At 42.3% G+C, this 115,343-nt stretch carries 106 protein-coding genes, 2 tRNA genes and 1 pseudogene (2 of these 109 running past the window's edge); 41 read left to right on the top strand and 68 right to left on the bottom strand.

What is annotated here, in order from left to right; genetic code table 11:
- The 3 genes from HCR01_RS13840 to HCR01_RS13830 form a co-directional block, all read right to left on the bottom strand.
- A protein-coding gene (locus tag HCR01_RS13840; RefSeq protein ID WP_193196727.1) for a class I SAM-dependent methyltransferase crosses the window boundary here: on the bottom strand, nucleotides 1–362 show its start. 436 nt of this gene lie to the left of the window's left edge; only the first 362 of its 798 coding nucleotides appear in the window; it begins with the start codon at nucleotides 360–362; its stop codon lies off the left edge, out of view.
- Nucleotides 363–443: 81 nt separating this feature from the next.
- Nucleotides 444–1,469: a mechanosensitive ion channel family protein gene (locus HCR01_RS13835; protein WP_193196726.1), complete on the bottom strand. Its 1,026-nt coding sequence runs from the start codon at nucleotides 1,467–1,469 to the stop codon at nucleotides 444–446.
- Nucleotides 1,470–1,535: 66 nt separating this feature from the next.
- Nucleotides 1,536–2,057 (bottom strand): hypothetical protein, encoded by a 522-nt coding sequence (locus HCR01_RS13830; RefSeq protein ID WP_193196725.1) that lies wholly within the window; start codon nucleotides 2,055–2,057, stop codon nucleotides 1,536–1,538.
- A 168-nt stretch (nucleotides 2,058–2,225) separates the two neighbouring features.
- Between HCR01_RS13830 and HCR01_RS13825 the strand changes: the two genes are divergently transcribed.
- The 8 genes from HCR01_RS13825 (at nucleotide 2,226) to HCR01_RS13790 (ending at nucleotide 15,936) form a co-directional block, all read left to right on the top strand.
- Nucleotides 2,226–3,143 (top strand): histone deacetylase, encoded by a 918-nt coding sequence (locus HCR01_RS13825; protein WP_193196764.1) that lies wholly within the window; start codon nucleotides 2,226–2,228, stop codon nucleotides 3,141–3,143.
- 38 nt (nucleotides 3,144–3,181) lie between these two features.
- A complete protein-coding gene (locus HCR01_RS13820) occupies nucleotides 3,182–7,516 on the top strand; it encodes an AAA domain-containing protein (RefSeq protein WP_320073112.1) in 4,335 nt (1,444 codons plus the stop codon).
- A 92-nt stretch (nucleotides 7,517–7,608) separates the two neighbouring features.
- Nucleotides 7,609–8,487 carry a bile acid:sodium symporter family protein gene (locus HCR01_RS13815; RefSeq protein ID WP_193196723.1) on the top strand — a complete coding sequence of 293 codons (879 nt, stop codon included), beginning with the start codon at nucleotides 7,609–7,611 and terminating at the stop codon, nucleotides 8,485–8,487.
- A gap of 64 nt (nucleotides 8,488–8,551) precedes the next feature.
- Nucleotides 8,552–10,459: a hypothetical protein gene (locus HCR01_RS13810; RefSeq protein ID WP_193196722.1), complete on the top strand. Its 1,908-nt coding sequence runs from the start codon at nucleotides 8,552–8,554 to the stop codon at nucleotides 10,457–10,459.
- Between the two features lie 229 nt (nucleotides 10,460–10,688).
- Nucleotides 10,689–11,828 carry a glutamate--cysteine ligase gene (gene gshA, locus HCR01_RS13805; protein WP_193196721.1) on the top strand — a complete coding sequence of 380 codons (1,140 nt, stop codon included), beginning with the start codon at nucleotides 10,689–10,691 and terminating at the stop codon, nucleotides 11,826–11,828.
- A gap of 255 nt (nucleotides 11,829–12,083) precedes the next feature.
- Nucleotides 12,084–12,545, top strand: coding sequence for a tRNA (cytidine(34)-2'-O)-methyltransferase (locus HCR01_RS13800; RefSeq protein ID WP_193196720.1), 462 nt, complete (start codon nucleotides 12,084–12,086; stop codon nucleotides 12,543–12,545).
- Between the two features lie 810 nt (nucleotides 12,546–13,355).
- Nucleotides 13,356–15,689, top strand: a complete 2,334-nt coding sequence (locus HCR01_RS13795) for a peptidoglycan DD-metalloendopeptidase family protein (protein WP_193196719.1) — start codon at nucleotides 13,356–13,358, stop codon at nucleotides 15,687–15,689.
- 173 nt (nucleotides 15,690–15,862) lie between these two features.
- A tRNA-Met gene (locus HCR01_RS13790) sits at nucleotides 15,863–15,936 on the top strand.
- Nucleotides 15,937–16,065: 129 nt separating this feature from the next.
- On the opposite strand, the gene HCR01_RS13785 is transcribed toward HCR01_RS13790, so the two are convergent.
- Entirely contained in the window at nucleotides 16,066–18,174 is a 2,109-nt protein-coding gene (locus HCR01_RS13785; protein WP_193196718.1) for an amylo-alpha-1,6-glucosidase, read from the bottom strand.
- Between the two features lie 137 nt (nucleotides 18,175–18,311).
- Between HCR01_RS13785 and HCR01_RS13780 the strand changes: the two genes are divergently transcribed.
- Nucleotides 18,312–18,923, top strand: a complete 612-nt coding sequence (locus HCR01_RS13780; RefSeq protein ID WP_193196717.1) for a peroxiredoxin — start codon at nucleotides 18,312–18,314, stop codon at nucleotides 18,921–18,923.
- A gap of 157 nt (nucleotides 18,924–19,080) precedes the next feature.
- The gene (locus HCR01_RS13775; RefSeq protein ID WP_193196716.1) at nucleotides 19,081–19,623 is read left to right on the top strand and encodes a peroxiredoxin family protein; all 543 of its coding nucleotides are present in this window, start codon (nucleotides 19,081–19,083) and stop codon (nucleotides 19,621–19,623) included.
- A gap of 242 nt (nucleotides 19,624–19,865) precedes the next feature.
- On the opposite strand, the gene HCR01_RS13770 is transcribed toward HCR01_RS13775, so the two are convergent.
- The 5 genes from HCR01_RS13770 to HCR01_RS13750 form a co-directional block, all read right to left on the bottom strand.
- Entirely contained in the window at nucleotides 19,866–20,861 is a 996-nt protein-coding gene (locus tag HCR01_RS13770) for a DnaJ C-terminal domain-containing protein (RefSeq protein ID WP_193196715.1), read from the bottom strand.
- 166 nt (nucleotides 20,862–21,027) lie between these two features.
- The gene (locus tag HCR01_RS13765; RefSeq protein WP_193196714.1) at nucleotides 21,028–21,489 is read right to left on the bottom strand and encodes an AAA family ATPase; all 462 of its coding nucleotides are present in this window, start codon (nucleotides 21,487–21,489) and stop codon (nucleotides 21,028–21,030) included.
- Between the two features lie 79 nt (nucleotides 21,490–21,568).
- A complete protein-coding gene (locus HCR01_RS13760; protein ID WP_193196713.1) occupies nucleotides 21,569–22,858 on the bottom strand; it encodes a glucose-1-phosphate adenylyltransferase in 1,290 nt (429 codons plus the stop codon).
- A gap of 269 nt (nucleotides 22,859–23,127) precedes the next feature.
- Complete coding sequence (locus tag HCR01_RS13755; RefSeq protein WP_193196712.1) at nucleotides 23,128–23,424, bottom strand: hypothetical protein; 297 nt, start codon at nucleotides 23,422–23,424, stop codon at nucleotides 23,128–23,130.
- A 121-nt stretch (nucleotides 23,425–23,545) separates the two neighbouring features.
- A complete protein-coding gene (locus tag HCR01_RS13750; protein ID WP_193196711.1) occupies nucleotides 23,546–25,273 on the bottom strand; it encodes a S8 family peptidase in 1,728 nt (575 codons plus the stop codon).
- A 539-nt stretch (nucleotides 25,274–25,812) separates the two neighbouring features.
- Here HCR01_RS13750 and HCR01_RS13745 point away from each other — a divergent pair.
- Nucleotides 25,813–27,270 carry a glycoside hydrolase family 13 protein gene (locus tag HCR01_RS13745; RefSeq protein ID WP_193196710.1) on the top strand — a complete coding sequence of 486 codons (1,458 nt, stop codon included), beginning with the start codon at nucleotides 25,813–25,815 and terminating at the stop codon, nucleotides 27,268–27,270.
- Nucleotides 27,271–27,370: 100 nt separating this feature from the next.
- Here HCR01_RS13745 and HCR01_RS13740 read toward each other — a convergent pair whose 3' ends face one another.
- Nucleotides 27,371–27,790 carry a fasciclin domain-containing protein gene (locus tag HCR01_RS13740; protein WP_193196709.1) on the bottom strand — a complete coding sequence of 140 codons (420 nt, stop codon included), beginning with the start codon at nucleotides 27,788–27,790 and terminating at the stop codon, nucleotides 27,371–27,373.
- A 160-nt stretch (nucleotides 27,791–27,950) separates the two neighbouring features.
- Here HCR01_RS13740 and HCR01_RS13735 point away from each other — a divergent pair, with 160 nt between their 5' ends.
- The 4 genes from HCR01_RS13735 (at nucleotide 27,951) to HCR01_RS13720 (ending at nucleotide 29,521) form a co-directional block, all read left to right on the top strand.
- Nucleotides 27,951–28,187 (top strand): DNA-directed RNA polymerase subunit omega, encoded by a 237-nt coding sequence (locus tag HCR01_RS13735; RefSeq protein ID WP_193196708.1) that lies wholly within the window; start codon nucleotides 27,951–27,953, stop codon nucleotides 28,185–28,187.
- 21 nt (nucleotides 28,188–28,208) lie between these two features.
- Nucleotides 28,209–28,817, top strand: a complete 609-nt coding sequence (locus tag HCR01_RS13730) for a hypothetical protein (protein ID WP_193196707.1) — start codon at nucleotides 28,209–28,211, stop codon at nucleotides 28,815–28,817.
- A gap of 214 nt (nucleotides 28,818–29,031) precedes the next feature.
- Complete coding sequence (locus tag HCR01_RS13725) at nucleotides 29,032–29,397, top strand: DUF1818 family protein (protein WP_193196706.1); 366 nt, start codon at nucleotides 29,032–29,034, stop codon at nucleotides 29,395–29,397.
- A gap of 50 nt (nucleotides 29,398–29,447) precedes the next feature.
- Nucleotides 29,448–29,521, top strand: a tRNA-Pro gene (locus HCR01_RS13720).
- A 111-nt stretch (nucleotides 29,522–29,632) separates the two neighbouring features.
- On the opposite strand, the gene HCR01_RS13715 is transcribed toward HCR01_RS13720, so the two are convergent.
- The 5 genes from HCR01_RS13715 to HCR01_RS13695 all read right to left on the bottom strand — a co-directional run bounded on the left by HCR01_RS13715 (nucleotide 29,633) and on the right by HCR01_RS13695 (nucleotide 37,181).
- Nucleotides 29,633–33,004 carry a helicase-related protein gene (locus tag HCR01_RS13715; protein WP_193196705.1) on the bottom strand — a complete coding sequence of 1,124 codons (3,372 nt, stop codon included), beginning with the start codon at nucleotides 33,002–33,004 and terminating at the stop codon, nucleotides 29,633–29,635.
- 50 nt (nucleotides 33,005–33,054) lie between these two features.
- Nucleotides 33,055–33,240 carry a type II toxin-antitoxin system VapC family toxin gene (locus HCR01_RS13710; protein ID WP_193196704.1) on the bottom strand — a complete coding sequence of 62 codons (186 nt, stop codon included), beginning with the start codon at nucleotides 33,238–33,240 and terminating at the stop codon, nucleotides 33,055–33,057.
- On the bottom strand, nucleotides 33,228–33,467 hold the full coding sequence (locus tag HCR01_RS13705) for a hypothetical protein (protein ID WP_193196703.1): 240 nt from the start codon (nucleotides 33,465–33,467) through the stop codon (nucleotides 33,228–33,230). The genes HCR01_RS13710 and HCR01_RS13705 overlap by 13 nt, the downstream gene beginning before the upstream one ends.
- 13 nt (nucleotides 33,468–33,480) lie before the next feature.
- Nucleotides 33,481–34,044: a Uma2 family endonuclease gene (locus HCR01_RS13700; protein WP_193196702.1), complete on the bottom strand. Its 564-nt coding sequence runs from the start codon at nucleotides 34,042–34,044 to the stop codon at nucleotides 33,481–33,483.
- 128 nt (nucleotides 34,045–34,172) lie between these two features.
- Complete coding sequence (locus HCR01_RS13695; protein WP_193196701.1) at nucleotides 34,173–37,181, bottom strand: Eco57I restriction-modification methylase domain-containing protein; 3,009 nt, start codon at nucleotides 37,179–37,181, stop codon at nucleotides 34,173–34,175.
- Nucleotides 37,182–37,820: 639 nt separating this feature from the next.
- Here HCR01_RS13695 and HCR01_RS13690 point away from each other — a divergent pair.
- Both HCR01_RS13690 and HCR01_RS13685 read left to right on the top strand, forming a co-directional pair.
- The gene (locus HCR01_RS13690) at nucleotides 37,821–39,461 is read left to right on the top strand and encodes a fibronectin type III domain-containing protein (protein ID WP_226889332.1); all 1,641 of its coding nucleotides are present in this window, start codon (nucleotides 37,821–37,823) and stop codon (nucleotides 39,459–39,461) included.
- A 293-nt stretch (nucleotides 39,462–39,754) separates the two neighbouring features.
- Complete coding sequence (locus HCR01_RS13685; protein WP_193196700.1) at nucleotides 39,755–40,459, top strand: cytochrome b/b6 domain-containing protein; 705 nt, start codon at nucleotides 39,755–39,757, stop codon at nucleotides 40,457–40,459.
- 198 nt (nucleotides 40,460–40,657) lie between these two features.
- Here HCR01_RS13685 and HCR01_RS13680 read toward each other — a convergent pair whose 3' ends face one another.
- Nucleotides 40,658–41,398 (bottom strand): Uma2 family endonuclease, encoded by a 741-nt coding sequence (locus tag HCR01_RS13680; RefSeq protein ID WP_193196699.1) that lies wholly within the window; start codon nucleotides 41,396–41,398, stop codon nucleotides 40,658–40,660.
- A gap of 266 nt (nucleotides 41,399–41,664) precedes the next feature.
- Between HCR01_RS13680 and HCR01_RS13675 the strand changes: the two genes are divergently transcribed.
- Both HCR01_RS13675 and HCR01_RS13670 read left to right on the top strand, forming a co-directional pair.
- The gene (locus HCR01_RS13675) at nucleotides 41,665–41,982 is read left to right on the top strand and encodes a hypothetical protein (RefSeq protein WP_193196698.1); all 318 of its coding nucleotides are present in this window, start codon (nucleotides 41,665–41,667) and stop codon (nucleotides 41,980–41,982) included.
- A 353-nt stretch (nucleotides 41,983–42,335) separates the two neighbouring features.
- Nucleotides 42,336–44,063 carry a succinate dehydrogenase/fumarate reductase flavoprotein subunit gene (locus tag HCR01_RS13670; protein WP_193196697.1) on the top strand — a complete coding sequence of 576 codons (1,728 nt, stop codon included), beginning with the start codon at nucleotides 42,336–42,338 and terminating at the stop codon, nucleotides 44,061–44,063.
- Nucleotides 44,064–44,065: 2 nt separating this feature from the next.
- Here HCR01_RS13670 and HCR01_RS13665 read toward each other — a convergent pair whose 3' ends face one another.
- Both HCR01_RS13665 and HCR01_RS40770 read right to left on the bottom strand, forming a co-directional pair.
- Nucleotides 44,066–44,692, bottom strand: coding sequence for a Uma2 family endonuclease (locus tag HCR01_RS13665; protein WP_193196696.1), 627 nt, complete (start codon nucleotides 44,690–44,692; stop codon nucleotides 44,066–44,068).
- Nucleotides 44,689–44,841 (bottom strand): plasmid partition protein ParG, encoded by a 153-nt coding sequence (locus HCR01_RS40770; RefSeq protein WP_413773947.1) that lies wholly within the window; start codon nucleotides 44,839–44,841, stop codon nucleotides 44,689–44,691. The genes HCR01_RS13665 and HCR01_RS40770 overlap by 4 nt, the downstream gene beginning before the upstream one ends.
- A 528-nt stretch (nucleotides 44,842–45,369) precedes the next feature.
- Between HCR01_RS40770 and HCR01_RS13655 the strand changes: the two genes are divergently transcribed.
- Entirely contained in the window at nucleotides 45,370–45,987 is a 618-nt protein-coding gene (locus HCR01_RS13655) for a TMEM165/GDT1 family protein (RefSeq protein WP_193196695.1), read from the top strand.
- 47 nt (nucleotides 45,988–46,034) lie between these two features.
- On the opposite strand, the gene HCR01_RS13650 is transcribed toward HCR01_RS13655, so the two are convergent.
- On the bottom strand, nucleotides 46,035–46,919 hold the full coding sequence (locus tag HCR01_RS13650; RefSeq protein ID WP_193196694.1) for a tetratricopeptide repeat protein: 885 nt from the start codon (nucleotides 46,917–46,919) through the stop codon (nucleotides 46,035–46,037).
- A 378-nt stretch (nucleotides 46,920–47,297) separates the two neighbouring features.
- Between HCR01_RS13650 and HCR01_RS13645 the strand changes: the two genes are divergently transcribed.
- The gene (locus HCR01_RS13645) at nucleotides 47,298–48,299 is read left to right on the top strand and encodes a hypothetical protein (protein WP_193196693.1); all 1,002 of its coding nucleotides are present in this window, start codon (nucleotides 47,298–47,300) and stop codon (nucleotides 48,297–48,299) included.
- 149 nt (nucleotides 48,300–48,448) lie between these two features.
- Here HCR01_RS13645 and HCR01_RS13640 read toward each other — a convergent pair whose 3' ends face one another.
- From HCR01_RS13640 to HCR01_RS39960, 10 genes are all read right to left on the bottom strand, one after another.
- Nucleotides 48,449–49,618 carry a homocysteine biosynthesis protein gene (locus tag HCR01_RS13640; RefSeq protein WP_193196692.1) on the bottom strand — a complete coding sequence of 390 codons (1,170 nt, stop codon included), beginning with the start codon at nucleotides 49,616–49,618 and terminating at the stop codon, nucleotides 48,449–48,451.
- Between the two features lie 190 nt (nucleotides 49,619–49,808).
- Nucleotides 49,809–50,822 carry a cytochrome d ubiquinol oxidase subunit II gene (cydB, locus tag HCR01_RS13635; RefSeq protein ID WP_193196691.1) on the bottom strand — a complete coding sequence of 338 codons (1,014 nt, stop codon included), beginning with the start codon at nucleotides 50,820–50,822 and terminating at the stop codon, nucleotides 49,809–49,811.
- 8 nt (nucleotides 50,823–50,830) lie between these two features.
- On the bottom strand, nucleotides 50,831–52,276 hold the full coding sequence (locus HCR01_RS13630) for a cytochrome ubiquinol oxidase subunit I (protein WP_193196690.1): 1,446 nt from the start codon (nucleotides 52,274–52,276) through the stop codon (nucleotides 50,831–50,833).
- Between the two features lie 307 nt (nucleotides 52,277–52,583).
- Entirely contained in the window at nucleotides 52,584–54,206 is a 1,623-nt protein-coding gene (gene guaA / locus HCR01_RS13625; protein ID WP_193196689.1) for a glutamine-hydrolyzing GMP synthase, read from the bottom strand.
- A gap of 228 nt (nucleotides 54,207–54,434) precedes the next feature.
- A complete protein-coding gene (gene cbiD, locus HCR01_RS13620; protein ID WP_193196688.1) occupies nucleotides 54,435–55,550 on the bottom strand; it encodes a cobalt-precorrin-5B (C(1))-methyltransferase CbiD in 1,116 nt (371 codons plus the stop codon).
- A gap of 168 nt (nucleotides 55,551–55,718) precedes the next feature.
- The gene (locus HCR01_RS13615; RefSeq protein ID WP_193196687.1) at nucleotides 55,719–55,973 is read right to left on the bottom strand and encodes a hypothetical protein; all 255 of its coding nucleotides are present in this window, start codon (nucleotides 55,971–55,973) and stop codon (nucleotides 55,719–55,721) included.
- On the bottom strand, nucleotides 55,954–56,229 hold the full coding sequence (locus HCR01_RS13610; protein WP_193196686.1) for a hypothetical protein: 276 nt from the start codon (nucleotides 56,227–56,229) through the stop codon (nucleotides 55,954–55,956). Before HCR01_RS13610 ends, HCR01_RS13615 begins: the two co-directional genes overlap by 20 nt.
- 129 nt (nucleotides 56,230–56,358) lie before the next feature.
- On the bottom strand, nucleotides 56,359–56,829 hold the full coding sequence (locus HCR01_RS13605) for a GNAT family N-acetyltransferase (protein ID WP_193196685.1): 471 nt from the start codon (nucleotides 56,827–56,829) through the stop codon (nucleotides 56,359–56,361).
- Nucleotides 56,830–57,032: 203 nt separating this feature from the next.
- Nucleotides 57,033–57,284, bottom strand: coding sequence for a DUF6887 family protein (locus HCR01_RS13600; RefSeq protein WP_193196684.1), 252 nt, complete (start codon nucleotides 57,282–57,284; stop codon nucleotides 57,033–57,035).
- Nucleotides 57,271–57,399 (bottom strand): DUF6888 family protein, encoded by a 129-nt coding sequence (locus HCR01_RS39960; RefSeq protein ID WP_264299904.1) that lies wholly within the window; start codon nucleotides 57,397–57,399, stop codon nucleotides 57,271–57,273. The genes HCR01_RS13600 and HCR01_RS39960 overlap by 14 nt, the downstream gene beginning before the upstream one ends.
- 130 nt (nucleotides 57,400–57,529) lie before the next feature.
- Here HCR01_RS39960 and HCR01_RS38625 point away from each other — a divergent pair, with 130 nt between their 5' ends.
- Nucleotides 57,530–57,673 carry a hypothetical protein gene (locus HCR01_RS38625; RefSeq protein WP_226889310.1) on the top strand — a complete coding sequence of 48 codons (144 nt, stop codon included), beginning with the start codon at nucleotides 57,530–57,532 and terminating at the stop codon, nucleotides 57,671–57,673.
- Between the two features lie 119 nt (nucleotides 57,674–57,792).
- Here the strand turns inward: HCR01_RS38625 and HCR01_RS13590 are convergent, their stop codons facing one another.
- The 3 genes from HCR01_RS13590 to HCR01_RS13580 all read right to left on the bottom strand — a co-directional run bounded on the left by HCR01_RS13590 (nucleotide 57,793) and on the right by HCR01_RS13580 (nucleotide 59,529).
- A complete protein-coding gene (locus HCR01_RS13590; RefSeq protein ID WP_193196683.1) occupies nucleotides 57,793–58,089 on the bottom strand; it encodes a hypothetical protein in 297 nt (98 codons plus the stop codon).
- Between the two features lie 36 nt (nucleotides 58,090–58,125).
- On the bottom strand, nucleotides 58,126–58,719 hold the full coding sequence (locus tag HCR01_RS13585) for a DUF3177 family protein (RefSeq protein WP_226889309.1): 594 nt from the start codon (nucleotides 58,717–58,719) through the stop codon (nucleotides 58,126–58,128).
- Nucleotides 58,720–59,283: 564 nt separating this feature from the next.
- Nucleotides 59,284–59,529: a Calvin cycle protein CP12 gene (locus HCR01_RS13580; RefSeq protein ID WP_162398606.1), complete on the bottom strand. Its 246-nt coding sequence runs from the start codon at nucleotides 59,527–59,529 to the stop codon at nucleotides 59,284–59,286.
- A 372-nt stretch (nucleotides 59,530–59,901) separates the two neighbouring features.
- Between HCR01_RS13580 and HCR01_RS13575 the strand changes: the two genes are divergently transcribed.
- Nucleotides 59,902–61,125, top strand: a complete 1,224-nt coding sequence (locus HCR01_RS13575) for an FIST N-terminal domain-containing protein (protein ID WP_193196682.1) — start codon at nucleotides 59,902–59,904, stop codon at nucleotides 61,123–61,125.
- On the opposite strand, the gene HCR01_RS13570 is transcribed toward HCR01_RS13575, so the two are convergent.
- Nucleotides 61,081–62,238 carry a metallophosphoesterase family protein gene (locus tag HCR01_RS13570; RefSeq protein ID WP_193196681.1) on the bottom strand — a complete coding sequence of 386 codons (1,158 nt, stop codon included), beginning with the start codon at nucleotides 62,236–62,238 and terminating at the stop codon, nucleotides 61,081–61,083. The genes HCR01_RS13575 and HCR01_RS13570 overlap by 45 nt on opposite strands.
- A gap of 520 nt (nucleotides 62,239–62,758) precedes the next feature.
- On the opposite strand from HCR01_RS13570, the gene trmB reads away from it, so the two are divergent.
- Entirely contained in the window at nucleotides 62,759–63,412 is a 654-nt protein-coding gene (gene trmB / locus HCR01_RS13565) for a tRNA (guanosine(46)-N7)-methyltransferase TrmB (RefSeq protein ID WP_193196680.1), read from the top strand.
- A gap of 3 nt (nucleotides 63,413–63,415) precedes the next feature.
- Nucleotides 63,416–64,126 (top strand): diacylglycerol/polyprenol kinase family protein, encoded by a 711-nt coding sequence (locus HCR01_RS13560; RefSeq protein WP_193196679.1) that lies wholly within the window; start codon nucleotides 63,416–63,418, stop codon nucleotides 64,124–64,126.
- A gap of 822 nt (nucleotides 64,127–64,948) precedes the next feature.
- Here the strand turns inward: HCR01_RS13560 and HCR01_RS13555 are convergent.
- The 4 genes from HCR01_RS13555 to HCR01_RS13540 form a co-directional block, all read right to left on the bottom strand.
- A complete protein-coding gene (locus HCR01_RS13555; RefSeq protein ID WP_193196678.1) occupies nucleotides 64,949–66,403 on the bottom strand; it encodes a dihydrolipoyl dehydrogenase family protein in 1,455 nt (484 codons plus the stop codon).
- Nucleotides 66,404–66,500: 97 nt separating this feature from the next.
- A complete protein-coding gene (gene cobD / locus HCR01_RS13550; protein WP_193196677.1) occupies nucleotides 66,501–67,637 on the bottom strand; it encodes a threonine-phosphate decarboxylase CobD in 1,137 nt (378 codons plus the stop codon).
- Nucleotides 67,638–67,663: 26 nt separating this feature from the next.
- On the bottom strand, nucleotides 67,664–67,948 hold the full coding sequence (locus tag HCR01_RS13545; RefSeq protein WP_015111786.1) for an HU family DNA-binding protein: 285 nt from the start codon (nucleotides 67,946–67,948) through the stop codon (nucleotides 67,664–67,666).
- 818 nt (nucleotides 67,949–68,766) lie between these two features.
- The gene (locus HCR01_RS13540; RefSeq protein WP_193196676.1) at nucleotides 68,767–69,291 is read right to left on the bottom strand and encodes a Uma2 family endonuclease; all 525 of its coding nucleotides are present in this window, start codon (nucleotides 69,289–69,291) and stop codon (nucleotides 68,767–68,769) included.
- A gap of 129 nt (nucleotides 69,292–69,420) precedes the next feature.
- Here HCR01_RS13540 and HCR01_RS13535 point away from each other — a divergent pair, with 129 nt between their 5' ends.
- Nucleotides 69,421–70,653: an RNA-guided endonuclease InsQ/TnpB family protein gene (locus HCR01_RS13535; RefSeq protein WP_193196675.1), complete on the top strand. Its 1,233-nt coding sequence runs from the start codon at nucleotides 69,421–69,423 to the stop codon at nucleotides 70,651–70,653.
- 6 nt (nucleotides 70,654–70,659) lie between these two features.
- Here the strand turns inward: HCR01_RS13535 and HCR01_RS13530 are convergent.
- The 6 genes and pseudogenes from HCR01_RS13530 to pilM all read right to left on the bottom strand — a co-directional run.
- A pseudogene (locus HCR01_RS13530) lies at nucleotides 70,660–70,881 on the bottom strand (Uma2 family endonuclease); the annotation flags it as partial.
- A 394-nt stretch (nucleotides 70,882–71,275) separates the two neighbouring features.
- Nucleotides 71,276–71,518 carry a hypothetical protein gene (locus HCR01_RS13525; RefSeq protein ID WP_193196674.1) on the bottom strand — a complete coding sequence of 81 codons (243 nt, stop codon included), beginning with the start codon at nucleotides 71,516–71,518 and terminating at the stop codon, nucleotides 71,276–71,278.
- A 169-nt stretch (nucleotides 71,519–71,687) separates the two neighbouring features.
- The gene (locus HCR01_RS13520) at nucleotides 71,688–73,823 is read right to left on the bottom strand and encodes an AMIN domain-containing protein (RefSeq protein WP_193196673.1); all 2,136 of its coding nucleotides are present in this window, start codon (nucleotides 73,821–73,823) and stop codon (nucleotides 71,688–71,690) included.
- A gap of 153 nt (nucleotides 73,824–73,976) precedes the next feature.
- A complete protein-coding gene (locus HCR01_RS13515; RefSeq protein ID WP_193196672.1) occupies nucleotides 73,977–74,744 on the bottom strand; it encodes a pilus assembly protein PilO in 768 nt (255 codons plus the stop codon).
- Complete coding sequence (locus HCR01_RS13510; protein ID WP_193196671.1) at nucleotides 74,741–75,511, bottom strand: PilN domain-containing protein; 771 nt, start codon at nucleotides 75,509–75,511, stop codon at nucleotides 74,741–74,743. The genes HCR01_RS13515 and HCR01_RS13510 overlap by 4 nt, the downstream gene beginning before the upstream one ends.
- 84 nt (nucleotides 75,512–75,595) lie before the next feature.
- Nucleotides 75,596–76,702, bottom strand: a complete 1,107-nt coding sequence (gene pilM, locus HCR01_RS13505) for a type IV pilus assembly protein PilM (RefSeq protein WP_193196670.1) — start codon at nucleotides 76,700–76,702, stop codon at nucleotides 75,596–75,598.
- A gap of 143 nt (nucleotides 76,703–76,845) precedes the next feature.
- Between pilM and HCR01_RS13500 the strand changes: the two genes are divergently transcribed.
- On the top strand, nucleotides 76,846–78,144 hold the full coding sequence (locus HCR01_RS13500; RefSeq protein WP_193196669.1) for an ABC transporter substrate-binding protein: 1,299 nt from the start codon (nucleotides 76,846–76,848) through the stop codon (nucleotides 78,142–78,144).
- Between the two features lie 22 nt (nucleotides 78,145–78,166).
- Here the strand turns inward: HCR01_RS13500 and HCR01_RS13495 are convergent, their stop codons facing one another.
- The 3 genes from HCR01_RS13495 to HCR01_RS13485 all read right to left on the bottom strand — a co-directional run bounded on the left by HCR01_RS13495 (nucleotide 78,167) and on the right by HCR01_RS13485 (nucleotide 80,551).
- On the bottom strand, nucleotides 78,167–79,531 hold the full coding sequence (locus HCR01_RS13495; RefSeq protein ID WP_193196668.1) for a bifunctional folylpolyglutamate synthase/dihydrofolate synthase: 1,365 nt from the start codon (nucleotides 79,529–79,531) through the stop codon (nucleotides 78,167–78,169).
- A gap of 156 nt (nucleotides 79,532–79,687) precedes the next feature.
- Nucleotides 79,688–79,813 carry a photosystem II protein Y gene (locus HCR01_RS13490; RefSeq protein ID WP_162398589.1) on the bottom strand — a complete coding sequence of 42 codons (126 nt, stop codon included), beginning with the start codon at nucleotides 79,811–79,813 and terminating at the stop codon, nucleotides 79,688–79,690.
- A 210-nt stretch (nucleotides 79,814–80,023) separates the two neighbouring features.
- Entirely contained in the window at nucleotides 80,024–80,551 is a 528-nt protein-coding gene (locus HCR01_RS13485; protein ID WP_193196667.1) for a gamma carbonic anhydrase family protein, read from the bottom strand.
- 239 nt (nucleotides 80,552–80,790) lie between these two features.
- Here HCR01_RS13485 and HCR01_RS13480 point away from each other — a divergent pair, with 239 nt between their 5' ends.
- The 6 genes from HCR01_RS13480 (at nucleotide 80,791) to HCR01_RS13455 (ending at nucleotide 88,700) form a co-directional block, all read left to right on the top strand.
- Complete coding sequence (locus HCR01_RS13480; protein WP_162398587.1) at nucleotides 80,791–81,303, top strand: TIGR02652 family protein; 513 nt, start codon at nucleotides 80,791–80,793, stop codon at nucleotides 81,301–81,303.
- A 127-nt stretch (nucleotides 81,304–81,430) separates the two neighbouring features.
- Nucleotides 81,431–81,871: a VOC family protein gene (locus tag HCR01_RS13475; protein WP_193196666.1), complete on the top strand. Its 441-nt coding sequence runs from the start codon at nucleotides 81,431–81,433 to the stop codon at nucleotides 81,869–81,871.
- Between the two features lie 147 nt (nucleotides 81,872–82,018).
- Nucleotides 82,019–85,000, top strand: coding sequence for a M16 family metallopeptidase (locus tag HCR01_RS13470; RefSeq protein ID WP_193196665.1), 2,982 nt, complete (start codon nucleotides 82,019–82,021; stop codon nucleotides 84,998–85,000).
- Between the two features lie 366 nt (nucleotides 85,001–85,366).
- A complete protein-coding gene (locus tag HCR01_RS13465) occupies nucleotides 85,367–85,798 on the top strand; it encodes a cupredoxin domain-containing protein (RefSeq protein WP_226889324.1) in 432 nt (143 codons plus the stop codon).
- Between the two features lie 175 nt (nucleotides 85,799–85,973).
- Nucleotides 85,974–86,801, top strand: coding sequence for a type I methionyl aminopeptidase (gene map, locus HCR01_RS13460; RefSeq protein ID WP_193196663.1), 828 nt, complete (start codon nucleotides 85,974–85,976; stop codon nucleotides 86,799–86,801).
- A 657-nt stretch (nucleotides 86,802–87,458) separates the two neighbouring features.
- Nucleotides 87,459–88,700, top strand: a complete 1,242-nt coding sequence (locus HCR01_RS13455; protein ID WP_193196662.1) for an FG-GAP repeat domain-containing protein — start codon at nucleotides 87,459–87,461, stop codon at nucleotides 88,698–88,700.
- A 167-nt stretch (nucleotides 88,701–88,867) separates the two neighbouring features.
- Here the strand turns inward: HCR01_RS13455 and HCR01_RS13450 are convergent, their stop codons facing one another.
- From HCR01_RS13450 to HCR01_RS13400, 11 genes are all read right to left on the bottom strand, one after another.
- Entirely contained in the window at nucleotides 88,868–89,635 is a 768-nt protein-coding gene (locus HCR01_RS13450) for an MBL fold metallo-hydrolase (RefSeq protein ID WP_193196661.1), read from the bottom strand.
- Nucleotides 89,636–89,638: 3 nt separating this feature from the next.
- Entirely contained in the window at nucleotides 89,639–90,238 is a 600-nt protein-coding gene (locus HCR01_RS13445; protein WP_193196660.1) for an anthranilate synthase component II, read from the bottom strand.
- A gap of 27 nt (nucleotides 90,239–90,265) precedes the next feature.
- A complete protein-coding gene (locus tag HCR01_RS13440) occupies nucleotides 90,266–90,610 on the bottom strand; it encodes a hypothetical protein (RefSeq protein ID WP_193196659.1) in 345 nt (114 codons plus the stop codon).
- Between the two features lie 596 nt (nucleotides 90,611–91,206).
- The gene (rpsU, locus tag HCR01_RS13435; protein WP_162398579.1) at nucleotides 91,207–91,395 is read right to left on the bottom strand and encodes a 30S ribosomal protein S21; all 189 of its coding nucleotides are present in this window, start codon (nucleotides 91,393–91,395) and stop codon (nucleotides 91,207–91,209) included.
- Nucleotides 91,396–91,596: 201 nt separating this feature from the next.
- Complete coding sequence (locus HCR01_RS13430; RefSeq protein WP_162398578.1) at nucleotides 91,597–92,052, bottom strand: diacylglycerol kinase family protein; 456 nt, start codon at nucleotides 92,050–92,052, stop codon at nucleotides 91,597–91,599.
- 152 nt (nucleotides 92,053–92,204) lie between these two features.
- Entirely contained in the window at nucleotides 92,205–92,729 is a 525-nt protein-coding gene (ybeY, locus tag HCR01_RS13425; RefSeq protein WP_193196760.1) for an rRNA maturation RNase YbeY, read from the bottom strand.
- 38 nt (nucleotides 92,730–92,767) lie between these two features.
- Nucleotides 92,768–92,923 carry a DUF3285 domain-containing protein gene (locus HCR01_RS13420; RefSeq protein WP_193196759.1) on the bottom strand — a complete coding sequence of 52 codons (156 nt, stop codon included), beginning with the start codon at nucleotides 92,921–92,923 and terminating at the stop codon, nucleotides 92,768–92,770.
- Nucleotides 92,924–93,069: 146 nt separating this feature from the next.
- A protein-coding gene (gene prfB / locus HCR01_RS13415; protein ID WP_193196658.1) for a peptide chain release factor 2 occupies nucleotides 93,070–94,192 on the bottom strand; the annotation gives its coding sequence in 2 pieces (ribosomal slippage) (nucleotides 93,070–94,119 and nucleotides 94,121–94,192; 1,122 coding nt in all).
- A 299-nt stretch (nucleotides 94,193–94,491) separates the two neighbouring features.
- A protein-coding gene (locus HCR01_RS13410) for a PCRF domain-containing protein (protein WP_193196758.1) occupies nucleotides 94,492–95,569 on the bottom strand; the annotation gives its coding sequence in 2 pieces (ribosomal slippage) (nucleotides 94,492–95,496 and nucleotides 95,498–95,569; 1,077 coding nt in all).
- A 41-nt stretch (nucleotides 95,570–95,610) separates the two neighbouring features.
- Complete coding sequence (locus tag HCR01_RS13405; protein ID WP_193196657.1) at nucleotides 95,611–97,662, bottom strand: pentapeptide repeat-containing protein; 2,052 nt, start codon at nucleotides 97,660–97,662, stop codon at nucleotides 95,611–95,613.
- Nucleotides 97,663–98,209: 547 nt separating this feature from the next.
- Nucleotides 98,210–98,797, bottom strand: coding sequence for a Uma2 family endonuclease (locus tag HCR01_RS13400; protein ID WP_193196656.1), 588 nt, complete (start codon nucleotides 98,795–98,797; stop codon nucleotides 98,210–98,212).
- Between the two features lie 41 nt (nucleotides 98,798–98,838).
- Between HCR01_RS13400 and HCR01_RS13395 the strand changes: the two genes are divergently transcribed.
- The 6 genes from HCR01_RS13395 (at nucleotide 98,839) to HCR01_RS13370 (ending at nucleotide 105,480) form a co-directional block, all read left to right on the top strand.
- A complete protein-coding gene (locus HCR01_RS13395; protein ID WP_193196655.1) occupies nucleotides 98,839–99,042 on the top strand; it encodes a hypothetical protein in 204 nt (67 codons plus the stop codon).
- 152 nt (nucleotides 99,043–99,194) lie between these two features.
- Nucleotides 99,195–99,374 carry a hypothetical protein gene (locus tag HCR01_RS13390; RefSeq protein ID WP_162398573.1) on the top strand — a complete coding sequence of 60 codons (180 nt, stop codon included), beginning with the start codon at nucleotides 99,195–99,197 and terminating at the stop codon, nucleotides 99,372–99,374.
- Nucleotides 99,375–99,729: 355 nt separating this feature from the next.
- Nucleotides 99,730–101,589 (top strand): NAD(P)H-quinone oxidoreductase subunit F, encoded by a 1,860-nt coding sequence (locus tag HCR01_RS13385; RefSeq protein ID WP_193196654.1) that lies wholly within the window; start codon nucleotides 99,730–99,732, stop codon nucleotides 101,587–101,589.
- Between the two features lie 69 nt (nucleotides 101,590–101,658).
- Nucleotides 101,659–102,372, top strand: coding sequence for a carbonic anhydrase (locus tag HCR01_RS13380; protein WP_193196653.1), 714 nt, complete (start codon nucleotides 101,659–101,661; stop codon nucleotides 102,370–102,372).
- Nucleotides 102,373–102,569: 197 nt separating this feature from the next.
- Nucleotides 102,570–104,066 carry an NADH-quinone oxidoreductase subunit M gene (locus HCR01_RS13375; protein WP_193196652.1) on the top strand — a complete coding sequence of 499 codons (1,497 nt, stop codon included), beginning with the start codon at nucleotides 102,570–102,572 and terminating at the stop codon, nucleotides 104,064–104,066.
- A gap of 106 nt (nucleotides 104,067–104,172) precedes the next feature.
- Nucleotides 104,173–105,480, top strand: a complete 1,308-nt coding sequence (locus HCR01_RS13370; RefSeq protein ID WP_193196651.1) for a CO2 hydration protein — start codon at nucleotides 104,173–104,175, stop codon at nucleotides 105,478–105,480.
- 296 nt (nucleotides 105,481–105,776) lie between these two features.
- Here the strand turns inward: HCR01_RS13370 and HCR01_RS13365 are convergent, their stop codons facing one another.
- On the bottom strand, nucleotides 105,777–105,971 hold the full coding sequence (locus HCR01_RS13365) for a hypothetical protein (protein ID WP_193196650.1): 195 nt from the start codon (nucleotides 105,969–105,971) through the stop codon (nucleotides 105,777–105,779).
- Nucleotides 105,972–106,235: 264 nt separating this feature from the next.
- A complete protein-coding gene (locus HCR01_RS13360; RefSeq protein WP_193196649.1) occupies nucleotides 106,236–106,445 on the bottom strand; it encodes a hypothetical protein in 210 nt (69 codons plus the stop codon).
- Between the two features lie 339 nt (nucleotides 106,446–106,784).
- Between HCR01_RS13360 and HCR01_RS13355 the strand changes: the two genes are divergently transcribed.
- Nucleotides 106,785–107,807 carry a spore photoproduct lyase family protein gene (locus HCR01_RS13355; protein ID WP_193196757.1) on the top strand — a complete coding sequence of 341 codons (1,023 nt, stop codon included), beginning with the start codon at nucleotides 106,785–106,787 and terminating at the stop codon, nucleotides 107,805–107,807.
- Here HCR01_RS13355 and HCR01_RS13350 read toward each other — a convergent pair.
- The 8 genes from HCR01_RS13350 to HCR01_RS13315 all read right to left on the bottom strand — a co-directional run bounded on the left by HCR01_RS13350 (nucleotide 107,737) and on the right by HCR01_RS13315 (nucleotide 114,183).
- The gene (locus tag HCR01_RS13350) at nucleotides 107,737–108,825 is read right to left on the bottom strand and encodes an NAD-dependent epimerase/dehydratase family protein (RefSeq protein ID WP_193196648.1); all 1,089 of its coding nucleotides are present in this window, start codon (nucleotides 108,823–108,825) and stop codon (nucleotides 107,737–107,739) included. The genes HCR01_RS13355 and HCR01_RS13350 overlap by 71 nt on opposite strands.
- A gap of 59 nt (nucleotides 108,826–108,884) precedes the next feature.
- The gene (locus tag HCR01_RS13345; protein WP_193196647.1) at nucleotides 108,885–109,520 is read right to left on the bottom strand and encodes an ATP-dependent Clp protease proteolytic subunit; all 636 of its coding nucleotides are present in this window, start codon (nucleotides 109,518–109,520) and stop codon (nucleotides 108,885–108,887) included.
- Between the two features lie 241 nt (nucleotides 109,521–109,761).
- A complete protein-coding gene (locus tag HCR01_RS13340; RefSeq protein WP_193196646.1) occupies nucleotides 109,762–110,082 on the bottom strand; it encodes a cupin domain-containing protein in 321 nt (106 codons plus the stop codon).
- Between the two features lie 34 nt (nucleotides 110,083–110,116).
- Nucleotides 110,117–110,974 carry a nucleotidyltransferase domain-containing protein gene (locus HCR01_RS13335; RefSeq protein WP_193196645.1) on the bottom strand — a complete coding sequence of 286 codons (858 nt, stop codon included), beginning with the start codon at nucleotides 110,972–110,974 and terminating at the stop codon, nucleotides 110,117–110,119.
- Nucleotides 110,958–111,533 (bottom strand): SRPBCC family protein, encoded by a 576-nt coding sequence (locus HCR01_RS13330; protein ID WP_193196644.1) that lies wholly within the window; start codon nucleotides 111,531–111,533, stop codon nucleotides 110,958–110,960. The genes HCR01_RS13335 and HCR01_RS13330 overlap by 17 nt, the downstream gene beginning before the upstream one ends.
- Entirely contained in the window at nucleotides 111,521–111,853 is a 333-nt protein-coding gene (locus tag HCR01_RS13325; protein WP_162398562.1) for an ArsR/SmtB family transcription factor, read from the bottom strand. Before HCR01_RS13325 ends, HCR01_RS13330 begins: the two co-directional genes overlap by 13 nt.
- Nucleotides 111,854–111,997: 144 nt before the next feature.
- On the bottom strand, nucleotides 111,998–112,729 hold the full coding sequence (locus HCR01_RS13320) for a hypothetical protein (protein ID WP_193196643.1): 732 nt from the start codon (nucleotides 112,727–112,729) through the stop codon (nucleotides 111,998–112,000).
- A gap of 116 nt (nucleotides 112,730–112,845) precedes the next feature.
- Nucleotides 112,846–114,183: a cytochrome P450 gene (locus HCR01_RS13315; RefSeq protein ID WP_193196642.1), complete on the bottom strand. Its 1,338-nt coding sequence runs from the start codon at nucleotides 114,181–114,183 to the stop codon at nucleotides 112,846–112,848.
- Nucleotides 114,184–114,289: 106 nt separating this feature from the next.
- On the opposite strand from HCR01_RS13315, the gene HCR01_RS13310 reads away from it, so the two are divergent.
- Nucleotides 114,290–114,871, top strand: a complete 582-nt coding sequence (locus HCR01_RS13310; protein ID WP_193196641.1) for a TetR/AcrR family transcriptional regulator — start codon at nucleotides 114,290–114,292, stop codon at nucleotides 114,869–114,871.
- Between the two features lie 24 nt (nucleotides 114,872–114,895).
- Here the strand turns inward: HCR01_RS13310 and HCR01_RS40425 are convergent, their stop codons facing one another.
- A protein-coding gene (locus HCR01_RS40425; RefSeq protein WP_193196640.1) for a diguanylate cyclase domain-containing protein crosses the window boundary here: on the bottom strand, nucleotides 114,896–115,343 show its 3' portion. Its footprint extends 566 nt past the window's final position; 448 of the gene's 1,014 nt are visible here — the last part of the coding sequence; its start codon lies off the right edge, out of view; it ends in the stop codon at nucleotides 114,896–114,898.

The following is a 115,343-nucleotide window of genomic DNA, read 5'->3' as shown; positions in this document are numbered from 1 at the left end:
ATACCTTCTAAAACGGGGAGATGATCTGTAATCCAGTGAAGACAGGCAAAGGAAACAATAATATCAAATTCGTTTTCAAAATCTAGCTGTCTTGCATCTTTGTGTTGGAAATTCAGATTAGGGAAATCACTAATAGGAAAATTTTGCTGAGCAAAGTTAATCATATCTTCAGAACTGTCAATACCAAGAACCGAACCATTTGGTACTAAGTTGGCAATAAGAGCAGTAATTTTTCCATCTCCACAGCCAATATCCAAAATTCTTTCATTTTTGGTTAATTTCAGGTTGGCTATTAACTCCTGTGCCCATCTCTGTTGATTGGTAGAGTTTTTGTGATAATCCTTTGCATTGCAAGTAGACATAATATTCTCCTAATTTAGGAGCGTGGATACTAAATCAATTAGTCAAAGTTTACAGCAAGATACTAAAGTTGAATTCCCATTTCAAACTTGATTTTTATTCAGATTGTCTTGCATATAAATGTCTCTAATTGGGAAGGGAATTTGAATTCCTTCTTGCTGATAGCGTTTGTGCAACTTTTTAATAAATATATGTTTACCAATACGCTGATCGAAGTATTCATTTACCCGCATGTAAATCCGAAAATCTATACTAAAATCACCAAAAGTGTGGAATCTAATATGCGGTTCATTTAGCATTAATTGGGGTGCAATTTCTTGCATGACCTCTTTGGCAACTTCTACAGTCACTCTTTCAACTTGTTCCAAGTCGCTATCATAACTGACGCCTACATCCATTGTTAAAGTAATTTCTTTAACTGGTAAATGATAGTTTGTAAAAATTGCTGAAGCTAGTTTAGAGTTTGGGACAATGATGACGTTATTTGAAATTTCTTTGATTGTTGTATTTCGCCATGTAATATCTGTAACGTAACCTTCATGCCCACCATCTAGTTTTACATAATCTCCAGTTCTAACTTGTTTGGAAATAATTAAGTAAAAACCAGAAAATAAATTTGCTAGTGTATCTTGAAGTGCTAAACCAACTGCTAGACCACCAATACCTAAAGTTGTGACTATTGGCGTAATTTGAACGCCCACAGTTTGCAATAAAATTAATGTTCCTAAAATTAAAACAACAATCTTAGCAAGATTAGAAATTAACGATGTGGGAACCCCTTCTGCTCTCCGAATAAATAAATTAACAAAACCAGCAGTCAATCTCGCTAAGAATAATGTCACTGAATATAGTAATGCGATCGTTAAAATCTTCTGCATTACGATCGCAATATCTGGCTTGAGAGGAGAACTCAGAATTGCCCAGAAAAAACCGCCAAGGACAAACCAAATAAAGGTCATGCGGTGCAAGGAATGAAATATAATTTCACCCCCGGCAATTCTTTTATTAGCAACAAACTTTTGTAGTTTCTTGAAGATAACTTTTTCGCCAATTATTCCAGCTAATAAACCAGCTAGAATAAATGCAATCGGCGCAATCCATTGCATCATATCAATTTAAAAATTAAGGTTTTCGATTCAGTAAATCAGCTTTTTTGGTGTGATTATGGCTAAATTTTACCTTGTTAGTTGCCGGATTAACTGCTTGAGATTTTCTGGACTCAGGATAACTTCTACTTCTATCTGTTGCGTCGCATCCCGTAAAGTAAGAATGTAGTTGTCACCGGATGGATTGTATGAGTACTCAGGATTTGTTATGGAAATTGTCTTATATGAGATGGACGGCAAGCCGACGCGAATCACAAGTTCTTTTTGGGACTGGGGAAAAATGTATAAATATTGGCGGAGGCTATCAAGTATAAGTTGATGTGGTGTGGTATTACGTTCTTGAGACGAATCAGGTTTATGCCAATAAAGAGTAATACCACGAATTTCTGGCTGGGCGATAACAAAGACTTCATCAAACCGCTTTGGTTCCCAATCAAGTTGATCTACTTGAATATTTTGGGGAATTATTCGTTGTTGCCAGGTGATTTCTTTGCCGTTGAGGTTTGTCCACCATTGGCGGATGGTAGCTAAGTAATTGGGATTTTCTGGATTGCCGCTACCTTGTTGCCAGACTGTTTTCAGTTGCGTCATTGGTTACAAAAAAGCACAGAGGCTTGCTTGTTATGTTCTTCTTTTAGCTTCCAGTTTAAACAACACTTGGGTGTGTCTGATGTGGGAGACATAAACATTGTTGTTGATTATCTAAAAATCTCTTGGCTGACTTGGCGCAAGCCTCTAATGCGGTTAAAAATTAATAACATGGACTTGCCAATTATTTACCACCCAGATTATATTGCCCCACTACCTGAAGGGCATCGCTTCCCGATGTCCAAGTTCCGACAACTCTACGAATTGCTGTTAGCTGATGGTGTAGCGAATCAAGAACAATTTCACACCCCCGAACGTCCACCGCAAGAGTTGATAGAGTTAGTCCACACTCCAAGCTACGTTCAAGCTTACTGTGAGGGAACCCTAGATCCTAAAGCACAACGGCGCATCGGCTTGCCTTGGAGTCCAGCACTGGTGCATCGTACCTGTATAGCGGTTGGTGGTACAATACTCACTGCTAAGCTGGCACTAAGTCAGGGTTTAGCTTGCAATACTGCTGGTGGTACTCATCATGCCTTTCCCAGTTATGGGTCTGGTTTTTGTATTTTCAATGATTTAGCGATCGCCTGCCGCGTTTTACAAAAACTCGGACTTGTCCAAAAAATCTTGATTGTAGACTTAGATGTTCATCAAGGTGACGGCACTGCTTTCATCTTCCAAGATGATGAGAGTGTTTTTACTTTCTCCATGCACTGCGAAGTCAATTTCCCCGGTACTAAACAAAAAAGCGATTTGGATGTTCCTTTGCCAGTGGGAATGGAAGATGATGCTTATCTGCAAACTTTAGCAAAGTATCTATCAGATTTATTATCAGAAGTTAAGCCAGATATAGTATTTTATGATGCTGGAGTTGATCCACATATAGGCGATCGCCTGGGAAAATTAGCTTTAACTGATGCTGGCATTTTCCGGCGAGAAATGCAGGTTTTAAGTACATGTATGAGTGGTGGTTATCCTGTAGCTTGCGTAATTGGTGGTGGTTACGCCGATGATATGAAGTCTCTCGTCTGGCGGCACTCTCTCGTGCATCGCGCCGCCAGTGAAGTTTATCGGCAGTACCAACCATAATGAAAAAAATGCTTTAACGAACCACAGAGGCGTTGAGAGTGCAGAGAAGAAATAAGAAAACGCGTACAGACTCAGAAGATTGGGGTTATGTCTTAGTAGGTTCGACAATTGATCGGTTGATCCGCAATCTAGAAGGTGAAACTGCTTTAGAATCATATCCTGAGTTTTGGCAGCGACGCGATCGCGCCAACGAGTTAATGTTGGAATGTTTTGGTAAGCCTTGTCTCTTCTATGTGCGTCGCAAGGGTGCTGGGAAAGAGCCAAAACAAGAAATTTGGGATTTGACAATAGCGACAGATCAAGATGATTTTCAATTACCCGCAAGACTTAAGAAGCTGGGAAAAACATTAGGATTTAGAGCAGCTGTACAAAAAGACGGATACGGCGGTTTAAAGATATTCTCTGCTCATCTGCTACAAACCTTACGAGGAAGCGCTGATAGTTATGCTACGCCTTATTGCTTGCGTCTGTTGCCTAGCTATCAGCATCATATCAACATTCCGCCAGCAACATTGAAACGCATAGCAACCACGCCAGTTTGTGGCGATCATGTGCCTACAGAGGATCAGCTTAAAGCTTGGAAAGCATTTTTGCAAATTGAAGAAAAAATCGCTAAAGCTCGTCAGTTTTGTGTGCGTTACGTGAGTCACAACTATAGCTTTAAAAGGCGAATCAGTTTTGAAATTGATGTAGCCTCAGCCACCCTTGACGGCTCTAATGAAAATCCCCTCGATGTAGAAAACTTCTGGGAACGAGTAAAACGGGCAAAAAACGAAGAAATTAAGCTTTTCGAGACTGCTCCTACCGGAAAAAACTGGCAAAATAGCCGTCAACTAGGGTCTATTGAAGAAGTTGACCCCAAGCGTTGCATTATCAGCGTGAGGCTAGAACGCGATTTAGCTGAATACATGGCAACAGAACGCTATCAATTACCAACCACCGGATTCTTATGTTTCGAGGCAATTGGTGACATTAAACAGATTCAGCGCAAGAAAAAAGCCTTAGACGACTTGAATAATGGTTATACGCAGAATCCTTATTTGGGCAACTTCTTATTCGACGCCTCCCAAGCAAGACCTATTCAAAAAACTATCGAACTTCAACCACAAGATTTGTTGTTATCCTCTGCTAATCCTGGTCAAAAAGCAGCAGTAGAAACGGTGCTTTCTGCTAAAGATCTTGTTCTTATTCAAGGGCCACCAGGTACAGGCAAAACTACCGTAATTGCCGAGATTTGCTATCAAGTTGCGCTTCGGGGTGGTCGCACTCTAATTGCTTCTCAAGCTAACCTAGCAGTAGATAACGCCCTGAGCCGATTAGTTCACAACCCAGTAATTCGGGCTGTGCGAAAGGGACGAGCGGAGAAAGTTGGCGAGGAAGGACAGCCATTTTTAGAAGACCAAGTGATTGGCGGATGGCTGGAAAATACTGCTACTGACTGCGAAAATAATCTTACCCAACGACTCCATAATGTAGAAAACTTCCGTCAATTACTAACATCATCACAACGTTTCACAGCATACCTAAAAGCAGAAAAAGAATTCAATCAAAAACAAAATGAATTTAATAAGGGCAAGCAAGACTTAGAGGCAAACTATAAAAACCAAGAAATAGCTTATAAAGAAACTGAAGTTAAAAAAAGTGAGGTTGAATCTCTAATTGCGGGGTTAGAAAACCTGCTAGATACTACACAAAATATAGATTGGGAAGCTCCAGAAGTTACGAATTTTTTGCCGCGCCTTCAGCCATACACAGAAGATAACACTGTAGTAAAAGACTTTTTGGCAAATGTTCGTAAAGCCATCAAGTATACTGAGGAACTGGGCTTTGTCCGCCCCGCGCGTGGTGCATTTGGATTGGCGGTTTGGTTGCGTGAGACTGTAGCGACTGAAGTTTGTGAATTTAAAACGGCGTTTAGTCATGCTCAGAATGCGACTGTGGCTATGTCAGAGATTGCAGCCTTGGTGGAGGTTATTAAACAGAATTCTACTTGTTTGAATCAGCTACAAACAGATGGACAGCAATTACTTAGTAAACAGAAAAATTTAGAGCAAACACTCCAAATTTGGCAAAATCGCAAACGAGAAATAGACTATATTATCACAGCAGTTAAAGAATGGAAATCTACAGCATATTCTCATCTATATCAAGTCTTAAAAGATTGCCAGAAATCTAATCTCCCATTAACAGATAATTTGGTAGATTTACCACTAGGCTTGTTAATGTTTGCTAATACATTAAAATTATCAATTGTGCCAAAAGGGTATCAAATCAACCTACCGGATTGGGAGTTGTTGATAAAGGCAATGTCTTATGAAATAGAGGGAGGTTTTACTGACAGACAAGGTAAGCAGTATAGTTTTAGTTATTTTATACAGCAAAATTTCAGGCAAATTCCAATAGTGCTGTCAAAGAGCGATGCCTACGGCGGGCTTTGCCTACGCACCCAATGGCAAGAGACTTACCAGCAGTTTAATAATTATCAACTACTCACCCAAAAACAGCGAAAATTACTGGTTGAGAATACCCAGCTTTTCTTAATTAGAATGCAACAAACTTATGGCACATCATGGGAATGGGATAACATAGACTCTACTCTTACCCGGATTACCCAAGAATTAATAGATATCATCCTAGCAAATACCCGAAAATGTGTTTTACAAGTCAAAGCTGAAACCGAACAACAACTTCAAAATATACAAAACCAATTACAAGAACTTCAAAAAAATATAATTAATCAACAGCAAATATCTACTACTCAATCTCAGGTAGAAACAGCAAGACAAGATGCTAATTTAAAACTTGAACAAGTTATCAATATTCTGCAAGAAATCACTCAACAGCAAAACGTACCTCCTCAATTACCTACTTTAGCGGAACAATATCTCGCAAACCAATCAAATATTTGGGAGAAGCACCAAGAATTTTCAACGCAAGTGCATTCTTGGGAAAATAGCAGAAGTCAGCTTGAAAGTTTGATTTATTTATTAGAGCCTTTTGCTATATTGGAAACAATCAAAAACTCTTTGTCTGAGCATTTCTTAAGGTTAAAAGAAGAAGCTGCAATTTATATACAGCAACTCGAAAAACTCCAAATAGAATTACGTGAATTAGAAAAAGAAACAGAGCCACAGCTATCAGAAAAATTACTAGCAGAAAGAAACTGGTGGCAGATAACATGGCAAGCAATACCTGATAAATTTAAACCAGATACTTCTGTTACAGATTTGTTTAATCTAGATTTTTTACGCACTATCAAAGCTCAGTTTAAATATTGGCAAAAGCAACTTACTAAAGACGAAACTCATCTCAATCGATATCAACACTTTGTCCAAGATTGGATTGGAAAATTAAGAAATCCAACTGAGCGCGATCGCAACGATTTAAGGCGAATATATTTAGATAATGCCAACGTCGTCGGTATTACCTGCGTTCAAGCAGCAGGTCGAGATTTTTCTGAAGAATTCAAATACTTTGATGTTGCGATAATTGATGAAGTAAGTAAGTGTACTCCACCAGAGTTATTAATCCCAGCCCTGAAAGCTAAAAAGTTAGTAATGGTAGGTGATCATCGACAATTACCACCAATGCTAAATACTAGCACTTTAGAAGAAGTTGCTCAAGCAATTGGCAGTCCAATAGAAGAACTAACATTCTTAGAAGAATCACTTTTCAAAAGCCAGTTTGAAACTGCTGATCAAACCATCAAGCAAATGTTAAATACCCAGTATCGAATGCACCCATTTATTATGGGAGCAATCAATCAGTTTTATGACGGTAAACTGGAATGTGGCATTTTAGATCCTGACACAAAACGCGCACATAATTTGGCAGGTAAAATAATTCAACCAGACCAGCATATTATTTGGGTAAAAATGCCTAGTGAAAATGAGTTTCAAGAGCAACGTGAAGGAACTTCTTTTTCTAATATTCGAGAAATTGATGTGATTGAAAATCTGTGTCAGCAGTTCGAGAGTGCTTGGGCTTCTAGAGTTGCTAATGGTGCAAAAAAAGAAATCGCCGTAATTACATTTTATGGCGCTCAACTAAGAAAAATTGATGAACGCCTGCAATCTGAACTTTTCCCTTCGCTGGAAATTCGCACAGGAACAGTTGACAGATTTCAAGGGATGGAAAGACCTGTTGTAATTGTCAGTATGGTTCGTAACAATAGTAAAGGAGATGTAGGATTTGCCAAGAAGCCAGAACGGGTAAATGTTGCTTTTTCCCGCGCTCAAGAACTCCTGATAATTGTGGGTTGTCACGATTTATTTACCCATCAATTAGGAAAAATCGGAAGTATGTATTCTGAAGTTTCAAATATTGTAAAGCGTCATGGAGGTTTCGTTGATGTTTCTCGCATCTTCAGCTAAATCTATTACATTGTCACAAGCAATAACTAGAATTTTCACGGGAACACGGTACAATCCAGAGGAACTTTTATTGATACCAACGCGGGTTAAGGATGGAAGCAAATTTTCTGACGGCTGTTTTTCTGCCCCTAGCTCTATTTATTATCATGTTAGGCATGGGGTTAACCTTGACCCTAGAGGACTTCAAGCGAGTTGTAATCTATCCCAAAGCGGTTGTGATTGGCTTGGCGGCGCAGTTGATCATGTTGCCGATTGTGGACTTTGGCATTGCGTCGGTGTTTCCCCTTGACCCACAATTAGCAGTAGGTGTGATGATTTTAGCAGCCTGCCCCGGTGGCGCTACTTCTAATATGATTACGTTTTTGGCTGGGGGTGATGTTGCTCTTTCTGTAACCCTAACAGCTATTAGTAGTATAGTTACGGTTTTTACGATTCCTTTGGTAATAAATTTGTCAATGCAGACATTTTTGGGGCAAGGAACAACGCTACAGTTACCTTTTTTAAACACCATTTTGCAGATTGCGGTGATTACACTTCTACCTGTAGCAATTGGGATGATAGCCAAGCGGTATGCACCCGGATTGGCAGACAAAGCAGATAAACCTGTGAAGTGGCTATCCTTATTTTTCCTGGCGGTGGTAATTACTGGAGTGCTGCTGCGAGAACGGAATAATTTTATTTCTTATGTAATAGATGTGGGCTGGGCAACTCTGGTTTTGAATGTGATGGCAATGGCTTTAGGTTTTGCGATCGCTACTTTCACACGATTAGGAGAAAGATGTGTTACGGCAATTACAATAGAAGTAGGAATTCAAAATGGGACTCTGGCGATCGCGATCGCTTCTAGCCCTACGCTGCTGAATACTCCCACAATGGCCATTCCTGGGGCAATTTATAGTCTGCTAATGTTTGTGACTGGTGCTGGATTTGCTTGGTGGGCTAGTCGTCGCCAAGGCTTGTTGAAAACATAAAAGTAGTTTGCCTCATGGGTTACAAGTATTTGTACAAATTAAATTATCCAATCTTGTTCCGTTGATGTTTCTCGCCTCTTCTGCTAAACCTATTGATAGCAAACTCAAGAATTTCGTGGACGAAATTGAAGCGCAAAGTCCTAGTCTATCGGTTTTAGCAGCGCGTCAATTACGCTATAGTTTGTATCAGACTCTTCTAGAAGCAACTATCAAAGAACCTCGCGAGTTTAACGTATTAGAAGAATTTATTATTCGTGCAGGTATTGAATTGGATCCTCCTCCAACAGAAGATGAATTAGCATCTATACTTGGTCTTGATCCTGTATTTGTCCGCAGTACTACTGCAACTCTTCAGACGTTACAAACTCTATCACTAACATCGCCAATTACAGTAACTCCTGAAGGACGTTTATTTTATGAGAAAGGGTCTGTCCCACAGCCTCCATACTCCGTACAGATTTATGCCATTTCAGATCCTTTAACTGGAAAACTTACTTTTCAATCTGAAGCTTTAAACGAGGAACTAGTAAAACTGCCTGATTTAACAAATTTTGTAAATATTGATAATATAATTATTGATATTTCTTCTTTGCCTATTGAAGAAATTCAGCAAAATATTCAGACTTCAGATTTAGCACTTCATGTGCCACAAGATAGAAAAATAGTTGTTTCTTGTAAAGCAATATCTGTAACTAAAAAAGTTGCGGCAACTATATCTATTTTCGTTACATTCGATGCACTTGAAGATAAGTTAAGTGTCCAAATAAGAAATGGTAAGCAAATTTTAGAGCCTGAAACAAAACGGCTGGAAGTCCTACTATCCGAAGGTAAAATATCCTTGCAGGCGTTGTGTGAATTATCAAACGAAACCATCAATTCTGAGCGTAAGTTAATTCTTGATCATAAAAACGCAGAAATTGAAGCTAGAGTTGAAAAAATTCGCCAAAAGGCATTAGAAACCGCTACACATACTAGTAGAAAACAAAATTATTCCACTGTAGCAGGAACAGCTATACAGTTACGTGATGGACAAATTTCTCAAGCTTTTTCAAAAGTTTTAAATTCGGCAAAACATCAAGTTATCATCTATTCACCTTGGGTTAGTAAGGTAACTATAAATGACGAATTCCTAAATTTATTACAAAATTTGGCTAATCGCGGAGTTTGGATTTTGATTGGACATGGAATTGCGCGACAACAAGAAGATGAAGATAAACCAATACTATTAGAAGTAGAGGAAAAACTTCGAGCGATAAAAACACCTGATGGATTGCCGTCTGTACAAGTTTTTTGGTTGGGAGATTCTCATATCAAAGAAGTAATAGTTGATCGGGAAATCCATCTTTGCGGCTCTCATAACTGGCTTTCTTATCGTGGTGACTATCTACCACGAGGCGAGTCAGTCTATAAAGTTACAATTCCCCAGCAAGTCCAGGAAGCTTATGAATTTCTTGCTCATCGTTTCCAAAACCATGCTCAAGAATTATGGAAAAATGCTCTAGAAAACCGCAATTTTCAACTAGCTGTAGAACCTTTGTGTGTGTGGGGTGCGCTTGGTATGGAAGACATCGCACTCAAAGAGATAGAAGAAAACAACTGGCTGGAACTTTTACCAATGTGGTTGAATGTGGTTCTTCAAAGTCTAAGAGCGAAAAACGTATTAGATTTAGTAATTTATAGAAAAGCACTTACGTTGCTGAATCAGGTTTCAGGTGAAGAAGCTTTTATTGAATTATTGCGACAAGGATGGCGTCAAGTTATAGGCGCGATCGCAACTAACAATCCTGAAACTGCTTTAAACTTACTCAACAATGAAGTATGGTTGCAATTTTTACGTCTCAATATTACCCAAACAAGTGATTCACCTACTAATTTCATATCGCAATATGTGGAGCAGCAGCAAGAAAAGGAGACTAAGTTAGTCAAGGGAGGACAAATAAATAAGAAAACCAAGAAAAAAGTAAATAGCTAAATCAATTCTGCATTTTAGTGCATAATCAAGAATCATAGACCATAGATCATAAAGTGGATTTTTTTCTCCTATCAATACTCATCATTATTCCCCGGAGATAAAATAAAAACTATATTTCTAACTTTTTGCTTAACTGATTTTTAACTTTCTTATTCACTTAGATGTATATGCAGAGATTCGTTTAATTTGATACAATTTATAAGCTGGGAGAGCCAAGGAGTAATTTAAAGTGGTCTTATCAAAAGGCTTTGAGATTGAGATGTACACTGGCACACCTCAAGGTGAAATCGTTGGTCTCTCCGACAAAATTGTCGCAGATTTGGATGGATTTGTGCGTGAGCCAGATAGCCGCAACGTGGAATACATAACTCAACCATCCCATAATTATGAGAACTTGTTGTGTGCCTTGCTGCGTCCTCGGCGGGAATTGCGAAATTACCTCAACCGCTTGGGCGATTACACCCTGATACCAGGGAGTACCCTTTCTTTGGGTGGTAGCGATCGCTTTCTTCGTTCCGATCCAACTAATCCCTATCACGACTACATCGAGAAAACCTACAATACGAAAGTAGTCACCGCTAGCGTACATATCAATATAGGCATCAGTGACCCGGAAGTATTAATGCGGGCGTGTCGCGTGATCCGCACAGAAGCACCCCTATTTCTTGCCCTCAGCGCCTCATCTCCCTTCCTCGATGGCAAAGCTACTGGCTATCATTCCACCCGTTGGGGCGTCTTCCCGCAAACACCCACCCATGTACCGTTATTTGCTAGCCACACCGATCATATTCAGTGGGTAGAACATCAACTGGCTGCCGGTACAATGCAAAACGTGCGGCATCTTTGGACATCAGTGCGACCAAATGGCGATCGCCGTCCCTATGACTTAAATCGCTTAGAACTACGGATTTGCGATTTAGTCACAGATCCAATTGCCCTGCTGGCGATTTGTGCCTTATTAGAAGCGCGTTTATTACAAATAATCGAAAATCCCAACATCGACCCGTTAACCCAAAGTACCTTCTCTCCCGAAGAACTGATTACTCTGGCTGCTAATAACGAAGCTGCTGCTGCTATAGCTAGTCTTGATGCCCATCTCACACATTGGCAAGATGGTAGAAGCATTCTAGCTAGAGATTGGATTGCTGAAATCTACCAAGACGTTTGGGCGATGGCTAAACAAAATGGCTTTAGCTGTTTCCTTTCCCCGATAAACAAAATCCTCCGCGAAGGTAATGAAGCCCAACAGTGGTTGCAGTTACATGCAGTTGGTTTTGACACCCAGCGGGTCATCACTCAGGCTATTGTTGCCACCCAAGAACGCGAAATCGAACTCGAAAACAAATTGTGTTCGTCTTTGATGGCTTAACATCTGCTGCCGTCTGACAAATGGTATATTTTCTTGGAGTTGCTGGTATTTGATAAAGATACTGGCAACTACATTATGTAGTTGTCCAAGCATACTCTCAGATAATGTTCTGAGATTATTTATTGTTTATTTTAAAAATCTAATCGATGGCGATCGCTTGGTGATTATTAATAAAACCTATATATCACCTCTACCCTTTGGTAGATTTCACATTCATAATATATTATTTTATACAATACGTAAGTTTCCCGAACAATGCCTCAGGTAGTCTTAGTTAACCCGCAAATCCCTCCCAACACAGGTAATATTGCCCGTACTTGTGCCGCTACAGGTACGGAATTGCATTTGGTGGGCCCTTTGGGATTTGAAATTAGCGATCGCTACCTTAAAAGAGCTGGTTTGGATTACTGGCCGTACGTCAAGCTGCACTATCATGAATCGCTAGAAGCCTTTAAAATCATACATCAAGAGCGTGGAGGAAGATGGTTAGGTTTCACGGTCAGTGGAAGTTTTAATTACGTCAGCTTTCAGTTTCAAGCAGATGATTGGCTGCTGTTTGGTAGTGAAACCACAGGTTTAACACCAACCATCCTCTCCGCAACTGACGCTAACCTATACATTCCTATGGCCCAACCAGGAGTTCGCAGCTTGAATCTGTCAGTAAGTGTAGCAATTGGTTTGTTTGAAGCCCGCCGCCAGTTAGGTTATTTACAATAATTTTTAGCGTTATTCACAACTTTTTAAGTATAAATATTTAAGCTTTGCCAAAATTTTACTGAGCAAGTGAATTTTAGCAGCAAACATCTCTTTTGTTACAGCAATAATCTTAGTTAATATACTTAAATTGAAATTTATGGTCAAATTGTAGTAGAAGATACTTACGAATAGGGGAAGGATATTATAAGAAATTTGTATATAAAATTCGGGGCAATACCAAATTTGAATGATAGATTTTGATGAATTTGAATCATCCTAAATTCAGGAACAAAACCGGGAAAACCCAGTCTTATGATGTATTTCAGCTATTTTGACTCGATGAGCTTGGGAAAGTAGCCCAAAAGTAGCTGGGAGTTCATACGGTTGTTTTTTAGGGAATAATCAACGTAAAGTCTCGTGTTGGGAAGACGGATTTAGTAGAAATATCTTGAAGATATCTACAGTAGAGGACAACGCTTTTCCAGAAGTCGCGGCAGTTTAATTCCTGGCAGCGACAGTGGACTTGGCAAATGTGTGTTTGTCTAGTCACCGCAATTGAAGCAAGACAAGCGCGGACAACTGCAAAGAGCAAAACCAAATGTCTCAAATGTGTGAAGTGTGTGAGGAGTGGTTCGGACAAGTAAGTATGGCAACTTTAAGTTTTGCTAATAAGTATGAACTTGTCTAAATCAGAGAAGCAGGTTAATCTTGCTTAAGCATCTCTGGTGAATTGTGATCTTGATCTATCGTTCGTTGTGATCTAAATCATTGACTAGTATCCAGCTGAAAAATCGAGATCAGTTAAGCGCTAGTGATCATAGGAGGTCGTCTTTGAAACGAGCATTGAAAAAGAGAGTGAAGGCTGTGTTGAAAAATACCCCTAGTAGCGATGATGCCCCGGTAGAAGAGCTAAATGTGATTAATCCAAAAGTTAACCGCCGGGTGCGGACAAAAGCTGCCATGATTGGCTTGGCAATCTCGATGGGAGCAACCAGCCTTTTGGTGACTCGACAAAGCGATCAAGCCCAAGCAGCTGCACCTGTAGGTAGCCAAAAAGCAACCTCAACAATTCCGGCTGCTCCTGACACTGAGGTGAAATTTGCCTCCACAAAGCTGGAGTCCCGAGCCGTCTCATCAGCGAGCGTGCCTGAAAATCCTGTCATAGTGGAACCAACAGCAGTTTCACAAGTGCCTGGGCTTGAAGCTAAATGGCAAGTTGCGGCAAGTGGAATGTCTGTACAAGTTCCTGTATCAGAAACACTTTCCCAAACAACTTATAAAAATTCCATCTACCTAAAGTCACAAGTAGCACAGGGACTAAGCAATACTTCAGGTAATACTGGTTTCCAAACAGTCAACAAGCTATCTGAGACGACACAAAAATCCTCTAGCACTGACAGTATTACTGATGGTAGAAACACATCCCTGACTGCTCGACCACAAGCATTGGCATCTGACACAGCAAACGGGGAAATTAATGCACAACTTAAAGCACAACAAGAGTTTGCACTAAATCGCTTACAAGAAAAATCGAACCGTTTAAGAAAGAGCCTGGCGGAGTTGCGGTCTGGGGAGAGCAAAAATTTATCACAAGCTGGTATTGAGTTGGCGCAGTCATCGACTGTAGTTGAGAAAACTGTATTAACCCAATCGGAAACAACGGCTGATGCAAGCAAAGCCAGTCTGATATCGAGGTTAAAACAAAAGCAAGAGACGAATGCTTCTGTTCAGCAAGTAACAACACCTGCACCAGCTACACCAACAGTTGTGGCATCAGCTTCAACAGCATACGAAGTTAAGCCTGGAGATACACTAGCAGCGATCGCTAACCATCACGGCACTTCAGTATCAGAACTAGTCAAGGTAAATAGTCTTAACAACCCCAACCAATTGCAAATCAGTCAAAAACTGATTATTCCCACTGCTCAAGTTGACACAACTGTACCGTTTAAGCCCAGTTTTAGGCAGTCCAGTAGCACTGCCAAATTAGCCACTAATCCTGTGAACACAGCTGGCGTCAACTTAAACCTACCTGTTGCTTCACAACTACCAGTTATTGCCGACAACAGCAGTATTCCCGTCCCTACACCGACAACTGCGAACAATCAGATTCAGGCAAATACTAACCTCGCTCCAAAAACATCTTCTAACACCTCAACTTCTCGTGGCGTCGGTGGAGATATTCCACCAACAGCTTTTGCCGAAATACAACTGCCTAAAAAACCGGCTCAAAAGGTAGCAAGGGCAAAAAATGAACGTCTGCAAAGCTTACAAGCGGAAATCCAGAGATTACAAGAGAAATATCGCGCTCAACAGTCTGGAAACTTAGTTGTACCAGAAGCTACCGAAACCAATAATATTGCTGCGGTACAGATTCCAGTTTCTAGTCCTAATAATCTCAGTTCAGTATCTAACTTTGCTTCTCGACCAACTAATCTTGCTATACCGATTCCAGTTCCGACACCCATTGGAACTACAAGCTATAGCGCCCAACCCGTTAAGCCTCAATTCCGTGCTGCTAGACCCACTAGTGAACCAGTAAATCCAGAATTCTTGCCCAATCTGCCCAATCTAGGGCCTGCTAGTCAGTGGACTCCCTCTCGCATTCCATCTAGCACGAAGATAGCAACGCCACCCGCTGGTGTAAACTCTTCTGATTCCCTAGGAAGGATGCGAGGAACTACAGTTTCTCCACAGCTACCGATACCGCCTTTGGCAGCAGTAGATCAATACCTACCCCGGTCAATTGACGAAACTGTACCCCCCCCATCTACTTCGTCTGTAGCTTTTACTTGGCCAGCGAAGGGTGTTCTTACTTCTGGCTATGGCTGGCGCTGGGGAAGAATGCACAAAGGAATTGATATTGCTAACTCCACTGGTACGCCAATTATTGCCTCAGCAGAGGGTACAGTAGAAAAAGCTGGCTGGAATAGCGGTGGCTACGGCAAACTCGTCGAAATTCGCCATCCTGACGGTAGCATGACTCGCTATGCTCATAACAGCAAGATTCTGGTGCAACCTGGTCAGCAGGTAAGCCAAGGATCAACAATTGCTTTAATGGGTACCACTGGCCACAGTACTGGTCCACACAGCCATTTTGAAATTCATGCATCAGGCAAGGGCGCAGTTAACCCAATAGCCATGCTTCCCCAAGAACGTCTCTAATTCTTAGTTGTCTCTATCGAAAAAATTGCTTTGTTTGTTGAGGGAGGTAAACTCCCTCATTTGCTGTCTATCATCTCAATAGAAAGAAACTTAGCAATAGAAAAATTAATCGCAAAACAAACTAGCCTTAAGCAAATTTGTGTGCTAGGCTAGATAACGATGTAAATAAATTTGGCTCAGTAGCTCAGTTGGTTAGAGCACGGGACTCATAAGCCTGGGGTCGTTGGTTCAAATCCGACCTGAGCCATTTAAAAGTTATGAGTAGTAAATGCTGAGCGACAAGTGAGTCTAGACTAGCCTTGATTACCCTTTAGCAGGGAGTTTTGACTCTAAATTTAAAAACTAGCTCTAATACTCAGCAACTCAAAACTCAGCACTATTTTATGTGGCGGATCACTTCAGCAACAGACCAAGCTTGAGCGATCGCACCTCTGGGTGTATGAGGTGGATCGCCATCGAAAATCTCAGAGATAGAGCCAAGGCAAGCATCAGATAGGAAATGATTCAGCAGGAGTTGCCAATCAAAAGGTAGTGGTTGATTTGGGTAAAACCGTTGCCAAGCAAGAATATAAGGGCCAATCAGCCAACTCCAAACAGTACCTTGGTGGTAGGCGTGATCGCGAGCATGGGGGCCGCCCGCGCACTTCCCTATGTATTCTGGATCGCCTGGATCAAGGCTACGAAGACCATAAGGAGTAAGTAAGCTGGTGGTTGCTAGATCCAATATTTGGCATCCTTGCTGTGGAGAAAACCCACAATGGTGCAGCGACAGTGCCAAAACAGCATTGGGACGAATTTGAAAATTTCGGCGATCGTCCGGTTCGATAGTATCGTACAAGTAGCCTAGTTGCGGATTCCAGAACTTTTGTAGAGAGAGTTTCACTTGTTGTGCTTGCTGGGCATAACGCTGCGCTTGCTTAGCTAGACGAACTGGTTCGCCAAATTGAAGCTGGCTCAGGCGTTCTGCCCACTGACTAACCCAACATAAAGCAGAATACCAGAGCGCGTTGATTTCCACAGGCTTTCCGCAACGAGGAGTGACGGGTTCTGCTCCAATCACTACATCCATCCAGGTAAGGGCTACACTGCGAGCATCCCAACCAATCAGCCCATCAGTGGCATCAGCCTGAATATTGTAGCGCGTACCACCAACAAAAGCTTTGTGGATTTGCTGCACTATGGGAAATTGCTCTGCCAGAAATTGCCAGTCTTGGGTAGCTTCTAAATAAAGTCCTAAAGTTTCAATCCACCACAGGGCTGCATCAATACTGTTATAAGACGGTTCGCCATCGACATCAGGAAATGTATTAGGAATTAAACCGTTGCGACAGTAATGCCCAAAAGTTCGCAATAGTCCTTTTGCCAGATCAAAGCGCTGTGGAACTAGCGCTAACCCCGGTAAGGCAATCAAGGTATCACGCCCCCAGTCATCAAACCAGTGATAACCAGCAATGATCGTGGGGCCAGCAATTGAAGCTCGATAGACGATAAATTGATCGCCTGCTTTAAGTAGTTGCTGCCAGGTTAGGGACTGAAGGAGTGGGGGAGTAATTTTTAATTGTTCTTTCCCCTCCTCTCCCTTTCTCTCTATGTGCCCCTCTTCTTGTTTCCCCCATCCAAAAATCTGAGAGAGTCGTTCTTGATCTGCTTCTACTGCTTCTGCAAAGGTTTCAGGGGTGAGGATACCTGCCAATGGATCGGGAAAACCTACCCGTGCTTCTAGAGTCACTGTATCTCCGGGCTGGAGAGTGACACTCAAGTAACCAGGGCTGTAGAGGTCTTCGCGATCGCTTAATCCCCGTTGCGTCTCTTCTGGTAATCCATAATTCCAATACCAAACTGCATCTGGTTGATAGTTGCCTTGTGTCCAGCGCAAGTGCCAAGTTGTGCCGAAGTGCCCAGCATTTATCGCTTGTAGACATACTTGTTTTTGCCCTAGCAATTGCGAGAACTGCAATTCTGGACTGGCAGTTTGCTGGCTGTGAAAGCCGCGATCGGCGATTAACAGTCGCAGGCGTAATATTGCCGCGTCAATTCCCTCATAGCGATATTGAATCAAAATCCTGTGGGAAAATTGGGATTGGGCATTGGTCTGTTCTACTTCCCCCCTCTCGCCCCATTTTCCCAACTTCTCCTCTGTTCCCACTAACCCGTAAGGCATTACCAATTGTCTAGCTAGCTGCCAATTATCCTTGCCCCAAATCCATTTTGGAACTGGGTTAATATCAAAACAGCGCAGCAATTCATAGCCTGTCGGCTCAATCTGACGATTGCTCCAAAAATTTGTCCCCAGAGCCACAACTTCCCCTAGTACTTCTAAGCTAGCTTCTAAGTGGGAAATCAGCAGAGTGCGCCCAGAAGGCGGGTTTGTAGCGGCAAATAGCCAACCGTGATAAGTGCGTGTACGAACATCAGAAACCGTACCACTGGCAAAACTTCCTAAGCCATTAGTAAGCAACCATTCTCTTGTATCTAAATCAGCCATTTGCTACTCAAAATCGTTATGACTATGATATAGTCGTAACAGATCGTAATTAAACTGTGAGAGCGCAGACGGGTGAGTAAAACTTACCCGAATTCCGACGCTACTAAATGGATATAAGTTGAAGGAGAAATAAGTTCATGTCCCTCACTTACGGAACAGAAGGAAGCCTTCGCGTTGGTCAACAGGCTCCCGATTTCACAGCAACGGCTGTGGTAGATCAAGAATTTAAGACAATCAAACTTTCCGATTATCGCGGTAAGTATGTCATCCTGTTTTTCTATCCCCTAGACTTTACCTTTGTTTGCCCCACTGAAATCACAGCATTTAGCGATCGCTACGAAGAATTCAAGAAAATCAATACAGAAGTCCTTGGGGCTTCTGTAGATAGCGAATTCTCTCACCTCGCTTGGATTCAAACTGATCGCAAGTCTGGTGGAGTCGGCGACCTGAATTATCCTCTAGTCTCTGACATCAAGAAAGAAATTAGCGCCGCTTATAACGTACTTGACCCAGCAGCAGGCATTGCCTTGCGTGGTCTGTTCATCATCGACAAAGATGGTATCATACAGCACGCCACTATCAACAACTTAGCTTTTGGTCGTAGTGTCGATGAAACCCTGCGGACATTGCAAGCAATTCAGTATGTACAGTCTCATCCTGACGAAGTTTGCCCAGCTGGTTGGCAACCAGGTGATCAAACAATGGTTCCTGACCCAGTGAAGTCGAAAGTCTACTTCGCTGCTGTCTAAATTACGCTTGCTATTAACTTCAACCGAGCCTACTGCAAGTTGAAAGCACAATTATTATAACCACAGATAAACACAGATACATATTAAACAGTATCAACCCCCGTGTCTATCTGTGGTTTTTTCGTAAAATAGTATTTAAATAATCAATGATAAAAGTATGCTGACTTCAACTGATTTTAGTGGTTTATTAAATAAACGTTTTTTCCACAATTTTTTACCAGTTCCAGCTACAAATAAACTCAGATTGGGAGTAAACACGCCAGATTTTCAACTACCAGATATTACCAACGGAACGTTAGTAAAATTATCTGATTATCAAGGTAAGCAACCAGTGTTACTTGCCTTTACTCGCATTTTTACTGAAAAGCAATATTGCCCCTTTTGCTTTCCTCACATCAAAGCTTTGAATGAAAACTATGAGCAATTTAAAAATCGTGGCGTAGAAGTTTTGATGATTACTAGTACCGACGAGCGGCAGAGTCAAATAGTTGTTAGGGATTTAGGTTTAAAAATGCCATTGCTGAGTGATCCTAGTTGTCGAGTATTTCGCACCTATCAAGTGGGGCAAGCACTGGGAGCGCCTTTACCAGCACAGTTTATATTAGATAAAGAGGGAAAACTTCGCTACTGGCATTTATTTTCTTTCCTGGATCACAACGCTAGTATTGAGACATTGTTAGAACAATTCGATTTAGTTTAAATTGTAGTCAAGGTAATGCCGTGTCAGTTTAGGAAACTCTTATCATAACCAAAGTACCTGTAAAACTTTATTGATTCGCTTTTTCGGCTCTTTATTACCCTGTAGGTGGAAGCTTTTAAGTCTTTGATAGCGCCATAGAATGCAAATTAAAAGATTAAAGTAAATTCATAAACAGTAGGTGTAGAGACGCGAAATTTTAATTCATGCCGCTTTGCTAACGCGTCTCTACATTGCAAAAATCGTCATAGCCTAACCTGTTGCAAATGGCTGCGGGGATTATAAGTACGTATAGCCCGAATTTTTTCATAATACTCCCGCTCTTGTTGGCTAAGTTCTTTTGGTGGAACGATCGCCACCTTCACCAACTGATCACCGCGTCCACCTTTGGCTAGAGGCCAACCTTTACCACGTAAACGCAAGGATTGACCAGAGCGCACCCCCGCAGGCAACTTAACATCAACTGTACCATCAGGTGTGGGTACATCAATAGATGCTCCAAGAGCGGCTTCATCTGGGGTGATTGCTACTTCACAGACAAGATTATCGCCTTCAATTTGGAAGAACGGGTGCGGTTGTAATTCGATTTTTAAGTATAAATCTCCTCGTTGTTGGGTCATTGGGTTAACTTGACCTTTGCCCCGCACACGTAGACGAGTACCCGGTTTAGCTCCTGCGGGAATGCGAACATCTAGTGTTTCATTGCCTAAACTAAAGCGCTTTTGCACACCATGAAACGCTTCCGAAAAAGTAAGAGCGATCGCAGCTTCACTATCTTGGATTGCGCCCCCACCTGCATCCTGAAAACCAAAATCGTTAAAGCCACCAAAACCACTTGGCGCACTTGTAGAAGTGCGGTAAGAGTAGCTTTGTCGCCCACTACGAGGAGTACTACCACCGAAACGTCCTAGCAATTCATTGATAAACTCATCAAAATTGCCGTATTGACTGAAGTCAAAGCCACCCATATCGACGCCGACACCGCCGGACGGGAAACCTTCACCAGCCTGTTTCCAATATTGACCAAATTGGTCATATTTTTTGCGCTTGTCTGGATCTGATAAAACTTCGTAGGCTTCGTTAACTTCTTTAAAGCGTGCTTCAGCCTGTTTGTTGTTTGGGTTAACATCAGGGTGAAACTTGCGAGCTAGTTTACGAAAGGCTTGTTTAATTTCCTCTGGACTGGCAGTCTTACTAACTCCCAAAATAGCGTAATAGTCTTTAAAGTCAGTTGTAGCCATCTACCAGCCTCCTAATATAAATTCCCTTATATTTTTTTAAGATATGAGATTTGTTGTTTGCCAGGTATAATGCCAAACAAAAATACTCTGATTTTAAATTAACAAACAATACAGAAAAGCAAGTGTGGTTCTCGCTCACCATGTCAGCGCAATTCCCGTACTCTCATCATCCTTTTAAGTGAATTAGGCAGTCTATTCCTTCTTCTAGGCTTGGGGGAGCATCCCGGAGTTGACGGTGCATCCGCAAGATAATTTCTTCAGGAACCTGGCGTGATCGCCTTTTATTACGTGCCAAACACAGCCAAACTGGCGTATCCACCCAAATCCCAGTTATGTGAGTAAAGCCCACATCCTGGGCTAGGGCGATCAGTTCACGGCGATGGCGTCGCTGGGCGTTGGTGGCGTCATAAATTGCCGTCTTATCTACGGCGATCGCTTGCTGAAATTGCCGCTGAATTTCACGCCAAATCAGCAGCCACGGCCCTTGAATTGCTTGTGAACCGAACAGTTGCCCCCGAATAGCATCCGTACAAATTAGCTGCATTTGGGGGCATTCTGTCAGTAATTGTTTTGCCAAAGTTGACTTACCGCTACCAGGAAGGCCAATCAGCAAAATGAGTTTAGTCATGAGTTAACAGTCCAAAGTCCAAATTATTCAGTCTTGACTCTTGACCCTTAACCCTTGACCTCTGACCCTTGACCCTTGACTAAATGATAGTCCCATCAGGAATCACAGCATTTTTTAGCACAACAACAATGCCACTACGGATGTAGAAACCTTGACTTTCGCGGTCGGCTTCTTGCACATTATCCTTATTGATAATTTTGACATCATGACCGATGCGGGCGTTTTTATCGACGATCGCACGCCGGATGATCGAGTCTGTACCAATGCCTACGGGAATATCACCTTTTTCTAAGCTACATTGGCGTTCTACATAAGGTTGATAAAAGTCTGCACCCATGAGTAAGGACTCTTCAATGATGCAGCCAGATTCAATCCGCGATCGTACTCCTAAAACTGAATGTTGAATGCGACAGTTTTTCAAAATACAACCTTCGCCAATAATTGCTTCTGTGATGTGGCAATCTAAGAGTTTACTCGGTGGTAAGTATCGAGCACGGGTATAAATTGGTGCTTTTTCGTCATAGAAGCTAAAAGGTGGTTGTGGTTGGCGAGTCAGCTCTAAATTTGCATGATAGAACGCATCGATTGTTCCAATATCTTCCCAGTAGTCATCAAATAAGTATGCTTGAACGTTGTAATCTTTACTGGCATCAGGAATAATTTCTTTGCCAAAATCAGTTCGTTCTATAGATTCTCTCAACAACTTGAACAAAACATCTTTCTTAAAGACATAAATCCCCATTGAGGCGATGTATGGCTGTAATTGAGCTTGTTCTTTTGTTAATCCCAGTACACTGGTATCAACACGCATTTTAATTAAAGCGTCGCCTTTGGGTTTTTCGCTAAAGTCAATTACCCTACCGGAATCGTCAATTTTCATCAAGCCAAAATCTGAGGCGCGGCGCTCGTCAATGGGGATGACTGAGAGAGTAATATCAGCACCCGTTTCCCTATGGCGCTGGATAAATAGACGATAGTCCATGCGGTAGAGATGATCACCTGAGAGGATCAGATATTCTTCTGCATCCCATTCTTCCATCAGCCATAGGTACTGGCGTACAGCATCGGCTGTACCTTGAAACCAGTTAGGATTTTCTGGCGTCTGCTGTGCAGCGAGTACTTCTACAAATCCATCGCTGAAGCCAGTAAAGTTATAGGTACGCGCAATGTGACGATTTAGAGAAGCTGAGTTAAATTGTGTCAGGACATAGATTTTGAATATTTCGGAATTTATGCAGTTACTAACCGGGATATCGATTAAGCGGTACTTCCCTGCTACTGGTACTGCTGGCTTAGCGCGGAGTTTGGTTAACGGATAAAGCCTAGTACCCGCACCACCGCCAAGAATGATTGATAATACCTTTTTCACAAAAATTCTCCCGACTGCCTTTCAACTCTCATCTTCAGTTTAGGACTGTATGCGGCAGCTGGTAAGGGGGGATCGAAGATTCTAAAGAGTGAATTTTACAAAATGCTATTAGTGATGAATAGCACTGCTACAACTAAAAATATTAGAACATTTGTATTGATTGGTAGGAAAAATTGGGGAGCGATCGCTAAGTTTAATAAATAATCAGACAATTCATTAGCCTCACGCAGAAAATAAAAGTTTGAGATATTAAATTTTGAAATATCATATCAAACGCCCAAACTGCCCATATCTCTCCTTTTAATCAAACGCAATTTTTGCGACAGTGTTAGATACTGCACCCAAGGTTGCTCTGATAATTGCGAGATGGCATCTGGTGAAAGTGTTGCGGTGAAAACATCTTGACCATTGGTGACACCGCTGACGCCCAAGCTTTCTAAAACAGCAGTTGCAGCGGGGTCTGCAATTGATTCAGTATGGATGAAAACCGTCAAACTCTTTTCTTCTGAGTCATGAACGTTATTTAGCGCTGTAGCAAGAGCCGTGTCTAGCTTCTCATAATTCATAAGCAGTTCCTTGGTAAAAGGGCAGGCACTTGTGAGCTTGCTATACAATCAACCTATCAAATTTATGGGTTATCATTGCCTACCCTTATACAGACGTAGATATACGCGCTTCTCAATCTAATTACAGATTTAATGCATTAATCACTCCATAGCCCCATTTGTTATCAAATGTTCCTGCGGCTTTTCCTGGAATAGAACTATTCTTGCGTAGCAAGTCTTTAACAGCAGCTGGATCAAGCTTGGGGTCACGCTGTAACAGCAGTGTTATTATGCCGGTAACGAACGGTGTCGCCATGCTTGTACCAGCCATCGCTACAAACTTGGAATTAACCGTCATCGAACGGTCAAAATTGGCATTAGAGGAAAGCGTAGAAATAATCATCGCTCCCGGTGCTGCCACATCAGGCTTTTGGGCCTGATTCCGCAGAGGGCCTTCACTGCTGAACTCAGAAATGCCATGTAATTCCATACCCATTTCTCGCGCCTGAGCATCAATATCGGTGTAATTACATTTAGTAGTATAGGCGGCTACTGTAATCGCGCTGGTAGCGGCTCCTGGTGATCCAATTTTCACTGAGTCCTTGACACTTTGACCCGTAAAAAACACTGACGACGAATCATCTAGTGTCCACACATCCAAACGGGTGTCGGTTGAGGAAGTATTACGTACTCGCAACTGCCAAATACCTCCTTGTACTGGCGTTTTGCCTTTACCACGAACTTGTACAAAGAAATTATGGTCGCCATTAACTGGGTCGGCTCCTGGTGTAGCCACTTGTACCTGTGCATCTGGCAAATCATAATCTTGTGTGGGATTGCCATTAGCAATAATTTTTTGGAAGGGTGTGACGAAACCGTTGGGGCCGCGCACCGACACTTCCAACTCACTGTTCCTGGAATACCAAGCATTTAACCAAACTATACCTACTTGATTCAGAGGAACATTAAAACGCATACCACGCATACTTTTGGCGGGTATGGTTGCTTGACCATGAATATTGTCGTTACCCTCGTTCCCGGCTGCACAGCAAACAATCCGTCCAGGGCCAGTTTCGGCATCAATGATTTTTGACAATGAGTCGCTACCGTCGTGACCATCTGCGTGTCCACCTAAGCTGAGATTCACTATAGCAGGGCGTCCTAACTCACTTGCTACTCGGAAAATGTAGCGAATGCCATCGGCAATGTGGGCATCTTGCAAGTCAGTCTTGATGATAATCAACTCTGCGTCTGGTGCTACACCACCATAAGTGGTATCAGCACCGGCGGCAATTCCGGCAACGTGCGTACCATGACCATCAGTATCCTGGGAAATTGTCAGTTGTGTTCCTGTAAGTTCAGCTCCATAGCTGCCCTCTATGACTCCTGGACCTGGCAGCGTTTGATCCCAAATGCTTAAAATCCGCCCATCAAAGGCAGGATGCTTTGAGTCAATACCACTGTCTATGATGCCGATGATGACTCCTTTACCAGTTAATCCAGTTTTGCTCTTAAAATCTGGTATGTGGACTGCTCCAGGTGCAACGTCCATTGCTAGCTTAAGTTTGCGCGATGGTTTGAGGCGCTGGACAGCAGCTTCTTCAGATAAGGCATCTAGACTATCTATCGGTAAGTAAGCTGTCCGCACACTCCCTGTGTTTTGATTGACTTGAATACCATATTGTGATAATTCACTCAAGTCTGCTTCAGCATTGCAGTAGATAAAAATGACGCTCTTAGTAGGCTTGACGGTATTTTTAGAGGTAACTATACCAAGCGATCGCTTATGCGTAATTAAAGCTGGCTCTCCTTCACTTTGATAGTCATGATATGCCAAAAGTAATCCGGGAGAAAGTTTTTCGTGTCTCATTTTTACCTCAAATTTAATTTTTTGGGAGTCAAGAGTTAAAAGAAACGATATTTTGAATTCTGAGTCTTTTTGTGTAACTACGACTGGATGCAACTTGGTATAACTCACATTGCTGGATTATGTCTTCCTCAAGGGGATTTTAACTGGCTAGTGCAACATCTTTGAGCAGCCACATTCGACTATTACCAGTAATTTTCATGAGCTATGAGACTAATCCAGTATCTACCTCAGTTGTTACGGATAACTTTAAGTGCAAAATAATCAAGAATTATGAAGTAATAACTAAAAATGATGATATTGGTAAATATTAAAAACAATAAATAAGAGTAGTCAAAACAGTTAACACTAATAAAAATTGCGTAAAAATCCAAAGTAAAAGGTATAGCAGAGAAAGCAAGGAACAAGAAGGACAAGGAGACAACTGACTCTTGACCCTTGACCTTTGACTTTTGACTATTCCCCAATTTTCTATCATAAGTAAGAGCCACAAAGAAGCTAGTATTTGCAACGATCGCTTCTGAAGGTACAAAGAGTAATTCATGCAAATTCAAACACCAGACTGGGTGAAGCACGCTGTTTTCTACCAAATTTTTCCAGACCGCTTTGCTAGAAGCAAACAGCCACGCAAACGGCTGTTGCATGAAGCCCGTTGGGAAGATTGGGATGCTATGCCAACACTCCAAGGTTATAAAGGCGGCGATTTATGGGGCATCTTGGAGCAATTAGACTATATACAAGACCTGGGAATTAACGCGATTTACTTCACACCCATTTTTCAATCTGCTAGTAATCACCGCTATCATACCCACGATTATTATCTAGTTGACCCGATGCTGGGGGGCAATGAAGCTTTTAAAGAATTACTAGATGCAGCCCATCAACGAAATATCAAAGTCGTTCTCGATGGAGTATTTAACCATTCCAGCCGTGGCTTTTTCTTTTTCCACGATGTTTTAGAGAATGGCCCCCATTCCCCTTGGGTAAATTGGTTCAAAATTGAAGACTGGCCCTTGTCACCCTACAATGGAGAGTTTCCTGCTAACTACGCGGGTTGGGCCGGAAATCGGGCGTTGCCAGAATTTAACCACGACAACCCCGAAGTACGGGAATACATTATGGAAATTGCCGAATATTGGATTAAATTCGGCATTGATGGTTGGCGCTTAGATGTACCATTTGAAATAAAAACTCCTGGTTTTTGGCAAGAATTTCGCGATCGCGTTAAAGCCATAAATCCTGACGCCTACATTGTTGGGGAAGTCTGGGGAGATTCCTGTGAGTGGTTGGATGGAACGCAATTTGATGGCGTGATGAATTATCTTTTTGCCGGGCCAACAATTGCCTTTGCTGCTGGCGATCGCGTAGTCTTAGAACAAGTCCAAAGCCGCGACTATCAACCCTACCCACCCTTATTTGCGGCTGAATACGCTACCAAAATCCAAGAAGTACTGCAACTTTATCCTTGGGAAATTCAGCTGACTCAACTCAATTTGCTAGCAAGTCACGATACAGCGCGACTGATGACTATTGCTGGTGGTGATAAAGCCAGTGTGGAATTGTCAACTCTACTAGTACTCACCTTTCCAGGCGCTCCTAGTATCTATTATGGTGATGAAGTTGGTTTACCTGGTGCTATAGATCCAGACTCACGTCGCGGCTTTCCTTTAGAAGCTAACTGGGATCGAGAAATTTTCGATACTCACCGCCAATTAATTGCCCTGCGTCATGCTTATCCGGCCTTGCGTACAGGTGATTACCAGGTTCTATATGCTCAGGGAGAACTTTACATCTTTGCCCGCACTTTAGACAAAGAAGAATTAATTATTGCTGTTAACGCTGGTACAGCTTCAGCAAAAGCGAATGTAGATATCGCAATGCACACTCAACCCAACAAGCTTTTATATGGCACTGCTGAGGTTGAGTGGAATGGTAAAGAAACTCAGCAGTTGACGTTGACTGTTCCCGCACGCAGTGGTTGCATTCTGGGTGTAGGGTAACGAGGACTAGGGACTCTTAACAGGGGGAAAAGGTTAAAGGGTAAGAGTATACTTTTCCCTTTTGCCCCTTATCCCTTTCCCTTTCCCCAATACCCAATCCTTACTTCCCAGCCACCATTGCAGGCATTAATACTGCATCAATAACGTGGATTACGCCATTGTCTGTCAGAATATCGGTTTTGAGAACATTGGCGTCATTCACCTTAATTTTGCCGTTAGCAGACTCAATTGCTACAATTGAACCCTCAACTGTCTGTGCCTCGTCAATCTGTACTAAATCATCAGACCTAACATCGCCAAAAGCAACATGATACGTCACAATTTTCTTCAGCTTAGGGATGTCTTGCAGCAGCGATTCTAAAGTACCCTCTGGCAGTTTGGCAAATGCTTCGTCAGTCGGTGCAAAGACTGTGAAAGGACCAGGACTCTGAAGAGTTTCTATGAGGTTAATAGCTTCAACAGCCTTGATCAGCGTATTAAAATTTCCTGCGTTGACAGCAGTTTCCACAAGGTCAGCCATGAGGTTACGTCACTTTATTTATGTAGTATTACAAGTTACTTATAAATTGACTGGGAAGCTCATAGCCTCTATCAACAGAGAGGTTGCTGGCAATTAAGCAGACGGCAACAGATTTATTCAGTGCTGCTACACTGGGGAGTGACCCCAAGAACCACTAACTATGCTAAAGCGTTCTAAGTTCGAGACAACTCAATCTCAAATTATGCACCGTTCTGAAGATCTGATTAGTGCAGCCTCAAATCGCTACCGCATTACGGTTCAGGTGGCAAATCGTGCTAAGCGTCGGCGTTATGAAGACTTTGAAAATGCCGAAGATGCCATGATGAAACCAGTGCTAAGGGCAATCATTGAGATGTCTGATGAACTAACTCAGCCAGAAATTATCGGCGAAATATAAAAAGGCTTTTGTGAAAGTAGAATGAGCAAAAATTTGTCGTTCATTCAACTCCTGTTCAAGTCTGGGCAGACACTCACTGCCTTTGTGGTAGTGGGTGTAGTTGTTTTAGGCTCAGGGGTGAGTCAATCAACATATACAAGTTTACTTGGTATTCAACCTGCGATCGCTCAAAGAATCACTCCTAGCGATGTTTGGCAACAAGTGTATCAGCAGTTACCCGAATTCCCACGAGAAAATAAATATATCAGTAAAGAAACTGGAAAAGTTGCCCAAAACAATACCTTAGTAAGTCGCTTAATCAGGTATCACATTTACACAAAAGAGCGTTCTGCAATTTATCGCTTGGATTGGAAGCTAACTTTAGCTGATTACCTGGGTGCGAATGAAATTATGTATGACAGTTCGTATCCGGGTAACGATATATTACGACAAAATCCTATAGAAGGCGATCGGACTGCGATCGCCCGCCTCAACCGTAGCCAGAGAGATGCACTAGTGCAGGTATTAGTCAATATCTTCAATACAAATTCCCAAAACACACTAGCCCCCACCTCCAACACCACACCCAGTCCTAGTACATCACCTACCCCACAGCGATCGCAACAAGGAGGTGCCGAATTACTGAAATGACCAAACCCAGAGTCAAAAATTTTCCTTTGCGTCCCCACCGAAGTTCAGATCGCTAACCGTTCTGAAAGAACAGTTGCCTTGTGTCCTTTGGACACAAGGGAGAGGCACAAAGCCTTGCGCCTCTCGGCAGTGATACAGACCATCGGCTGAAGCCGCCGCTCCGACTTCTCTCTGCGTAAAATCTCTGCGTCCTCTGCGTTTAAAAAATTAAACTATGGAACGCGTTATAAAAATCGGCTCTGGTTGGCGTATTGGCTGGAAACCCGATGCACCTGAATTTAAAGGATTAGTAGGTACAGATGATTGGGCAGTTGAATTAACCGAAGCAGAGTTGAGTGATTTTTGCCGTCTACTGGGACAGTTAGCAGACACCATGAAGCAACTTGCAACTGAGCTGATGGATGAAGAGAAAATTGCCTGTGAAGCCGAGAGCGATTTATTGTGGATGGAAGTAGAAGGCTATCCTCATGCCTACAGCCTGCGCTTTATCCTGAACACAGGACGGTGTGCAGAAGGGCAATGGAATGCTTCCGCTGTTCCTGCTTTGCTGCAAGCCGCCGGGATGCTCAAGGTTTTTTAAATTTGTCTCTTGATTAACTTAGCGTTTTCCTATATAATTGAAATTCTGACCGGGGCGTAGCGCAGCTTGGTAGCGCGCCACTTTGGGGTAGTGGAGGTCGTGGGTTCGAATCCCGCCGCTCCGATCAATGATAAGCCTTGCCTGCTAGTCTTTTCAAAAGATTGGCAGGTTTTTCCATTAGGGGTTTCCTGAATAGTAGAGACGTAGCACTGCTACGTCTCTCTACATTCATTTTCTACCTGTTCAAAGCTTCACTACAAATAATAATAGGAATTGGCTCAGACAGTGTAGAAAAACTATTATTCAGCCATTCGTGCATATTATGTTGGCGATAAACTTGCACTAGTTGATTGAACAATTGCTGACCTATTAAACCATTACGTCGCAGTATATTTAACTCTCGGTTGATTGCTTGAATTATGGAACCGCGGAACGCCTTTTCTAGAATATTGACTTGACCTTTTACTTCTTCGTCTGTAATTGATTTAAAAAATATTCTTAGTTCACGTAGAATATATCGTTGTCCTTGAGTCAAACGCTGATTAAATTCCCGTTCTGCTTGGCGATGCTTCACTTCTTCTGCAAATTGACGTTTGACACGCATCACAGCAGAGTTATGCTCTTTGGGAAGGGTTAAAGTAGGAGTAGTGGAATCAGCTTTAATTGCACCCAAGATGCGAGGAATATCTCTAGAAATTATATTTCCCTCATCGTCTAACAAAAATAATTGCTGGTAGCCTTTGATATCAGGTCGATTGGAATCTGAAGCTTCACAGAAAACGTATGTTGCCTTCTGCTGCATAAAGAATTTAGCTGTACGAATACCATGCGGTAAATTGGCAATGCGCTCAAATTCTCCGGGGTCGTCTTTCTGTAGTTTTCTGAGAATTTCCTCAGCTTCATTTAAATCCAAAAAAGCCTCTTCATCTTCCATATCAAAAAGACTCAATTGTTTACCTTGCTGTTCATAAATAGCATACATAGCCTCTTCATTTAGTTGCTCAGTTCGGTCAAGAATGGCAGCATCTTCACCGATAGTGTCATGAATTTCTTGAATTCTGTTTTTTAGCTTTTGCTTCAAGCCTAAATTACGTTCTATGCCTAATTCTGGTAAAAAGTTATATCCAGAAATTATATCTTTATCACTGCCAATTCTATCAATCCGACCAAAACGCTGAATCAGTTTTACTGGGTTCCAGTGTAAGTCGTAATTTATTATCAGGTCGCCATCTTGGAGGTTTAAACCTTCTGCCAAAACATCAGTAGCAATGAGTGTATTTATTTCTGTTTCACCTGGTTTAAATTTATATTCCTTATTAGCTTTAGGCGCAAATCTTCCAACTAGACGGGTTTTATTCTTATTACTACCGCTATAAATTACATCAATATCATCTTGCTTACCTTGTGAGTTTAAATTTTCGTACAGATATTTAGCTGTATCAGCGTATTGGGTGAAAATTAGCCGCTTCTTACCTTTAAGTACAGATTTATCTAACCAGGTTCTCAGAGTTTGTAATTTTGTATCTTTATCAGGAGTAATTGGCTCGACTAATGCTTGAACTTTTTTCAACAAGTTAATATCATGCTCAATATGTTGTTGTAATTTCTGTCCATCAAAATCCGCCAAGTCATATTTACCAGACACTTGATATAATGCATCCATCAAGTCTTGTTCTTCTGCTTGATTATAATCTTCTGATAATAGAGTTCGTGCTTCCTCTCCTGCGGGAATAAAGCCCTGAGACAGTGCATTAAGAAACCTTTCATGTACTAGCAATAATTTTTTAATAGTTTCTTTAAAAGCGTAAACACTCGATTCAAAACGCTTAAATAATAGCACCCGCATGAGTCCCCTTAGGTTAGCGCCAGCACGTTGTAAAGTGTTATAAGGTTCTTGCTTTTGTTTATCTTTTAAAACATAATTCCATAACCCATAACGAGCATAGCTAAGTTCGTTGACTGGTGGTTTTACGAGTTGGCGCTTACGAGATTTACCTAAATATTGACGTAATTCTTGGTAAAGTCCTTGATATGTATCTTCAATGCTGTACTCAATAGTTTCTAGTTCTCGCTTCGGGAAAAATCGATGCTTACCACCGACAATTACGTAAGCGCGTCGGGTTCCATCAAGGTATTCTCTAAAATTGGCATGGTCAACTTCTTGATGAGTTTGTGAGTCACGACCGTAAAAACGTAAGATATGGTTGCGGGTGCGACGAATCAGGATATGAGATAGTAACTCAGGTAATTTCTTTTCACCCTTTTCTACTAACTGGAAGTATTGTTTTAAATCAGGGGGGTCTATCGGTAAGTCTGTTTTGTCGTCTTGATGGAATAGTTTTAGCTGATGGTAGATATCCCAAGCGCTTTTATTACGTGGAGTTGCAGTTAATAAGCAACAACGTTTACCAGTAGCTAAAAACGCTTCTACCACTTTATATCTTTGGGTGGTGTGATTTCGGAGATTGTGGCTTTCGTCAATTAATACAAAATCTCTATCTTTAGATTTAAAATCATCTAATAAAACTTTAAACCCGCTTTCCTGATCTTCTTTCAACATTCCCATTGAAAAAATGCGAGCATTTAGTTGGTAGACTTCGTTGTAACGTTCCCACATTTCTAGCAGTGGTGCAGGACAGATAATTAAAGGACGTGCGCGTTCTATTTGTTCAAAGTGTTTGACAATTGCAGCACCAATAAAGCTTTTCCCTAGTCCAACTACATCAGAGACAAAAGCACCGCCATAATCTCGGATGTTTTGTACAGCATTATTCACAGCAACTTTTTGAAAATCTGCTAATTGTTTAGTAATTTCGTCTTCTAAAATCAAGTCTTTTGGGGTTGTATCTTCTAATCTATCTTTGATTAAACTATAGAGAGTTTTCATGTAAACATCATAAGGACGAACCGCAGAACCCGCCCAAGATTGTTTCATTTCTTGCATCAAGGTTTCATTAAAATCTTCCGCCTCGTTCCATAGTTCTTCAAACCAATTGGTTAATTCTTTATGGTTATCATTTCCGTGAATTACCACATTGAGTTCGGTATTGTGGGTAATGCCGGAAAGGGTAAGATTGGATGAGCCGACAATAGCAATACCTTTTTCTGTACGTTCTAAAACTCTACCTTTGCCATCATAGACAGTACCATAGTCAAAAATATAGGCTTTGGCGTGTAAAGTTCCTTTGGTGTAAACTCGGACATGAAGCCGTTTTTCTTCAATCATCTGCACTAGGTTTTTAACTAGTGTTTCGGCTTCATCTGTTTGATCCATTAGTTCTATACTAGAACGAATATTGGCTGCTGTATCGTTTGCCATCCGTTTTTCTTCACTGCGTTTAGGATATTTTTGGGCTTCGACTTTATCTGCAATTAATTCTAGTTGTCGATATCCTTGGGCGATTTGTTCGATGGTTTGGCGGTTGCTGGTATTACCAATTAGTAAGCGTAGTTCTTTAATGTTGGTGAGGCGTTCTGCTATGGGGGTGAAGCCAGATAGGAAGAAGTAACCTACTGCGAAATGGGCTGCTGATGATGAGTCTAGAATGCAGTTTATTTGGTCTACTAATTTTTGATTGCGGTTATCTATAATATCATGGGTAGGCATGGTTTTTTATCTCACGCAGAGACGCAGAGGCGCAGAGAAGAGGGCAAATTTCAAGATTCTAAAACTTCGCTGAGGATAATAATTGGCAAACTGGGGACATTGCGAAAGCCTTTGTCGTTGGTTAGAAATTGGTTACAATTAACAGATAAAGCTGTAGCAGCATGAATAGCATTATAAATCAGTAATGGTGTGTCTATATAGATAACGCCAAAAGATGGGAGTGTTAGCTGTCCCATGAATCCCGTTCCTCTTGCAGCTGTCTATCTATTTCTTCAGCACTTTTTGGTGTGCGTTTAGCGTGAACTTCTTCTATAATTTCTATTGCAGAACGCCGTTTTACTTTAGGCTTTTCTGGCAAAATAACAAATACATCAACGCTGTCACCAATCTCGGCTTCTGGAAGTTCTATTTCTATTTTGTTTCCTGGTAAAACTTTAGTTGTGATGTGTAAAGCTGGTTGCATAATTTTTTCAACTTTATATAGTTAGGACATCTTCGTAAATATCTGCCATTGTTAGGGTTAACCCTATTGAGTTTAATTCTAGGTCATTACCTTTGCCTAAAGTTTGTATTGACCAATTGCCTTGAGCGTCTTGGCGATAAACTTCTACTTTGATTTCATGTTGGGAAACTAATACATATTCCTGGAAGTTTTCTAAAGTTTGGTAATAAAGAAATTTTTCTCGTCTGTCTGTTATTTCTGTCCTTGGTGATAACACTTCTATAATTAAGCTAGGACGGGTTTTAAAATACCTTTCATTGTCTTGAGGGTCGCAGGTAACTATTATGTCGGGATAGTAGAATATATCAGCTTTTTCAGTCTCGATTTTGACTTTCATATCTGAGACAAAAGTACGACAGGAACTTCCGCGTAGGTGAGGACGCAATAAGGCGATGATGTTAGTAGTAATCAAATTATGTTCTTCGCTAGCACCGACCATTGCGAAAATTTGACCGCCGAGATATTCATGGCGAATTTCGCTAGTTTGCTCTAATTGAAGGTATTCTTCAATGGGGAGTAATTTTATAGGGGATTGCATGGTTTTTTTGGCGTTGCTGAATGAAAGTATGATTTACTCACGCAGAGGCGCAGAGGCGCAGAGAAGGAGTTTAAGATTAGGAGTTTTGTAAAAAGTGAAGTTATTAATTATATTTTAATTATGAATTATTACAGTCCATACAAGGCGGCGACTCGCTCATCTATTTCTTTTTCCCATGTTTCACAGTTAACGCCTTTTGCATCTAGGCATTTTTGGACTAGTTTGGATATGGCTTCTCGTTCGGTAGTTGAAGCGCTGGGAATGGGGATTTTATTTATGTAAATACTGCGTAACTCTAAACTTTTACCTAGAAGTTCAGAACACACACTTTTAAGATATTCCCAAATATGTGAAGAGTTAAGTATTCCAAGAAGATAGAGTTCAGGAACGGGAATAATAAAAGCCTTATCGTTAGTGAATGCCCCTCCTACATCAAAAGCAAAACGCGATTCTTTTGCAATAACAGGATAGATAATTTTAGGCTGATCAAAAGCATCTACATATTCTGCTCCATAGCGTGCCATGCACCACCAATTATATCTGCCATTTTGACATTCTGGACGAGCTTTCAGTTCTTTATACCATTGAGTAAGGTGATTCTTTACAGCAGGATATTTATCTATTTTTAAATCCCAAGGAGAGTAAATAAACCACTTATCTTTATAGTTTATCTGCCACTTGCGAATATCATCACCTACAACTAAAGGCTTGATAATTGCTGTATTTTTAAGGTCTTGAGCAATTAGTTCTGCCCTTTTTGCTCCATCAATGATAAATGCCTTGTTAAAGCCAGTCTTAATACCATAATAAATCTGACCATTGACATATTCAGCTAATGGAACGCCTGCTGACTCCATCTTTCGTATACGACTAGCAGAATTTGCATCAGTCAGTGTCCAATCTGAGCTTTTAAAAGCATCAGTGGGTAGAATATGTCCATTTTCCTGAATAATTTCTAGCACATTAGGATAAGGTGGTTTCAAAGATGTTACCTGGGTAAAATTACTTGAGGAGGTTGTATTTTTTCCATTTTGCGAGATAAAAATCATTACTAAAACAGCCGCGCTTTTAAATACTGGTAAGTCACCAAAATCTGTAATACTGTGGACTTGGCAAGTATCAGCAATATGCTTTCGTAACTTCTCTCCATACTTTGCGCGAAACCATTTGTTAGAAGAGATAAAAGTTAACATCCCACCTGGCTTTAAAAGCTGCAAAGCACGCGCGTAAAAGAAACAATATAAATCAGACGTTCCTGTATAAAAAGCCGGATAAACTTTTTGTAGTGTCGGCTTCAAGTGTTTAATCAATTCCTGTCTTACATAAGGCGGATTTGCTACCTGAATATCAAAACCACCATCTGCAAATACTTCTGCAAACTCTACTGCCCAGTCAAATCCTGCCACTTGAGTGCTACCATGAGTTACCAACGCAATTTGAGTTTTTAACTCATTAATTTCATGTTCTAAGTCCTGCTTCTTACCACCTTCATGAGTTCGCATATATTCAGCTTTCTTTTGGCGGTATTGGCTGATAAATTCATGCCTAATCACACCTGTTGTTGCAGGACTTGGAGCAATTAAACTATCCCCAATTTCGATTTTATATTTTAGGTTTGGTAGTGGTGGCGGGTTGTCTCCCTCATACTCTACAGCAAGCGACAGCCATAACCGTAATCTGGCAATATTGACTGCAAAAATATCAATATCTACGCCATAAAGATTATTTTCAATAATGTCTAGCTTGCGTTGATATACAGTATTTGAATCTAGCCCTTTGTTAGCAAATAGACATTGACGCAAATCTAATAATTCATGAAGCATTCCTAGGATATAAGCGCCGCTTCCACAGGCTAAATCACAGGTTCTAACTTTACGTAATGCTTCTAAAATAGCCTCTGAGTTCTTGATGCCATCAGGATGATGTTCATCTACAAATTGTGCTATAGAATCATTAGATTCTCCTGGAATTTGGGTTTTTAAATATCCTTTTAGTGCCTCACGACACATAAAAGAAACAATCGGTTTTGGTGTATAATAACTACCAGATTCATGCCTCCCTGTTACCAGTTCCTCGAACACTTTGCCTAACATTTCTGGGTCAACTGCTACCTCTACATCTAGGGGCGTACTCTCGGTAACGGTAAAAGCAAAACGTTGAAATAGGTCATGAAAAATACTGTCTATACATTCATCTGGGATGATAATTTGAGGGTTTTTATCATCTTCATCTTGTTCAAAAAGACCACCATTTAGGTAAGGTACAGTGCCAATTAAATCTTTAAGGAAACCACCATTATTAATCCCTGTAATATCATATTGTTGAGAATTATTGAGTCCTGAAAAGAAAAGATGCGAAAGTCTGTCTCTATAAAAGTTTCTGTTTGATGTACCCTCATCATCCTGGTAAGCTTCCCATAAGGCTGATAAATAATTTGTTTTAGTTTGGAATTTCAGCCAACCTTTTTTCTGGATGAAGCCAATAAACATTAAACGGTTAAACAGCTTTTGAGTGAATAAACGTTTACGTTCGTTACCTCCAATTCCTTGAATCAGCCCTTCAACTTTTTCAAAAGTTTTACGATACTCTCTAAAGAATTCTTGGGTGACAGCTTCAACATCAAACGCTTCATCATGACGTGTCTGAATATCTAAAGGTGATGCATTTGGATGAAGATTTTCCAAATCCAACAGACTTATTCTTTCTGTAGCTGTGCGTAATTGCTCCCCTTCTCCAACGGTAATGCGCCGGAACAGCTTGCGTTTTTGTAGCGTGTTGTCGTACTTTACATTAAGAAAATGCCACTGCGATCGCGATTTATTAGAAAATACAAATAATGCATAAGGGTGCTCTTTCAGAAGATAATCGACAACTCTTCTTTCCCCTTGTCTGGATAAATCTTCTGATTTTAGATGTGTATAAATTATGTGAAAAGCATTATTAGCGCCACCAGATGCTAATAACAAGGGATCATCTGCAAGTTCATTAGCAACTGCATCAGTTAATCTTCGACGAGAAAGCTCTTTATTAACTCGTTCGTAGTTCAACTGACTCCAAAACAATTTTTTGAGTGCATCAAGACTTTTGAGATTTTGGAGTGAATTTAAGACAGACTGTTGCAGTTCTAATACAGACATAAATATCAAACTTTTACCAGTTGTGTGTTTTTACCAAAAAAATATGCATTAAACTTGAACCACAAGGCTTATACCTCGCGGCACTTCTGAAATTTTTAAAGCATTAAAAAACACCACTAGTTACATTAAAAATTGCTGCGGTTATGTTCAAAGTTTATGTAATAGGTAAACAAAAACTAATATGCTAGCTTCTGTAAGTTAAGTTAACAATCTATGGCTAATTTATTAATAGTAATTATTGCCCGTGAAAGCCTAATTAAATTAGATTAAATACTCCGTAATTAGATGTTTATAGAAGCAGTTTTGCCAAATAAAGCTACAAATCAAACTTAATTTACCTCCTGCCCTACTACCTCAGTAAAATTCCCGAAATAAATAAAATAGGTATAAAAGTTTATAATCTTTTGGAAAAGCCCGTAAGTGAAGCGTAATACTGAAAATTTAGATGCTTTATGCGATGTGAAGCAAAACAGATAAACTTTTTAAGGGATTCGCCAAAAAAAGCTAATAATTATGAATTATGAATTGGTATTACTCATGCTCAGACGCTTAAGCAGCCGCACAATACCATTATTAGCCGTGTTTTTGCTGTTTATATGCTTTACGCTGGTAAGTATGCATTCATTTGGTCAAACAAGTATGACATCAGCACCCCAACTGCTGACCGACCCATTTTTGCAACTACCAACTGAAACCTCAGTACGCGTAGTTTGGTTTACCGAGTTTGCTGGCGCTAAACACATAGTTAACTACGGCGAAAATCTCAAGCAAACTGTCAAAGCAAGTACTACTCAACTCAGTCGCACACGCGAAGACCAGCAATCACGAGTAGCAAGCCAAACTAAAAACGGACAAGTTTACCAACAACCTGTTAAACGCGATATTTGGCGACATGAAGCTGAGGTGACTGGGTTAACTCCTAGTGTGCGGGTTACTTATCGCGTCACGAGTGTGCAGAAAGATGGTGAGAGTTTTAGCAGCGATGTTTTTACTCTCGCAGCTACGCCAAAGCCAGGTACACCGCTGAAGATTTTGCTGACCTCAGACCATCAGTTGAAGCCGATGACAGCAGCAAATCTGCAAAAGGTGGTAGAGACAGTTGGACAAGTAGATGGGGTATGGTTTGCTGGTGATTTAGTCAATACACCCGATCGCGCCTCAGAATGGTTTGATGATAATAGTGGTGGTGCATTGTTTCCCGGTTTACAAGGTCGTGCCAAATATGAAATAACTCATAATGGCGATAAGACAACTTACACTGGCGGGAAAATCATTCAATATGCACCTATGTTTCCTTGCATTGGCAATCATGAGGTCATGGGACGGTTTGCTAGTACGGGAAGTTTAAACAATGAATTTGATAATACGATTCCCCGTGCAGTCGCCCAAAAATTGTATAGCGATAAATCCCTAATAGATAATTCTTTTAATACTTTTACTTACGAAGAAATTTTTACTCTCCCAAAAAGTAAAGAGGGTGGAAAAAGGTATTATGCAGTCAGCTTTGGTGATGTGCGTTTAGTGGTACTGTATGTTACTAATATGTGGCGGACTGCCAGCTTAGATGGAAAGAATAAAGGTAGATATCGGGAAGCAGAAAAAGATTTAAATAATCCTGAAAAGTGGGGTTATGGACAGATTATTTATGAGCCAATTGCTAAAGGCAGCAAGCAATACAATTGGTTAGAAGCAGAAATAAATAGCCCTGAGTTTAAACAAGCAAAATACAAAGTTGTGATGTTTCATCATCCACCTCACACTCTGGGTGATAATATCGTCCCTGCATATACAGACCCAGTACAGATAATTGAACGGGATGATGGCAAAATCAAGGCAGTACGTTACGAATACCCCAAAGACGCAGATTATATTATCCGCGATGTTGTCCCCTTGCTAGAAACGGCTGATGTGCAATTGGTATTCTATGGACATTCCCATTTGTGGAACCGCTTTGTTAGTCCTAATGGAATGCATTTTCTAGAAACATCTAATGTTGGTAATACTTATGGCGCTGCTTGGGGTGAAAGAAAACGCGAAGTGCCAACTGGGTATCACGAGGATTATGTTAAGCAAGGCAATCCTAATGGTTTAGAACCTATAGTACCAGCGATCGCACCCTTGCTAGGCGAAGATGGTAAACCGATGCCCTATATTGCCAGTAAGGATATTACGGTTTTTAGTATCTTTGATACAGGGACAGGTACGGTAAGCAGTTATCGTTTTGATACCCGCAAGCCAGATTCAGAGGTTGTAAAATTTGATGAATTTAAGTTGAAATAATCGCTAATTCATTCTAAATCAACATCAAGCGATCGCAGTATTTCTGCCAACCGTTCAGCCGGTTGGCGTTCTTGTTGTAACTCTAATTGTGCTAGTTGAGGTGCAGGATGTGGGTATAAAAGCGAGCTAATTTGGCACGGTTAGCACTTATAAGTCTAATCTGCCGTATTTTTCCAGTTAACGCAGCGAAGCTGCTAGAAAGCTTTATTATGGGGCGATCGCACTCAGAATTGCAAGATGAAGAGTGAAACTGCTCTGCAAAAGCTAGCGCGTATTAGTAAGAATTTTATTTGATGAAATCAACTCAGCCTTATCAACCGCTGCTCCTGCGGATTCTGCATGGACTCACTAGTCTTTTTCTCATTGCTGCAATTTTAACCGCTTTCTGGACTTATGATCTTTATGATGGTCGATGGGGAAGAATTCCGCTTCCTTCCTATAAAGACATTGAAGGTTTGCACGGAACCTTTGGGCTGTGTACATTGCTAATTTTCCCTATCTTTGTTCTCTATGCGTTTCATCTGGGGCAAAGGCGGCTTATTCAACCCAATTCTTTCTCTAAATTAGCTCAAGTTGGTAAACCAATTTGGTGGTATACGTTAAACCGTTTTACCAACACGTTTGTGCTTTTTGCATTAAACTTTGCGCTTTTCAGCGGCAAGATGATGGATGAAACATGGCTACCAAGAGGAGAACTCAATCATACCTGGTACCACGCACACTTAATTGCCTGGGTGATTATGGTTGTTTCTATCGCTCTTCACATCCTCATGAATGCAAAGGTGGGTGGACTACCGCTACTACTATCAATGCTAAATTGGCAATTCCGTGACAAAGATAGTCCTGCTCTGTGGTCTACTCATCTCTCCAGATGGTGGTCAAACCTGCGTCGGGATTCATGGCCAAACTACTTCCAGTCAACGCTTGCACTGACTGTCATAGAGTTTATAGTATTGCTCAGCATTACGGCTGCCTGGATTATTCCACTTTTTAAGTAGTCGAAGGCCCAGTTAAGGGTAGCAGACAAAAATAAGAAAGTTCAAACAAACAGCGTCGTAGAATATGACAGATGACGCAAAAGCAATCGAGTGACAAGTTAGGAGAAAATTAACTGCAAATTTATCGATGTTTTGATACCCGCAAGCCGGTTCGGAAGTTGTGAAATTTGATGAATTTAAGTTGAAATAGTTGCCCTCTTAGTCTACATCCATACCCAAAGATCGCAGTCTTTCTGCCAACCGTTCAGCGCGTTGGCGTTCTTGTTCTAACTCTAGAGTTTGTTGCTGTAATTCTAGACTTTGCTGTTCTAACTCTAGAGTTTGTTGTTGTAATTCTAATTGTGTTTGTAATGCGGCTTCTTCTGGTGTTGGCACTAAAACACCTTCAGTAGTAAAGTAACGCAGTTTTCCTGAATCGATACCCAGGTACAAATCTAACTCCTGACTCCAGCGCCAGCCATTGGCATTGGATGTAATATCTTGATATTCACTTCCTACTAGGCGAAAACCAGCAAATTCCAGAGTATCTGGGGAAAAATAGAAATATTCTGGTGTATGAAAACGGTCTTGATACAGGTTTTTTTTCAAATTTCGGTCTGTATCGGCGGTGCTAGTTGAGAGTAGTTCGATGATTAAATTAGGATATTTGCCGTCTTCTTCCCAAACTACCCAAGAGTTGCGGGGATGCTTTTGTGTCTGCTTGATTAAGAAAAAATCAGGGCCGCGAAAATCACGATTTCGCAGTTGTTGGCGACTAAAATAAATGGTGAGATTAGCACCAATGAAGTAATCATTTCTTTCACGCCACAGCCATTCTAAGCAGGTAACAAGCAGCAATAGCTGCATATAATGCAGAGAACTTTCCATTTCCGGCTCATCGCTATATAGCTGACTAGCGTCAGGCATGATGGCGTCTAGTTGTTGAGGAGTCAAAACCATTTGGCTGTGCCTCGCCACTATTGGGGCTAATTTATATTATCTTCATTAGGGGGTCGTCTGATGCTATCTTTCATAATTTATGGTTTGTAGGTAACATCGCTCATTCGCAAAAAAAATATTAACAGTTAACTGAACAATTCCATTTATTAACAAAAAAAGTTAATTGTAAAGCGATATTACAAACCTTGCAAAAATATTTAGAAATTGTCTAGAAACCAAACATGGCTCTAACGTAGAATCTATAGGAGAGACTTGAGGCAAATGTGATGACCACGAGTAATATTCAAAAGTATCGGTTTGTCTGTACCCTGACCTTTGGTGATATATATGGTCAAATAATTGTTTGGTTGATCACAATTACCCTAAGTTTGGCCTCAGCCTTAGCGCTGATGGGTGCTAGGCGACCAGTGTATGCTTTAGCAACGGTGGGTCTTGTCGTCCTGCTATCGCTGCCTTTCTTGTTGTTTGCATTTGTCACTACATTGTTAAATCATATTGAAGTAACTCCTGTAGATGCAGGAACCAAGACTGAACCTATACCCGGTAATGTTTCGCAGCAACAACCTGTACAAGCGACTAGTTGAGTGATTTTCCGACTCGAATCTGAAAACCAACATACTGCCTACTGCTTGGAGCTTTTCACAAAATTAAAATCCAAAGTTGAAATGATATCCCTGTCTATGGACAGGGAATTTTTTTGTTGAGATGTGGAAGTTCTGAGGGGAAACTTTTAACCATCAAACTTTTCTCTACAACCTACTGTCTTATGAATCACGTCTCTACAATAGAACAGCAGCCAATACTTTTTGGATAAGCGTAAACTACTCCTTTTTGATCTGGGAAAAGGGAAAAGGGTAAAGGTGAATTCAAACCCTTTCCCTTTCCCCCTTAACCGAAAAGTATTGGAACAGCAGCTTTTTGCAGTTGGGGGCTAATTATGCTAGAACATGATGTGATTATTATTGGGGGCGGATTGGCGGGATGTCGCGCTGCTGTGGAAATTGCCCGTACTGACCCCAGCTTGAATATTGCTGTGGTTGCCAAAACCCACCCAATTCGTTCCCACTCGGTAGCTGCTCAAGGTGGTATGGCAGCATCGCTAAAAAATGTCGATTCAGAAGATAGCTGGACAGCACACGCTTTCGATACTGTCAAGGGTTCCGACTACTTAGCAGACCAAGATGCAGTAGAAATTCTTGTTAAAGAAGCGCCAGATGTAGTAATTGACTTGGAACACATGGGCGTTTTGTTCTCTCGCTTGCCTGATGGTCGCATTGCTCAAAGGGCTTTTGGTGGACATTCCCACAACCGCACTTGCTACGCCGCTGATAAGACTGGTCACGCGATTTTGCACGAATTGGTAAATAACTTGCGGCGTTATGGTGTGCAAGTTTACCAAGAATGGTACGTCATGCGCCTGATTTTGGAAGAGGGTCAGGCCAAGGGCGTGGTGATGTATAGCCTCTTAGATGGGCATATAGAGGTTGTGCGGGCTAAGGCGGTGATGTTTGCGACGGGGGGATATGGTCGCGTTTATAACACCACCTCCAATGATTACGCTTCCACTGGTGATGGTTTGGCAATGACTGCGATCGCCGGTTTACCCCTCGAAGACATGGAATTTGTCCAATTTCATCCCACGGGTTTATATCCAGTAGGCGTGCTGATTTCGGAAGCAGTCCGCGGGGAAGGGGCGTATCTGATTAATAGTGAAGGCGATCGCTTTATGGCGAACTACGCACCCAGCCGTATGGAATTGGCTCCTCGTGATATTACCTCACGGGCGATCGCTTATGAGATTCGCGCTGGTCGTGGTGTTCATCCTGATGGTAGTGCTGGTGGCCCCTTTGTCTATCTTGACTTGCGCCATCTGGGCAAAGAAAAAATTATGAGCCGCGTTCCCTTCTGTTGGGAAGAAGCCCACCGACTAGTAGGTGTTGACGCCGTGACTCAGCCGATGCCAGTCCGCCCCACAATTCACTATTGTATGGGTGGTATCCCAGTTAACACCGATGGTCAAGTTCGCAGTAGTGGCGATGGTTTAGTTGATGGCTTCTTTGCCGCTGGGGAAACATCTTGTGTTTCTGTTCATGGTGCAAATCGCCTCGGTAGTAATTCTCTACTGGAATGTGTAGTTTATGGTAAGAGGACTGGAGCTGCGATCGCTCAATATGTACAAAACCGTAAGTTACCCTCTATAGACGAGCAACGTTATGTAACAGAAGCCCAGCAACAAATCCAAGCTTTGCTAGAACAGCCAGGACAGTACCGCATTAACCAAATTCGTCAAGCCTTCCAAGATTGTATGACTCAATTCTGTGGTGTTTTCCGCACCGAAGAACTAATGCGTGAGGGTTCGCAGAAATTAGCACAGATACAACAGCAATACCCTCAAATTTATTTAGATGACAAAGGTAGTTGCTGGAATACAGAAATTGTTGAAGCTTTAGAACTGCGGAGTTTAATGATAGTGGGGCAGACGATTCTAGCATCAGCCTTAAATCGCCAAGAAAGTCGCGGCGCTCACTTCCGCGAAGATTATCCCCAACGAGATGATACTAACTTCCTCAAACACACAATGGCTTACTATTCACCAGCAGGAATTGATATTCAATATCGACCAGTGACAATTTCTATGTTTGAGCCAAAAGAGCGTAGGTATTAACTTTATATGGTTGTATTTCCAGCTTGAAAAATCTGCTCTGCGGTCAAATTCAATTCTGGGAAAGTGGGTGAGATAATGCGTTCCCCGCCCCGAAACTGACTGACTTGGTATTCACCCTCTGATAATGAATAAACTGATATTGTGGGCTGTTTGGGATTGCCAATTAACGACTTACCACCCACAGCTAAGTAATCCACAATCCAATACTCCTGAATCCCAATTTCTTCATACACACCCCGCTTAGTGTAGTAATCAGTACGCCAATTGGTGCTAACTACCTCAATTACTAGAGGAATTGATGCGCCTTGAGTAACAGTAGATTCCTTTTTCCACAGAGGTTCATTTATCAGATTGGAGCGATTGATTATTAATATATCTGGTGAATAACCGGATTCATTTTCAGGTGGTTTTACTAATGCTGTTTTTGGTATGAAGCAGGGAATATTTTGTCGCTTGATATCGACAGATATTTCAAGCGCCAAAAAACCCATAATATCTTCATGATCGCCTGTCGGCTGGGCCATTTCGATTACTACTCCGTCATGCAGTTCATACCGTTTGCCGTCGGGTTTCCACTGAACAAATTCTTCAAAGGTTACTAGCTTGGTTTTTGGTAAAGCTTGAGTCATGGTTTAAACTTTCCAATTTTTGGATTAACATTTTCTATTACCCATTTTTCTATAAACTCTTTTACAACTTGGCTCATAGTTGTATCTTGCTTGGCACAAATTGTTTTAAATTTTATTTTTAACTCTTTGGGTATATATAGGATTACTATTTGATTTTTGAACGAAATTAGGTATTGTAGGGTGTGTTAGAACGGAGTTCGTAACGCACTATTATAGAGGTTTTGGTGCGTTACGCTGTCGCTAACACACCCTACGTATCTTTTCAGAAATCAAACCGGATTCCTATAGCTTAGTTATGAGTGGCCTATGGGAATTTTTTTAGTCACTGCAAGGCGATAAGGCGATCGCAGTTCACCTTAATTTTGCTATCAGTCTTGTCTAATCTATTTTTACCATGTAAGTGAAATAGTGCCTTCTCCATTTCCTATTCCCTTGACTCATACCTAAAACAGAGGTATGATTACTATCGCATAGAAGGGGAGTAGCTACTGGCAAAAAACTTAAAAGCCAGTGCATCTGAATCAACATACTGGCGTTAAGCCTGGTTCAGATGGCAAATAATTAATATTTGAAAGCGAGACCTTCACTAAGTTCACACCAAAAAGTGTGTGCTTGGTGAGGTCTTTTGGCTCTCGTCAAGCTCACATCGGTAAATGATTCTTTAGGAGCTTGAGAGAGTGTTAACAGCTTTTACCGCAGGTTTATTATTAATTACAGTTTCAGAGCTAGGTGATAAAACATTTTTTATCGCTGTAATATTGGCAATGCATCACTCGCGGCGTCTGGTATTCATAGGAGTGACAGCCGCCTTAGCTGCGATGACAATCCTCTCGGTGCTGTTAGGACAAACGGCGGCTTTATTGCCAAAAGTTTATATTTATTACGCTGAAATAGCTTTGTTTATTGCCTTCGGTATCAAGCTGTTGTACCAAGCCAGAAAGATGCCTGCGGCTTGTGATACAGAAGTTGTAGAAGAAGCAAAAGCAGCGGTGGAACAGGCAGATTTGCAGTTACCAAAGCGAAAAACTGCTGCTTCAATTTTAACAGAAGCCTTCGTATTAACATTTATGGCAGAGTGGGGCGATCGCACGCAAATTGCCACCATTGCTCTAGCAGCCGGAAACAACCCAATTGGGGTAACGATGGGTGCAATTTTGGGACACGCCATTTGTGCTGCAATCGCTGTTATCGGTGGCAAAATGATTGCTGGTCGGATTTCGGAACGTCAACTCACTTTTGTCGGGGGATGCCTATTTCTCATCTTTGGTGTAGTTGCTGCCATTGAAGGAGCATGAGCAAGAGGAGAGGGAAAGAACAATTCAAAATTGTTCCCCAACTCTCCCTACTTAGGTGTATCAGGTAGAGCAGGAGGTACAGCAGGAGCCGGAGAAGGAGATGCTGCTGTCTTGTTGATTTCGTCTTTGTATTGAGCAGGTGCTAGAGCTAAGGCAGTGTCAAACAAGGGTTTTGCTTCTGCGACTTTGCCTTGTTCTTTGAGGAGCATTGCTTTTGCCAAGACAGGGCGAAAATCCTTGGGATCTTTTTGAATTGCTTGATCATATACAGAGGTAGCTTGTGGATAATTCTTCTGGGAGGCATGAACAGTTCCCAATAGTACCCGCACTGCGATCGCATCTATACTTCCAGGTTGAATTTTATTAGCCTGAGCTGAGTTAGAGAGAGTATCTTGCAGCAAACCAATAGCTGCTTCCGGGCGTTGTTGGCTTAGTAACAGAGCTACCATTCCTCGCAAAGCATTCAGATCACCCGGTTTGGTTGCTAAAATTGAGCGATAAGCTTGAGCCGCTCCTTCCTTATCGCCAATTTGCTGCTTTGCTTGAGCCAGCAGCACTGCATATTCTGACTGTTCTGGATTCAGCTTTGCTAACTTTTCTAAAGGTTCAATTACTGCTTGAATATCAGACGGTTTTACCTCACCTTTTGCTTTTTGACTTAACAATGTTAACCGTGCCTGTAACAAACCTTTAAGCGCAGTTTGATTTTCTGGTTCCCGTTGTAAAACCAGTTCATAACCTCGTACTTGGTCTTCTAATTGTGATTTTTGGTCAGAGGAAGGTGAGCTGCCTCTGGTGTTAGAAGTATTTTGGTTTGAGGGTGGCGTATTATTAAATGCTCCAATTATGGGAACTACGGAAACACCCACAAAAGCAAGAACTGCTATGACCAAAACGACCTTTACTATCCAGCGATTGCGTGGTTGAGACACAATTTTGTCCTTCTCCTGAACTCTAATGAGATTATCATTTACACAAATTGGAAAGTTAAAAATTTCCAAAACCTTGCGGAATTCCGCCAATTGCCTGTGAATTTTATAACAAATAACTATCCACACTGCTAAAGTAAGTGATGACTTTAGGAGGAGCCGCCAGAATTGTAGCTATGATATGCTTCCGAAACTAGTGTAAAGGCGCTAAACGACACATTTAGTATATAAATGATGGATTTAGCGTCTTTAGAATTGTATAGGGCGCTCTGATGTAACTTTGTTGAAAGAAAATATACTTTCACCAGCCGCACAAACGCTCTTTTCAGCTGCCTTAGTAAAATCCCACAATGGGATGTGTCTCCGCCGCAAGGAGTTTTTATGAATTCCGACCTGATGCCGTTGCCTGAACCTTCTAATTCTTCTGCCTCTAACCAGGGCCCAACTAATATAGAACCAGCTGCTAATGTTAATACTGTACCAGTCAAAGTCACTAAGCTAGAGAATTCGCCCGTTAACTCTAGTGATGCATCAAGTGAGAACTTAGCCAATCGGCAGCAACCGATTCCACCTCCTAGTGAACCGATGCAGTACCGAGCGATCGGTTTAGTTCGTGGTCGCTACCATGCTAGCAGCGAACAATTTACTCAAGGTACACTACTGACCACAGATGATGTAGAACTCAACGCCGTCCTTTTAGGTCGGATTATGAGCTTAGTCAAGAATCACCTAGACTTGGAAAAAGAACATCTGTGGGTGGTTTATCCGCGCACAAGGCAAGAAAATGACACCTTGCACCTCCAAATTGTTGGAGTTTGGGAGCCAGAAAATCTCGCTAAACAGCCAACAGAAGAAGATAAGGAAGATTCTGAGTCACAAGAGTTAGAGACGCCCGATGATGGTTTATCTGAGAATGACGAAACTATAAATGCCCAGATTCCCTCATCAGAAATTACAGATGGTGGTTTTTCTGTTCGTGGCGAAGTAGTTTACCAGTCTTTTGACGCTAAAAGCTTGGTGGTCAAAATTAAGCAGGCTCCACGTAAACCAACTGATAAACCTAAATATTTTAAGTTGAAACTTAGAGGTGTACTTGGTACCAAAGCAGTAGGAAAGTTCTGGGACTTCCAAGTTAAAAGGGAATCTGACGTATTAGTGGTAGACAAAGCTGAGGCGATCGCTGATTTACCCAAAAAACGCCGCCCACCTTTCAAAGGCGCTCCTCGTGCTGGCGGTGGGAGGAAACCATTTCCCCCCAGACGCAATGGAGAAACCCCACGTCCAATCAAGAAAACAGGCGGCGACCCCTCTGCGGTGTCAAAACCCATACCTAAAACGCCCGCTCCTAAGCCGATCAAACGGCCCAAGCCAACTCAAGAGTAGAATTGAGGATTAGGTATTAGGGAGCCAGTCGCGTGGGCGGGTTTCCCGACTTGAGGAGCCACTGCGTTGGACGGGTTCTCCGGCTTAAAGCAAGTGGCGTCGAACTGGCGTGATTAGGAAGAGATTTCCCCAGTCCCCAGTCCTCAGTATCAAAAATCCGTCCAGCGATCTTGAGGTAAAAAAGATCGCTCCATCGGAATTGGGGAAACAGCTTCGGTGAGGGTAAAAGTACCTGCTTCGATCCACTGTTTCAACTCTAGAGCGACTTGCCTAGAAAAAAATAAACTTGCTAGAGGCGCAACGCGTACAGCTTTGCCCTCAATAGTGATACGCCCAGACTTAAGTTGGGCGTAACTCACTAAACCAAATGTGGGACGGACACGTCGAGGAATGGAAAAGTCCACTATTGGAGCTACTAAGTCTTTGTCTTGCACGGCACAGTGTTCTACTACTTCTTCGCTTAACACAGGGAGTGGAACACCAACGCCCAACATCAATGAAGGCCCGTAACTTTTGAAGTAACAACCCCGCACCCAGCGAGCATCCATTTGCTTAGCATCACCAATTAAAGCCAAAGTCGCAGCCGGCCCGATTGGCGTACGATTAGCTAGACGCTTTTGTAAAGGAAAGTGCTGAGTACCTTCCCAAGCAACGTAACCGATACCGCCACCTAAGAAAATCCGCGTGCCAATGCCAACGAGTTGCAAATCGGGGTCATTGAGTAGAGGGGAAATAGCACCAGGGTTCGAGTAAACAGCATTTCCCAGATGCGGTTGTAAAGGGCCGAGATAAGTGAAAAGTGAGCGATCGCCCCCATTTACACCCACAATAAAATTTTGATAAAGATTGCGCGGATTGAATAAATAAAACTGATTTATCGTTTCATTGGTAACTGTAGTTTCAAACGTTGCCCTGGGGTAACAATCTGTTACTTGACCTTGCGCTTTTACGTGTACAGGTTTACCAGCTATCAAATCTTCGATTACATGACCGCCGCCGCGTTCCCTGATTTCTTCTCCATCCATCACTTCTACAGCACAACTCGCACCCAAATATAAATCTACTGCTCCAAATCCAGAGTATGCTGGAACACCATCTAACCAGCAGCGACGAATTTTGATTGGCGGGTCAGTATGTCCAAGATTAATAATTGCACCACTTGATTCCATTGGCTCAAAAGTGCCAGTGGTAATTACATCAACTTCCTTCGCAGCTTTACTAATACCTATTTCTGCAACTCGTGCTTTTAATTCTTCAATCGTCAAAACTACTGCAAGTTGGCGACTGATTTTTTCATTAATTTCCGCAATTGTTCGCATTTTAAATGTAGCGGATGAACATATTAATTATGGGGCGATATGGTTGCTAATTACATCAACTACCAGCCCTGACTTCGCCGATGGGCTGGTTTCTACATCCAACTTCTTTACGAGGAGAGAATTTAGCGATCGCTATAGTTTGTCTACGAAAACGAGGTAAGCGCGATCGCCAAAAATGCAAATTTTATATCTATTCCCCGTAGTTACCGCCAGTAACTTTACCTCGAAAAACAATGTACTGGTAGAGATTGTAAAAGAGCATCACAGGGATAAGAAAGCCAATAAAAATGATCATAATCACCAGCGAACTGGGATCGGCTGCTGCTTCATAGATAGTGATTTCAGTGGGAATGATGTAGGGAAAGACAATCAATCCTAAACCAATAAACGACAGCACGAACAGGAGAATAGTCCAAACCAAAGGTGCTCTTTCTTCTTTACGGTTGAGACTGCTAAGGAGTTGCGAAATCAACACCACTCCCAGTAGGGGAATGACGGCAAAGATAAAAACTAGGGGTGGTTGAAACACACGCAACCTAGCACTTTCATAAAATATCGGCGTCGTAATCGTGATAAAAATCGCGCCAATCATTGTTGTCCAAGCAGCGATTTTGGCAGTTTTATAGTGAGTTTCCTGCAATTCACCGGTGGTTTTCCATACAAGATAGGTGGAACCAATTAGTACATATCCCTGAATTAACGTCAAAGCCACCAATAACGATGGTAGGCTCAGCCAGTCCCAAGTTGTGCCGATAAAGTGTCCCGCCTCATCAACTGTAATACCTTTTAGCACAGCACCAAGAGCGAATCCTTGACCAAGTGCTGCTGCAAAACTACCAGCCCCAAAGGCAAAATTCCAAAATAATTTGCGGTTTGCTAACTCCCGAAACTCAAATGCTACACCCCGAAAGATGAACCCAAACACCATCACGAGAATGGGGATGTATAGAGCATTCAAAATTGTGCTGTAGGCTAAAGGAAATGCCCCAAAAAGTCCCCCCGCCATCAAAACTAGCCAAGTTTCGTTGGCATCCCAAATATTGCTCAAGCTGGTCATCAAGATGCTCCGGCGTTCATCATCGGAGGAGGTAAGAGATAATATACCTACCCCTAAATCAAATCCATCGAGCATCACGTAGAGGAATAAAAAGAGAGCTAAAATTACAAACCAGACTTGAGGAAGAAAATACTTTAGCGTCTCCATATAATTACTTACTGTTGTGCTTCTACAGGGCGTTCATCTGGAACAAACTCTCCAGGGGTAGTATCTACCGCCGGTTTGGTAATTTCCACGCCTGGTACTGGCAGATCGAGATTTGGCCCTCTACGGATAATGCGGCTACCAAAATATAAGACTGCAATAAATAAAAAGCTGTAAACTATTGCAAAGCTAGTTAGTGAGACTAAGACATTGCTAGCGGGCAGACGAGAAGCAGCATCAACTGTGCGAATTTGCCCGTAAAGAGTCCACGGCTGTCGTCCCACACAGCGCACAATCCAGCCTGAATCTACAGCGATATATCCCAAAGGAGCCGCAAATACCCAGGCCCACATCAACCATTGCTGCTGGGTAATATTTTCTGCTGAGAGCTTGCCACGTAACCATTGCAGCGTACTCAACAGCATCAATCCAGCGAAGAAAAAGCCAATGGCAATCATGGTGCGAAAAGCGTAGTAAATTAAACCCACCATGTGAGGACGATCCTCTGGTTTCCACTCTTTTAATCCGCGTACTGGTTCAGAGAGATTCTTTTTGAATTCCAGAATGTATCCCAGCGCATTGGGAACAGTGATTTCCCAATCATTTTTCTGTGCCTTTTCGTTGGGTATAGCTACCAGGCTCCAATCAGCAGGTTGTCCAGCAGGTGAAGATTCCCATTGGGCTTCCATTGCTGCCAGTTTTGTGGGTTGATAGTGATAGACTTGTTCACCACTCAAGTGACCGATGTAGATTTGTAAAGGGGCAACTGCGATCGCAGCTGCTAAGGCAATCTTCAAAGATTGTGAAAAGAAAGCTTGATGGCGTCTTTGGGTAATGTACCAGGCGCTAATTCCACCAATAACAAACAAAGAAGTCTCCAGTGTGGCAAAAAACATGTGCAGCACACTATTAACCATGAACGGATTTAAAATTGCCTGAAAATAATCGCTGACAATAAATTTGCCATTAACCATTTCTCCACCCGCTGGAGTTTGCATCCAGGAATTTGCTGTCAAAATCCACAGGGTTGAGAGGTTAGCGCCAACAGCAACCAAAATGGTAGCAAGATAATGAATAGTAGGATTGACGCGCTCCCAGCCAAATAACATAATCCCTAAAAAAGCAGCTTCGAGCATGAATGCCCAAGAAGCCTCAAAACCGATGACGCTACCGAAAAAGTTACCTACCGCTTCGGAGAAAGGTGCCCAATTGGTGCCAAACTGAAATTCCATAGGGATGCCTGTTGCTACACCAATCCCAAAGTTCAGAATGTAGAACTTAGCCCAAAAGCGGGCATGGAGATAATAGTCTGGATTACGAGTTTTTAGCCATAGTCCTTCAACAATGACTAAATAAATCCCCATTCCTGTAGTCAGGACAGGCCAAAGCATGTGGAATAATGCAGTTAGTGCAAACTGCATGCGTGATAGCACAACTGAATCGGATAAAAATTCCACGAATCTTCTCCATTAGCTAGCCACACTTAACAGGATAAACGTTTCAATGCTCAGACTGCGGCATTAAAAGTTTACGCTTGCATTACTTAAATCTTTTTTTTGACAGTGCCACAACTGTATACAAAGATTTGGTTTTAAGAATTAAACCAAGGGAATAGACTTGACAAAATGACACTATTTGTACAGCAAAAAAATAGACAATGCCGATACTGAAAATGGGTTAAGCCGGCATTGCCCTTCTTAAATATGCAAATCTAATCTATAGAAAAGAGTGATGAGCTTTTAGTTAAATCAACTCAAAATTTGATTACTCCCACTCAATGGTTCCAGGCGGCTTGGAAGTGATGTCATAAACCACTCGATTAACACCTTTCACCTCATTTACAATCCGGGTGGAAATTACTTCCAACACATCGTAAGGCACACGCGCCCAATCAGCAGTCATGCCATCTTCACTGGTAACAATCCGCAGGACAATTGGATAAGCGTATGTACGTTGATCACCCATGACTCCAACACTGCGAATTGGTAGCAATACAGCAAACGCTTGCCAGAAATCATGATACATGCCACGTTGGTTAATTTCTTGCCGCACAATCAAATCGGCATCGCGTAAGATGTTTAACCGCTCAGCGGTGACTTCGCCCAGAATGCGAATTGCCAAACCAGGGCCGGGAAAAGGTTGCCGTTGAACAATTTCTTCTGGTAGACCAATAGAACGCCCAACTTTGCGGACTTCATCTTTAAACAGTTTCCGCAGTGGTTCGACTAGTTTAAATCGCAGGTCTTTGGGCAACCCACCAACATTATGATGGCTCTTGATTTTCACCGCTACCCGTTCACCAGTTTGGGGATCAACGTTGGTGTCAGCGGATTCGATTACATCTGGGTAAAGAGTGCCTTGAGCCAAATAGTCAAACTGACCGAGGCGTTTGGATGTTTCTTCAAATACACGGATGAATTCATGTCCGATGCGACGGCGCTTTTCTTCGGGGTCTGTGACACCATCAACTATCGCCAGGAAGCGATCGCGAGCATTCACATATTCTACTGGAATATGAAATTGTTCTTGAAATAGTTTCAATAACCGTTCTGGCTCTAATTTACGCATAAAGCCTTGGTCGATAAACACACAAGTCAGTTGGTCGCCAATTGCTTTATGCAGTAAGAAGGCTAGGGTAGAAGAATCCACTCCGCCTGACAGTGCTAACAACACCCGCTTCTCGCCAACTCTGGCACGAATTTCTCGAATCGCTTCTTCGACAAAAGCTGCTGTTGTCCACGTGGGTTCACAATCGCAGATGTGGTAGACAAAGTTACGGATTAATGCTAAACCACCAATGGAATGTACTACTTCTGGATGGAACTGAACGCCATAAAGTTTCTTTTCATGGTCTGCAATGGCAGCACAGGGAGTATTTTCTGTATGTGCCAATAATTCAAACCCTGGTGGCATTTGCGTCACTGAGTCTCCGTGACTCATCCACATGGTAGTGCCATCTTCGACATTAGTGAGTAAGTCTGTGGGATCATCTATGTATAATGATGCTTTGCCATACTCACCTCGCTCAGCCTTTGCCACTTCCCCACCGAGTTGGCTTACCATCAACTGCATACCGTAACACACACCTAAGATGGGTATTCCCAAATTCCAGATTTCTGGGTCACAATGGGGAGCGTTATCACCGTAAACTGAATTCGGGCCACCAGAGAAGATGATCCCTTTAGGATTGAGTTGGCGTAAATGTGCAGCTGTAGTACGATAGGACAGGACTTCGGAATATACTTGAGTTTCGCGGATGCGACGGGCAATCAGTTCAGAATATTGAGAACCGAAATCCAGAATCACAACCAATTGGCGATCAAGTCGTCTAAAATTTTCTAATGTCTGAGGCGCTTGTTCTGTTAGTAGAGTCACCGCTGTATTCATGACCGGTAGATGTATGTCTGTTAAGGAAAATTGTCGCTTTGGTGTCTAACGTGTTACCATTTCGCTGCCTGGTCAGGCTGATAATGGTATGAAGAATTTGTGCAAACGTAAACTTAAGTGCGTCTGCTGAGGTTATAAGTCTGAAATGGTATTAAAACGATAAACTTACCCTAGAGTGGCTACTGAAAAAATTATTTATTTGGATTGTTTACGATTATTCATAATAAATTAACATAGTTTTTCCATCACCAGAGCAGCAGTTTGGCTCTTTACAATAATTTTGCGATCGCGGTCAAACAGAACAGAGCCACAGACAGTTATCTGTACACCACGGTCACTATGGCTTTTGATGTATTCTTGAGAACGAGTATCAATGGTTTCGGCGATCGCACTGTAAACTTGGTTTACCCAATCACTGCCAGTTGAGACATCGAGCGATCGTAAGTATGTCAGTGCTGCTTCAGCTGTAGCACTAGCAAATACTACTTGTATATCTGACGACTTTAACCCGGCTAGAGCGCAGTGTGCTGCCAGAATTTCCCGGCGTCCATCAGCAACGTGGTGATGAGTATGAAAAATCCCCCCTGCCAGTTTCATCAGTTTGCCGTGATAGCCAAATAATAAAATTCCTTTAACGCCTAGTACATCGGCTTCTACTAACATTGGCCCAAGCCAGTTAGCAGTTTTTACTAATTTTTCGGGATTAATACCTAGTTTACGCGCCAAATCTAGGCCGTTCTCGCCGATACAGAATACCAAACTTTCAAAACGACTGGCTTTATCTTGTAACTCAGCCCGAAAAGCTGCAAGCTGATCAGGTGTACTCAAAGGCTGAGAAATGCCGCTTGTACCCAACAGCGAAAGTCCTTCAACAACACCAAAGGCCGCATTTGAAGTACGAACAGCAAGCGATCGCCCCTCCGGTAAAATAATTGTCACCGTAATTTTTTCTCCCGGTTCCAACATCGGTTGCAAATTCGCTTGTAACAACTGATGAGCGTAACTGTAAATTGCAGGCTTGTTATCATAATTTAGCTGTTTGCCAATTCCTTCCCCCCCTTGAATAATTACAGCTTCTTCCCCCTCCTCTCGCAATTCCACCATTGCCCAAATCGGTGTATCTCTAGTTAAGTCAAGATTATCACCAGGGTCACTGCGAGCGATCGCTAAAGCCATATTCTCAGATAGTCCTGCTACCTGTTCAATTGGTATTTCTGCAATTTGAGCGGGTTCAATCAAATCTATAGACGCAACTTTTAGGGGTTGGCGATCGCGTAGCCAGTGTAAAGCTGCAACAGCAGCAGCACAAGCAAATACGGGGAGTGTGTATCCAGAACAGGACATTTTTTAAATTCAAAAGTTAAAAGAATTCTTCAAAATTGAAGATAGTTAGACCCAACTACTACTGTAGAGCGTTTAACATCCGAACGACTAAGTACCTGCGACACCCTCAACATCCCCACAGGCGGCGTTCGTCTGTCCGCTGCATTGGGTTGTTAGACCACGCCAGAATCAACCATCTGATATTCTACTAGCATGAATCTCACGAATTTTTTCGCCACAGACCATTTTGATCCAATCTTGACGACTGATCTTTTGCAGTTGGCACTCTGCATCAATACTTTTCAGTAATTCCAGTGGAAAGGCAATATTGATTTGTTGCTTTACTTGAAAATGACCTGTGAAATGCTCAGAGACATCCACCCCTGAATAAGCTTGCTGAGCAATTTCCTCGATATCTTTAATTTCAGTAGACTCGCTGCTCATAGCTTCTACGCTCCTGTTTCGTTGATTTCCAGGCTGTGACAACCCAAATGTACTCTCCTACTTTATCGGCTCGATATTCAACAATGAATGTTGTCAATTGTCCATCCGCAAAACCGATAATTCGATATTGTTCTGGTAGCTCAGAACGTTGGTCTTCGAGATAAGGAGTGTAGAGCAAATCATTCAACTGACCAAAGTCAATGTCACGTTCTGCGAAAACTTGCTGTCGTTTTGCTTCATCCCACCGAACACGCATCAAATAGGTGAAATAGCTATAGGAAACTACTTTTATCCTTTTTATGCTATCCCATTTTTCCGTAAACCTGAACTGCTGTTTGATGCCCTTATCAGGTAAGGCGACAGCGACGCAGATTGCCTTTGCGACTTAAGCAACCATATTGGTATGTTCCGGTGCAACGACTTGTGATGAGGCTGGCAATCGGCACATTAGAACGACGTTCATTCCCCTGGAAATATAGTTCTCAAATCGCTCACGTAATAGGTCTGGAACCTCAATTGGCGCAACTACTTGAAATCCTGCTTCTTGATAGAATGATCGCAGATGCTGCCAAGGAATACAGTAACAAACTTGATCGACAAGTTGATCGGTACATGCTTTAAGTAGCTGCGTGCCAACACCCTGACGCTGAAACGGAGCTAAAACCTGCATACCTCGAAGCACAAAGAACCCAGTATCTGGACACAAACGTACTGCACCAACAATTTTTTCCTCTAGTTGAGCAATGAGTATCAAATCTTCTTCCAGTGTGCTCAGATCACCTCCATAACCACACTTGCTGTAAAAAACTTTAATAGCTTCAGTATTATGCAGCTTTGCTTGGCTAATTTTCACCATATTGCTCACGAAATGGGTTAACCTCCCACTTGCTCCTATTACTTTGGCAGTGAGGATAAGCTCAAAATGTTGCTCTACCAAAAATCCTAAACTACTTTAACTTTGAACACGAAAAGACAGATTCTTAACTACGCCATCACCAAAAGACGAAGCGGCTCAACTGTAAGGTTGAGCCGCCGCAGATAACCTTTGGCTCTCACAAATCACTCTTGGTCGGTCGGCTCCAACGCAGTGTTAGCCTGCTGACTACCGCCTCTTGCTGCTTCTAGCTTTTGGCGAATCACTGCTTGAACCTTCTCATCAAAATCGGCATCGTCGGGGCTTGCAACAATCCTACGCGGACGCTGATTAATCCTGTCCAAGTATGCCTGAAAAGCAGATTCATCCCCGCGATGCTTGAGAAAATACTGTTTCAATTCAACATTAGACATTGAATCGTAATTAATTCGGCTCACCAGACAACTCTCCGTTGGGTAAAATTTGGAATTCAATCTCTTGGTCATACCCAGCAAGGATGTATATATTACGAGTCCGATTATCAACGCAAATGAGGTATATGGGCTGAAGCATGATATTACCTCAGTTGATAGCTAATACGATACAAACTTGCTAGTTGAGCAGCAGTAGGCATTTCACTTGATTACACCACCTGTTGCCCATTTTAGCAGTTGGCTTTGCTCAACTTTGAAATTTATACCCTATGTTTTTTCTCAAAGTGCGTCACCGAACAGCCCGTCGTAGACATCGCTCCATCAACAATCTCAAAGTCAGCCTTTCCGCAAAATTACGTAGCTTGCTTCTCACTGGAGGCGAGTATTACGTTAGCGTAGCCTTAGCGATGTAGGAGCGCCATTACGAATTGGTAATTATAGCGTTTCCTAAGCAACTGAGGTACACCCCAATCTTCTTTACCAAGGTTAATAGCTTTAAAAACGTACCTCACTAGGTCGGGAACCGCTATAGTTAAACACCTGCTTCTAACAAGAGAGCCTGCATAGCTTCCCAAGAGAGTCCTTGTTGAATATAACGAGGTGCTTCGGGATTGTAAGGACTTGCTATGCGATCAATGCTGAGAATTTTTGCTCCATCTGGCAGCACAGGCACATCTGCATCAAATGCCGTGGGGTGCATCAAAGAACTGGAAAAGCCTTTAAAAATAACAATTTTGTCTTGCTCATCAGCAATTGCCACCGCCACAATTAAGACTTCTTGCTGACGTTTGGCAGTGTATTGTTCCAGTCGCTTGCAAATCGAATTCATTTTTGAATTTTGAATACTTCGGTGACGCAGCGACGGTTACTGTTGTGTCGCTGAGCGTCCCTGCTTACCCAGCTTTATGAGAACAAAGTAGCTCAAGTAGATTACATAAACTACTAAACTAATTATGGCAAGAAAGCCTAAAAACCCAGGCTTAGTATTAGGATGAAAGTATTCCTTGAATAGTAAAGGGGCCTCGAACCAGAGGCGACAATAGGGAGCATTTGCCACGTTTTGGGAAAAAGCACAACCTAAAAAAGGGATAAAAGCTAGTGCGCCCAAAATACAATACACACTCATAGCCCAGCGCCAAGAGGTAAAAACCAGTTTCAACACTCCACTAGTTTGATACTCAATCTCATCGTTTATATCTACCCAGAACCACAGTGAAATGGGGATCAGTATCAAACCCATCAACCCAGAGATAAAGCTAACTGGATACTGGGCAATCATTAAATAAATCGTGATTGCCAGTAAGCTTGATACTCGCCAGTAAATACCTAATAAGCGTTGTATCCCTTCGACTTTTTGCACAAACGCCCAAATCAAGAGAATTAGGGGAATAATTACGGCAAATAACACTGCCAATCGGTAGTCAATCCAGATGAAAGGGCGAAGCCAAATATCATTCATGATTTTTCTTAGACGATAAATAAAATATTTTTAGCCAAAAGAGAGTATCAATAATCGCGATCGCTATCAGCTATTAGCTGGCTAGTAGTTTATATATCTTACATAACAGTTTGATCAAACCAAACAGCCCAGAGGTTAGGCACATTACTGCGGCTATATCCCAGTGATCACCAGAGAAAAGCAGTATAGCGGTTCACGCCGATGAAGGAGGATAATTTTACTGCTTCAAATTTCGTCCCTTCTCTGTTAAACAAAAAACAAGCAACTAAAAGTTCCTAAACTTAAATCTTGCTCTTACCTTCAGTAGTATTAAGGAGAGTTTCAAAACTCATCCTAATCTACTATGCATTCGGCACTCCTACACAAATCTCCATTTTTTAAAAGCTAAAAGAAAGTCTTTAAACCTCCCAAACTCTTGAGTAATCACCAAGTTTCTACTACTTGGGGATGATGATTCTGGGTAAGTGAGATATTGTATGGGAGTGGCGTGAAAGCTCAAGATATAAGTAAATAGCTCCTAGTTGCTTGCCGACCAAACGAACAGAAAGTTCACCAACTAAATATCTAGTCTTCGTAAACCCGGCACTCAGCTGCCTCTGGGTTGTCATCACAGTACTGTTCTAGAGAGTTTTTTGGCTTACTTTGGCGCTTGTGGGAAGCTTCGGCTTGTAATTCTTCTACTGCATCCCAAGCCGCAGCACACTCTGGTGAGTTGCTACCTGCCGCATCACAGACAGCACGAGCTTCTTCCACTTCTTCATGAATTTTTTCTTGGATGTCGCTGTTTGCTTTTTCTTGGATGTTGGTCATTTTTTTAGTCTCGTTGTGAGTTGTTAATACTAGTATAGAAAAACTTCAAAAATGGCTACTTTTGGCTCTATGGCTCACCATTCTAATCACTTAAGCTGATAAGTTAGTGTTTGAGCCTGATGATCCATATACTAATACAGCACACTGCCGCATCTATACTGCATTCACCTTTATCTTTTAAGATTTTGTGGAGCCAGTACTACAGATGAACAATCATACAATATATTTAGATGCATATATTAGGGAATGACAACTCCAGTCTCCAAGGATTAAGAGATAAAAAGGCTGGAGTCAACTCTTATAAGATGCAATTGTTCTCAAAAGAAAAAATCAAAAACTACTAACGTCAACAGAGAAAAAAGCCCAAAACTCATGGCAGACCAAATGCAGTGGGCAAACGCCCTATCAACCCGTCATTCTTTGGAAGCAGCTGTTACAGATGTGGTGGAACGAGCTGTCTCATCGTTAACAGCACCTCCAGATTTAGGGCTGGTATTTATTTCGTCTGCTTTTACGAGTGAGTATTCCCGACTCTTACCCTTGTTGGCTGAGAAACTTTCTGTACCAGTGCTAATTGGCTGTAGTGGTGGAGGTGTGATTGGGACAACAGTTAGTGGAGAAACTCAAGAACTGGAAGCTGAACCAGCCATTAGCTTAACTTTGGCGCACCTGCCAGGGGTAAAAGTTCAAGTTTTTCATATTATCGCTGAAGAATTGCCCGACTTAGATAGTCCGCCAGATGCGTGGCTAGATTTGATTGGTGTGCCACCATCACCAACACCCCAGTTTATCTTGCTGTCAAGTTCTTTCTCTTCTGGAATTAACGACTTATTGCAAGGGTTAGATTTTGCCTATCCTGGATCGGTGATCGTGGGGGGACAGGCTAGTGGCGGGGGTATGGGTGGTAGGATTGCCCTATTTTGTAACGATCGCCTGTATCGTGACGGTACGGTTGGTATAGCTTTGAGTGGCAATATTGTTATGGAAACAATTGTGGCCCAAGGATGCCGACCAATTGGCAAACCGTTGCAGGTAACAAAAGCTGATCGCAATATTATCCTAGAGTTGGATGAGCAAGTACCGCTGATTGTATTGCGAGATTTAATTGCCAATCTCAGTGAAAAAGAAAAGACTTTGGCACAACACTCTCTGTTTGTCGGTGTGGCAATGGATGAGTTTAAGCTTTCTTTGCAACAGGGAGACTTTTTAATTCGCGGCATCCTAGGAGTAGATCCAACAGCAGGGGCGATCGCAATTGGCGATCGCGTTCGTCCTGGTCAACGCCTGCAATTCCACCTGCGCGATGCCGAAGCCTCTGCCGAAGACTTGGAATTACTCCTACAAAGCTATCAACACCAACGAGACTCTGAACCCTCTGCCGTAGCTGCCTTGATGTTTGCCTGTCTGGGAAGAGGTGAAGGACTTTATGGCAAACCCAATTTTGATTCAGAGCTATTTAGGCGTTACCTTCAAGATATTCCTGTAGGTGGTTTTTTCTGTGGCGGTGAAATTGGCCCAGTTGGTGGCAGAACTTTTTTACACGCCTACACTTCAGCATTTGGAATTTGCCGCCAAATCAGCACTCCTTTCCAGTAAGAGTGTAGTGTTGTTATCAATCAAAGTCAGAGTTCCACTAGTAGCAATACCTGCGGTGGGCTGCGTTAATGCACTATATGTCTGAATGTAGCGCCGCACTTCTAGGGGAAAGTGGGGACAGTCAAAAACAGCATCTCCATTGGCAATAGTTGCCCAGAAGTCTCGCAAACCAGGAGCTAGTTCTTTTGCTTGGGATAATGTGAGGTTTAGGGGGGGATGAGTTAACAGCTTAACTATAAATGGGAAAGAGCGATCGCCCATCCACTGCCGCGATGACTCTTGCAAGTCAGGAAAATCAGGTATTGACTCTACCCTATGTGATAAAATTTGCAACCATTCTCTACCTAAGTTATTTCGATGAAACTCTAACACCCGATAAGGATGAGGATAGCTGACTAAAGAACCAGTGGTGATATCATATACTCCTTGCGAGCAAGCAATATCCTGAACATGTAAATGTCCGGTAAATACTAGCCTGACTCCATAATGTCGTAGCAGCTGCAACAGTTCTGGTGCATTTTCCAACATATAGCGGTTTCCGATGGGATGACGCGATTGATTGGGCAAATGCTCGACAACATTGTGATGCACCATCACCAAGACTAATTCATCCCCAGCCGCCGCTAATACCTCTTCTAACCACCTTAGCTGTTTAGTATCCAAACGCCCCACCTGCTCACCTTGGTCATTAAAAGAGTTTGAATTCAGTCCAATTATCCTCACTCCAGGTAACAACTGACGAGTGTAGTAAATTTGCTGGGGATTATCATAGCCAGATTTAGAGTAATAGTAGGGGAAATCGGCAAAAGAAATTGATTGCTGATCTGCCATTAACACCGGAACGTCATGATTACCAGGAACAACATAGACGGGAAAAGGTAGCTGAGCTAATCTTTGTTGCAACCAAGTGTGGTTTTCCGGTTCGCCATGCTGAGTTAAATCTCCTGGAAGCAAGAGGAAATCTAAATCGAGTTGTGTTAAATGTTCTAATACACTTTCAAATGCGGGGATACTAACTTCCACCAAATGAAAACGGCTAGGATGATTCCAGATTGTGTGGGGAAGCGCAAGATGTAAGTCACTTACTATCGCAAAGCGAAAATTGAGGGTCATTGATTTAATAAAATGTTAAAAGTAGAGGGTTAAAACAACTCTTTTCCAAAGAGTATAACCTTTGCTTTGTTTCCCTGCTGAGTAACGTGTCTACTTAACATTTATATACATTGAAAAATGATTACACAATATAGTATACCTCAAAATCACCGCAGTTATAAACGTCGGAAGTGAGGATTTAAGCGTCTTTCAAAATTAAAAATTAAGTAAACCTATTTTCTACATTTTGACCGCTAATTCCTTGATGGTACAAGCCTCCAGATTTATCTATGGAATCAATCAAAAATCTAAAATTCCATAATTTCTTATTAATGGTACAAGCCCCTAGATCTATCTGTGGAATCAATCAAAAATGTAAAAATAAATAGATGGTAACTTGTCAGTTATGGCAATATGTAATTGTTTTTCAAGTTGAATATAGCTTTTGGTTTGTCAAATTGAAAAGAGAGAATATCAAGGGGCGAGACTCGATTCAAGCTCAGAGGATCACAGGAAATTTTTACGTAGAGGAGAGTAAATTTTGGCAACTGTCCGAGTCCGCCAACATGTTAACCCACTTGCCAACAAGTATCAAACGCCAGCAAGTCCCCTTGAATGGGAAAAAGTTTATGCAAAGCTAAACCAACCGCTACATCTAGATATTGGCTGCGCTAAAGGACGCTTTTTATTAGATACGGCAAAGATAGAACCCAACTGGAATTTTCTCGGTTTGGAAATTCGGGAACCGCTGGTAGTAGAAGCGAATAAGTTGCGCTCTGAGTTGGGTTTAACAAATCTGCACTACTTGTTTTGCAATGTGAATAACTCATTGCGATCGCTTTTATCTTCCCTCCCCACAGGAACTTTGCAGCGCGTTACTATTCAATTCCCCGATCCTTGGTTTAAAACTCGCCACGCCAAACGTCGTGTAGTGCAACCAGAATTAGTGGCGGAATTAGCTAATTATCTCGTAGTTGGGGGAGTTGTATTTCTGCAATCAGATATAGAATTTGTGGCTGTGGAAATGCGCGATCGCTTTGCTGCTCACCCAGCTTATCAGAGCAGCACAGAAGAATGGCTAGCAGAAAATCCGCTACCAGTCCCAACAGAACGAGAAACAAGTGTTATGTCGCGGGGTGAGCCTGTTTATCGAGCTTTGTTTGTCCGGCGAGAAGTTGTGAATTCTGACTTATGACAAATGACAAACAATGATTTTATCGGGCTAGTAGCCTCGTATATCTACGCCTTTGGCCTGCTTATCGTTGGCGAGGGACTGCGTAGACTGTTTGATGTCCAGCCAGATTTGACCCGCAAAGTGATTCATATTGGTGCAGGAATGTGGGTTTTCGGCGTCCTGCTGCTATTTAACCACTGGGAAATCGGAATTATACCCTTTGCTACGTTTATCGGACTTAATTACCTGTTCTATCGCTACAGACTTGTTGGTGCAATGGATACCGAGGACAGTTCACCCGGCACAGTTTATTTCGCTGTCTCGGTGACGTTGCTGTTCGGGTTACTGTGGCGACCAGATGGGCCTACAGATAATGCCCCAATTGCTGTAGCTGGGATAATGGCAATGACCTGGGGTGATGCTCTAGCAGCATTAATCGGTAGGCGCTTCGGGCAGCATAAATATCAGGTAGGAAATTCTGTGCGTTCTTGGGAAGGATCAGCAGCAATGTTTGTGGCGAGTACAACTGCCATATTTTTGGTACTGTTGCTACTACCTGGTTCATCTCTTAGCCCTCTAGCAACGCCCTTAGGTTTGGGACAGGCTTTTCTAGTGGCCCTAGTAAGTGCTACTTTCGCAACCCTAGCAGAGGCAGTCTCACCCCACGGTACAGATAACCTCAGCGTGCCACTAGTAGCAGCAGGGGTCGCGTGGATTGTAATGCAGCGTTTTTGACTTGGACAAGGGCGGAGGGGCGGAGGGGCAGAGGAGCTGAGGAGCAGGAGAATGGAGTTTTTATGCTTGTTCACGAAGCTCAAAGGCTCGTGAATGAAGTTCTGAGATGGATGAACGAGTCAGAACTTACGCACTCAGATCCCCCAACCCCCTTAGAAAGGGGGCTTTAGACGTTCCCCCCTTTTTAAGGCTACGGTGTACACACAAGTCTTTTAGAGTTGCCCCACAGGCTTTTGATCCCCCCAACCCCCCTTCAAAAGGGGGGCAAAAACCTCTCAAAGTCCCCCTTTTAAGGGGGATTTAGGTGGATTTACAACGATTTTAGTTTTGTACACACAAGTCTTTTAGAGTTGCCCCACAGGCTTTTGATCCCCCCAACCCCCCTTCAAAAGGGGGGCAAAAACCTCTCAAAGTCCCCCTTTTAAGGGGGATTTAGGAGGATTTACAACGATTTTAGTTTTGTACAGAGATGTGTGTACACCGTAGCTTTTTAAGGGGAGCCAGCGCGGTCTTGGGGTCTCCCCAAGTGGAGCGACTGGCGTGGGTTAGGGGGGATCAGGGTTTCAGGCTTCAGTGCGTAAGTCCTACGAGTATCAAAGACTCATTAACGGAGTTCCGAGGTGGATGAACGAGTATCAAAGACTCGTTAACGGAGTTCCGAGGTGGATGAACGAGTATCAAAGACTCGTTAACGGAGTTCAAAGGTAGATGAACGAGTATCAAAGACTCATTAATGGAGTTCAAAGGTGGATTAATCCAGTTCCAACTTTCCTCTGCTCCCATGCCCCTCAGCCCCTCAGCCCCCTACTTCCCGTCTCTTACTCACAAATTCCAATTACGGCGGAAATAAAAGAAACCTTCTAGAAACTCTTGCAAAGCAGTGTTGCTATTTAACCTTTGCTTACTCCACTCTCTTGCAGTTTGTTCCAAAATTTCTGAGAAACTGGGATAGACGGGAGATAAATTTGCTAGATGCCTGACCCTAATTTTTTGGGACATTGCCAAGGCAATCAAATTAATTAACTCCCCAGCTTCTATCCCCAATATTGAAGCTCCCAAAATTTCACCGTTACGTAGCACAATTAATTTACAGATACCAGTGGTTTCGTCTTGTAGTTGGGCTGCTGCCACTGTTTTAAAATATTGCCGCAAAACTAAAACTTCATCTTGACTAAATTGGCGTTTTGCTTGCGCTTCTGTAAATCCCACTTGCGCCAGCATTGGCTGAGAAAATACCGCCCAAGGAATGCATCGATAGTTGACTTTGAGCCTGGGAAAAAAGAGGGCATTTTTCAGAGCGATTTTCGCTTCACAATTGGCGACATTGGCAAAGTCATAACCACCAATTACATCACCACAACCATAAATACGCTGGTTAGTGGTTTGCAGTTTATCATTCACCACTAAGCGACGCTGATGCCATTTCACGCCTACTGTTGCCAAATTCAGAGATTCAAGATTTGGTTGCTGTCCAGTCGCTACCAAAATCTCATCAGTTTCAATCGCTTTATCTCCTGCCTGTACCCACTTTTTATCCTCGATTCGCCTTACCTGAGTTACTAGTTTTTCCGTGAGTACGCGCACGCCATCGACTTCCAACTGTGCTTGAAGTAGTACGGCTATTTCGGGATCAATATTAGGCAGAATATAAGGATATTTGACTACCAACGTGACGCTACAGTCTAACTTTGCTAAAGTCTGAGCTATTTCAATACTCTGGGGAATACCGCCGATAATTACCCAATTTTTAGGTAATGTCCTTTCATTTAAAGATTGCCAAATATCAGACAGGGTAAGGTAGCCAGTAGCTTGCAATCCGTCAATTTCTGGAATCGCTGGACGGGAACCGCTGGCTAGCAAGTAGGTACGTGCGCGTAATGGGCGATTGTTGACAACAAAAGCTAGTTGAGGTGAGGATTGAAATTGACCACTGCCAACTATGACATCAACGCCTTGCGCGGCTAGGATGGCGGGAGAATTATGTTCTTGGATATTTGAAACAACGCCGTGAGTGTAAAGCATTGCTTCTTGCCATGCCACATATCTGTCGCATGTTTGTGAACTATTAGCGCATGTGCTATTGATGCCAAAACCAGCTACATCACCCCTATTCTGCGCGAGGTTGCTAATTTCGTTAATAGCCTTATGATAAATGAATCCGTAATTTACTTTGGATTCTACCAAGGCAACTGTGGCGCGTAGTTGGGTCGCAGCAAGGGCAGCGTAGTGTCCAGCAAGACTGCCACCGATAATTACGACATCGTAGTCAATAGTCATTGGTCATTGGTCAGTGGGCATTGGGCATTGGGCATTGGGAAATAACTGACAACTAACAGTGGGGGCACTGCTGTGCCCCTATGAACTGACAAAAAACTCAGCACTCAGCACTCAGCACTGACTGTAGTGCTTTTAGTAAGCGCTGATTATCGGACTCAGAACGTATAGCAACCCGGAAAAAGCGATCGCCTAGTTCTTTAAAACTAAGGCAATCGCGGATTAAAATCTGGTGATGCTTAAGTAATTGCTGCTGCAACTGCGAAGTAGCCTGTTTTGACTCAACCAGTAAAAAGTTAACAGCACTTTCTTGAGGATGCAATCCTGAAATTGAGGTTAAACCCTGAAAGAGTTGGCTTCGTGCAGGTGGTAGCCATGTCCAGGTTTGCTGTTGAAACTCTGTATCCTGGATTGCTGCAATTGCAGCTGCAGCCGCCAGTGTGTTTACAGGCCAGGGGTCACGCCATAACTGCCATTTAGCCAGGCGGTCGGGGTGAGCGATCGCATATCCTAACCTGAGTCCTGGGAGACTGTAGAATTTTGTTAGCGATCGCAATATTACTAAATTCGCATATTCCTGCACTACAGAAATCAGACTTTGTTCCTCATCGGGAGGCACAAAATCCATAAACGCCTCATCCACCACTACTAAAGCAAACTGCTCTAGGTAGGGCAAAATCGATTCGCGCGAAAATAGCTTCCCCGTTGGGTTGTGTGGATTATTCAGCAACAGTCCACAGTGAGTGTTGAGTGCTGAGTCACCGAAGTTTGGAGCGGAGGAAACCTCCGCTCCAACTTCTCGCTGAGTGCTGAGTAAAACTGGTAACTCAAAACTCAGCACTCGTTGCTCAGAACTCATTAAGGGACACTCCAGAACTTTAGCGTTATACGCTGCCAGGGTTCGGTAGTAGTCGCCAAAGGCTGGAGTGATTAACATTACTGCGGCTAATTGCGCCAATTCCCTACCTGCCAAAGTAAGTAATTCTGCTGAGCCATTACCCGGCAGAATCCACTCAGGCGGCAGTTGATGGAAGTGACTGAGAGCTAGTCTCAGTTCACTGTAATTTGGATCTGGATAGTGCTTAAGATTACCAATTTGGGACTGAATAGCAGCGATCGCGCTGTTTGGCGGCCCCAAAGGGCTGATGCTAGCAGAAAAATCCAGAATAGCATCAGGGGGACAGCCAGCCAGTGCTGCTGCCCAGGCTAAATTTCCCCCGTGTGCTGGTTGCCGCATCAAAAAAAGATTCCCAAAGACAGAACCTATGATTTTGGGGGTGCTACCCTTTCTCTAAACAGCTTTCCTGCCGAGAAGGCAGGCACTTTTGTTGCCGGAATTTCCATTTTTTCGTTTGTTTTTGGATTTCGACCTTCACGGGCTTTACGTTCCCGTGATTCAAAAGAGCCGAATCCCACCAGCGTTACCTTATCGCCAGAGGAAACAGCTTCAATGATCGTTTCTAAAGCGGCTGTTAAAACTGCATCGGCTTGTTTCTTGGTAACACTAGCCTTTTCAGCTACGGCATCAACTAATTCACCTTTGTTCATAATGAGACTCCTTGAGGTTTATTTGAGATTCTCTACGGATGTACCCTGATACATCTTTACTAAAATCTCTGTTTGGAGAAATACAAAAGTCATCCTTTGGGAGTATTTTTACTCAAGATCGCTGTAAATCCCATCGGCTCGACTTTTCAATGAATCATTCTAAGGTGTTGTAGCCTGTAGTGGATAGATGAAACCATTAATTTATATAGATTTCAGGATTTTTTGTAGTTTTAGGGTGGTTGTTTCACCAAAAACACCACAAAATTAGGAAAAAATACCTAGTAAAAACCCCTGTTGCCAGAAAAACAGAGAAGTGAAGGAGTGGGGGATAGGAGATAACTGGTCAGTGTTTGTTAGGTTTAATTACTCATATAGAAGTTTTATTAACTAGATTACAAATTACGTAAAGCCTGCGGCATAGCTGTGTTTAGAGCGTAGCGGGGCGAAGCCCATTACGAATTAGTAATTATTTGAAACGGACTCAGTTTTAACTGATATTTTGCACTAGTTTCAACAACCGCCATAGGTTAAAAACCTATGGCTTATCGCGAAAGTCCTCTTCAGAGGACTAAATTACTTCCAGACTTTGGTTTTCAGTCCACTTGAGTGGACTTTGGCTTATTAGCCTGGAACTTTGAGTTCCAGGCGGATACTGGCGCTAATTGAAAATGGTGCAAGTTATGAATTTCAACTAATAAGTAGCTAGGTGTAAATAAATTAAAGCTTGTAGTCGGGACTTTAGTCCTGATAATCCTTGTTTTGATTGATAAATCACTCACTACGAACTGGGATTTTATTTTATGTTTAATTATGCCTACCTACTTACCAGAAATTTTTTGTCGCACCCAAGCACGAAAAGCACGGGTAGCAGCAATTTCCCCATCTTTTTTAGCCTGTTGCATAAACCGGGGAATCTCCTTGACTGATAAAGGTGTAAAAGTAGGGCTGGTTTGGGTTTCTGAGTATTGTCCACCTTCAAGCGCGTAAAGCCGCAATACGCTGCCGTTATAACGCCAGAATTCCGGGACTCCCATCGCAGCATAAAGCTTAAACTTGTCTATTGCAGACCTGGAATATTCTATCTCCAGTACAAGGTCTGGAGGCGGGTCAGTGGCTATATCAATATTTTCTTTGTCTCGAACTAGCGATTCGTTTTGGATGTAGTAGCTACTATCTGGCTCGGCTCCTCGCTCTAAGTCATCCCGCGTCAAAGTCAGTGAACCAGCACGTTTAACTATTACGCCGTAAGTCCCCCACTGAATTCTGTACGACGCTCGATGACTCGCTAACGCTTCGCTATCGGAATCAGTGGCGGGATATAAGGCGGTTGATAAGGATTGCATCTAATATTAATTTTTTGCACAGCAAAGACAAATATTAGATGTATGACGAATCAACAATTATTTTCTTTTACCAGCTTACCAGAAAGTATATATCGTGGTAAGATAGATATATCAAGGAGGTGATGTTAAGTGTTGCACAAAGTTGTACAAGTTCGTTTATATGCAACGAAAGAGCAAGAAATTCAATTGGCTCAAGCTTTTGGTTGCGCTCGTTGGTGGTGGAATTATGCCTTAAATAAGTCAATTGAGACTTACAAAGAAACAGGTAAAGGACTTACACGTGCAGCGCTTAACGCACTTCTTCCAGCGCTCAAAAAATCTGTTGATACGATTTGGTTAGCTGATTGTTACAGCCAAGTTTTGCAGGCTACGACACTGAATCTAACTACAGCATATAAGAACTTTTTTGATAAACGTGCTGGATTTCCTAAGTTCAAGTCTAAACACGGTAAGCAGTCTATTCAGTATCCTCAAAACGTCAAGATTGTAAATGGTAATGTAAAACTTCCCGGTAACATAGGAGAAGTCAAAGCCAAAATACATAGACCAATTAAGGGGAAAATAAAGACTGTTACTGTTAGTAAAACTCCTTCGGGTAAATACTTTGCATCTCTTCTGACTGAAGTTGAAGGTGAAAACCCAATGATTTCAGAGGGTAAGATTTATGGGATTGATTTAGGTTTGAAACACTTTGCAGTTGTCACAGACGGTGAAAAAGTTTCTAAATATGATAATCCTAGACACATTGCCAAACACGAAAAAAACCTCAAACATAAGCAGAAAAAATTAGCACGTAAGCTTCATGGGAGTAATTCCAGAAATAGATATAGAAAAATTGTTGCCAAAGTGTACGAACAAGTTAGCAATTCGCGGCAAGATTTTCTACATAAACTTAGTTACAAGTTGGTCAGCGATAGCCAAGCTGTCATAGTAGAGAATCTTCATGTCAAGGGCATGGTTCGTAACCATAAATTGGCAAAAGCAATATCTGATGTTGGATGGGGAACATTCACTAATTTTTTAGCCTACAAACTAGAGCGAAAAGGTGGGAAATTAGTTGAGATTGATAGATGGTTCCCTAGTTCCAAGCTTTGCTCTAATTGTTTCTATCAAGTCAGCGAGATCCCACTGGATGTCCGTGAGTGGACTTGCCCCCACTGTGGTACTCATCATCATAGGGATGGAAACGCTGCGACAAATATTAGAGCAGAGGGTATCAGAATGCTAAAGGCGGAAGGTTCAGCCGTCTCTGCTGTAGGAGGGGAAGTAAGACCAAAACTAGGACGAAAGTCCAAGTTGCGGCATTCCCCCGTGATTACAGAAGCCCAAACTGTACTTGGTACTCCAAGTCAGTGTGGGTAGTTCACTCTCCAAACCCAATTCTTCGCACAGCACCCCAACAAAAACCTCTATCAGGCGGTTTGAGTTTTCGTGCGGCATTAGTGGGTTCATAATTTCTATTGTTCCATTGTCATAAGCAAATCGGGAGTTACGCTCCGAACCCATTTCAGCCAGCATAATTTTAAATGTTTGCCAACTGATATTTTGGAGTAAAACCCTAGTTTCTGCGGGTATTGTTGTCGCCACCATAGTTAAGTTCTCCGCAACAAACCTTCTTTTAGTACTGTACCCCTTAATATTACAGTTAAAAGGAAGTTTAGAAAGTATTGATAATATTTACACTTATAATTTTTACCAGCAAACTGCTAATACTTATGACCAATTCAAAGCTGTTTTATTCAATCAGCTTGCACCCAAAAAAGTAAGCGCAAAAAAATTAAAATAACTGATTTAGGTTTTGGTGAAAATGACTTGTGGATTGCAGCGTTGGCGTAGCCCGCCGTAGGCATCGCTCTACAACAAAATATTACCATTGTCTCAACCGATCGCGACTTTCAACGTATTAAACAAGTAAGAAAATTATCTATTGAATCTTGGCTTACCATCTGAAAATTCAACACCCCAGAATCAATATAAGTTATTTTCATTCTTCTCTATCTTGTAGCCCACCTCTGCGACTAGCGAGTTCTTTTTCAATTTCATCTTCATCTAATAAATGTTTACCGGAAGCAACAATCCTATTACGAATTTGCTGCAAACGTTCTCCCAATGGGGTTTTATTTGCAGAGTTTTTCAAACCAAGAAATTCAACAAAATCTAAAACTACCTCTTGTTTGTCTTGTGGAAGAGAACGCCACTTTGTTAATAACTCTTGTTCTGTACTCATTATTATTCACCCACTACTATTACTACTTCTATTGTGATTGGGTATTTTTATTCTAGAATGACATTTAAACTTAATTCTACTCGTGAACAAGAAGATCCCCGACTTCTTTAAGAAGTCGGGGATCTGAGTCTTTGCCAGAGGTGACTTATCTACCTGCCCATCATCTTTATTACCTTGCCGGAGTCTTTAATCCACGACGTTCAAGGATTTGCCGCACCTCTGGGCTGGGAGTGTAATTATAGCCGTAGGAAGAGTTTTCTGTGTCATCCATAATCTGAGGTGTGAGCAATACAATGACTTCTTGACGCTGGTTGGATCTGTTTGTTGATCTAAAGAGCGAACCAATGAGTGGAAGATCACCCAAGATAGGAATCTTAGAAACACTTACCCGGTCTTGGTCTTGAATGATCCCTGAGAGAATGAGCGTTTGACCATCTCGCAGGCGAATCAAGCCGGAATTAAGGGAGCGTTCAGATATTAGAGTGACTCGTCCGTTTCCTGTATCTTCTGAACCTGATGGTGCTTTGACAGAGGGAGCCACTGATAGAGATACAAAACCATTATCATCAATGCGATCAATCTTGACCCCTATAGTTAAACCTACTTTCTCTTTTGTTGGGTCTCTCAATTCTCTAGTTCCAGCAACAGTATCAATGAATGTGCTTGTGACCTTGCCAACTACTTCTTGAGTTAAATCCACTCTAGCCTCCTGACCTTCTTGAACAATTAAAGTTGGGTCAGTCAAAATCTTGGCATTACCATTTTGCACCTGAGCTGTCAAATTAGCGAGCAAACGTCTAGGAAAAGAGCTAAAACCATTAAAATTCAAATTTGCTGAACCACCATTGTTGGAAAAATAAGTATTGCCAACGCCAAAGGTAAAGCTGGTATTAAAGTCATCGATTTTAGTGAGGTTAACATCAATAATCTTGACGTTAACCGCCACTTGACGACGACGCACATCAAGCTGAGTTAGTTGAGCAATTGCCATCTCAATAAGCTTGGGAGTACCTATCAAGGTAAGAGAATTAGTACGCTGATCACCCAGTGCTTGTAAACCTCGAAGTATAGGAGTAGTGTACTGAGATTCAGATTCATCCAAACTTAAACGTGTAATTTCCGTAGTTTTTGTAGTTTCTGCTGTACTCTGATTCGAGGTACTGTCTTCACCTACCTTCACAGCAGTGATATTAGTTACTGTCCGTTCAGCAGTGATAGCACTTTCTGCCCCTAAACCAACTAAAAAGTTGAGGGCAACATCCACTGATACCTGATTAAGTCGTAGGTTACGCATAACCAAATCACGCGTCGCATTAGGTAGTTTAGGCCCTACAAAGATTGTGCGACCACTGCGGTTAGCCTCTAAACCACTCAGGCGCAAGACGTAGTTAAACACATCTTGTACTGGCTCGTTTTCTATATCTAGTGAGATTGTTTGAGAAACTTTTGGTGCATTAGCAGCACCGCCTTGCTGACCTCCACTACCTTGTTGACCTCCAGTAGCTTGTTCACCTCCAACATAAGCCAAGTTCAAACCAGCAGCACGGGCAAGTAGTGACAAAACCTCGCGTACTGGGGCATCTCGCAGCACCAAGCGGGGTACACGTTCTTGAGTTGCCAAATCAACTGTGCTAGGAGAAGCATCTGTAGCTGAGATGGCGATGTCTCCCACTGGTGGGGCGACAGCTCTAGGCAAGAAAGGTGGAGCTTGACTCACAGGTTGACCTGGCCCAGCGGCTTGTGCAGGTTTACCGTCAATCGTGACTTGTGGGTTAGGAACAAGAACGTCTGGTTTTTGACCTAGTTGGGCTGGGGTGGGAGGAGGTGATGCTGTTGGTGTTGGAGGTGTTGGCGTTGTTTGTGTTGGTCTTGGTGTTGGCGCTGATGCTGTTGTGCCTGCGGATGGGGTAAAGCTGAGGCTAATTCCGTCTTGCTTTCGCACCACAGGTTGAGTGTTGGGGGCGTTGTTGCTACCAGTTACCATAACCCGGATGCTATTGGCATCCAGTTGACTAATTTCGACTGAGGTAATTCCTGGAGATGGGTTGTCTTGGCGGAAACTATTACCTTGTGGTAAACGTAGTTGAGTATTAATAATATCTGCGACTAAGGCTTTGCCTCTTTTTGTAGTGAAAACTTGCGGGCGCGAGCCTGATGAAGTTTTCAAAACAACACTAATGCCACCATCAACTGGATTTAACTGTACATCAGTAATTTGAGTAGTTTGTGCCAAAACTGGTTGAGCTGCCAAGAATACAAAAGCGGCAGCACCCAAAATTAAACTATTACCGTGAAGCTGTTTCACAGTTCATTCCTCACCTTATAAAACCTTGTTAACCAATAATCTTTGAGTAGTTGTGCCGCTATGAGTGCTGAGTATTTTTTCTACTGACTACTCAAGACTCAAAATCTCAGCACGGGCTAAACGCCCCGCTACCGCTAACAGCACTGTTTATTGTTACTTCTTGGGGGTAGTTTTAGCTGCTGCTATGTCCTCTGGAGTAAGTGGCATTAATGCCTGTAGCTGGAAGGATGTGTTGATTGATGCAGGCCCAGACCTCACCACCACCGTTCTATCTGGTAAAACCCTAGTTTCAGGTGGAGCTAAGGTTGATTGATAGTCTCTAACTATTAATAAAGGCTGTAAGCGCTCAATGTTACGAATTATCGATTGTGTTTGTTCATAAGTTCCAGAAATTTCAATATTGACACTGCTACGTTTTAGCTTGCCATCGACTTGTGTTCCCAGAGTTCCATCGGTAATCGGTTCTGGTTTCTGTGAAGCTGGCACATACTTTTTCAGTTTGGCTCTCTCTATATTGAAAGAAGCTTTTTGAGCATTGCCAGACTCAACCAAGCGATTCATATCTAGCAGTAATGTATCTAAGGTTTTCTCGTTAGCAAATAAACTTAAAACCTGGATTTTTTGCTGCTTTGCTTGTGCTAGCTCGTCTTTTACTTTGTCAATTTGTTTGAGGCTGGCTATCTTTTGCTGAATTTGCCCTTGCAGTTCGGCGCTTTTTGCTTGCTGCTGCTGATAGTTTTCCCAAGCTGGCATCACCAGGTTGAATAATATATAAGCTGCTGCCGCTAAACCAAAAACTCCTGCCAAAATGCCTATGATTTTGGGTGTGAAGCTAATGCCAAAGACGACAGGGTAGGCTGGCGTTGCTGAGTCAAATTCACCGCCTTGTTCTGCAAAATTTAAATCATCACTTACTGTCATTTTGAAATGACTCCTGTTTGTTGCATACTGCGAATTCGAGCCACTAGTCCTACTGTGCCTTTTTGCTCCAACTCCCGGATTAACTCCGAAGCTGGGATATCATTCATACTTGATTGAATGGTGTATTTAACTATTTGGGGTGGCTTAATTGGTATGGCAGTAGGAGATCTCACAGCATTTGGTGATAATGGCGCATCTACTAAAGTTGCTGTGATAATTTTGCTTTCTGAGGACTTTAAGAACTGAGACTGTTGCAGAGTTAATAAGAAATCGTTGACATCGTTATAGGAGCGAGCCAAGCCAGTGATTTCTAAGCCTCCAGCGGGATTGTTTGGTGGCTGCCCTTGTGCTGCCGGAGTGGGTGAGATTTGCTTGACGTTCTCAATTTGCACTGATGCTGGTATGCGATCGCGCAAATCTTGTAACATGGCTGACCAAGGACGAATTTGGTCAAACACAGTAACCAAAGCTTGCGTTTCCCCTTTAACTGCGGTTGTCTCTGCTTTGATTTTGTTAATATTCCCTATTTCTGTATCTAATCTCTTGTTTTCCTGATCTAGTTGTGCTATTGTCCCCTCTAATTCGGTAATTTTCGCTTGCAAAAACCACCAACCACCTGCCACCAGAAGTGGAAGACACACACCTAGACCGACTCCCACATAAGCGGGTGTTAAATTCCCTGTGGGAAGTGCTAATCCTTGCTTCTTGTCGGGCTTTTTCTGATAAGCTGGGCGGTCTTTAAGAAAGTTAACATCAAGACTGTACATGTTCTCACACCAACTAAGATAAATACTATGGTTTGAGAATTCTCAAACAGTGTGATTGTCAAAATAGACAATCCAAAATTTTTATCACACCTCCCGCATTCCTAAACCGAGTACGATCGCTAAACCAGAGCGTTGCACTTGGGGATATTTATCGTTGTCAACTTCTAAGGACAAAGAACCAATGGGATCTATTTGGGTAGTTGGCAAGCTCAATCTTTGCGTAAAGAACTCATCTAGCTGTAAAAGTCCGCCTCCTGGCCCAGCTAGGAGAATCTGCGCTACTTCCAAATTTTCACTCTGATTGAGGTAAAAATCGATGGAACGGCGTAGTTCATCTGTTAGTTCTGCCAATACTCTGACAATGGCCGCCATCCCAGGATCGATTCCAGTGACCCCAGTTTTGCCGCCATCTACGGGAGTTGAGGGAATGGTCATTCCCTGCAACATTTCCATATCTCGTGATGTAGGTAAGCTCATAGCCCTCGCTAGAGCAGTTTGCAGTTGATAAGTGCCAATAGGCACAGTGCGCGAAAATTGCGGCACTCCGTTAACAATGATGGCAATTTCTGTACTATCGAACTCTATATCAACTAGTACCGCTGCTTCTTGCGGCCCAAATTGCCGCAATTGATCGCGAATAGTCCGAAGCAGAGCAAAACTGTTAATTTCTAAAACATCAATTTGCAATCCTGCCTGCTCGAATGTACTTATATAGGTATCAGTCACATCCTTGCGGGTGGCAACTAGAAGTACCTCTACCTTCTCTATGCCATCCTCATCCATTTTGTACCCAAGTTTCTGGTAATCTACATCAGCCTCTTCACGAGGATAGGGTAAATACAAACCTGCTTCATGGTTTAGCACCATTTCTCGCAGTTCTTTATCATCTAACTCTGCCGGTACGGGTATCAGACGGACAATAGAATCACGCCCTGGTACAGCAGTAGCTACGCGAGAGGCTTTGATTTTACTCTCAGCTAGCGCCTGTTGAATTAACTGCGCCATCGCTGGAGGGTCAGTAATTTGACCATCGGTAACTACGCCTTCTGGAACTGCTACTGATGTAAAGGCTTCTATTTTTAAGCCTTGACGTTGTTTGCGTAGCTGAACTATATTTACCCGTTCTGGGGCAAGTTCAATGCCAACCCCTTTATTAGATTTGCCAAACAGACTATTGAAGCTTTTAACCACAGTTGTGCCTGCTAGACTGGTAAATTGAAAATTTAATGTAGAGATGCGATGTATCACGTCTCTACTGGTAATCGATTTAGCTTATAATCTCGACAATTTTGCATAAGATTTTCACCCCGAACAAGCGTAAAAATACTGGTAAGATGATTCAATTGCGAAAATTCAAACAACTTGCTGCTTGGGCACTACTTGGTTTATTTACCAGTTGGATTGTAAGTTGCAGCACAGGTAATGTTGGCACAAGCACAAAACAGGCTGCTTCAGGAGCAACAACTGTTGAGTTTTGGACGATGCAACTCCAACCGCAATTCACCAATTACTTCCAAAGCCTGATTACAAATTTTGAATCGAAAAACTCAGGTATAAAGGTTAACTGGGTAGATGTACCCTGGGCGGCGATGGAGAACAAAATTTTAACAGCTGTCTCAGCAAAAACGCCACCTGACGTTGTTAACCTCAATCCAGGTTTTGCTTCCCAACTCGCTGGTCGAAATGCCTGGTTGGATTTGAATACAAAAGTCCCAAATGAAGTCCGTTCCTCCTATCTGCCGAATATTTGGAAAGCAAGCACACTTAATGGTAAGAGTTTCGGGCTTCCCTGGTATCTCACCACAAGGCTAACCATTTATAACACTGATTTATTAAAACAGGCAGGTATCAATAAAACACCCACAACCTACGCAGAACTAGCACAAGCGGCACAACAAATTAAAGATAAGACTGGCAAATATGCCTTTTTTGTGACTTTCGTTCCGCAAGATTCCGGTGAAGTGCTGGAATCCTTTGTGCAGATGGGAGTCACTTTAATTGATACTGACGGTAAAGCAGCATTTAACTCTCCTCAAGGTAAAGCAGCATTTCAGTATTGGGTGGACTTGTATAAAAAAGGGTTGCTTCCGAAAGAGGTATTAACGCAAGGACATCGCCATGCGATCGATTTATACCAAGCTGGAGAGACGGCGTTTCTAGCTTCGGGGCCAGAGTTTCTCAAAACGATCGCTAATAATGCCCCGAAAATTGCTCAAGCTTCAGCGATCGCACCTCAACTTACCGGTGATACAGGGAAGAAAAATGTAGCTGTAATGAACATAGTTATTCCCCGCGAAACTAAAAACCCTGACGCCGCTGTGAAATTTGCTCTATTTGTTACCAATGACGAAAATCAGTTAGCCTTTGCCAAAGCTGCAAATGTCCTTCCTTCTACAGTCAAAGCCCTATCTGACAGCTACTTTAAAGATGTCCCGGCTACTGCTTCCACAGTAGAAAAAGCCAGAGTGATCACTGCTCAACAACTGCAACAGGCAGAAATATTAACTCCTACTTTGAAGGATTCCAAAAAACTGCAAAAGGCAGTTTACGAGAACTTACAAGCAGCAATGCTAGGTGAGAAAACGGTAGATAAAGCTGTAGAAGATGCGGCGCAACAGTGGAATCAAAGATAATTCATAATTCATAATTCATAATTCATAATTCATAATTATGAGTTATGCTTGTGGTTGCTAAAAATTCTCCTACTAGATAAAGCGAACCACATAGGACGATTAAATCGTTTGTGGTAGCGGTTGAGGTTGCTGAATTTAGTGCTGTGAATAAATCTGGATGTATTTGGCGATCGCTCAAATTTGGACAGAGGTTGTGAGCTAGGCTGGCTAAGTTTTGTAGGTTAGCGGAGGTTCTTCCTGGCCAAGATTCTACTGTTATTGGTACTAAGTAAAGGCGATCGCCTGGTCGCAATAATGCGGTAAAAATATCAGCGTGATCCTTATCAGAGAACATTCCCATAACCCAATGTATGGGCTTGTTGTTAACTGTGTTTAAGCTATCGATATACTCACGGAGGACTTGGGCTGCGGCTGGATTGTGAGCGCCATCAAGTAATAATTTATGGTTTTTCCAGGTAGTCCATTGCATTCGCCCTGGCCATTGAGTTTTTGCCATACCTTGAGCGATCGCTTCTTCCGAAATCTGCCAACCCTGTTGTTGAAGAATCTCTAAAGTAGCTAAAGCCAAAGCCGAATTATTTAACTGAATTTGTCCCGCTAATGGCAAAGGATATTTAATCAAGTGATGCGCTAGTTCTATTGTCTCCCCCTGCTCCCCTGCCCCTCCGCTCCCCTGCCCCTCTGCTCCCCTGCTCCCCCTCTCATACTCTGCCCATCCTGGGGCTATCTGGCGCGAAGGCTGAGGCGTAAAAATTGGGCATTGTAATTCTAAAGCACGCGATCGCACAACTTTTTCGGCATCCGGTGGCAATAGTCCAATTACAACGGGACATCCAGGTTTGAGAATACCAGCTTTTTCTCTGGCAATTTCAGCGATAGTAGAACCAAGTTGCTGCCAGTGTTCGCGGCTGATGGAAGTTATGACGGTAACTAAAGGCTGCAAACAGACATTAGTAGCATCTAAACGACCTCCTAGTCCCACTTCTACCACTGCTATATCAACTTGTTGCTGAGCAAAATACAACCAAGCCGCCGCCGTAATTACCTCAAATTGAGTTGCGGACTCATCCCCAGCACGAATAGCCGCTTGGACTTTTTCTAATAATTGGCTCAATTCTTCAGAGGGAATTGGCTGTTCGTTGAGACAAATGCGTTCCGTCCAATCGACTAAATGGGGAGAAGTGTAGCGGCCTGTACGATAACCAGCCTCAGTGAGTACAGAAGAAAGATAAGCACAGACCGAACCTTTGCCGTTAGTGCCAGCAACATGAATTACTGGGATTTGGTGATGGGGATTGCCGAGCTTTGCTAACAATTTAACAATGCGATCGAGTCCTAGATGGACACCAAAGCGTTGAAAGGGTTGTATTACAGAATCGATATCCACGATTGGGAACTGGGGATTGGGGAGTGGGGGAGCAAGGGAAAGTTGCAGTAAGTCATCCCCTCTGCCTCTTGACCCTTGACTCTTATTCGATGAATAAAACCGACTGTCTCAGTAAAGAGAAACAGTCGGTTGAAAAGTGATGATATTGAATCGAGTCTAAGCTTCTCTATCCAAAAAGCCTTGAATTTGTCTTAAAGCCGCAGCGCCAATATTAAACACTGCCCAGCCAGCAGCAATGGCGATTGGTGCTAAAACGATCGCTATACGGAAATCAATATCCATGTCTAGAACCCCTCTGCTAAGTAGAAATTAAACTTTTGTCAACTCTTCTCATTTTTATTTTTAGCTGAAGTGGGCAATTTTTCCAAATCAATGTGTAAAGAATGTTTAAATTATTGGGCGTTGGGCATTGAACAAAGCAGAAGGCAAAGAAAAAGATCATCCCCTTACCTTTAACCTTTCTCCCTCTTAAGAGTCGTCAATCCCCAATCCCTAAGACTTGCTAAAGCCGAGATCAGTCCCCTGACCGGCATGAACCAAGGCTAACTTTTGGTAACGTTGAGCGTGTTCGATTAATTCTGCGGCTTCAACTGCTGTTACTTGACGCTGCACTTTGCCAGGAACGCCAACTACAAGAGACATAGGCGGTATATTCTTTGTAACCACAGCACCAGCACCTATAATGCTACCAGTACCCACTCGTACCCCATCTAAAATTACCGCGCCAATGCCAATCAAAGTTCCACGTTCAATGTAGGCGGAATGCACCACAGCGCGATGCCCTACGGTAACATGATCTTCTAAAATTGTTGGAAAACCAGGATCACCATGTAGAATTGCTCCATCCTGTATGTTTGTGCATTCACCAATGTCAATACGTTCTACATCTCCCCTAACTACTGCTCCATACCAGATGCTCACCCCTGCTGCTATTTTTACCGAGCCGACTACGACAGCGTTAGCTGCGACGAAGGCAGCTTGAGAAAAATCAACAGATGGCCAGTAAGAAGCGGTAGACACGATAGAATATGAATATGGTACCCAGGAACACTGGAGAAACTCCAACCATTGAGGCTGGTTGCACAACCAGAATATCACAGCGTCAAGCCTCTATGCTGAGGCAAACACTAGTGAAAAATGTTCCTGCTGTAACTCCGTGTTCATGCAGCAGTGAGCAAGTAACCCAAAGTGACGCAGCCGAAGTGTAAAATCCAACCCACTGGTGCTGGTGAAGACAAAACTATGTTTGTACGCACTTCATGATGAATCCAGGCTTGCAGTACCCAATGTTTGGCCCTGAAATACAGTGTCCCCATTGTCGCCAGACTATTCCGGCGCTGACACTAACAGATACGTACTTATGTCCGCGTCATGGCGCTTTTGAAGCTAATCCTAAAAACGGAGAATTAATCCATCTACAGTCTGGGCGTCATTGGCGAAGATGGAATAATGAATGGTATAGGCAGCATACCCATCCTGATGGTATTAGGTTTGAAATTCACGAAGCATTAGACAAGCTTTATACCCAAGGCTACCGAGCAACACGAGTGATCATTGCTCGACGCTATCAGGAATTGATGAGTGGTTATTTAGAACGCAGCACACCTTGGCGTTCTGGACAGCCGGAAATCACAGCTGCACGACTATACGGCTTACCTGTGGAGTTTAGCCCCGATTCCCCAGAAGATCCCTGTTGGGAAGTGATTAATTTTGACTTGGAAAAAGAGCCTGGAGTCCCTGTACGTTATCCTTATTTCAGATTGTTTGAGTAATTGTCATTAGTCATTGGTCTTTTGACGAATGACTAATGACTAAGAAGAAAGTGCAAAGTCTGTAGCTTGCTTCCCGCAGGGTGCGGAGGTTTCCTCCGCTCAGAACTTTGTAAGAAAGGACAAAATTATGCACCATGCTTCGATTCGTACAGCGAATATTCATCGGGCGATCGCTTTCTACGAACAGTTAGGGTTTACAGTTTCAGAACGCTTCACTACAGGCTACACCCTAGCTTGTTGGATGGAAGGATTAGGAGGCAGAATTGAACTAATTCAAATTCCCCAACCAAAACCAGCCCCAGATGCATTCGCTGACGAACATTATGTAGGGTACTATCATCTTTCATTTGATTTAACTGAAATTACACCAGATTTACCCAGTTGGTTGACAAGTTTACAAAAACGTGTACTACTAGCGGCAGAAAATCAACCAGAACTACTACCGCTAAAGGTACTTTTGGAACCGACACAACAACAGATAGGCGATCGCATTTACGAAGTTGCTTTCATTGCCGATACTGATGGCTTACCTCTAGAATTCATCCGAATCTTAGAAAAACTCTCATAATTTAGCCTTTTTATTGATTATTGTTGCTGCTAAAATACTTGACCTCTGTAGTGTTGCCGAAGTGATATATTTTCCCCAAAAATTAGAATATAGTCATCCTATTCAAGACATATGTAAAATAATTGACATGCTATATCTGCCACATACATGTCTGTATCTTCCATTTGGTATCGATATCGTTTTCCGCTATTAATACTTATCATTTGGCTAATAGCAGTATTTCTACTTAGCGACAAGCCTGCTGAGAGCCAATACGTAGAAACATATAACAATAAAAATCATTATTCAACCTTGGTAGCAAAAACAACTATGCCCCTAACAGTGACAGAGAACGTCCGCAAAATAGTGCTGGAGAATGGTCTGACTGTCCTGACAAAAGAAGTGCATACTGCGCCAGTGGTGACAGTGCAAGTGTGGTACAAAGTTGGTTCGCGTAACGAAGAACCGGGAGTAAATGGCATTGCTCACCAGTTGGAACACATGATGTTTAAAGGCACAAAAAATCGTCCAATCCAATTTGGACGTTTGTTTAGTGCTTTAGGCAGCGATTCAAATGCTTTCACCAGCTATGATCAAACTGCGTATTACGGCACTGTAGAACGGGATAAACTCACAGCGCTCTTGGTGCTGGAAGCAGATAGAATGCAAAATTCTCTGATTAATGCAGAGCAACTAGCCAATGAGAAGCGGGTAGTAATTTCTGAGCTACAAGGTTACGAAAATAGCCCGGAATACCGCCTCAACCGCGCTGTGATGCAAGCGGCATTTCCCAATCACGCTTATGGGTTGCCAGTGGGTGGTACTAAAGCTGATGTCGATAAGTTTCAGGTAGAGCAGGTACGCAAGTACTATCAAAATTACTACAGTCCTGATAATGCTGTATTAGTGATTGTTGGAGATTTTAAAACTGCAAATGTCCTTGAAATAGTTAAAGACGTATTTGGGAAATTACCAAAAAGTCAAGAGTTAAGGGGAGCCAGCGCCGTGGTGAGGCAGTCCGGTCTTCTCTACGAGACGCTGCGCGTTGGCGGAGCCTCTCGCAGAGAAGGGGGTTTTCCCCAGGAGGAACTGCCGAAAGGGTTTCCCGCGCCACTTGCCACAACGGGGGGAACCCCCGCAAGGCAGTGGCTTGACTTGAGGCGACTGGCGTTCAAAAGTCAAGGGTCAAAAGTCCCCTCTGTTCCCATAGTTCTAAGAGAACCGGGAGCAGGGCAACTGTTGCAAGTGGTGTATCCATTACCGGACGTGAATCAACCGGATGTGCCAGCGTTGGATGTGATGGATTACATTTTGACAGAAGGGCGAAATTCTCGCCTTTATCAAGTATTGGTAGAATCGGGTTTAGCTAATGAAGTAACAGCAGGTGTTACCAGTTTGCGCGAATCTGGCTGGTACGAGTTGTTGGTTACAGCTGCACCTAGTCAAAAATTGAAAAAAATTGATTCAGTGCTGAGTCGGGCAATCGCCAATGTGGTAGAAAAAGGGATTAAACTAGAGGAAGTAAAGCGAGCCAAGACTCAATTAACAGCAGACGTAATTTTAAGTAACCGCGATATCACCAGTCAAGCAATGCAACTTGGTAACGACGAGACAACTGCTGATGATTATCGCTACACAGATCGCTACTTAGCAGCCGTCAGCCAGGTAACAGAAGCAGATGTTGTGGCTGTGATCAAAAAATACCTGAAAAAAGAAGCGCGTACAGTTGGCTTTTTTGAACCAACTCAAAAGCAGTTCAAAGAGATTAGTGATAAGCCACACTCAGCACAAACTACAGAAAATTTTTCTTTGAGTACACCTGAGCTTTCATCGGAAGTGGTGAAGTACTTACCGCCTGTAGATTCAGCAACAGATACGATCACGCGAGTACTACCGCAGCAATTCACATTTGCCAACGGTCTGCGGATATTGCTATTACCTGATAAGAGTACTCCCACCGTTACCTTGAGCGGACACATCGAGGCGGGGATGGAATTTGACCCAGCCGATAAAGCTGGACTGGCTGCTGTTGTGGCAGACAACTTGATGAATGGTACTAAAACCAAAGATGTCTTAGCTCTTGCTAAAGCCTTAGAAGAACGGGGGGCAAGTTTGGATTTTGAAGCATACCGCGAAGGCGTGCGTATCGAGGGTGATAGTCTAGCACAAGACTTACCTATACTCCTAGAAACTTTAGCAGATGTAGTTATAAATAGTACATTTCCAGTAAAAGAGTTGGAACTGAATCGCCAACAAACTTTAACTACTCTTCAACTGGAGTTAGATGACCCATCGGAAGTAGCAAAAAGAACGTTTGTTCAATCAATTTATCCGAAAAAACATCCATTACACACCTTTCCTACACAGGAGAGTTTAGAGCAGATTAGCCGTAAGGATGTAATTGATTTCAAGGCAAAACATTATCGTCCAGACACGTTAGTGATAGCGCTGGTTGGAGATTTTGATCTAGACAAAGTGCGATCGCTCCTGAAAGCTAAGTTTAGTGACTGGCAAGTGATCGGGCAACCACCAAAGTTACAATATCCCACAGTCTCACTGCCAGAAAAAATAGTGCGTGTCAACCCAGTTTTACCGGGTAAAGCTCAAGCTATCACTTATATGGGTTACACAGGTATTAACCGTCAAGATCCCCGATTTCATGCAGCCTTAGTGTTAAATCAGATTTTGGGCGGAGACACCCTATCAAGTAGACTGGGGGCAGAAGTACGCGATCGCCAAGGTTTGAGCTATGGAATTTATAGCTACTTCCAAGCCGGGAAGAAAGTCGGGACATTCTTGATTGAGATGCAAACTAGCCCAGAAGATACAGGTAAAGCGATCGCTAGCACGCACCAATTGCTACAGCAAATCCATCAACAAGGCGTCACCGCACCAGAAGTTGAGACAGCAAAACACACCCTAATCAGCAACTACAACGTTTCTCTGGCAAACCCAGAAGAATTAACAGATAGAATTCTGATGAATGAGGTGTATGGACTCGATACAGTAGAATTACGCTCCTTTACTCAAAAAATTCAGCAAGTTACCCTTGCCCAAGTCAATCAAGCAGCTCGTGAGTTACTCCACCCAGGTAAAATTGTGGTCGTCACAGCTGGGCCAGCGGTATTGGCAGAACAAAGAATTAAATAGAAGTGGGAGCAAGTTAATAGATAATTAAGTAATATACTTCCCTGCAATTTACAATACCAAATACCAATTCTCCAAAATCAGGCTACAGATTCAAAGAATGTTACCTAGATTAAATCTGCTTTTTTTAATTACGTAAAGCCTTCTCTACGAGAGGCTGCGCCAATGGCATAGCTACGCTTAGAGCGTAGCTTACTACAAATTACGAATTAGTACAATTCCTCATTGCCACCATTAACTTTAATAAGACTAGCAACGGAAATGATCGAGTTATTTACGGCAATTTACAAGCATTTATACCAAGTTTTAATTAAAATTCTCACCTATTTCACTTCTCTTCGGCTACAAGCAACACTGCGGTTATACGTGATGTTAACGTTGCTTTTATGCTGGAATTTTACTAGTGCTGCTCCAGCAGTAGCCGCGAATTTGTCTAACAATTTACTGAAGCAACCAGCTACAAAAATTACAGTTAGCTTAGGTACTTCGGCTAATGAACTCAAGTTCGAGCCAAATCACTTAGAGTTAGTGGCTGGTAAACGCTATCAACTACGGCTCACTAATCCCAGCCAACAGAAGCACTATTTTACTGCTAAAGATTTTGCCGATGGCATCTGGACACAGAAAGTTGAAGCAGGCAAAGTAGAAATTAAAGGAGCCATTCACGAACTAGAACTAAAGCCGGGTGCTGAAGCAGAATGGGTGTTTGTGCCCCTGAAACCAGGTAAATATGGCTTACGTTGTCCAATTGCAGGACATACAGAAGCAGGTATGACTGGAGAGATTGCCATCAGCAATTAAGAATTATTTGATGAATGCTGATAGTATGTCAGATGTGTTAATTCAATGGACTGGAACTGTGAGGCAGAGTGTGTAACGAAAAATAAGTTAACTTAAATATAGATATTATTTCTCAACTAATCTAGAAAAAACATTCACTCTTAAGCCGCAAGACGCCAGTAATTATTAATTCCCCATGAACATTTTCAGTAACTTACTTTCTCAAGCAACTCAGTCTACTCCTCCAAAAAAACAACGCCGAGGAATTGAAATTAAATCGCCGCGTGAAATTGAAATTATGCGGCAATCAGCAAAAATAGTAGCTACAGTACTCAAAGAAATTTCTGAGCTAGTAAAGCCAGGAATGACTACGGCTGACTTAGATGCTTATGCAGAAAAACGCATTCGTGAGATGGATGCAACACCAAGCTTTAAAGGATATCACGGTTTTACAGGTTCTATCTGCTCTAGTATTAACAATGAAGTTGTACATGGTATTCCCAGTGCCAAGAAAGTTATTCGGACTGGGGACGTATTAAAAGTAGATACAGGCGCTTATTACCAAGGCTTTCATGGGGATTCTTGTATTACAATTGCTGTAGGCGAAGTTACCCCTGAAGCAGCTAAACTGATTCGTGTAGCTGAAGAAGCTCTTTATAAAGGTATTGAACAAGTCAAAGCCGGTGTATACTTGCTTGACTTGGCTGGGGCAATTGAAGACCATGTAAAAGCCAATGGCTTTAGTGTAGTGGAAGAATTCACCGGACATGGTGTTGGTCGTAACTTGCACGAAGAACCCTCAGTATTCAACTTCCGAACTCGTGAGATGCCCAATGTTAAACTCCGTGCAGGGATGACACTAGCAATTGAGCCAATTGTGAATGCTGGTTCTAGACATACACGAACATTATCTGACCGATGGACAGCAGTAACAGTAGATAATGCTCTATCGGCACAGTTTGAACATACAGTCTTAGTGACAGATATCGGTTATGAGATTTTAACCGATCGCACTAAAGTGTAATTACTATTTGTAATTATTTATTGTTGAGAGAGGTAAAACGTTTAAAGACGATTTACCTCTTTATTTTTGTCTGAACAGAAATTGCATTTATATAAGCTAAACCCGCCTTGAAGCAACTGGCGTGCGAATAGAATTCGCCATTAAGTTTACACAGATATTTTCTCTGCGGCTTTGCGTCTCTGCGTGAGTGAGGTAAAAATCATATCTATTTGAAAATCGCTACAAGTGTAGATATTTTATGTGAGTGATTAACATTTTAAAATACACATAGGTTTTGAATTCAACACTTCAAGATATTAGACTCCTTGCACAAATATTTAAAAATAAAAATTTTAATGTTCACGCAGAGAAGAAAGATAAAAATTAGCTTTTTGACAATTCATAGGCTTTTATATTACTAGATAGAAATAGCAAATTTTATCTATAAATCCTGACATACATAGAATACAAAAGAATATTTCCTAATTGTTTATATCTCACTTGAAAATTTATAAAGAATAATTTATAACAAATAAGCTTTTGTCTTTAAAAATTGACATTCATTAAAAAAAAAGAGTTATAAAGAAATATTTAAGCTCTAGTAAATGTTATTTGATAACAGAAAGATATTCCCAAAAAAAGTTAAAAAAATATGACAACTACCCATAAGAACCCATCATGTTTGAAAGTAAAACTTCGTCAAACTTGTCTTTGAATACATCTCAATGGGCAAAAGACTCTTTCGCCAAGTCACAAGTCTTGACATCTTCTGTTGAGAATTTAAATTCTGATTATACTTTTGGGAGTAAGAGTTCCTCACAAACATTCCAAAATCAATCTTTGACTCAGCCTATAGTAGCCGCTGCGAATCCCAATCCCAATCCTTACTTAACTAATGCGGCGATTCTTCCTGATTTCAACGGTGATGGGAAAACAGACAAACTTTGGGTCAATTCTCAAACAGGTGAGATTGTGGTTCGGCTAATGGATGGCACACAAGTTCTCCAACAAGGTTCTTTGGGACAGTTTGACATATCTGCCTGGACTTACAAAACTGCTGATTTTAACGGTGATGGCAAGACCGACTTCTTACTCCGTAATAAAACAACGGGTGAGAATAACCTTGCACTAATGGATGGAGTCAACGTTGCGAGTGCGGTTGCTTTGGATAGAGTTGATCCAGCTTGGACTCCTAACATTGGCGATTTCAACGGCGATCGCAAAACCGATATCTTCTGGCATAATGGCACAACCGGCGAAAATGCTCTTTGGCAGATGGATGGCACAACAGTTCTCAGCGCGACTGTTCTAGAGACTACAACTACAGGCTTGACTCCTACCGTGGTTGATTTCGACGGTAATGGGAAGAGTGACATCTTCTGGCGCAATGAGACAACAGGTGAAAACAACGTTTGGTTTATGGATGGCGCACAAGCAAGTAATTTTGCTCTGCAATCACAAGATGTCGGCTGGACTTTTACCCGTGGCGATTTCAACGGCGATTTGAGCACTGATTTGCTGTGGCGCAATGAAACAACCGGTGAGAACAAGATTTGGCAAGTGAATGGCATTATCGTAACTGAGGGTGCTGTGGGAACACTTGACTCAAACTGGAAATCCAACATTGGCGATTTCAACGGTGATGGCAAGACCGACATTTTATGGCACAATCAGGCAACCGGTGAGAACACAGCTTGGTTGATGGATGGTACAACAGTTAGTAGTCAAGCTTTTTTACCAAGTAATGGCGCATCTTTGACACCATCGCTTGGCGATTTCAACGCTGATGGCAAGACTGACGTTTACTGGCGTGATCAGACAGCAGGTGCGGACACCATTTGGACTATGGATGGAACTAGAGCAACTGAGACTGCTGTAAGCGATGCAGATAAGCTTGGCCCAGAGTGGTACACTGCTTAAAATATTGCTGGATGAAAAACTCCACCCCAATTGTGGGATGGAGTTTTTGGGCATTGAGAAGAAGTTACAAATGCCCAATGCCCCAGATGAAATTTACCCTTTAACCTTTTCTCAGGCTACAAAGTAGATTCATAGTGCTTACAATGTCAGCCTGCTTAGTATTTTGTTTAAAACTTGTAACTCAAAACCTGAATCTCCCCATTTTCCGGTAATTTGCCAGGGCTAAGAGAAACAGTATCGCCATTGCTACGACGCACTGTCATGCCTTGCATTAAGGCGAGAAAATCATCTAGTGGCGAAATATCGCATGTAGCAGGGTCAGCCGCTTGTGTCCGGTAGTGGGTGGGAACAACCAACTTAGGATTTAATACCTGAACCGCCTGCTTTGCTTCCTGGGCATTGTAGGCTTTTGCACTACCTCCTACAGGAATGAATGCCACATCGGGACGCCCCATAAGGATTTTTTGCTCAATGGAAATGGGCGCAGCAGCTCCCCCTAAGTGCAGGATATTAATTCCTCCTTGTTTCCAACTCCAGGAGGTGTTTGAACCAAACTGCTTGCCACCTTTGCGATCGTGGTCTATGGCAATTCCCTGGAACTTGATGCCTTGGAACTCGTAAACTCCTGGTTCGTAGATGAGCTTAGGATTTCCCGGTAGTCCATCTACCGCACCTTCATCCAGTAATTGACTACTAATTAGTACCAAATCTGCTGCAACTTTTGGTGGACGGTACTTAGCAGTACAGCCGATCGCCCGAAATGGATTGACGAGAATTTTCGCCCCGCCACCAGTAAATAGAAAGCAAGTATGACCCAACCACTGAACTGATAAACCGCTAGATTGTGCGTTAGCTTGAGATTCAGAACTCAAGGTAGTAATGAAAGCTGTGACCAACCCCGCCCCAGCATAGCCCATCAACTTTCGTCGTTTCATTAATTACTCTCTCGACTGTAACTGTTCCAGAAAGTTTCGCAATAACTGCTTTCCCGAAGATGTCAGGACACTCTCTGGGTGAAACTGGACACCTTGAATGTGAGGATAGTTCCGGTGTTGCACTCCCATAATAGTGCCATCTTCAACCCAAGCGGTGATTTCCAACACATCAGGGCAAGTCTCGCGCTCAATCACCAGACTATGATATCTGGTGGCGGTCATGGGATTTTCCAATCCCCGGAAAACTCCCACCCCAGTGTGAGACACCTGAGAAGTTTTGCCATGCATTAACTCTGGAGCAGAAACTATTTTACCACCGAACACTTGACCAATACTTTGATGTCCTAAACAGACACCCAAAATTGGCAATTTAGGCCCTAGTTGTTCAATCAATTTTAGGGAAATTCCAGCATCGTCTGGGCGACCAGGCCCAGGGGAAATAACTACGACGTCTGGCTTTAATGCCCGAATCTCATCTATGGATATCTTGTCGTTACGAAAAACTTTAATATCATCTGCTACTGGGAACTCTGCCGCTAATTCTCCCAGATATTGCACTAAGTTGTATGTAAAACTGTCGTAATTGTCAATGACTATAATCAAAACTAATAGCTCCTGGTTTGATTGGGATTACGTGGACTCAATTAACTTGAAGCCCCAAGGTTTCAGAGCCGCGATCGCTATTTCTTGATCTACACCTTCATAAGCTTCCCATTCCAGCGGGTGTTCTTTAGGATGTCCGTCGCCTACATTACCTGCAACTTTGATCACCGGCAAGCCCGCTATGCGATCGCGCTCCATCCCTTTTGGTAGGGCTAGTTGGAGTTTGTGACCAACAAACTTCGTCGATGGACTTGAATTAGCTACAGATTCACGAACTAAACAGATATCACCAGCAGTTCCCCAAGTAGTTTTGTAGATATAGAGGAACGATATATAGATTTCTGGTTTGATGGCTCTTTTTAGAACTTGCATTAACTGTAATCCTTACGTTAAGAGTAATAAATCATATGAGCATTTCTCTGACTGGTTGCAACTATTTTAATTTTGCAACTCTAATCAAAATAACGTTTATGTCGTTTTGGTAGCAATCGTGTAGAAACTTCCGCGCTTGTCAAACTTGGCCCTCTGGAGAGACTTACCAATACTTGGGAGAGGAAACTCCTTCAAGCAAGTCAACTCGTGGAAAGAAGAAATCTAAAGAGCGATCTTTGGAATTCCCCGCTATATCAGGGAAAGGCTGATTAGAGGCGGGAGGATGTCAATCTTTATCTATGCCCAAAAACTCCATCCACAAGGGAATGGAGTTTTCCATAAGTAAAGCCCTCATAAATACGATGAGGGCATTAATTTATCAAGAAGGGGCAGGGAGAACAGGAAAAGGTAAAAACTTCGCCCCTTGTGAGTGAAGAGTTCATCCCTTTTTCCTTTAACCTTTACCCTCTTTTTTATACCTACAGCAGATTTCAGGTAAATGAAGTACATAAATAAAACCCGAAACCCTGTAGAGACGTTACATCTACGGTCTCTACGTATGATTCATGAAAATGCTAACCACTGTATGTCAGTTGTTAATTGCGGAAACTTCTTTTACTCTGCCTGTGCTTAGCAATTTCTTTGCGTTTGCGTTTTTCCAGTGGCGTTTCAAAGTGACGATGCTTTCTCATGTCTGGGAAAATTCCTGCTTTGGAAACTTCTCGCTTAAACCGACGTAAGGCTGACTCAATGTGTTCATTTTCACCTACGATTACTTGGGTCATTATCTTTCCTACTAAATTGACTTAATTGATGGCTAAATAGTGGTACGGAATTCAGTTAACCAGAGTACAAAAAGCTGCTTCCTCAACTTCAATTCCATTTCCACAAAAGCAAAGCTGTGCGGACGGACTATCTCCCTTCAGACGCTTTTATAGCATCTAAATTTTAAATGGAATCGGACTGAGCAGGATCACAAACTACATCTAGAAAGCCGACATAATTAAGGATACTAGAGGAGGGAGCAAGAGTGTAGCAGCTACCAGCACTGCGACTAAAGAAGAAACCAGTACAGCACCAGCAGCACAGTCTTTAGCAACTTTTGCTAAATCATGGTAAGTCTGCTTAACAGTCAAGTCTACAAGAGACTCGATCGCTGTATTGAGTAACTCTAATGCTAAAACTAAACCACTAGTTATACCAATAACAGCTATTTCCACGGCTTGCAGATGTAAAAAAACGCTTAAAGCGATCGCTAAAGCGCAAACACTTACGTGGATGCGAAAGTTACGTTGAGTTTGAAAACTATAGCTGATTCCTGCCCAAGCATACTTAAAACTAACTAATAAATTAGAGGCAACCTGCCAGGAAAATTCCCGTTCATTTGTCACCAGTGTTTGTAAGGTGTTGGACGTTGGTGGTGGGGAAACTTTTTGGGACATAGGCTTAAAAATACAAAAAAATAGGAGCTACAGTGGGAATCTTTGCCATTTATCATGGCTTGATAAACTTTGAGGCAGTTTTAGGGAATTTTCTCCAGAAATATTATAAAATTATTACCCAAGATTAACACTTACTGACACGCGAATCACCGCTATTCTATGTCAATAGAAATACCTATTGCGTGTAACAATATCACCTGCTGTTCTAACATTCGCCTCAAACTTTCTTCGTCAGGATGATCCCAGCCCAACAGATGTAATAAGCCGTGAGCAGCTAACCAAGCTAGTTCAGTTGGCAAACTGTGTTCTTGCTGTTGGGCTTGACGTTGGGCTGTATCCACAGACACAATAATATCACCTAAACATAAAGGCACAGAAGCAAGCATTTCTTCACTTTGAGGAAAGTCTACCTCTAAAGCAGCAAAGGCTAAAACATCTGTTGGCTGATCTTGTTGTCGATACTGAGCATTGAGGGTCTGAATTTGCAAGTCATCGGTCAAGCGCAGACCGATTTCGTAACTTGGCGCGGCTGGAAGCTGAGGATGAAGTATTTCCAACCAGATATCAAACCAGTTTTCCCAAGCTTCAGAAGTGATTGGGGGATGTGTGTCCCCAATCTTTCCAGATGCTACTGGGGACTCGTAATCATAATTTTCTACATATAGTTCAACTCTCAGGGGCACGTAGTCTCCTAGGCTGAGGTGAGCATTTATCGTTAGCGTGTTAGATAAGCAAGACCAACGAGGACAGCTAAAAGTCCTACGGCGGTCAGTGCAAAATGTTTTAAGGATGTGCTACCCTTTCGCACCATGTTTCGCATGGCGAGTTTTACGTAGCTGGGTTGAGGTTCTGTTGAAGGGGAGTTAGTCATAATTATTTGATCGCAGACTCTTTTATAAATGTAACAGTTGGTATGGAGTAGAGTTGCGATCGCACCAATATCAATACTAAAAAAATAAATAATAGGTACTAAGTATACAGTAAAAAAATACTTAGTACCCATAACTAATCTTTAAATTATGTAGGGGTGTTTTCTACGAGTTGGTTTTCTTGCCGTAGATAAGCTTGAACGAATGTATCAAGTTCGCCATTCATCACATCTGTAATCGCGGTAGTTTCTGTGTTTGTACGCAAGTCCTTCACCATTTGGTAAGGATGAAACACATAGTTACGGATTTGGTTGCCCCAGGAGGCTTCCACCATATCACCACGAATTTCAGCAATTTCTTGAGCACGTTGCTCTTTAGCAATGACTAGCAGCTTGGCTTTGAGACGAGCAAGGGCCTTCTCTTTGTTTTGCAGTTGAGAACGTTCTTCTGTACAGCGCACGGCTAGCCCCGTGGGGAGGTGAACAACCCTTACCGCTGTTTCTACTTTGTTGACGTTCTGTCCGCCTTTACCGCCAGAGCGAGTTGTGGTGATTTCCAAATCTTTCTCTGGAATGTCCAACTGTACAGAGTTATCTATTTGCGGCATTACTTCCACCCCAGCGAAACTGGTTTGTCGTTTGCCATTAGCGTTAAAGGGTGAAATTCGCACTAAGCGATGTGTGCCTGTTTCAGACCGCAAATAACCATAAGCATAACGACCAGTAATTTCTAGGGTTGCTGATTTAATTCCGGCTTCATCACCCTCAGACTCTTCAGCTAGACTTACCTTATAGCCGTGAGCTTCTGCCCAACGAGTGTACATCCGCAGTAACATAAATGCCCAATCCTGGGCATCTGTACCACCAGCACCGGCATTAATCGTTAGTACAGCGCCTTCCGCATCATAGGGGCCGGAAAGTAATTGTTGTAACTCCCACTGGTCAAGGTCACGATTGAGCTTGGTGATTGTGGATTCCGCTTCTTGCAAGAGTGCTTCGTCGGTTTCTAACTCTAATAACTCAACTACTGCTTTAGTATCTTCTAGACTGGCTTGCCACTGATCATATTGCTGAAGGTGGGCTTTTAGGTCGTTGAGTTCTTGTAGCGTTTGTTGAGCTTGGGTTTGGTCATTCCAAAATTCTGGCTGAGCTGATATTTGTTCCAGGTCTTGAATTTTGGCTGTCAATGCAGGTACGTCAAAGATAGTGCTGGGTTTTACCCAGGCGACCAGACAACGTTTCGATTTCGCGTTTTAGTTCTAAGACTTCCATAGTGATTGCTAAACGAAAGATAGAGCGTTTTAGATTGGGAGATTGCTCTTGATTCTATTTACAGCAGATTTCAGGTAAATGAAGTACATAAATAAAACCTGAAACCCTGTAGAGACGTTACATCTACGGTCTCTACGTATGATTCATGAAAATGCCAACTGCTGTATCTTTTTGATTTTAGCTGGAGTTTGGCAAATTTTTTCTACACTACTTATATAAGTTACATAAATTACTGCATTATTTGGCAATATCTGAGGGCAAACGACGAGAGTGTCTTTGCTTATTCCAGTGTTTTGATTTTACTGTTGCAGATAGGCTTTGATAAACAAATCGATTTCACCATCTAAGACCTCTGCTATGGCAGTTGTTTCCACTTTGGTACGCAGATCTTTCACGTTTTTGTAAGGATGTAATACATATTCACGGATAAGCTTGTTAGATAAAGATTTTATCAGTTGAGGTTGAATTTTGGAAAGTTGGACATTTTGAGTTAGTGCGATCGCAACCAGCCTACTCTTAAGAATAGCTAATGCTTTCTCTTTGTTGTGTAGCTGGCTGCGCTCCAGATTACAAAACACAGTAATCCCAGTAGGAATATGAAACAACTGCACCCATATTTCTGGGCGGTTAACATTCCTCTGACAACGTGGCAAAGTGATTTGTAAATCCTTGTCTGGAATTTCAACCTCAACAGACTCATCCAAGATAGGGCTGACTTCTACACTGGCAAAGCAAGTATGTCGTTTACCGTCACCCTTCAAATGAGAAAGCCGCATTATTTTTGCATGGGTTCCTTGTTCTGATTTGAGGTAGCCATAAGCATAACGCCCGATAATTTCCACGACATACTTAATTCCGGTTAAATCCGCACCAGAATCTTCTCTTGCATATACTAAGTAATTTTGCTTGACACTCCAACGGTGATACATCCGCAGTAGGATAGTTGCCCAATCTTGAGCATCCACACTATTAGAACTAGCAGTAATAGTTAAGAATGCTCCATTTTGGTCGCAGGGATTAGATAGTAACTGTTGTATTTCGAGTGTGTTAAGTTCTTGCTGGAGTTGCGTGAGGTTGCTTTGCATCTCTTGTAACAATTGCTCATCAGCGGATAATTCCAACAGTTCCAGAGCAACTTTGATATCTTCTAGAATGGTGCGCCATTGCTGATATTTTTTCTTGTTGGAGATGAGGGATTTAATCTCTTGAAGTGTCTGATAGGCAGTAAGAGAATTTTCCCAAAAAGTAGATTTGGCAATTAATTGATCTGGGTCTTTAACTCTTGTACTCAGTTCTCTGAGGTCAAAGACATTCCTCAGCTTTGTCCAGGATATTCGACAACCTTTCTACTTCACTTTTGATATTTAATAGTTCCAGCATGGCTTTACATTCCTGAGAGATTTTTAACTGGATGTATATTATCCTAAACCGAATAGTTTGGCGATCGCAGGCAATAAATTATTAGTCGATTCAACTAATGTGGCAACAGCAGGTAAACCAGAAAATATCCCTTTCAACATGGTGATTGCATTTTTTGCAGTTTTTTGCTTGGTGGATTCTTGGGGATTTGTACCTGCTTCTGCTAAAGCTTTTACCTGTAACAATGCATCAGCTTTGTCTGTTTCAGGCAAATCTGAGGACTGTGAAATTACCTCGTGCAACTGCGTCAACAATTCTTTAATTCCTGGTTTATCTGCATCGGTTGCATCAGGCAATTGATTGAGGGCAATACTCACATTACCGCTGATGGTTCCTAGGTTAGCAACAGAGCCGCCCCCAGCGATACCGCTGACGTTACTGCTACCTTGAATATTGATGCCGCTGATATCAGACATGATGGTATTTCCTTGTGTATAAGATTTTGGCTGCCCAAGTGCAGTTGTGATCATATTTTTTAAATCACTAATATAACTATCTTTTTCTACAAGCAATAATTGCTGACTCTGTGATAAAGCTTTGAGTTGATTATAGTCATCAAAATATTCTGCACTCAGTTGAGATTTATCGCTACCTGCTGCGGTTTTGGCTTTGAGCAAGATTTTATCATCGCCGCGTTTCTCCATTGCGACGATTTCTAACTCGGCTTCTGGATGGTTTTCGGCGAGGTTTTTAAAGGCGATCGCAACAGCACGGGGGTCAACGCCTTGATTATGGTAAAGGTCGAGGGTGTCAAAAATCGGCTTGATAAAATCGGCAAAATCCCCGTCTGCAAATACCTCTTGTTTATTATCTGGTTTGCGGAGGGGGTCGGGGTTTTCTTTGGTGGGTAAGCGCATGAAGACATATTCACACCTCACCCCATGCAATTTAGTTGTATTTGTAATGCCCCAATCTTCGATGTAAGCTCCGGTGAGTGTTGCACCTGTTAAATCTGTGCCGTCTAGTTGCGTTTGCTTCAGCTTTGCTCTTGACAAATCGGCATCTTGTAAATTAGCTTCACTGAGATCAGCGCCAATAAAGCTGGCATCAGCTAGGTTAGCTTTTTGTAAGTTGATACCGCGCAGGTTTTCACGGTCAAAGTTTTTGTCTTGTCCCCGTCCCGTAGTTAGCAGTTGACGTACTTTTGGGTTTTGAAGATAAGTTAAACCAGGACGAACACGGTCAAGCATTTTGGCTTGATGCCAACGAGTACCAGTGAGGTTAGTCTTGCGGAAATCTGTACTTTTGAGCGCAGCTTGAGAAAAATCAGCATTGGTTAAGTCAGCGCCATGAAAACTTGTACCTCCTATTGCAGCAAAGGCGATCGCGATATTACGAACTAAGGAGTGCTTTTCATCTCCTTTCATTGCTTGCCAACTGATGTAAATACTAACTAATGTTCCGGCTACGGCTACGGCTACGACTACGACTCTTGCAACTCCGGCTCTGGCTATAGCTGTGGCTACGGCTACGGCTACGGCTACGGCTACAGTTCCAGCTACGGTTCTGGCTCCGGCTACGGTTCTGGCTACGGCTACAGCTACAGCTCCGGCTATAGCTCCGGCTACGGCTATGGCCACGGCTATAGCTACGGCTACGGCTATGGCTCTGGCTACGGTTACGGCTCTGGCTACGGTTCCAGCTACGGCTATGGCTCCAACGAAAGCTATAGCTCCGGCTCCGGCTCCTAAACCAGATGCTACTCCCTGATGAATCATGATAAAAAAGAAAGCAATTAATACAATCAAAGCAGTCCAGCCCACGAACTCGTACATTAAGCTGGATTTATCAAATATTAGTGACACAACATAACCGTTGAAAGCCCATAAAAATCCTGACAGTCCCGACAACAGCCACGAGACAAGGACTAGGAAAATTGCCCATCGGCGTTGCAGTCCAGCTTTAGCATGGCTGAAATTTGCGCCTGTCAAATTAGCGTTAGTGAAGTTTGCCCCTCGGATGTCGGCATAGCTAAAGTTTGCACCCGCAAGGTCTTGTCTACCTTTGAAGTTGCGTCCTCGGAGATTTTGACCGGAGAAGTCTAAAGCCATATTCAACTCTACAGAGGTGAGTAAATTTTACTACACGCTCACCCCTGTAAATTTAGGAATGGTTAGATATTTTTCGTTAACGGAGTTCAAAGACTCATTAACGGAGTTCAAAGGCTCGTTGACGAATATCAAAGACTCATTAATGGAGTTCAAAGGCTCGTTGACGAATATCAAAGACTCATTAATGGAGTTCAAAGACTCATTCACGAATATCAAAGACTCATTAATGGAGTTCAAAGACTCATTCACGAATATCAAAGACTCATTAATGGAGTTCAAAGACTCGTCGCCCAGGTTTAGAGGCTCATTGTTGAAGCACTCTCAAATTCCTCATGAATCACAGCCTATAATTGTGCAGCTTCTTCGTCGCTTATAATACCTGCAAACTGTAACAGTGGATGGGAACGTTTTACAGGTGCGATTTCTGTTGTTTTAGCGATGCCTACGACGGGCTATGCCTATGCATAATTTGAGCAACTCTTTTAACAGTGTTAGCGTCCACTATGCCGCCTGCAAATTGGGAGTGGCGTTGGTAGTAATTGAGAGTTCACTTCCGTCCTGCCAAGACTTGTTCGGCACTCAAATCCAACTGTGGAAAAGTAAAAGAAATGATGCGTTCTTGTCCTCGGAATGCAACAGCATCATAGAACCCTTCCACTAGGGTGCATATTGTTACTACCTCTTGAATCGGGTCAACAATCCAGTATTCGGGAATTTCCAAAACAGCATATTCAGAACGTTTGCTGCGATAGTCTGTAGTTTGTGTAGATTCGCTGACGACTTCTACCACTAATATGGGGGGAGTTTCGTTGAGTTCGATCACAGCTTCTCGATTAGAAAGTGCTTCCCACTGCTGTGTTGGTAATACTACTACATCTGGAATTCGTGAGGTGTCCCAGCGTCCAGAGCGTGGCGAACGCACTCCGACAGAAAACTTTTGTGCTGTCCAATTCTTGCCCATCTTGGCACTTTCATCATCAAAGCTTCGTTCTAAAAACTTAGAGATGCCACCGTGCTTGCCAGTGCCAAGGCTCATGGGAATTAATTCTCCATCTACCAATTCATATTGGGTATCCGTGCCATCGTTATACTTAAGATACTCTGCAAAAGTAAATTTTTTTGTGGTTGCAGTCATAGCGATACCTAGGTTGGGCTGCGCCTACGCAATTCTCATCGATGACTCAATACAGTTATTCTACTTGCATTACAGGAAATATTGATGGAACGTTCAGAATTAATCGCTATTCTTACAGGTGCGATTTCGGTCATTTTAGCGATCGCACATTGGTAAGCTTCTATGGCTTCTTGGTGATAGCATTCACTTCTGTCATGAGAAGAAAACGAGGCGACGGCAGAACTTTTGAATGTCCCTGGTTTTGAGCAAGCTTTGCGTGAAGCTATGCAGGAAGCTGAAGCAGTGGAGGTTGTAGCATTTCATTCGTCGCTATGTATGAGTTGGTAAATGTGTGGTGTGTGTCTCAAGTATTAATGTGGATATAGACACAGCACAATCAGCATTATAGGAATTACTAATGAACCGCTCAAAAATAGTTGCCGTGATTACAGGCGCGATTTCTATTCTGTTGGCGATCGCCTACCTCATCTTAGTCCAACTGCTGGACTACCGGGACATGAAACCCGCCCCTATTAGTCAAGTTGACCAAATGCCTGCGATTGTTGCTTATACTTGCCAGGTTGACAAAATCCTCTAAGTGTAATTATACTTAGCCGACTTGCAGAGACGCGATTCATGGCGTCTCTTGTCATTTATGTCAATTATTAAAAACCAATCGTAACTATTGAGTAAACTCTTATGTATTCTATAGATTAGAGATAATAGTGATTATTGGGAAATCAAATACACAATGATATAAGAATTAATTAGATTAAATATCGCTAATTTATTTAGTTTAAGTTATTCCATTTGAGCAAATATAAATGTAAGCTATTTATAACAAAATTAAAAAAAGATAAATTTGTCTTAACTGCGATAGCTGGGTTTAAGGGGATCAACGTTTGTTGATTTTAAAACCCTACAAGTTTGACTGCAAATCTAGAGGTGCTTTGATGGCTCAGTTTCTACTTGAGACTGTTTGGCTAGTTCCGTGCTATGCATTAATGGGTGGGCTGTTGGCTGTGCCGTGGTCGCCGGGGATCATTCGTCACACCGGGCCAAGACCGGCTGGTTATGTCAATTTGGTAATGACATTTTTGGCGTTCGTTCATAGCGCGATCGCATTACAAGCTACTTGGAATCAACCGCCCCAAGAAGTATTTATTCCTTGGCTATCTACGGCTGGTTTAGACTTGACCATTGCTTTAGAAATTTCCTCTGTAAGTGTCGGCGCGTTAGTTGTCATTTGTGGCTTGAATTTGTTAGCGCAGATATTTGCAATTGGTTACATGGAAATGGATTGGGGTTGGGGACGTTTCTATTCCTTATTGGGATTATTTGAAGCCGGATTGTGCGCCCTTGCCTTGTGTAATAACTTGTTCTTTAGTTATGTAATTCTGGAAGTCCTCACACTAGGAACCTACCTACTTGTCGGCTTATGGTTTAGTCAGCCGTTGGTAGTTTCAGGTGCGAGAGATGCTTTTTTAACAAAGCGGGTGGGAGACTTGTTTTTGCTGATGGGGGTGTTAGCACTATGGCCCCTTGCTGGAACTTGGAGTTATCCAGAACTAGCGCAATGGGCAGCGACAGCGGATGTTAACCCTACGACTATGGCGTTAGTAGGTTTAGCCTTAATTGCTGGGCCGATGGGCAAATGCGCCCAGTTTCCCCTACATCTGTGGTTGGATGAAGCTATGGAAGGCCCTGTTCCGAGTACGATTTTACGTAACTCGGTAGTAGTTGCTAGTGGTGCATGGGTGCTGATTAAATTGCAACCTGTGTTAACTCTGTCGCCCATAGTTTCCTCAGCCATAGTAGCGATTGGGGCGGTGACAGCGGTGGGCGCTTCTTTAATTGCGATCGCTCAAGTTGACCTCAAACGCTGTTTATCTTATTCTGTCAGTGCTTACATGGGCTTAGTGTTCATTGCTGTGGGAATACAGCAAGACGAAGCCGCACTCTTGTTGGTACTTACCCATGCCATATCAGCAGCCCTGTTGGTAATGAGTACTGGGGGAATTATCTGGAACAGCATCACCCAAGATGTCACCCAATTAGGCGGATTGTGGTCACGCCGTCCCATCTCAGGATTAGCTTTTATCGTCGGGACTTTGGGGTTAATTGGTTTTCCGCCCTTGGGTAGTTTTTGGGCGTTGATGAAGTTAGCAGATGGGCTGTGGGGAACGCAACCTTGGTTAGTAGGAGTGATAATAGCCGTCAACGCTTTAACAGCCTTTAGTTTAACCAGAGAATTCGGTCTACTTTTTGGTGGTAAACGGACACAGATGAGTGAGCGATCGCCTGAAGCTCACTGGCCGATGGTTCTGCCAATGGTGATTTTACTCGGCTTTGCCTTACATCTTCCCTTAATATTACAAAGCTTATCGCTCTTACCCGATTGGACAAACCTAAATAAAGATGTTGCCCTACTTTTAATTTGGTCGACTATTTTCGGTTGTAGTGTTGGTGGTGTGATCTATTTAGGTAATATTCCTAAACCTATTCGTCTGCCTTGGAAAGGTTTACAAGACTTACTGGCATACGATTTCTATACCCCAAAAATCTATCGGATGACCGTCATTTTCGGCGTTGCCCAAATTTCCAAACTTGCCGATATGATTGACCGCTTTGTAGTCGATGGCATCGTTAATATGGTTGGTTTGTTTTCACTATTAGGTGGCGAAAGTCTCAAGTACAGTACCTCTGGACAAACCCAGTTTTATGCATTCACAGTGCTTTTAGGGGTAAGCGCTTTAGGAATGTGGGTAACTTGGCCATTCTGGGGAGTACAGTTTTTAGATTTGATGTTTTAAATCTCTACATTCGTGTGGTAGTGACCATTTCAATCCAGACTAACAGTTTAATGTTGTGAGGAGAATCAAGTGAGCAAAAAACAGTCTCAAGTAAATATTTCCAGAAGAGGTTTACTCAAATTTGGTGCAGGTGCGATCGGTACAGGAGTGGTGGCAGCAGGAATAGGTGCAAACTTAATTGCACCCGAACAAGCCTCAGCAAAAGATGACATAACCCCCGAAAAAGCACTGCAAGAATTACTAGACGGAAATGACAGGTTTGTCAAAAGAAAACGTCGAAATCCTAACCAAGGCTATACACGTTTATTGGAAGTTGCTAAAGGTCAAAAACCCTATGCTTCTATTTTGGGTTGTGCAGATTCACGAGTTCCTTCGGAGATTATTTTTGACCAGGGGCTTGGAGATTTATTTGTCTGCCGTGTAGCTGGTAATATTGCTACACCAGAAGAAATTGGTAGCCTAGAATTTGGCAGCTTAGTATTAGGCACTAAAGTCATCATGTTACTGGGTCATAAAAGATGTGGTGCAGTAGAAGCCACAATGAAAGGCGCTCAAGTACCAGGACAAATTGCCAGTTTATTAGATGCTATTAAACCTGGTATAGAACAATCAAAAACCCAACCAGGGGACAAGTTAGAAAATGCCAGCAAAGCAAATGTTTTGGCACAAGTTGTTAAATTGAAAGCATCTCCAGTTTTAGCTGAATTAATCAAAACAAACAAACTGAAGATAGTCGGGGGTTATTACGATTTGGATACTGGCAAAGTCACCGTACTCGGCTAGCATTTTTGTCATTAGCGATTAGTCATTAGTCTTTTGTCATTTGTATAAGGATTAATGACTATCATTTATCTTACGAAGACACTGCGCGATCACTCCATGTAAAATTAAAAAACAAATCTTTTATTTGGAATGGGAAATTTTCCAAAAGGATTTTGAAGGCACTAGTTGTTAACAGCTTTTTCGCATTTAAAATTACCATGTTAAGTGTATTAATTTGGCTTCCGATTTTAGCCTCAGTTGTTATAGTATTATTACCTGGAAGTTTCTCCGCTAATCGAATTCGTTTAGGAGCATTATTCTTTTCGGGAATAGTTCTTGTCTGGAATCTTTTTATATTGCTGAAATTTGATATCAGTAATCCAGAGATGCAATTTCAAGAGTATCTACCCTGGAATGAAACCCTTGGCTTGAGCTATCAATTAGGAGTTGACGGACTATCAATCTTGATGTTGGTGTTAAATAGCCTGCTCACCTGGATTGCTATTTACAGCAGTAATCAACAAACTGAACGTCCCCGGCTTTTTTACTCGATGGTTTTATTAGTTAGTGGTGGGGTTGCCGGTGCTTTTTTAGCAGAAAATTTGCTGCTATTTTTCTTGTTCTATGAGCTTGAATTAATCCCTTTTTATCTGCTGATTTCTATTTGGGGAGGAGAAAAGCGGGCTTACGCTGGTATTAAATTCCTGATTTATACCGCTGTTTCAGGGGCATTTATTCTAGCGAGCTTCTTAGGCGTGGTCTGGTTGACTGGTTCTACTAGTTTTGCTGTTGATGGAATCTCTACAGAAAACCTGTCAACAGCAAAGCAAATCCTTCTACTGGCAGGGATAGTATTAGGTTTTGGCATCAAAATTCCCCTGGTTCCTTTTCATACTTGGTTGCCAGATGCTTATGTTGAAGCTTCAGCACCAATTGCAATTCTTCTTGGTGGCGTGTTGGCAAAGCTAGGAACATACGGACTGTTGCGGTTTGGTTTGGGTATGTTTCCCCAAACGTGGAGTACTATCGCGCCGACTTTGGCAATTTGGGGAGCAATCAGTGCTATCTATGGGGCAGTAATTGCGATCGCTCAAAAAGATATCAAGCGCATGGTAGCATACAGCTCCGTCGGTCACATGGGCTATATATTGTTAGCTAGCGCCGCCGGTACTCCCCTAGCACTTGTTGGTGCTGTCGCCCAAATGTTTAGCCACGGCATAATCCTTGCCATTCTCTTCCATTTGGTGGGAGTCGTAGAAGCGAAAGTTGGCACACGCGAGTTAGATAAACTCAATGGCTTAATGAGTCCCATACGCGGTTTACCCCTAATTAGTGCCTTGCTGGTTTTAAGCGGGATGGCTAGTGCTGGTATTCCTGGTTTAACAGGATTCATCGCTGAATTTATTGTTTTTCAAGGCAGTTTCTCGGTCTTTCCCATCCCCACATTGTTGTGTGTAGTGGCTAGTGGATTAACCGCAGTTTATTTTGTCATCCTCCTCAATCGTACCTGTTTTGGCAAACTCGATAACATAGCCTACTATCCCAAAGTTTTATGGTCTGAGAAAATGCCATCTCTAATTTTGGCAGCGCTGATTATCTTTTTAGGAGTACAACCCACTTGGTTAGTGCGTTGGAGTGAACCCACAACTACAGCAATGGTGGCTGCAATTCCCTCCTTGGAAAAAACTGTCATTTCTCAAGCGGTAAATAATTGAGAGATGGAATTTAAACGCAAAGGAACGCAGAGTTTAAGGCAAAGGGGCGCAGAGTTTGTAAATTCGATTCACTAGAAATTTACGCAATTTAGCAAACACCATTAATATGACAGCAACTAAGACAGCGACTAAGTTACCTCCTTCCCAGCATGAATTTGCTGAAGTAATTCATCGCTTAGAAGCAGGCGGTGCAATGTTGCCAGATACGCTAGAAAATTTAATGCAAATCATCGGTTTATATAAAGCTTATGCCGTGCCGATGGATTTTTACTGGCGTGATTTGCTTTATATTGCCGAACGCGAATTTTTAAACCCGCTTCCCTTCTTTAAATACTTCTTACCCAAAGAGTATTTAGAGCTGCATAATCATTATGCTGGGGATGATGCTGATTTACGAATTTGGCGAGGTGAAGCTACTGCTCATCCAGAACTGTTGGCATTTATCGAGAAAGGTGAAACCTTCAAAATGCCAAAGTTGTTGCATCACTTATTCCACGATCGCATAAACATGGAATTTGCGGAAGCCTGTATGCGAGCAATGCTGTGGCATAGAGGTATGGGTGGGCAATTTGACCCTTATCTAGACTCAGAAGAATACAAAGCCAACGCCGATAGGGCAATTAAAGCTTACTTCCAAGGCAACCCAGTGATGCTGGGACTGTATAAGCTGTTCCCAGATATGTTTTTGGAACAGTGCCGCCAGATGTCTTACTACGCTAACCTGGGCTTGTTCTGGGAAATCATGGCCCCAGTGTTCTTTGAAATGTCTGACCGCTATGACGAAGGCACAATTGCCAGCGTCCCAGAGGCGATGAATTTCTTAGTCAATGGTATATTTGCGATCGCAGGCCGTCCCATTTATCATCATGTTTATATTCGTGGCGAATGTTATGAAATTATCCCCAAATCTAAAGGCTTCATGTGGCTATATGAAGCCGCATTACCTTATGTAGAAGCAGTTTTCTATCGTACTGCTCCTTTCCGGGGTACAAAATCTTATAATGCTCAAGCACGTCAAGTACCGGAAGATCAAAAAGACTTCCACTATGGCATTCTTTATGCAGATGTGTTTCCAGTTGGTACTGCTGGTATTCCGCCTACATTGTTAATGCAAGATATGTTGCATTTTTTGCCACCGTATCTTGTTGATTACTACAGCAAACATTGCCGTGGTGAAGAAGATATGTTGATTCAGTTGGGGGTTAGTTTCCAACGGTCAATGTATTGTGTGACTTCTGCGGTAATTCAGGCATTGCGGACAGCACTTTTATATCCTTTAGATGACCCCAATCCGAGACATTTACAAGCAAATCGAGATTTCTTTGAGATGCAGCTAAATCGCTTTACTCGTCCTGAGTATAACATTCGTGATGCTGCTCGTTTAGGGAGTATTCAAAAGCAGGATTATAGATAAAATATCCTTCTTTTATTTAGAACTACAGATGAACATCGATAAATTATCGGTGTTCATCTGTGTTTATCTGTGGTTGAATTTTTATGCTAACAGCTTAAGAATCGCCTTCAGACTATAAGTCTTTATCAATTTATTGCATCATTGCTATTAACTTGGGAATAAATTTCCAAGCTAATAGCTAAAGTTCTTCTCAAGAAGACTAAGAAAGGCTTTGGGCTATTAGCCTGCGATTGGAATCGCAGGCGGGCTATAGTTTAGCAACAAAAATGTTACGTCTTAAACATGGCTATATCAATTTAATATCGCCAACCACCGCCACCCCAACCCCAAGGTTTTCCGTAGTAGCCCCAAGGTCTTCCGTAGTAACCCCAAGGTTTGCCATAGTAGCCCCAAGGTCTTCCATAGTGACCCCAGTAACCTCCGCTTTGAAGTTCCTGTTCTTCTTCAGGTAACTCTACCAGTAAATCAGAAGTGTTTATTTGAGCTGTCATAATTGACTACCTCCATTTACCACATAGGTATTACATACAATAGAAAACAAAAGTATTTAATACCTCTGCTTTTAGTTCTAAATTTATTTGATTCAGATTAAACTATCTAAAGTTAGAAAGTAATCAGCTAAAGTTCTACCTTTTGGCTGATGTTAAAGCTTAACGAGCAATTATTCCATTGATTATTTCTTCTCAAAATCAAGCGTTAACATCAGAAATTATGATATTTTTGGGTTCTGCGATCGCATTCTTTAACTATAAAATTTAATCGTCTAACAAACTCATCAATGCTTGCAATTCTTGCTCTTGTGGTTCTGGTAATTGAGAACGTAACTTTAGCAATTCGCTTTCTATTGCTTCTGCCACATAGACCATATTAGACTCTTGGGCAATTTTTAGCTGATTTTCTTTAATTTCGATTTGTCGAAGCAGTTTTTCTTCAACATCAATTGCATTGTAATCGTGAGAAATCATAGCTTTACATTTATTAAAAGTTCAAAAATGACATTAGAACGGCTGTTTATATGTTATCTAGCATTTGTATCAAACACAATTACAACCGGAAACTACTACTCTCAAATGAGTAAAATCCGCTTCATTTATGGTTTGAGAGTTCTCAGTCCAGATTGTAAAATAAAGTTAAGCTACAAAAAGCGCTTTTACCTCAACAGAATTTTACTAAAGCGACGAATTTAACAAATCCTAGAGAATTTTTGCAGATATCAGCAAGATAAATAACGGAGAACGATATTGCTGAATACAATTACAGACCATTCGGGAACAGACACACAAATACGACCAGCAAGGTTATGGATGCCTGAACGGGTGATGTTTACACCTGCTGCATTAGATGAGCCTTGGGGACAGCAAATTTTAGCGCGTGTCCAGTCACTAAACTTACCAATAGAAGAGTTACCACGCAACCGCCTTACAGGTTTACGCGGTGAAGACGAGCGCGAAACTTACAATATTGCCAAGCGCACCTTAGCGGTTGTGACTGCTCCACCTAGTCATTTCAAACTTAGTCCTATCCCCCCATCTGCTGATTGGCAATTTCATCTTGCTGAGGGTTGTCCTGCACATTGCCAATACTGTTATCTCGCAGGTAGTTTATCGGGGCCGCCTGTTATCCGCACCTATGCCAATTTGCCGCTAATATTAGAGAATTTAGCAGCCTATGAACGACCAGGACAGGTAACAACTTATGAGGTCAGCTGTTACACTGACCCATTGGGTATTGAGCATCTGACAGGTAGCCTGGCTGAATGTATCCGTTATTTTGGTACTCGGACTGATGCACATCTACGCTGGGTATCAAAATTCTCTGCGGTGGATGGCTTACTCGACCTACCTCACAACGGTCATACCCGTTGCCGGATGAGTGTCAATGCAGCACCTATTTCTGGTAAGTTTGAAGGTGGTACAGCATCGGTAGCATCACGGCTTGCGGCATTACGGCAGTTGGCGTTACCACGAGAGCGCGGTGGTGGTGGCTATCCAGTAGGGCTGGTTATCGCGCCAATTATGCCTATAGATAATTGGCAAATGCACTATAGTCGATTGTTTGACTCGATTAGTGAAGCGCTGGATATGGATTGTGACCTCACTTTTGAGCTAATTTCCCATCGCTTTACACCAGGGTCGAAAGAGGTGTTGCAAACTTGGTATCCCCAATCAAAGCTAGACATGGACGAAGCAAAACGCAGTATCAAGCGTAATAAGTTTGGTGGTATTAAGTACGTTTACGACGCTGGCACAATGAAGGCTATGAAGCGCTTTTTTGAGGATGAGATTCAACGGCGCTATCCTGATGCTGAGATTTTATATTGGACTTAAAATCTGCCAGAATTAAGTCTTCTGTTGCAGAATCTAGCAACCACGGCATCGCAAACTGCTGCGGTTCTTGGGGTGGATGAGTTTTCTGCCAATCAATAGTTCGCCGTAGTGCTTCATCTAGAGGCACAATTTCCTGATATCCTAACTCCTGACGGATACGAGTTGAGTCTACAATCCAATCTTGCTCTAAGTTAAGCGGCAACTTCTGGTCTTGTGGTAGCTGGCTATTGGGTATGACAACAACTTTACCCTGCCAGCCGACTATTTCCCCGACTCTAGTGATACGTTCAGCTTCGGTAAGTGCTTCTACTTCAGCAACATGATAGATGCGACCAGCTGCATTTTCATTTGTGGTTGCTAGTGCGATCGCATACGCTATATTCTCTACATAACCATAAGAACCACGCCATCTTGCAATACTTTCTGACAAAACAATAGCAGGGCGGTTATCATCCATTCGCTGAAGATAGGAATATAGGCGATGCAGAACATCTCTAGAACCATAAACCATTGGCAGGCGTAAAATCGTTCCTGGTAAGTCACACGCCATCACTACCCGTTCCACTAGAATCTTTTCATAATCAACTGGCATATTCAGAGGTCTAGAAGGCATTTTCCGGTAGGGACAGAGTTGTTGGCGCAGGGGCGAATCTTCGGTAAGTGGTACAGGTACAACATCAGATTCCTTACCCCAAAGCACATCGTATGCGCGATACACATCCATACTGCTGATGACAACGACACGCCCAGCAATGTCCTCAAATGTGTTCATCAGGGTTAGCGCGTCTTGCTCAGTGTAAGCAATCATATCTATTACGACTTGAGGCGAAAGCTGCTGAAACTGGCTTCTCATCTCCCAAAAATGCGAGCGATCGCCCAAAATTTCATGCACATCTCGTGGTAAACTAGCTGTGGTTGTTCCGCGATGAAATAGAATCACTTCATGACCCATTGCAACCAATTGACGGACTAAAGGTGGGCCAATAAAATTTGTGCCACCAATGATAAGAATTTTCATTTTTGCAATCCTTTTTACGAATCAGTTATTGACTGATATTGTTATCTTTTATTCGATTACTATTTATCGATGTCAAAGTCAGTTGTAGATTGAATAGATGGAGATGTTTTGACGATGATATTGTCAATTAATCCATAGGCTTTGGCTTCTTGGACACTCATGAAAAAGTCGCGTTCGGAGTCAAGTTCAATTTGCTCTGGCGATTTCCCAGTATTGGCAGCGAGTATGTTGTTAATTAATTGGCGGAAATGTAAAATTTCTTTGGCTGCAACCTCAATATCTGATGCTTTTCCCTGAGCACTTCCTGATGGTTGATGAATCATAATCCGAGCATTTGGTAAAGCATATCTTTTGCCTTTAGTTCCTGAAGCTAGCAAGAATGCTCCCATTGAAGCAGCAGTACCCATACACACAGTACACACTTCTGAGCGAACTTGGTTCATTGCATCGTAAATAGCCATTCCTGCTGTTACTGAACCTCCAGGACTATTGATATATAAGGTGATATCTTGCTCTGGTTCTTCAGCATCTAAAAATAGCATTTGTGCAACGATGAGGTTAGCTATCTCATCTGTAACTTCGTGACGCAAAAAGATAATTCGCTCTGCAAGTAAGCGCGAATAAATATCTAATGCTCGCTCACCTTTGGCTGATTCTTGTATAATAAATGGAATGCTGGGTTGAGTGGAATTCATATTTGGTGACTCCAAAATTTAGCTTTAACTGCAATACGGTTCACTTAAGGCTAATACTTTTTGTGAAAGTCAATTTTTTTAACGAACCGCAGAGACGCAGCGAAAAGTATGAGCGCCGGCTCCCGGCGATCATAACTTTTCAAGACAGAGAACACAGAGAGAAGGAAAAAATTCTTAACTGAACTGTATGGATTAAGTTGAGTTTATAAATGAGTTAGGATTTTGATAACTACTCAAACGTTCACATTTTCCCAAGACGAATTGTAATAATCTCAACAGATGTAATTGCTTTATGGGGCCCATTTTTGGTATTAGCTGGTGTAAACCAAAATGTTCCTGCTTTGCATTCATGTCCAGCAGTTTCGATAGTTCCATCAAGGACATAGACATACTCATCACAAGGATGGTAGTGAACTGGAATTACTGTACCAGCAACCATTCGTAATCTATAAATTGAACCTTCTGGCACTGGTTCAGCTAGTGACAATAATTTTGTTCCTGGAACAGGCTCAAAGTCAAACCATGTTTCAGTTTCAGTGTCAACAAAAGTCTGTTTAACCATATTGAATTTTCCCAAAACTCAGTTTAATTTGATGCTAATACTTGTCTGACCACAGCTTATAATTTTGCCAAGCTTCTGTTGTATCTATCTCTGGCATATACTTTTCTACTAAAGCAAATGTTTCTTCAATTAGTTGATTTAATTGACTAACAGCAATTTCGGGAGATTCGCAAAAAATCTGCTTGAGACGAAATGAAAGGTTTGGTGGGACAATTGTCATCTTATTGATGAATTTATCCATCTCCTTAAATGGCACAGAATTTACAGGATGGTAGAAGCGATTTAAACCCAGTAGTACTCCTATGATGTTCTTCACTGCTTGCAATAATTCATCTGTTAAAAACAGTACATCATCCCTTTTGATTCCATAATTTTCTACAACCCATAATCCGCGAAAATGCAAATGCTTTTTCACCATTGCTTGGGCTAATTGCTCAGGATAATTTGCTACTTTAGTCTTCCATTTTTCAATGAGTTCGACACCATGTAATGGCAGCATGTCAACAATACCAGCTAGCACGTTCAGCAGGGGATTATCTGGATCATATTGCTGTAGTAAATTTTCTAAATCATGCTCCAAACACTGAATGGTGATATGACCAAAATCGCACTTAACACCTTGGACAAAATATTGTTCAACTATATATCCAGCTTCGCGATCGCTAGCATAGATTCTATAGTCTAACCCCTGATTTTTTTCATACGCTGCTTTGAGTTCCTCGTCAGATGGGAGTTCGCCGTAATAAATGCTCATATCGATGTCTGAGTAGGCATCGGCTTGTCCGCGAGCAACAGATCCAGCGACTCCAATTGCTTTCACTTTTGGATTAGCTAAGTATGTAGCTGCGTTTTTTTGCGCCAAGGTAAGCAATTGTTTACTGACGTTGTTCATTTTCGATAACTAAGATTTGCGGCAACTTTTCATTCAGTCTGTAGTCCCACCCACCATTCAAAAAATAATCAAAAATAACACTATCTAAAGTCTCATATCTACCGATAGGTGTTGATGAATATGCAAAGCTACGATTATTCGGTACTAATGTCTGCATTGCCGCCTTGGACTCATGCATAAATTTACCGGGCCACGGCTGAGAAAGGTGCATTCGTTCATTTTCCTTGATTGCTTTCTGGCTCAACCCTTTATGTTCTAGATGAAGTTTAGTCCCTCCATCTACGGGTTTGAGTATCCAGGTAACAATTGAAAGCTGACACATCATACTGTCACACCAAGTGAAGGCCAGCCGTCTTGGCTCCTCAAGTTCAATCACTTCGCAGTCTATGTTTTCACTCAGTCCTGGCAATGTCGAATGCTGAAATTGAAATTTGTGTCCCAAACGCGGCTCAAAGTCATTTTCCATTAACCACGCTGCTAATGCGTGGCGGTTGGTAAGTACTTGCCAAACCTGTTGCGGGGGATAAGGATAGAAAACTTCCATATTCAATCGGAGCATGAATTTTCCTCCAAATAATTGCCAAGAGCATCCAGTTTTTCTTGCCAGAACTGCTCGTAATCAGCAACCCAGTTAGATATCTGCTTGAGTGGCTCTGGGTTGAGTCGATATAAGCGCTGTCGCCCCGCTTTTCGCACTTGTACTAAGTCCGCTTCACAGAGAATCTGTAGGTGCTGAGAAATCGCTGGCAAACTCATGGCAAATGGTTCAGCTAGTTGTTTGACTGGTTGCTCACCAATACGTAACAGATCCAATAGCGCCCTGCGTGTGGGATCTGCGATCGCCACAAAGACATCGGCACTGGCAACAGGTCTACTCATTGCAGATTTAACATATATTTAAGCTAATGCTTAACTATTTACATAATATATAAGCATTAGCTTAAATGTCAACCTGTTTATTTGATGTATTAACTAAGCTGCCTTAACGCCATGTTCACCCTTCTACGCAAGTAATTAAGCCTTTTAACTACATTTAACTGCCGAAGCCGAAGTTACCTTTGTTAAGTCACCAGTAAATATAGCTGTATATTTATAAGGTGATGAATCAATGCATGTCATGGAATTTCTATCAGCGCGACGGGGAGTCCACCATGAATCTGCTTGTACAGTCAAATTTGTACCATTCAATGATAATTTTGTGACGACCAAAGAGTTAGTTTTACCATCATTCGCCTTTTTGGCGGACAGAAATGTCGCATAGTAAACATCGCCATTAGTTGGATTAAGACGGGCTATAACTGATATTTTCGCACCGCCACCGCTGCCATAACTAGATAGCCAACGACCATTAGCATAGCGTCGAAAATCATTACCAGTTTGGCTACCGGTAGAGGAGAAAATACCATACAAAACACTTCCTCCATCCCAAAGTAATCCGTAGCCTGTACCATCGTCATTCGTCGTTTCGTAGTCACTGCGACACCATTTCTTAACACCATTATCGAAACGGATAATCCGAGGATCTTTGTTCCGGGATGATACTTGCTGATAACCAATATAGATAGTTGATTGCCCAATAACTACTTTGGGGCCATTTTTAGCTTTGATAGTCGCTTCACTATTATCACAGCTAAATGTCACACTTTTAGCAATAGATGACTGCACACCATTTTGAGCGATCGCTAAATCAGATCCTAATACTATTGAGAAAAACAAAAATCCCAGACATTTTGACAATTGGCGGTGATAAATCATTGAATTGAGGTGGTTAGTTTGTGCAAGAAATCACCATATCATAAAACGAATTGTTTCGTTTCCAAATAGCCAATTACCAGATCAAAGCATCATTGTTTTAAGCTCCAATTATCAAGTTAATTACCTTGCGATCGCCGCCAAAATTTCACTTTTAAGCCATCATAAGGACGAGAAAACGGTAGCAAAATCCTCTCGATATTTTGTCCAGGAAGCAGTTCCCACTCATATTCACGAATTAACAATGCTGCAAACAACTTCATTTCTAGCCTGGCAAACTCCTTGCCTAAACATTCTCGAATACCACCACCAAACGGAATATAACTGAATTTTTTGTCTTCAGCCCGTTCGGGAGCAAAGCGCTGTGGGTCAAAACGTTCAGGTTCAGTATAAACATTACTATCTTGATGAGTCTCCTGAATTTGATAAAACACATTCCAGCCTTTGGGAATTAAGTATCCACCAAACTCGCACGACTCAAGCACTTTTCGATCTCCACTGCGAACAACTGGAGGTATCACCCGTAGAACTTCCTTGAGAACTTGCTCTAGATAGGTCATTCGCTTTAAGTCTTCTTGCGTGAGTGATTCTATGAACCTTAGTTGCTCTTGTTCTGCACGAGCAGCCTGTAACACCTCTGGATGCTGAGCTAGTAGCAAACACAAGGAAGTTAGTGCTGAAGTTAAGGTTTCATGTCCTGCAACCAGCAATCCCAACACGTTATCTTTGACTTCCTCTAGACTTAGATGATTTCCTTGCTCATCTCGCGCTTGCAACAAAATTCCTAAGACATCTTGCTGTGAAGAAGGATTTTGCTGACGTTGGTGAATCATCTGATCAATCCTGGTAAGAAGCTGCTCACGAGCGTGTACGGCGCGATCAAACTTACTTCTAGGAAATCGAATCGGAATTGATAACAACCCCTGTGCCCAAGTTTCATAGACTTTTTCTAAGTTCTCATCCGAAGCTGCATCAACTCCCACTAACAACTTACTGGCAACATCAAGGGTGTATTTTTTCAGTTCAGGATACCAAGTCAGTGTGCCTAAGCTTTCCCATTTGTGCAGATAACTGCGGGTGATCTCCGCCATTGTGCAGAGATATCCTGCTAAAGCTCTGGGCTGGAAAGCTTGTGCCAACTGCTTACGCAGATTTTGGTGAAAGATGCCCGTCTTCATCCCAATAGAACCTGCTCCCAATAACACCTCGAAACTTAAAGGGTTGGTCATCGCCAAGACCTTACCCTCATTAGCAAACAAAAAACGGCTTGCTTCTGCTCCAATTAGGACAACTGTCTTCTGACCGAATAGATGGGTTTTGAAAATCGTTCCATATCGCTGCTGTCGCTGCTCAATAAAACGACCTGGGTCGCGCAAATAGCTAATCATTTCGCCAACGATAGGTATACCCAAGCTACCAGGTGGTAAAGGGAGCCGCTCTTTAGATAGAGTTGTCATTATTTTTATAAGGTAGTTATTAGTTTATTTACGAAACGGTATCGTAACTTTACGATAGCATGTCAATTGGTAAAAAAGCTCAAATTAGCTTGAAGATGAAAATTTCATGAGTGAACCTGTCAAAAGCTCGCCTGGACGGCCCCGGAGCATCCGCTCTCATCAAGCCATCCTCAAAGCCACGCTGGATTTGTTAGGGGAAGTTGGATATGAGCGCATGAGCATTGAAGCGATCGCAGCCCGCGCTGAGGTAGGTAAACCCACCATTTATCGGCGCTATGCCTCCAAAGAAGAACTTGTCGCAGACGCGATTGAAAGTTTAAGAGAAGAGATATCGATACCAGACACCGGTAGTTTCTGGGGCGATCTAGATCTGATTATTGAGAGTGCAGCTAAAACAACCCTTACCCCCCTAAATCGTCAACTAAAAGCATTAATCATCAGCACCGCCTCAACTAACCCACAGTTTGCTCAGATTTACTGGACAAAATACTTACAACCGCGACGCCAAGCTTTTCGTGTCGTGATTGAGCGTGCAAAAACAAGAAATGAAGTATTCGCTGACACAGACAGCGATTTAATCTTCGACCTGATAAGTGGGATTAGTCTTTATGCTCAAATCTTCCAGCCCACTTCTGAACCGTGGGAGGCTTATGTTCGCCGCGCCCTGGAGCTTTTCCTGAGAAGATAGAAACTGCGTGTGAATTTTGGATATTTAGCCGAGAGATTGTTGCTTGAGGCGCTTGTGAGCGTACATTAACTCGTCAGCCCTAGTAACCAGTTGTTCTAGTGACATATTGCTTTCTGGAGCGTAACGCTCTATCCCCATGCTCATCGAAAGTTGATAACTACGGTTTTGCTGTTGATTGAAACTGGTGATATTTTTTTGTAGACGCGCCTGAATACTATCAGCATCTTTGAAGCGGCTGGCGACAAAAACAATAAACTCATCTCCACCCAGGCGAGCAACAAAATCCGAGTTACGAAAGCTTTGTTTGAGTACTTGAGCAGCATCAACAATCATCGCATCTCCCATGTCGTGACCAAGGGTATCATTAATCTGTTTGAGTCTGTCTAAGTCAATGAAGATCACCCAACACGACACATTCATGCGGTGAGCGAGTTTTAACTGTTGCTCAGCTAGTATGAAGAAGCCACGTCGG

Source organism: Nostoc sp. MG11, assembly GCF_014904695.1.
Lineage (GTDB): Bacteria > Cyanobacteriota > Cyanobacteriia > Cyanobacteriales > Nostocaceae > Komarekiella.
The sequence above is the reverse complement of the archived record's forward strand: the minus strand, read 5'-3'. Positions and strand labels throughout refer to the sequence as shown.

Coding starts and splice junctions, on each gene's coding strand:
- HCR01_RS13835 (WP_193196726.1), bottom strand. CDS start 1,469: ATGATGCAATGGATTGCGCCGATTGCATTTATTCTAGCTGGTTTATTA.
- HCR01_RS13830 (WP_193196725.1), bottom strand. CDS start 2,057: ATGACGCAACTGAAAACAGTCTGGCAACAAGGTAGCGGCAATCCAGAA.
- HCR01_RS13825 (WP_193196764.1), top strand. CDS start 2,226: ATGGACTTGCCAATTATTTACCACCCAGATTATATTGCCCCACTACCT.
- HCR01_RS13815 (WP_193196723.1), top strand. CDS start 7,609: ATGGAAGCAAATTTTCTGACGGCTGTTTTTCTGCCCCTAGCTCTATTT.
- HCR01_RS13810 (WP_193196722.1), top strand. CDS start 8,552: ATGTTTCTCGCCTCTTCTGCTAAACCTATTGATAGCAAACTCAAGAAT.
- HCR01_RS13800 (WP_193196720.1), top strand. CDS start 12,084: ATGCCTCAGGTAGTCTTAGTTAACCCGCAAATCCCTCCCAACACAGGT.
- HCR01_RS13785 (WP_193196718.1), bottom strand. CDS start 18,174: ATGGCTGATTTAGATACAAGAGAATGGTTGCTTACTAATGGCTTAGGA.
- HCR01_RS13780 (WP_193196717.1), top strand. CDS start 18,312: ATGTCCCTCACTTACGGAACAGAAGGAAGCCTTCGCGTTGGTCAACAG.
- HCR01_RS13775 (WP_193196716.1), top strand. CDS start 19,081: ATGCTGACTTCAACTGATTTTAGTGGTTTATTAAATAAACGTTTTTTC.
- HCR01_RS13770 (WP_193196715.1), bottom strand. CDS start 20,861: ATGGCTACAACTGACTTTAAAGACTATTACGCTATTTTGGGAGTTAGT.
- HCR01_RS13765 (WP_193196714.1), bottom strand. CDS start 21,489: ATGACTAAACTCATTTTGCTGATTGGCCTTCCTGGTAGCGGTAAGTCA.
- HCR01_RS13755 (WP_193196712.1), bottom strand. CDS start 23,424: ATGAATTATGAGAAGCTAGACACGGCTCTTGCTACAGCGCTAAATAAC.
- HCR01_RS13750 (WP_193196711.1), bottom strand. CDS start 25,273: ATGAGACACGAAAAACTTTCTCCCGGATTACTTTTGGCATATCATGAC.
- HCR01_RS13745 (WP_193196710.1), top strand. CDS start 25,813: ATGCAAATTCAAACACCAGACTGGGTGAAGCACGCTGTTTTCTACCAA.
- HCR01_RS13740 (WP_193196709.1), bottom strand. CDS start 27,790: ATGGCTGACCTTGTGGAAACTGCTGTCAACGCAGGAAATTTTAATACG.
- HCR01_RS13735 (WP_193196708.1), top strand. CDS start 27,951: ATGCTAAAGCGTTCTAAGTTCGAGACAACTCAATCTCAAATTATGCAC.
- HCR01_RS13730 (WP_193196707.1), top strand. CDS start 28,209: ATGAGCAAAAATTTGTCGTTCATTCAACTCCTGTTCAAGTCTGGGCAG.
- HCR01_RS13725 (WP_193196706.1), top strand. CDS start 29,032: ATGGAACGCGTTATAAAAATCGGCTCTGGTTGGCGTATTGGCTGGAAA.
- HCR01_RS13715 (WP_193196705.1), bottom strand. CDS start 33,004: ATGCCTACCCATGATATTATAGATAACCGCAATCAAAAATTAGTAGAC.
- HCR01_RS13710 (WP_193196704.1), bottom strand. CDS start 33,240: ATGGGACAGCTAACACTCCCATCTTTTGGCGTTATCTATATAGACACA.
- HCR01_RS13705 (WP_193196703.1), bottom strand. CDS start 33,467: ATGCAACCAGCTTTACACATCACAACTAAAGTTTTACCAGGAAACAAA.
- HCR01_RS13700 (WP_193196702.1), bottom strand. CDS start 34,044: ATGCAATCCCCTATAAAATTACTCCCCATTGAAGAATACCTTCAATTA.
- HCR01_RS13695 (WP_193196701.1), bottom strand. CDS start 37,181: ATGTCTGTATTAGAACTGCAACAGTCTGTCTTAAATTCACTCCAAAAT.
- HCR01_RS13690 (WP_226889332.1), top strand. CDS start 37,821: ATGACATCAGCACCCCAACTGCTGACCGACCCATTTTTGCAACTACCA.
- HCR01_RS13685 (WP_193196700.1), top strand. CDS start 39,755: ATGAAATCAACTCAGCCTTATCAACCGCTGCTCCTGCGGATTCTGCAT.
- HCR01_RS13680 (WP_193196699.1), bottom strand. CDS start 41,398: ATGGTTTTGACTCCTCAACAACTAGACGCCATCATGCCTGACGCTAGT.
- HCR01_RS13675 (WP_193196698.1), top strand. CDS start 41,665: ATGACCACGAGTAATATTCAAAAGTATCGGTTTGTCTGTACCCTGACC.
- HCR01_RS13670 (WP_193196697.1), top strand. CDS start 42,336: ATGCTAGAACATGATGTGATTATTATTGGGGGCGGATTGGCGGGATGT.
- HCR01_RS13665 (WP_193196696.1), bottom strand. CDS start 44,692: ATGACTCAAGCTTTACCAAAAACCAAGCTAGTAACCTTTGAAGAATTT.
- HCR01_RS13645 (WP_193196693.1), top strand. CDS start 47,298: ATGAATTCCGACCTGATGCCGTTGCCTGAACCTTCTAATTCTTCTGCC.
- HCR01_RS13640 (WP_193196692.1), bottom strand. CDS start 49,618: ATGCGAACAATTGCGGAAATTAATGAAAAAATCAGTCGCCAACTTGCA.
- cydB (WP_193196691.1), bottom strand. CDS start 50,822: ATGGAGACGCTAAAGTATTTTCTTCCTCAAGTCTGGTTTGTAATTTTA.
- guaA (WP_193196689.1), bottom strand. CDS start 54,206: ATGAATACAGCGGTGACTCTACTAACAGAACAAGCGCCTCAGACATTA.
- cbiD (WP_193196688.1), bottom strand. CDS start 55,550: ATGTCCTGTTCTGGATACACACTCCCCGTATTTGCTTGTGCTGCTGCT.
- HCR01_RS13615 (WP_193196687.1), bottom strand. CDS start 55,973: ATGAGCAGCGAGTCTACTGAAATTAAAGATATCGAGGAAATTGCTCAG.
- HCR01_RS13610 (WP_193196686.1), bottom strand. CDS start 56,229: ATGCGTGTTCGGTGGGATGAAGCAAAACGACAGCAAGTTTTCGCAGAA.
- HCR01_RS13605 (WP_193196685.1), bottom strand. CDS start 56,829: ATGGTGAAAATTAGCCAAGCAAAGCTGCATAATACTGAAGCTATTAAA.
- HCR01_RS39960 (WP_264299904.1), bottom strand. CDS start 57,399: ATGCTTCAGCCCATATACCTCATTTGCGTTGATAATCGGACTCGTAAT.
- HCR01_RS38625 (WP_226889310.1), top strand. CDS start 57,530: ATGTTTTTTCTCAAAGTGCGTCACCGAACAGCCCGTCGTAGACATCGC.
- HCR01_RS13590 (WP_193196683.1), bottom strand. CDS start 58,089: ATGAATTCGATTTGCAAGCGACTGGAACAATACACTGCCAAACGTCAG.
- HCR01_RS13585 (WP_226889309.1), bottom strand. CDS start 58,719: ATGAATGATATTTGGCTTCGCCCTTTCATCTGGATTGACTACCGATTG.
- HCR01_RS13580 (WP_162398606.1), bottom strand. CDS start 59,529: ATGACCAACATCCAAGAAAAAGCAAACAGCGACATCCAAGAAAAAATT.
- HCR01_RS13575 (WP_193196682.1), top strand. CDS start 59,902: ATGGCAGACCAAATGCAGTGGGCAAACGCCCTATCAACCCGTCATTCT.
- HCR01_RS13570 (WP_193196681.1), bottom strand. CDS start 62,238: ATGACCCTCAATTTTCGCTTTGCGATAGTAAGTGACTTACATCTTGCG.
- HCR01_RS13560 (WP_193196679.1), top strand. CDS start 63,416: ATGACAAACAATGATTTTATCGGGCTAGTAGCCTCGTATATCTACGCC.
- HCR01_RS13555 (WP_193196678.1), bottom strand. CDS start 66,403: ATGACTATTGACTACGATGTCGTAATTATCGGTGGCAGTCTTGCTGGA.
- cobD (WP_193196677.1), bottom strand. CDS start 67,637: ATGCGGCAACCAGCACACGGGGGAAATTTAGCCTGGGCAGCAGCACTG.
- HCR01_RS13545 (WP_015111786.1), bottom strand. CDS start 67,948: ATGAACAAAGGTGAATTAGTTGATGCCGTAGCTGAAAAGGCTAGTGTT.
- HCR01_RS13540 (WP_193196676.1), bottom strand. CDS start 69,291: ATGCAATCCTTATCAACCGCCTTATATCCCGCCACTGATTCCGATAGC.
- HCR01_RS13525 (WP_193196674.1), bottom strand. CDS start 71,518: ATGAGTACAGAACAAGAGTTATTAACAAAGTGGCGTTCTCTTCCACAA.
- HCR01_RS13515 (WP_193196672.1), bottom strand. CDS start 74,744: ATGACAGTAAGTGATGATTTAAATTTTGCAGAACAAGGCGGTGAATTT.
- HCR01_RS13510 (WP_193196671.1), bottom strand. CDS start 75,511: ATGTACAGTCTTGATGTTAACTTTCTTAAAGACCGCCCAGCTTATCAG.
- HCR01_RS13500 (WP_193196669.1), top strand. CDS start 76,846: ATGATTCAATTGCGAAAATTCAAACAACTTGCTGCTTGGGCACTACTT.
- HCR01_RS13490 (WP_162398589.1), bottom strand. CDS start 79,813: ATGGATATTGATTTCCGTATAGCGATCGTTTTAGCACCAATCGCCATT.
- HCR01_RS13480 (WP_162398587.1), top strand. CDS start 80,791: ATGATGAATCCAGGCTTGCAGTACCCAATGTTTGGCCCTGAAATACAG.
- HCR01_RS13475 (WP_193196666.1), top strand. CDS start 81,431: ATGCACCATGCTTCGATTCGTACAGCGAATATTCATCGGGCGATCGCT.
- HCR01_RS13470 (WP_193196665.1), top strand. CDS start 82,019: ATGTCTGTATCTTCCATTTGGTATCGATATCGTTTTCCGCTATTAATA.
- HCR01_RS13465 (WP_226889324.1), top strand. CDS start 85,367: ATGTTAACGTTGCTTTTATGCTGGAATTTTACTAGTGCTGCTCCAGCA.
- map (WP_193196663.1), top strand. CDS start 85,974: ATGAACATTTTCAGTAACTTACTTTCTCAAGCAACTCAGTCTACTCCT.
- HCR01_RS13455 (WP_193196662.1), top strand. CDS start 87,459: ATGTTTGAAAGTAAAACTTCGTCAAACTTGTCTTTGAATACATCTCAA.
- HCR01_RS13450 (WP_193196661.1), bottom strand. CDS start 89,635: ATGAAACGACGAAAGTTGATGGGCTATGCTGGGGCGGGGTTGGTCACA.
- HCR01_RS13440 (WP_193196659.1), bottom strand. CDS start 90,610: ATGCAAGTTCTAAAAAGAGCCATCAAACCAGAAATCTATATATCGTTC.
- rpsU (WP_162398579.1), bottom strand. CDS start 91,395: ATGACCCAAGTAATCGTAGGTGAAAATGAACACATTGAGTCAGCCTTA.
- HCR01_RS13430 (WP_162398578.1), bottom strand. CDS start 92,052: ATGTCCCAAAAAGTTTCCCCACCACCAACGTCCAACACCTTACAAACA.
- HCR01_RS13420 (WP_193196759.1), bottom strand. CDS start 92,923: ATGACTAACTCCCCTTCAACAGAACCTCAACCCAGCTACGTAAAACTC.
- HCR01_RS13405 (WP_193196657.1), bottom strand. CDS start 97,662: ATGGCTTTAGACTTCTCCGGTCAAAATCTCCGAGGACGCAACTTCAAA.
- HCR01_RS13400 (WP_193196656.1), bottom strand. CDS start 98,797: ATGACTGCAACCACAAAAAAATTTACTTTTGCAGAGTATCTTAAGTAT.
- HCR01_RS13395 (WP_193196655.1), top strand. CDS start 98,839: ATGACTCAATACAGTTATTCTACTTGCATTACAGGAAATATTGATGGA.
- HCR01_RS13390 (WP_162398573.1), top strand. CDS start 99,195: ATGAACCGCTCAAAAATAGTTGCCGTGATTACAGGCGCGATTTCTATT.
- HCR01_RS13385 (WP_193196654.1), top strand. CDS start 99,730: ATGGCTCAGTTTCTACTTGAGACTGTTTGGCTAGTTCCGTGCTATGCA.
- HCR01_RS13375 (WP_193196652.1), top strand. CDS start 102,570: ATGTTAAGTGTATTAATTTGGCTTCCGATTTTAGCCTCAGTTGTTATA.
- HCR01_RS13370 (WP_193196651.1), top strand. CDS start 104,173: ATGACAGCAACTAAGACAGCGACTAAGTTACCTCCTTCCCAGCATGAA.
- HCR01_RS13365 (WP_193196650.1), bottom strand. CDS start 105,971: ATGACAGCTCAAATAAACACTTCTGATTTACTGGTAGAGTTACCTGAA.
- HCR01_RS13360 (WP_193196649.1), bottom strand. CDS start 106,445: ATGATTTCTCACGATTACAATGCAATTGATGTTGAAGAAAAACTGCTT.
- HCR01_RS13355 (WP_193196757.1), top strand. CDS start 106,785: ATGCCTGAACGGGTGATGTTTACACCTGCTGCATTAGATGAGCCTTGG.
- HCR01_RS13350 (WP_193196648.1), bottom strand. CDS start 108,825: ATGAAAATTCTTATCATTGGTGGCACAAATTTTATTGGCCCACCTTTA.
- HCR01_RS13345 (WP_193196647.1), bottom strand. CDS start 109,520: ATGAATTCCACTCAACCCAGCATTCCATTTATTATACAAGAATCAGCC.
- HCR01_RS13340 (WP_193196646.1), bottom strand. CDS start 110,082: ATGGTTAAACAGACTTTTGTTGACACTGAAACTGAAACATGGTTTGAC.
- HCR01_RS13335 (WP_193196645.1), bottom strand. CDS start 110,974: ATGAACAACGTCAGTAAACAATTGCTTACCTTGGCGCAAAAAAACGCA.
- HCR01_RS13330 (WP_193196644.1), bottom strand. CDS start 111,533: ATGCTCCGATTGAATATGGAAGTTTTCTATCCTTATCCCCCGCAACAG.
- HCR01_RS13325 (WP_162398562.1), bottom strand. CDS start 111,853: ATGAGTAGACCTGTTGCCAGTGCCGATGTCTTTGTGGCGATCGCAGAT.
- HCR01_RS13320 (WP_193196643.1), bottom strand. CDS start 112,729: ATGATTTATCACCGCCAATTGTCAAAATGTCTGGGATTTTTGTTTTTC.
- HCR01_RS13315 (WP_193196642.1), bottom strand. CDS start 114,183: ATGACAACTCTATCTAAAGAGCGGCTCCCTTTACCACCTGGTAGCTTG.
- HCR01_RS13310 (WP_193196641.1), top strand. CDS start 114,290: ATGAGTGAACCTGTCAAAAGCTCGCCTGGACGGCCCCGGAGCATCCGC.